The following is an 87,317-nucleotide window of genomic DNA, read 5'->3' on the forward strand; positions in this document are numbered from 1 at the left end:
ATTTTATGGTTGCCGCCGTACAGCCCAGACTTAAACCCTATCGAGAAAAAATGGGCTCAGGTGAAGTTTCTACGCCAAGGCTGGATGGAGAATGATTTATCCAAATTGTTTTATGATATTTGTCCAAAGCATAACAGTTTTATTTTAAACTGACTATATCCTCTGAAAGCTATATTGGTAAAATCATCAAATCGAATCAAATTGCTAAAACTGTAAAAGATATTGTTAAATATGAGGATATCTTAAACAATAAATTCTATGATGAAAATAAAAAATTAGATGTGCTTAGCGTATGGTTGAATGAAAATAAGAGATTTGAGAATTGTGTAGCTATTAGGAACGAGTTGAAAGAGAATTATGATTCTTGGATAGAAAAAGCTAACTTCCATAATTTCAAACGCTTAGTTTGTATCATCGATGAAATAGAAAATAATGACTTATATCCACAGCAGTCATATGTTTGATTAACGATCGTACAAGCCATCAAGACTTATCTAAAACTACAAGCGAAAAGCAAGTTTCCGCTATTAACTTCTTAAACCCAAATTTAAGACGCCTTCTACTCACCTAGAAGGCGTTTTTACTCATAAGCTGTATAGATATATAAACCCATATTAGCCCCGCACTTTGCTTATTTTATAGCCCTCATTTGCTATACTAATCCACTTTATCAATTACATAACCCCTCAAACATTCACGGTAACCTTATGAAGTTCTCAAAGTTTGGTCAAAAATTTACCCAGCCCACTGGCATCTCACAATTGATGGATGATCTGGGCGACGCGCTAAAAAGCGATCAGCCAGTCAACATGCTGGGCGGTGGTAATCCTGCCAAAATTGAAGCCGTCAATGAGCTGTTTTTAGAGACGTATAAGGCGCTGGGCGTTGATAACGATACGGGCGTGCCCAATAGTAGCGCGATTATTAGTATGGCGAATTACTCTAATCCGCAAGGGGATGCAGGCTTTATCGATGCGTTGGTCAGCTTCTTTAACCGTCACTATGATTGGGACCTCACGGCAGAAAACATCGCCCTGACCAATGGCTCGCAAAACGCTTTTTTCTATCTGTTTAATCTGTTTGGTGGTGCGTTCACAGATGAGCAAAGCCAAGATAAAGAAAGCCTGTCTGTCGATAAATCGATTTTATTGCCTTTAACGCCTGAATATATTGGCTATAGCGATGTGCATGTGGAAGGGCAGCATTTCGCAGCCGTATTACCGCATATCGATGAAGTGACGCATGATGGCGAGGAAGGCTTCTTTAAATATCGCGTGGATTTTGAGGCATTAGAGAACTTGCCAGCGCTCAAGGAAGGTCGTATCGGGGCGATTTGCTGTTCACGCCCAACCAACCCAACTGGCAACGTGCTGACCGATGACGAAATGGCGTATTTGGCTGAGATCGCTAAACGCTACGACATACCGCTGATTATCGATAATGCTTATGGTATGCCCTTCCCGAATATCATTTACTCTGATGTCAATTTGCATTGGGATAACAATACGATTTTGTGCTTTAGCCTGTCCAAAATTGGCCTGCCCGGTATGCGTACAGGTATCATCGTGGCCGATGCCAAAGTGATTGAAGCGGTCAGCGCGATGAATGCGGTGGTCAATCTAGCACCGACGCGCTTTGGGGCGGCGATTGCCACGCCATTGGTACAAGACGACCGTATCAAGCAATTATCCGATGACGTCATCAAGCCGTTTTATCACAAGCAAGCGAAACTCGCGGTGACGCTATTAAAAGACGCATTAGGCGATTATCCGTTGATGATTCACAAGCCTGAAGGGGCCATCTTCTTTTGGCTATGGTTTAAAGACTTACCGATTACGACCCTTGAGCTATACGAGCGTTTAAAAGAAAAAGGCACATTGATTGTGCCAAGCGAGTACTTCTTCCCCGGTGTCGACGTCAGTGATTATCAGCACGCGCACGAGTGCATTCGTATGAGTATCGCAGCGGACGAGCAGACGCTGACTGATGGTATCAAAGTAATTGGGGAAGTGGTACGCCAACTTTATGATGAAGCCAAGTAAAAACCGTTCGTGATAAACACAAAAAACGGACTATCAAATAGTCCGTTTTTTTTGCGCTATAAGCGTATACCAACCTTTTAGTTAAGCGCTTTTAGTAATTCCTTAGCGCTAAGCTTACCAAACTCATTGGCCGCCAAAGGGCCATCCCCTGAGATGAGCTTTCTATCTTGGTGTGTCTGCCCTGATGCCAGTTTATTATCAATCGTGACGCCTAGCTCTTCGAGTTTATCCCCAAAGTACCAAGGCATAGTACCCGGCAAATAGCCGAGTTTTGGCATTTGCTTATCCATTGCAGTTGGGAACGCGACTATCTCATAACCTTTAAAGATAAACTCGCACTCAGACTTAGCGTCTTTATTTGCCGTATCAAGATCGCCTAAGTTAGCCGCTAATAAAGCCGCAGGTCCATGGCAAATCGCTAACACGAATAAGTCGTTGTCATAACCCCACCGTAGCAATTCGCCAAGACTTTCATCTTCCGGCAAGCCAAGCATTGCGCCATGACCACCTGGGATAAATATGGCCGCATAGTCATCGCTATCGGTCATGTCATTTTTGACAAAGTCAGCGATACTTTTAGGTTTCTCAAGCTTTGACTGGTATTCCGCGTATATTTGTTTGACGTCGTCATCGTCTTCTGGCATCGCCCACTGCTCGACTTTGACAGACTCCCCATTTGGCGTAAAGACGTCCACATTGAAGCCCGCTTTTTTAAAGTGCAACAAAGGCACCATCATCTCAACCGGATGATTGCCAGTCTCAAACTTCTTACCGTTTTCCATGGTCATGTATTGCTGCTCGGTACAGACCATCAGGATTTTTTTATTGCCGGTATAAGGCGTGTCGTACTCGGTATGGTCGTAATTGGTTTTGTTTGGTGCTGCCAATTTTAACGATGACTTCGAAGGAATATACACGCCCGCGTTGGTTTCTTGGGGCTGTAAACCCAACGTATCTTTTGCATTGTCTAGTAGGTCTTGAATATTCATAGTGCTTCCTATTTATTATTATAACCATCCCAAAACGGTCGATTAACTTGGTCAAACTTTTGGAAGGTGTTAGTTATAGTGAACGGATAGCGAGTTAAGTAATAAATAAAGACGATAATTTTAAAAGACACGTCAATGTCGCTACCCTTTGAATTTAAGATAACAAACTGAGGAAGCGTTAAATAGTACAGACTTTTTATATTTCGTAAGCTTTGTAAGTGTGAGTTGCTAAGCGTCTACGTTACGGAGTAGCTAATCTGGCAAATTACAGTAATGACTAGTGAGGCGATCAGTAAAAAGTCTTAAAACGTGAATCGTAAAAGTGTGACACACAGACACTAAAAAACGGACTAATAGTCCGTTTTTTTATGCCGTTTAATCATGGGTTTAACCTGAGTGACTGACTGAAAAATTTTTGTCCATAAGGTGAGAGCATAGAGCACGTACGGCCACAAGCAAGTATTCACAATATCATGAATGCTGGCCTTTAGCTCAGCACGTCCCATCCCTGAAACGCCCAACTCGGTGATGGTATGGCGGTTATCCAAATACTCACCCAAGAGGGCAATACCCGTCACCAGGATTAAAGCCATAAACGCCCTGACACTGTATTTTTTGAAGAGTGGACGCAGCAGAATTAAACTCAATAGATACACGCTCATACCGACGTAAATATGCAGCGCATCTTTTTCTAGCCCTGTGGCATTCATAATGCCTGTCTTAAAGATATAAAATTCCACTTTGTTTTCCACATATAAAAGAGTAGGAAATAACTAAAAATAAAAAAGAGTTTGCGACAATGCAAACTCTCTTGCGCGAGGCAAAACCGTGCTTTGCGCCCTCCTCGCTCAGGTTACACACTTACTAACTCATCCTACTGCACCAAGTCTTCAACTCATATTGTCTAAATGTCCCACTCCACAAAGTTCTTTAACAATTGTAAGCCCGCGGTATGGCTTTTTTCGGGATGGAACTGAGTGGCAAACAAGTTATCTTGCACGATACTGGCACAAAACGGCTGACCATAATCACAGATAGCAGCCACTTGTGAGCTATCGCTAGGCTCGCAATAATAGCTGTGCACAAAATAAAAATGCGCGTTGTCTTCGATACCATGCCACAACGGATGATCAAGATCCATGCCGCTGATGGTATTCCAGCCCATGTGCGGCACTTTGATGGTCGCGCCTTGCTCATCCCTCCACGTGGGATCGAACGCTTCTACGCTGCCCTTTAAAATACCAAGACAATTTGTCCCACCATTTTCTGCTGACTGCTCAAACAGTGCTTGCATACCGACACAGATGGCCATGACAGGCTTTTTGAATATCGCCTGCTGTATGACTTCATCGATGCCAGCATCTTTCATGCCAGCGATACAGTCTCGCATCGCACCAACGCCCGGAAATACGATCTTATCCGCAGCCGCGACTACTTTTGGGTCATTAGTGATAGCCACTTCGGCACCGACGAGCGCCAGCGCTTTGCTCACAGAATGCAGATTGCCCATACCATAATCTAATAACGCTACTTTGGTCACTTTGGCCATTAAAACGCCTCTTTTGTCGATGGCAGGGTGTTAAGCGCGCGCTCATCATACTCACAAGCCATACGCAGCGCACGGGCAAACGCTTTAAAGGTTGACTCGATTTGATGATGGCTGTTTTTGCCTTTGAGGTTGTCCAGATGCACCGTCATCCATGAGTGATTGACGAAACCATAAAAGAACTCGCTAAACAAATCGACATCAAAGCGGCCCACATGCGAGCGCGTAAAAGGAATGTCCATGTGCAGGCCTGGGCGACCGGATAGATCAACGACTGCACGGGTCAAAGACTCATCTAGAGGCGCGTAAAAATGCCCGTAACGGCGGATGCCTTTTTTATCACCAAGCGCTTTATTAAACGCTTGGCCTAGCGTAATACCCGTGTCTTCAACGCTATGGTGATCATCGATAAACGTGTCGCCTGTACATTTGATGTCTAAGTCAAACAAGCCGTGACGTTTGATTTGATCGATCATATGATCCAAAAATGGCACACCTGTATCCACCACCCCTTGACCTGTACCATCAAGGTTTACGGTACAAGTGATTTGTGTTTCAGCCGTATTGCGTTCCACAGTCGCAGTACGGGCGGGACGACCATATAGGTTTGCATTTGGCGAAGGGTTTTGCTCAGAAGCATTGGCTGTCATGGCGACTCTCTATCAATAAAAAGCGGTCAATAAAATAGGGCAAAAAAACACCCAGTACATTTTGCTAGCATCTAAATCAGTTAACCATAAAGATGTTCTAAAAATATCTCAAAGAAGGCATAGTGTTTATACAAGATACTCAAGTTTAATTTTTAGCATAGGTGACACTGTCTGTTCTCATCATAGCAAACCCTAACATTTACTGCCACGACCAAGCCGTAAACCACGCACAAAATTGCCTCATTCTGCTAAAATAGTGTCTTCAGTTTAATCAATCATGACCGACGCTATAACGCCACGCTATATCACATTATAGAAACCGTCTGTTTATAGGAACTCCTATGCCTTTAGAAGCGATCGCCATCCATAGCTTGGATACGCCCCTGATTAAAAAACCTGCCCGTGAGAATGAGCTATCGGAGCGTCTACACGCCTTGTATGATAGCGATGATACACAGCCTGATGGGGCAGAAGTATTAAGTCTCGTTGAGCAAGGCTTTAAACGGGGTCAATGTCTCTATGTCGGCATGTTCAATGACAAACCTATCGCGGCCGTTGCCTGCTTTGATGATGGGCAAACCAATGCCAAACGTTTGCAATACCTGACGGTCCATCCACAAAATCGCGGCCGTGCCATCGATGCAAAATTCATTAAACTGGTCTATGATGCTGAGGTTAAAAAAGGCGTACGTGAATTTGTCCCTGCTGATGCCGATATTCATCGTATCATGAGCGAGTACGAACTACTGCGCGTCAAGGACTAAACACAGCTTTAAACCCTTTGATTTTATCAAAATTTGCTTATTTTTGGTCTTTTATCACATATAATGCGAAAATAGCTTGACAGCGACGCGTATATTTAGTTTAATAGCGACCTCAACGAAGACGGCTCGATAGCTCAGTAGGTAGAGCAACGGATTGAAAATCCGTGTGTCGGCAGTTCGATCCTGCCTCGAGCCACCATTCGTTACTAGATTCGAAAAACCCTCAAATAGTGATATTTGAGGGTTTTTTTATGCCTGAAAATAGTGCGATTTTATGGCAATAAAGTCTATCACCCTCACCCTTTCACAGCTGGACAACATTTTTAGACTGTTTTTTAAACGGCTCGGCTCAGTATACTAAAACTCACTGTCCACAACAGGTGATGTTATGAGAGAGTTTGATTACGATTTGGACTATCAAAACTTGGATTTGCGCGCGCAGCCTGAGTTGTATCGGGTGGGCCGCGGTGAGCAAGGCGTGTTATTGGTCGAGCCTTATAAATCCGAGATACTGCCGCATTGGCGCTTTGCGACGCCTGACATTGCCAAAGAGAGCAGCGAGACGATTTATCAGATGTTTTTGGATTATCTGGCGGCTGATGATTTTGTTGGCGCTGATATGGCGCGTAAATTTATCCAGATGGGCTATACCCGCGCCCGCCGCTATGCCAATCATAAAGGCGGCAAAAAGTACAAAGGCCCAGTCCCAGATGATAAAAAAGGCCAAAGCGGGGCGCATGGACGTGAAGAGCTGCCACGGCAAGATGAGGACCCAATTAAAGCAGAGTCAGCGCGTATTTTTAAACAAAAATGGGATTTTTGCCGCAAAAACGAGCGTTATTTGACAATGAAAGCTGAACATCGTGAGCGTTATAAAGACGTTGAATAACCGTAAAACGCTTTAATAATCATGCCTCACAAGTTAAATAATAATGGTTTTATCATGGCTAGCGGCAAAACAGTGAGGCTTCACGACTTGCTGTGTTAAGGTAATAAGCGCTAGCACCCCTCTTCCAAAATATCTATTACGCGGACACCAATAATGACAATAGACAATAAGAAACTTTTGATTTTTGATTTTGATGGCACATTGATTGACAGTGTACCCGATTTGGCTGATGCCGCCAATATCATGCTTGGCCAGTTAGGAAAGCCGAGCTATCCTATTGACACCATACAAGAGTGGGTAGGCAACGGCTCACGTATGCTGGTTGAGCGTGCACTCTCTGGTAGCATTGAGGTTGATCCCCATCTGTCAGACGCAGAGGTAGAAGCGGCTGAGCGTTTGTTTTTCGATGCGTATGCTGCCCACGACACGAGCAAGACCAGCGCTTATCCTGACGTCGAGACAGGTTTAAAACAGTTAACAGACGCTGGTTTTACCCTAGCATTGGTCACCAATAAACCGATACGCTTTGTGCCCGACATATTAGCAAGCCTAGGCTGGACGTCATATTTCGCCATGGTCTTGGGCGGTGATAGCTTATCTGTCAAAAAACCCGATCCTGCGCCTTTATTGCATGTTTGTGAGACACTACAGTTTGATCCCACACAAGCGCTCATGATTGGGGACTCTATCAATGACATCCAAGCTGGCAAGCGTGCCAATATCGATACGGTTGGCTTATCTTATGGTTATAATTATGGCAAAGATATTCGTGATAGCCAGCCCAATCAAGCCTTTGATAGCTTTAAGGCACTGCTAGATTGGGTACTTAAATAAAAAGGGTAGTCAGCTCACCACAATAGAAATGTGGCTGACATTTAAATTCTGTTATTTACTGCGATAACTGAGGGCCTCAGAGACATGGGCACTAGTGATATCAGCACTATCGGCAAGATCTGCAATGGTACGTGCGACTCGCAATACTCGATGATAGCCACGTGCCGATAAATTTAAGCGTTGCTGAGCGAGCTGTAGTAATTGCTGCTCACCCTCCCCTAGGGGTAGATATTTGTCAATCTCGCTAGGGCTAAGCTCATTATTCACTTTTTGCTGCCGCTGTAATTGGCGCTTGTGAGCAGCAGCGACTCGAAGCCGAACCTGCTCGGAGGTTTCCCCAGCCGCCGCATTTTGCAAATCAGCAATCGGTAACGCTGGTACCGTAATGTGCAAATCAATGCGATCAAGCAGTGGCCCTGATAGTTTGTCTTGATAGCGTCTAATCTGCTCAGGACGGCAGCGACATCTGGCTGATCCGTCACCATCATAACCACACGGGCAAGGATTCATGGCAGCGACTAATTGAAAATTGGCTGGAAAAGTCATTTGAGAGTTGGCACGGCTAATAGTGATTTGCTTGGCTTCTAACGGCTGGCGTAACACCTCCAGCACACTCCGATCAAACTCTGGCAGTTCATCAAGAAACAAAACGCCTTTATTGGCAAGGGTAATCTCGCCAGGTTTGGGGCGCGAGCCACCACCCACCAACGCCACTGCCGATATGGTATGGTGAACTTGCCTAAATGGCCGTGTACCATAATCATAATCGCTATCTGCGACAGAATACGTACTGGCAACCTCTAACGCATCCTCAGCGCTCAAATCTGGCAAAATAGTGGGTAGCCGCGATGCCATCAACGTCTTGCCTGAGCCAGGCGGCCCTGTAAATAGTAACGAATGGCCGCCTGCTGCTGCAATCTCAAGCGCGCGCCTAGCATGATGCTGTCCTTTCACATCCGCTAGATCCACTTTATAGCCCACCTGCTTTGGTGCGGGGCTAGGCGGTACTACCTCTAAACGCGTATCAAGCTTACCTGAGTCTGATAATGACTGCAAATGATCACAAACACTCTTTAAACTTGGTGCGGCTAATATCGTCACGCCATCCACACGACTGGCCTCAGCACCGTTCTTGATCGGTACGATGAGCTGCGGTGTCGTCTGCACCGAAGGTGATGCTTCACTGCGCTTTTGGCTATTATCTTCTAACACTTGTGCTAATTTTAATGCCAATCCTTCAGCTTTGATCGCACGTGCCACTGCCAGACTACCTGTCACCTGCCGAAGCTCACCATTGAGCGCCAACTCACCAATAAACTCAAATCCTGATAGCACGTCCGGTTCCAACTGCCCACTTGCCGCCAGTATTCCTATGGCAATGGGCAGATCCAGACGGGCACCATCTTTTGGCAAATCGGCAGGTGCCAGATTAATCGTCAGACGCCGATTGGGAAACTGAAAACCTGAGTTGAGAATCGCAGAACGTACGCGATCCTTGCTTTCTCGTACCGCCGCTTCAGGCAAACCGACAATGGTCAGGGCTGGCAGTCCTTGCGATAAATGCACCTCAATAATAACCTTAGGCGCATGCAAACCGACGACCGAACGGGTATAAACTTGAGCAAACGACATCAGTGCTTCCTAATAGAGGGAATAATTTATCATAAAGTATTATTTATTAGTGCGCAAATGTCGTCTTTTATTTATAGGGTATAAGAGAAAAGCATGACCCTACTACCCCACTGCTAATAAGGATTTGCTATAATAATGACTATACATGCAGCCATGAATAACCTATCAGCAGCAATATCTAGGATTAAAACGAGGAACACCGCATGACAGACCATTTAACACAAAACAATCCGCAGCCTTACAACAATGCGGAAGCGCAACCGTCGACCACGCGCCCTGTTATGCAGACAGAAAGTCCTTATGCCAGTACGCGTGGCAGTATCACTAGTAAGCAGCTGCCCGCCTTTGATGAAACCATTATCCATAAGTACAATCGTTCAGGGCCTCGCTACACCTCTTATCCAACGGCGCTTGAATTCTCACCAATCCCTGATGATCTTGAGATAAAAATTCTTCAAAACCGTGAAGCCCGTGCGCCACTGTCCTTATATTTTCATATCCCATTCTGTCGTCATCTTTGCTATTACTGCGCTTGCAATAAAATTATCACCAAAAAAAATAGCGACTCAGGCGATTATTTGCAGTACTTAATCGCTGAGATTAAGCACAAACGCCGCCTGCTATCGGCGCCAGAAGGCAGCAGCAAGCCTCTGGTTAAACAGTTGCACTTAGGCGGTGGCACGCCCACGTTTTTGCGTGATGAGGAAATGGTTCAGTTGTGGGAATTTTTGCAGACCCAGTTTGAATTCTTGCCTGAAGACCAAGGCGACTACTCTATTGAAATTGACCCACGCGAGTTGAGTGGCGAGACGCTAAAAACGCTACGGAATCTTGGTTTTAATCGGATTAGCTTAGGGGTGCAAGATTTAGATGAGACGGTACAAATTGCCGTCAATCGTGTGCATTCAGCAGAGTTGATTGAAAATGTGTTGAACGAAGCACGCGAGTTGGGATTTCACTCTATCAATATCGATCTGATTTATGGTCTACCGCATCAAACGCCTGTCACCTTAGCTAAAACGGTGCAACGCATTATTGAGATGTCACCAGACCGTCTGTCAGTATTCAACTACGCCCATCTGCCAGAACGTTTTAAAGCCCAGCGTCAAATCAAAGATGAGGACTTGCCAAGCCCAGCCGCTAAGCTGACTATGCTGGGTAATACCATCAATACGCTAACAGAAGCGGGCTATCAATATATCGGTATTGATCATTTTGCCAAGCCTGATGACGAGCTGTCAGTGGCCCAGCGCGCAGGCAAGTTACATCGTAACTTCCAAGGTTACACCATCATGGGCGACTGTGATTTATTGGGTTTCGGGGTCTCATCCATCAGTCAGATTGCCAATGCTAACACGCGCTACATCCTACAAAACGATACCGACTTACAAGGCTATCACGCCAACATTGATGCTGCGCAAACCAATCTGATGACTATGCCTGCGGTAAAGTATATTAAAACGTCTATCAAAGATCGCCTGCGTGAATACGTCATTATGAATTTGTTGTGCCACGACTACATTGACTTCAAAGACGTGAATCAAAAATTCGGTATCGATGCCATTACCTATTTTATTGATGAAATTCAACAATTGGGTGCGATGCAAGAAGACCGTTTAATTGACATGGACGCAGCGGGTATTCGAGTATTACCCAAAGGTCGTCTATTAGGCCGCAATGTCGCCATGGTGTTTGACGAATATCTTGAGAAAAAACACAAAAACCGTTTTTCAAAAGTTATTTAAAAAATGGCTCTATAAGACAATTAGCGGCCATAAAAAAGACCTCAAATGAGGTCTTTTTTATGGCCGCTCTTCGTACTCTTATTTGTTAATAGTCCACTCATTTTATTCAGTGGGCGTAACGATATACAGTCTATTAGCATCTTCTAGCGTTTTTTCTCGATCCAAATACTTTTGCTCAACAGTACTTGTTGAATGCATGTTTTTTGAATGTATGGTCTCTGAATCTGTCATTGCAAAATCATCATCATTCAGTAAGCCCAATGAACCATCTTGGCGTAACCACAAGCCTTCAAGCTTATCGTGAGGATAATCTAGGGTCGCTAAAACATCAACGACCAAGGTTTTTTTCACTGGCATGATGGACATTTTTTCAAATATCTGCCAGTTTTCTTCGTCTGTTGCAATAAACTGTTCAAGTGTTTGGTCATTGATTGTCAAACCAACAGCCTCGTCTTGTTTGACACTTTTGGTGTTTAAAATGGTTGTAATATCTGTTGCCTGAGAGATATCGATTTTATAAATGAGCTTTTGAGCAGACCTATCCTGTAGGGGGAATTTGCGGTCATGCTCAATAAGATAAAACTCACAATTACTGAGTGCAACAATACCTGAAGTGACATGTTTCGCCTTATCAAGACGGTACAAATACTGAGCTATCTGACCAGAATTTAAGTCAATAGTAACGATTCGCGTCAAACTAGACACACGCCCTGACTTATCAGGATTATCTAATGAAGACTCTATAACACCTACTAGCGTGGTCTGGTCTGGCGTAATCGTTAATGCCTCCATACCGCGATTGGCACGGCGTTTGGTAAGCTCTGTCGGTAATAAAATCAGCTTGTCATTAATCATCACATTATTACGCTCATCACTGGCAAACGCATTGATACGTGCAATCTCCACACCTTCTGCATTGTAATGGACGAGGTGCGGACCATACTCATCGCCGACCCAAAAACTACCATCTGTAAGTGCCGCCAGCCCTTCAGGATCCAAACCATTAATATCGGTTTTAATAGGATTGGTCACTTCATCAAACGGTAGATGTGGGTTCATCGTCATTGGTTTCCCATCGACATCATAAGGTACTTCATTGGTACCGCCCAAGGCTTTTGGATTTGGCAGTCCAGAGATAGGGTTGCCGTCTCTATCCTTAAGCAGTATCTCTTTTATCTTAATAATTTTACCGTCCGCTTGCAGCTCAAATAATCCGATAGACGGCGTATAGTTTGGCACAAGAAATTGCTTACCTTTTCCAGCACACCCGTCAAAGTCGGCATTGGGACCACGATCAGTCAGTACATAGAATTGATTGGCATTGGTAGGATGGGCGGCCACGTCTGAACCATAGCCACCATTGCAGATCTCTAGTTTTTGATTAGGATAGGCGGCGTTGGTATGCGTGGCATCAAGTATGGTATAAGGCAGTGGACTGCCTTGAGAGAACGCCTTCATCTGTCTCATTTCAGCATGTGCATCTTGCTTCGTCATTTCCGCATTCCTTGCATCATTACTTCTATTAAACCAGTAAAATGGTTGCTGGTAAATCACACTCAAAAAAATAGCCAGCGCGTAAAACGCTTACTGACTACTCTTAGAATGCACTTTAACTATTTAATTACTGCTGTGAACCATAGAGGTTGAGATGTAGTCAATTTATCTTAAAAGCGAGTCAGAGCGACTGGAATGAGTGTTTCTGAAATGACTGTTTCGCAGCCTCTTTATTAGCAGCAAGCAAGAAAAATTTATACCAGACGCATGGGGCTATTAACGTATCGATTTTATTTTAAACTGCCTATACAAGTACTGTTACTACACTTTCAGCTTATCCCCAACCATCCCTTTCACTGTGCTTAAAATATCAGCCGGTAAGACCACCATTTTTGAGTTGTCAGATTCCGCCAGCTCACGAATCGCTTTGATATACTGTTCACCCAACAAATAAACAATCGGCATCTCTTCAGTCCCCATCGCATTCGTAATCAGACGAATCGACTCTTCAGAACCACGGGCGAGTACCACCTGTGCTTCTGCATCACGACGTGAGGCTTCCAAGCGGCCATCCGCTTCTAAGATAGCCGCTTGTTTTTGGCCATCAGCACGTGTCACTGTCGCACGGCGTTGACGTTCGGCTGCTGCCTGTTCTTCCATGGCTGTTTGCATGGTAGCAGACGGATTGATGTCTTGGATCTCTACCGTCTTAAGGGTGATGCCCCAATCAGAGATGTCTTCTGAGATGGCATGTTTGAGCTTGGCTTTAATTTCATCACGGCTAGACAACGCGCTATCTAGATCCATTTCACCAACGATTGAGCGCAATGACGTTTGTACTAGATTGCGTATCCCGTACTCATAATCTTCGATACCATAAACTGCTTTATCAGGGCGTACAATATTAATATACGCCACTGCATTTGCAATAATAACGACGTTGTCTCGCGTAATGACTTCTTGTGAAGGAATATCAAGCACGATATCTTTAGTCGTTACTTTGTAAGCCACATCATCCACATAAGGGATAATCAAGTTTAGCCCCGGCTCTAGGGTTTGGCTGTATTTGCCCAATCGCTGAATGACCCACTTATACCCTTGCGGTACGATTCGCACTCCTTTGAATATAGTAAACACGACCAGTGCGACCAGTACCACCATGACAATGCTAAAGCTTTCCATAACCCATCCTTATTATTGTATTTGCCTGTTTTTATTGAGCACAGCTTGCGATTTCATACTGCTCACAATGAGCTCATTGCCAACGATATCCGTCACCACAACCCGATCACCGACAGCGACTACCTCTCCTCTCGTACGGCACATCCATTCTGCCGCCCCCACAATCGGGACACTAAAGCGTACGACGCCCGCTCTATCTGGTTGTGGTTGTAGAACGATCATACCTGTCTCGCCAACGATCACACTACCGCCAAGCCCTGCCTTAGTACGATCCACCGATAAAGGTTTAATAAACTTGAACCATACCACCAAAAAAACCGCAGAAAGTACCAACCAAATAACGATCTGCACAGAGAACCCAATAGGGAGTAACCATGTCAACGCAGCAACTATGATGGCAGCTGCACCAAACCACAGGCTTGCAAATGTCGGCACAAACATCTCAACAATGAGCAGTACGAAGCCTAATACCAGCCAATGCCACGGTTCAATCATCCAAAGTGTCTCCATTACGGCTACCCTCCCTGTATTTTTTCTGAGGTTCTAGCTTTTAATGTAACACACTTTTAGAGAATACAACTTCTTAAAAATCATCAATCTAGAGGGGATGTCTCTCCATAAACTTATGGAAGCATATAGAAATGAAAAGCATAAAAAAACGACCGCCGAAGCGATCGTTTTTTACTTAATAAGCTACTGCCTAAGTTTTTAGAATTTCAATTGGGCACCAACAGTCATTAGGTCGGCATCACTACCTAGCATGTCATACTCGGCTTCAACGCTGAAGTCAGGGTTTACTGCATAGCCAAGACCTACACCACCAGCAATACTGGTGTCGTCTCTAGAAATCGTGTTTCTATCAGAATTTTCATCTAGATAGTTACCTTCTACTTCAGTTTTTGCCAGACCTAGTTTACCCTTGGCATATAAGCCTGTATTTGGGAAAGCGTAACGATACGTACCATAAGCACCGTACGTTTTAGCGTCTATGTCACCATTATAGTAATCGGCATCGTCTGAACCAACATACTCAACTTCCATACCGAAGTTAGGATCGAAGTTGTAACCGCCGTATACACCGTATGCAGTTGGATCATCAGCGCCATTTTCGTCTAAATCGAACTGACCAACTTTTACACCAGCATAAGGCTGTCCTGTGTAGCCGTTGCCATAACCGATGGCTGCTTGCGCACTTACGGTAAGTAAAGAACCCGTTGCTAGGGCAAGTAGAGTTTTTTGTAGAGTTTTCATTATTAGCTCCTTGAAATAAATTTGGACAAACAAGTTATCAGTTTTATATCGGTCTTTTAGACCCCATCGCCTTGTTTGCTAACGATGAATACATAGTAACAAACTATTTCGAGCACTCTGTCAGTGTTTGATGGTATGCGAGTTAAGATTTGCAAGTATTTATCAGTGCCTGGGTAACAAAGCCAGTTATATGAAACTTTCTGTTACATTTATCGATTCTGTGCAATACTTCCCTCTTGTGATGCCCCCTCCTCCCTAGGTTTAACATACGATAAAGGACAATTCAGTATGGCTACCCCAATTCATGAGCGACTACAAGCTGCCCTTGCGCAGCTAAAAAGCGCGCAGCAGTACCGCCACCTACCAGATATTGAGCATCAAGGGCGCTACGTAATCAGCCATGGCAAAGCGCTACTAAACATTGCCAGTAATGACTATCTTGGACTAGGTAGCGACATAGCACTGCAAGACGAATTTTTTGAATACATACAGCAGTTTCCCTCATTACACTTGCCTAAAATGAGTGCCACCTCTTCACGCCTTTTAACAGGCAATGATGCACAACTATCAGCGCTGGAGAGCGAACTACAACAATGGTATCAACTGGCCGCGGGTACAAAAAATAGCGCTGGTGTAAAAAATAAAACCGCTACGAAATCGGCGTTGGTAATAAACAGTGGCTATCACGCCAATATTGGTATTTTGCCTGCCCTCACTGCCTTGCCCGTTAAAACTCTTATTCTGGCAGATAAGCTAGTGCATGCCAGCATTATCGACGGTATCCGCCTGAGCCAAAATAAACTATGTACTTATCGGCGTTATCGACACAATGACTACGCGCACTTGGCCACATTATTAGCCCAAGCTGAGGGTGACGTTGAGCGCATTATTATCATCACCGAAAGTATTTTTAGTATGGATGGCGACCGCGCGGACTTACGCGCCTTAGTACGCTTAAAAGCGTTAGACAGTCGTATTGAGCTGTATGTGGATGAAGCCCATGCGGTCGGCGTCTTTGGTGACCACGGCTGCGGTTTGGCAGAAGACACGCAAACGCTGGCTGATATCGATTATTTAGTGGGAACGTTTGGCAAAGCATTTGCGTCGATCGGCGCGTATATTTTGTGCGATGACACGGTGAAATCATGGCTGATCAATCACATGCGTCCGCTGATCTTTAGTACCGCGTTACCACCGATCAATCATGCTTGGACACGTTTTATTTTGGCAAAAATGCCTGATCTGCAAGCGCGTAGACAACATTTGGCTCAGATGTCTCTCCAACTTAGCCAAGCCATCGCACCCGCGCATCGCGCATCATCAGCACCGCAAGAGGTTATTTCTCAGTCACCTATCGTGCCTTATATATTGGGTGATAACGCCCAAACGCTTGCCAAAGCCGCGCAGTTACAGGCAGCGGGATTCTACGCCTTACCTATCAGACCGCCGACCGTTCCTGCCAATACCGCACGCATTCGCTTGGTAATGAATGCCCAAGTAAGTCAAGCGGACTGTCAGCGTTTGATCGAGCACTTATAACCCAAAAAATTTATTAAGACTGCCCAAGCAAACACTCATGACATTTTGGATGAATAAACATGATAGAACACCCCAGTACAATACGCGAGCTGAGCGCTCGAAAGCAGATCATTGCTCGTCATTTTGCCCAAGCCAATACCTATGATCAGCACGCTCACATCCAGCAGCATGTCTGTCAACACTTACTGTCTGCCATCAGCCATATGCATCAAGATAGCGTGCTGGAAGTGGGTGCCGGTACTGGACAGATGACCCAGTTACTGGCGGCAAACATGCAAAGCAAACGCTGGATCATCAACGAGCTGTGTGCGCATCAAGCAACAAACTTACAGGCTATAATGCCGGCGGCACAACTGCGTATTGGTGATGCAGAAACAATGGATCTAGAAACAAATCACAGCTTGATTGTCAGTGCCAATGCCATACAGTGGTTTGATGATCCATTAGGTTTTGTATCACAGTTAACCAAACGACTCAAAGCAGGCGGCCAGCTACTGCTGAGCACTTTTACACCCAATAACTTTCATCAGATCAAAACTCTCACTGGTCAAGGTCTGTACTATCCAACTATTGAAGCCTGGCGTTTAGCATTAAATAAAGCCAACCTCAAACAGATACAGTTATCGACCCAGCGTTTCGATATACCGTTTAGGCGGCCGTATGACGTACTAAAACATATGAAAATGACTGGTGTCTCGACCAATCAAACCCAACGACAAACTACTACAGAGCAGCAAAGCATAGAACCGTTTATTTGGACAAAGACAAGCTTGCAGCAGTTTGAGCAAGCCTATTGGCAGCAGTTCTCAGGGCAAGACGAAAACGGCCAGCCCTGTGTGTATCTCACCTATGAAGTGCTCATCATCAACGCTTATCAGCCATAAAAAAACGCACCTCGAAAGGTGCGTTTTTTATCTTAACTCTAGTGGATGTTAAGAGATATTACTTCTTATCATCGTCTACTTCAGTGAACTCTGCATCAACGACATCGTCATTGGCTTGACTATTATCTTCAGCACCGTCCGCACCTTGTTGGAACTGGCTTGGATCCATGCCCTCGCTACCTGCACCACCATCAGCGTAGATCTTCTGACTGATTGGTAAGAAGGCATTGTCTAACGCTTCAAGCTTGGCTTTGATGTCATCATGATCATCTTCTTTCACCGCTGTTTCAAGCTCAGCAATCGCCGTTTCTACTGTTGATTTTTCTTCATCAGTCACTTTGTCATCTGCTTCTTTCAGTGCTTTTTGTACGGCATGGATACGACCATCCGCTTCGTTACGCACTTGCGCTAGGTTAGCGAACTTCTCATCTTCCGCTGCATTGGCTTCAGCGTCACGAACCATTTGTTCGACTTCTTCATCCGACAAGCCAGAGTCTGCTTTGATTTGGATGCTTTGTGCTTTACCAGTACCTTTGTCTTTCGCTGAGATGTTCATGATGCCATCAGCGTTGATGTCAAAAGTCACTTCGATCTGCGGTAGACCACGTGGTGCTGGTGGAATGTCAGTCAGATCAAAACGGCCAAGCTGTTTATTTTGGTTGGCGATTTTACGCTCACCTTGATAAACCTGAATGGTAACTGCTGGCTGGTTGTCTTCAGCCGTTGAGAACACTTGTGATTTCTTAGTAGGAATCATGGTGTTTTTCTCAATGATTGGCGTCATGACCCCGCCCATCGTTTCGATACCAAGCGTCAATGGCGTGACATCAAGTAGCAATACGTCAGTTTTGTCGCCAGACAATACCGCCCCTTGGATCGCCGCCCCTGCTGCTACTGCTTCATCAGGGTTGACATCTTTACGTGGTTCTTGACCGAAGAACTCTTGTACTTTCTGCTGTACAAGTGGCATACGCGTCTGACCACCCACTAAAATCACATCATCGACATCACCCACTTTTAGGCCAGCGTCTTCAAGAGCAATTTTACAAGGACCCATCGTGCGCTGTACTAAGTCTTCGGTGAGACTTTCTAGTTTTGAGCGACTGATCGTCACAACCAAATGCTTAGGACCACTGCTATCAGCGGTGATGTACGGTAAGTTTACTTCGGTGCTTTGGGCACTTGATAGCTCAATTTTGGCTTTTTCTGCCGCTTCTTTTAGACGCTGCATCGCCAATGAGTCACCTTTTAGGTTAACGTCTTGGTCTTTTTTGAATTCATCAACCAAATAGTCAATCAAAGCAGAATCAAAATCTTCACCACCAAGGAAAGTATCGCCATTGGTTGCTAGTACTTCGAACTGTTGCTCACCATCAACGTCAGCAATTTCGATGATTGAGATATCAAAGGTACCACCGCCCAAGTCATAAACTGCAACGGTGCTATCACCTTGCTTTTTGTCCATACCATAGGCAAGAGCGGCGGCAGTTGGTTCGTTGATGATACGTTTTACATCAAGACCGGCAATTTTACCCGCATCTTTTGTGGCTTGACGCTGTGAGTCATTGAAGTAAGCAGGTACCGTTACAACCGCTTCGGTCACGCTCTCACCAAGATAATCTTCTGCTGTTTTTTTCATTTTTTTCAAGATTTCAGCAGAAACCTGTGGTGGCGCTAGCTTTTTGCCGTTCACTTCTACCCATGCATCACCGTTATCCGCTTTGGCGATTTTGTAAGGCACCATACCGATGTCTTTTTGCACAACTTTGTCATCAAAACGACGACCAATCAAACGCTTAATCGCAAACAACGTATTGTTTGGATTGGTGACGGCTTGACGCTTGGCTGACTGACCAACCAAAATTTCGTCATTTTTATAGGCGACAATCGATGGTGTGGTACGTGTACCTTCAGCATTTTCGATGACTTTAACTTTGTCACCTTCCATGACTGCGACACATGAGTTGGTTGTACCTAAATCAATACCAATTACTTTACCCATAATGAATTACTCCTAATTGTTTTAAATATAAATCTTTGTATCTTCAGACCATAGTCGGTCACTTGTTGCTTTATATCGGTTTTCTTATGGCGTTTTTCAAGTCAATAATCAAGCAAAAACTGTGTTTCATGTGACTTTTTGTGAAAAACCTTCATATAAGTAGGGTTTTTTACGTTAAAAACCTATTGGCCGACACGAACCATCGCTGGGCGTAATAAACGACCATTTAAGCTATAGCCCTTTTGCAGTACGGTTCCAACTGTATCCGCTTCTGCGTCTGCATCGATACCGACGGCTTCATGCAAGTCCGCATTGAATTTCTCGCCTTGTGGATCAACGGCTTCTACGCCATTTTTGTTTAGTACAGCTACCAGCGCTTTATGCGTCAATTGTACCCCTTCAGCGACTGGGTCATTGGCATCAGCATTTTCAATGGCACGCTCTAAGTTGTCGACGATCTCTAACAACTCTTTCGCAAATTTTTGCAAGGCAAATTTTTTGCTCTTATCAGCTTCTTGCTCCATGCGTTTTTGCGCATTGTACGCTTCTGCATTGGCACGGGCAGTACCTTCTTTGGCCTGCTTAACTTCGCCTTCTAACTCAGCAATGCGGGCCTTAAAGGTGTCGAGATCGATTTCATTTTCGATCGTCATGTCTTCTTCTGATGCATTTTGTGGATCAAACTCTTGCATGGTTTCTTCTAAAATACTGTCATCGTGATCAACATTATCATGCGCCACATTTTGCTTAGGTGATTCGTGGTTGGTGTTATTCTCGCTCATGATAGCTCCTTGGAATCTTAATAATGACCATTAATGTTAGACACAATAAACTCGCTCACCGCTAGTCACGGCACTCTTATTTATTGGATGCTTAACCGTTATTACTCATTGTTTTTATTAATGCGCTTTACTAGCTGCTTGATAAAGGTGATGGGGACAAATTTCAAGCCTAAAGCGTAGGAATTTTTCCCATTTACTACAAATACGTTTTAAATGGGCAGTAAAACGTTCGTCAGGCGTTTGTTAAGTGTCAATCCATAGAGGTATTCGCTAACCAAATGAACAAAACCTCCTTTCAATTCCAAAACGTTTACGTTTACTTTCCAAACCATTACCAAACCATACGCAGTTTTTTTATTCATTACTTTATGATTGCTACAAATATCGTAAAACTCACGTTAAAGTAGACGCGACTGTGAGATTGCAGATACTAACTATTATTGATGAGAAGTGTTATGTCTAATTCGACCGTTTTATCAGTCAATACCTTATTGAACAAAGCGTTGTTTACGTTGAAACTTGCATCGATAGACCAAGTCGATAATGTTGCTAATGTTAATAACAATGTAATCAACGAAAACGCTCAACGAAAACGCCTGACCGTGAAAGAAAAAATGCTCGGCTACGCTTCAATATCCAACCGTCACCCGCATACATTGCACCACGCTATGAAAGCCTTGGGCTACCTACCTACCCCTTTATTAGAGCGCATGGTCGGTTATTTAAAAGGGCCGACGTCAAAACAATATCTCCATGCCGATGCGCATTTACGTTTGATTCTCGCGATAAATAGTCAGCTTAAAACCCCACTAGAGCTCACGCCAATGTGTGAGCTGCGCGAAAAATTTGCCGCTGATGCCGTGGCCATGCAAGCACCAAAAGTATGGAAACAAGCGAGTGGGAGTGTGCTCAGCAATATCAAACGCTTTACCCAAAAAGGTGATACGCCTATCTGCTGGGAAGACAAAATCATTGCCAATGCTGATGATGGCGACATGACGATTCGCTGCTATCAAACGGTGTCTCGCTCTAATGGTGTTGGCTTTAAAAAACGCCCTATACAAAATCCTGATGAAACGGTGATGATGTTTTTTCATGGGGGCGGTTTTTGTATTGGTGATATCGATACTCATCATGAGTTCTGCCACGCCGTTTGCGCGCGCACTGGCTGGCCAGTCGTCAGTGTTGACTATCGCTTGGCACCTGAGAATCCTGCTCCAGCCGCATTGAGAGACTGCACTACTGCTTATGCTTGGCTGGCTACGCACTGCCATACCCTAAACGCTGCACCGTCGCGTATTGTCCTAGCAGGCGATAGTGCGGGTGGCGGACTATGCACCCTGCTTGCTCAGCAGCTTACCGCGCCAACTGAAAGCGCGTGGCTCGACTTAGGAGCGAATGGTCAAAAGACGTTTAACTTATTAGAGCGCCTACCCAAGCCACTGGCGCAAATGCCTTTATATCCTGTTACGGATATTGAAACGGACTACCCAAGCTGGGAGTTGTATGGTGAAGGTCTACTCTTAGATCATGCTGACGTGGCGGTATTTGACGCAGCTTGTTTCAAAAACAGCTCATTACCACGCCAGCATGTGCTGAACGCGCCAATGCTCGGTGATAACCGTAAAGTGTGCCCCACTTATATCGTTGCTTCTGAGTTAGATGTTTTGCGTGATGAAGCATTTGCTTATGCCAAGCAAATAAAAGCGCATGGCATCCCAGTCCAGACAAGTACAGTACTTGGTGCACCGCATGGTTTTATTCATTTTATGAGCGTTCATGAGGGCCTTGCTCAAGAAACAAGCAACATCATTGATGGCTTTGCTCGCTTCGTACGAGACGCCATTAGCGCACAAAATCAGTTAGCCGCGTAGTCAAGCGCGCCTCTAGAGACCAATAAAAAACCTCTACTACTTTGTTATGGTAGAGGTTTTGACAAGTATTAAATTCAACTGTTATGTTTCACATGAAACAATACTAACTTCTCTAGTCCTGCTCTTCTAATGCCTGTTTGAGCGTTGGTTGTCTAAACGTATAACCTGACTCAAGGAGCGCTTGCGGTAACACCTTTTGTCCGTCAATCAACAAGGTTGCCATCTCACCAAACATAAGCTTGAGTAAAAACGCTGGTAATGTAAAAAAGGTGGGGCGATGTAGCCACGCTCCCAACGTTTTGGTAAAGGTGTGATTGGTCACTGGATTAGGAGCAGTAAGGTTATATACGACCGCTGGTGTCTCATTTGCAGTCGGTAAGGTATTGTCAACGGTGGCGGCGCGCTCAACGTTCTCAGTATCCATTTCCCCAGTATCGATTGTCCCACTACCAGCCTTACCCGTAAGATGCTGCTCAATGATAAATATCGCGGCCCCCACCCAGTCCTCACGGCTGATCCAACTCATGATCTGTTTGCCGTCGCCTAGCTGCCCACCGACACCCATTTTAAAAGGCGTTAAAAGCTTACCAAGCATACCGCCGTCAGGATGAATGACCACACCCGTACGTACGATAGCCACAGGGACACCATAATTGGTTGCTTCTAAGGCTAACTGCTCCCACTCATCACATAATTGATGGGCAAAATCTGGCTCAAAACCACTATTTTCGTTGAGCGGCTTATCGCCTTGGGTACCATACCAGCCAATGGCTGAGCCGCTGACCAGCAACTTAGGTTTAGTACTCGTGCGAGCGATAAATTCGAGTATGGACTCGGTCGGCTTAATACGGCTGGCGAGCAACTGCTCTTTACGCTCATCACTCCATCGCGCATCAGCAATACCCGCACCCGCTAAATTTAAAATAACATCAAAGCCCAAATCAGTCTGTGCAAGCTCGTCATAAGTCATCATTTGGATATCGTTGGGATGCGCCTGACTGCTATCACGTGTTAACCAAGTAATATGTAGGTCTGTATCTGCACTCTGATAGCGTTTTAGGATCTCCTTACTGAACGCGCTTCCCAAAAACCCCGAGCCACCGCTGATTAAAATATTCATGCCCTACTCCCTGCATTGGTTGTTTATCACTCAGTAAGCCTTGAGCCTTTATCACCATCGTCTGCTTTTTTGATGGTGATATCAAAAGGACTTTTACATACTTTTGGTAAAGCCCTACCGTGTACAACAGCAGGTTAACTATACCAAAAAATGTTACGGCGAATATAAAAACCAACGGTATCTTAACCGCAAGCTAAGGTGGTGTGCGGCCCTACTGATGAGGTCACCCCCATCCTTTAACGAATGATTAAGCCTGTGGTGGCATCACGAATTTGGCTGGGTAACGTGTAACCGAGCGTCTCGGCTTGCAAGTAGCTGATTTGCTCGCTGAAATAAGCATACGCTTCAGAAAAAGTCTTAGCTGGCGGTTGCCCTGATGGGTTACAACTGGTGGAAACCAGCAAACCAAATGGATTATGAGCGCCGGCTAGCTGTTGGCACAGCTCACGGATTAGAGGGTGGGCGATCACCCTAATTGCCACGGTCTGATGTTGGCCAGTTATCCAAGGCGGAATAGTGGTAGCCAGTGTTTGCGGGATAGGTACCAACCAAGTATGCGCTTGCTTATATTGTAATTCTACATGCTCACTATCCGTTTGCCAGCTCTTGAGCATGGGGTGACGTTGCGCCTCACTTAACGGTGCTAGCAGAGGTGACACACGCTCTACACTGTCAGTAATAACAATCATCCCTTTGGACTGTGGGCGCTGTTTGATGGCTAAAATACGCTCAACCGCTTGTTTGTCATAGGGGTCGCAGCCTATCCCCCACACGCTCTCGGTTGGATAAGCAAGCAGCTGTCCTGCTTTTAGACAGTTAGCCGCTTGAATGGTAGAAGACGTAGTGATGGAAGCAGAGTGGTTCATAGTTTGAATAAATCATCATGATATAAAGATAAGCACCAATAATAACACAACAGACGCACACCTCAGTTAGCGGCTATGATCTGAGCACCATACTGGTAGAAACACAGAGCTGTCATTCTAAACGCGTAAGTAACGCCCACCTTGTACGTGAATAACGCCTAATAGCTCAAGCTCCATTAACTGTCCTATCAGCTGCGGTGCGATGAGTCCAGTGGCAATGATGAGTGCATCCAAATCTTGTCCATGCCAGTCGAGCTGCTCGTAAACTGCCGTTAGGTGCGCAGGTACGGAGATAGCGCTACGCTGAGATTTGATATTAGATGCCAATAGCTGGCTGTTATCTGTGGCAGCGGCTTTATCTCTACCCACAGCATGAGACGGCTGTTGAACTTCCGATCGAGGATCAGTGGTGCTAGATACAGGGGAATTGGCAAGGTTTTCTGCTTGACGTACAAGGCTACCGTAAGCCAACTGACTATTCACATCTTCGATGACTTGTTGAGGGTGATAAATCAAAGTGGCCCCTTCGCGTATCAGATGATGACAGCCCTCGGCATTGCTATTGTCAATATGGCTTGGTATCGCAAACACTTGTTTGCCTTGCTCAGAGGTTAGGCGGGCGGTAATGAGTGAACCACTTTGAATCGTCGCTTCTGTCACGATCGTTGCCAAGCTCATACCAGCCACCAAACGGTTACGACGTGGGAAGGTATGCTTATGCGGCGGGGTATGGGGCAACAACTCACTAATAATACAGCCACCTTGCTCGACAATCTGAGCAAATAGCTGGTCATGGTGATTGGGGTAATTCACATCAATGCCTGTCCCCATCACCCCAACCGTGCGACCTTGATACTCAGAATCCACCTGCGCCAAAGCCCCTAAATGGGCGCGCTTATCGACTCCCATAGCGAGACCACTGGTGATAATATAACCTGCTTGGGCTAAATACTGCGCCATATCAAAAGTGGTTTTTTGTGCATGGGCGGTGGGTTTTCGACTGCCAACGATAGCAATTTGTGCTTGCTGTAGACGCGTGCTATTACCACGGTAAAACAATAAGGGCGGTGGGTCATAAATATGTAGGAGCTGGGCGGGATAGTCGGGCTGATCGGCGAATATTAGGCCATACCGACCGGTGACTAACGCCTGCTGGATTTTATCGATATTGGCGAGGGTTTGCTCAGGCTGTTCATGACGTTTAAGGTGGGTATGATGAATACCTAACTGCCGCCACGCGTCTACTTTGGCTTGCCAAGCAAGCTGTGCGTGACCAAAGGCGGTGAGCAGCTTGTGGTAAGCAGATAATGACGCATTCACCTCATACCACAGCGCCAATATGGCGCGCTGATCGTCGGTTAATAAAGAGGAGACTGCTGTCATAGTCATTTCTCTCACACAAGCGGGCTTAGATTGGCTCGTCCAATGAACCAGTAATGTGTTTATAAATAAGGCGGCGGTAGTAATTGATCACCAACGTTGAGGGGTAGCTCAGAATCTAACACATACGCATAGCTAATATGGTCAAAAGTATTAAAGATCATGACCATACCGCTTGGCTCATTTGGCAAACGTACCGGCATATCATTGTCTTTGGTATCGCGTACCAAGGGACCTTTTTGATAAACGGTCAGGACATCACCAGGTTTAGCCCCATGGGTGCTCCCTAGGTTGATGGCGACCACACTACCCTTTGCCGCTGAACTGATTGAGTCCATTACTCGTACAATCAACCCACCACGACTGACCGTCGCTGGGGCTGGATAAAACACTGGCGGGATCGAGTTATTTAGCTCAACAAATACGCGATCACCTTCACGCACTTCTTTACCGTAACTGTCCGTCAGCTGTAAGCTGGTGACACCATTGCTTTCTGTAGAGGTGACCAAACCTGTTGCCACTTGCGTGACTTCTAGACCGATAACTTCTTGCGTTTTAGGCTCAACATATAGCTCACCTTCACGGTAGATACCATAACGCTGTCCGATGATCAGCGGCACGCCTTTGGCGTAAACCTTGTCACCAGCAGCAGTAATCAAGTTACGGTTCTTAGAAGCTAAAACATAGGGGGTGGTATTGAAATCTTGTGGATCAACGATGACCGTTTTATCCAACCAGTGTTGAATAGCTGACCATGGGATAGGTGGGATACTATTGGCAGTTGAAGTCACGGCTACCGTGCCCGCGACCACATCACCCGTTAACTGTTTTTCTACCCCAGCACAGCCCTCACCTGTGTCCACCCCAACAAGCGTCTTACCTTGAATCACACACAAGATAAGAATGTCATTCGGATAAATAAGATGGGGGTTTTTGATTTGTTTATTGGTCGCCCAAATCTCCTTCCAGCGCCATGGGCTGTCTAAGTAGCGTCCTGAGATATCCCACAACGTATCCCCTTTTTTGACAGTGTAGCGATTGGGCGCATCCGCTTTGATGCTGGGTGATGGATTGTTAGCGTGAGCGGTGGTCATCAGCATTGCACTGCTAAATGTCGTGATTAACAGGGCCTTTGCTATCTTTTTTACGCGCATCTTCATTATTGTACCCACAGTATGTATCGCTGTTTTGGCTGGTGTTATTCCGAAAAAAAGCGCACAGCGTAATGAACATCCGCCGACGCTATTTCTAATATTACAATCATATCTACGATAACACAATCATAAACAAGTTATTACAATAGTGTAACCTTATATGGATACTTTCTTGAAGACTTTCTTAGGCGCTGCCCTTATCCACGCCCTTTGTTTAAGCTGGGTTTGGCGTGACGTAATGACGGATTTGTTCAGCGACCAGCTCAGCTTTATTGTCTAGTACTACGACGTGCTGTGGCAAGCTCTCCAAGCCTTCTGTGTGTTTAGGACGATCGATATCTATTTGGCCAACAGCTTCCACGATAGTGTCAGCAAACTTAACGGGCAATGCGGTCTCCGCACAAACGATGACTTCGCCCTTTAACTGTAATTCTTTTGCGACCTTGATACCGTCAGCGGTGTGTGGATCAACCAGCTCCCCATACTGCTCATAAATCGCTTTAATGGTTTGCAGGCGATCATCATGAGTAGACTTGCCAGCTGCAAAGCCATAACGGACGTTAACCGCTTCCATCAAGTCAGATAAATCGAAACCTTGGCCTGATTTTACCCCTTCAAACAGTTCATGAACGCGCGTACTGTCTTTGTCTAGCAGTAGATAAACAAATCGCTCAAAGTTAGAGGCTTTAGAGATATCCATGGATGGGCTGGAGGTGACATAGGTTTTTTCAGTGGGGCGCGGCTGATACGCACCTTGATTAAAGAAGTCATTGAGCACATCGTTTTCATTGGTGGCAACGATCAAGCGCTCAATTGGCAACCCCATTTCACGGGCGATGTGACCGGCGCAAATGTTACCAAAGTTGCCTGAGGGCACACTAAAACTGACTTTTTCCTCATTGCTCGTCGTGACGGCAAAGTAGGCTTTAAAGTAATAAACAATCTGCGCGAGGATGCGACCCCAGTTAATGGAGTTGACCGTACCCAAGCTATAAGCGGCTTTAAACGACGCGTCTTGTTGCAGCGCTTTGACGATATCCTGACAGTCATCAAACATGCCATCGATAGCGATGTTGTGGATATTGTCATCGGTCAAGCTATACATCTGCGCACGCTGGAATTCACTCATTTTGCCATGAGGCGATAGCATAAAGACTTCGATATTGTCTTTCCCGCGCAGGGCATACTCTGCCGCACTACCCGTATCACCACTGGTGGCGCCAATAATGGTAATACGCGCGTCTTTTTGTTTGAGCACATATTCAAAGGCATTACCCAAAAACTGCATAGCCACGTCTTTAAACGCCAGCGTTGGACCGTTTGATAAACCTAAAATGTATAAATTGTCTTCAAGCTTGCGGACAGGAACAATCTCATCAGAACCAAACACATCAGCGGTGTAAGTACGCTCAATAATGTCCTGCAAATCAGCGGTAGGAATATCAGTGGCAAAGCGCTGCATAATTGCCATCGCAAGTTGCGGATAGCTAAGCGTACGCCATTCCTCTAGCGTAGCACTGTCGATGTTCGGATAGTGCTCAGGCAGCATCAAACCGCCATCAGGGGCAAGCCCCATCAAAAGCACATCACTAAAATCCATCGGCGCTGTCTGACCACGGGTACTGATATATTTCATTAGATTGTCCTATCTACAATGATGTTATTCAATATTTAAAAACGGTTTATTCAGCAGCTTTATGCAGTAACGCATAATAAAAGCCATCACCACTGATACCATCAATTGGCAAGCACTGGCGACCAATGGTTTGTGCGATGCCCCAATTGCAGTCCTCGGTAAATTCAACCGCGACCGCATCATCATGATGGCTGATAAAGTCTTGCATTTGCAGGGCGTTTTCTTGCTTTAAAATAGAGCATGTTACATAGAGCAGATAACCACCCACTTTGAGCTGTGGCCACAGATTGTGCAAGATATCTGCTTGTAAGACAGCCGTTTGCTCAACGTCTTCCTCAGCCCGTAGGATACTGATATCAGGATGACGGCGAATCACTCCTGTTGCCGTACAAGGTGAATCCAGCAATATGGCATCGAACACGGCTTCGCTGGTGTCTTTTTTCCCCGCACCCTGCCATCTGGTGGCATCAGCACAGACGATCTCAAGCTCGACGTTTTTCTCAGCTTGCTCTAGGTTCTCCTGCTTTAAATTGAGACGGTCTAAATTATCATAAATACGCTCGATACGCGGTGCTTCATTATCGATGGCGGTGAGCTTGATTTTAGAAGTTGGTGCTGTCACTTCTGTATTGTCTTGTTTCACGTGAAACAAAGGCGAGTGTTCCGCCGAGTTTATTAACTCTAACCAATGAGCAAGCTTACCGCCAGGTGCGGCGCAAGCATCTAAGATATGTAGGTCAGTGACATTTTTATCCTTACCAATCTTATTTATTAGGGCTTTATGGATGATAGGTGCCGCAAGTTGCGCATGCATGTCTTGCACACTAACAGCCCCTTCAGCAAATTGTGGCAACGCACTGACTGCGGTGCTTTGATGTAGTCGTAGCGCTTGAGTCGATAAAGTCGCCGTGTCTGAAGAATGAGGTAAGTTAAAACCGCTCGTTAGCTCAACCAAGTCTGTATCAATTTCTGCGCCGTACAGCTCTTGTTGATAGTCATCGACCGATGTAACCGCCGTATTCACTCGTAAAAACATTGGCGCTGATTGGCGCAAGCCTTGGGTGAGCTCGTTATACTGCTCGCTCCAGTCCTGCTTAAGCTGATAAGCAAGCCAATTGGGCAGACTGTGGTTTTTATTGCACTTTTTACGGAATTTATTTGGATTCTTAGCCACTTTGCGCAAAATAGCGTTAATCAAGCCAGTAGCATGAGCGAACTCAATCTCCTTTGCGGCCTCAACCGTTTCATGAATCGCAGCATGGTCAGCCACTTCCAAGTACAACAATTGCACCAACCCTACTTGAATCGTAGTACGAACTTCAACCTCATCAATAGGGTTGTCTGCTAGGGTATCCAGCAACCGCGAAAGCGCATACCACTGGCGTAATGTCGTCAGCAATAGCGCATGGGCAAAGCCTTTATCCCCGTCGTGCAGACTATTCAACAATGGGTCAAGCACGCTTGAGAGCGACTGACCATTTTGAATCGCCAACAAGGTGCGAATCACCCGCACGCGTACGCTGCCGTTCATGATAAGGTTGCTTGATGGCTTGAGCTTATTGTTTCTTGGCGCAGTAGTGGTTTGTCTCATTAAATTGATTTTCCTTGACGCCTCATGGGTCACGTCTTGTGCAAGTTGGGTGGCTTATATTAAGTGACTTATATTAACTGAGTTGGGGTTAAGTAAATTATACTTCAGTGATCTTTTGCTAAGATAAATGAAACTGTGTGATGTTATTTGGAATCGCCCGTGAACTGATCACCATCGTTTAACTGGTTGCCATGACAGACTTGTTCAGCTGTCATCGGCTTACCCCCTGCAAACTGTAAGTCCGTAATCGCTAAGGTACTGGCCAGTGGGTCGTTGTGATGGTCTTTACCACAGGCGACCAAAATCGCTTTGCGCCCTACACTGATGATAGTGCCCGCTGGTTTATCGGTTTGCTGCGAGGTATTTACTGGTAAGCTGGCTAAAATTTTGACACGTTGCCCATCTAAGAAAGTGTAAGCGCCAGGCCACGGGGTCAAACCGCGAATTTGTCGCTCGATTGCAGTAGCAGGTTGTGTCCAGTCAATTTCGCCTTCGGTTTTGACCAGCTTTTCGGCATAGTTGGCTTGACTGTCTTCTTGAGCCTTGGCCTGCGCCTGATAGCTGGGTAAATCTTTTAATACGGTAGTGATGGCCGTCGCGCCAAGCGCTGCCAGCTTGTCATGGAGACTCGCTGCTGTGTCTTTTGCTTCGATGGCACAGTTGACTTTATAGAGCATATCGCCGGTATCTAGGCCTTTGTCCATCTGCATAATCGTAATGCCCGTCTCACCATCTCCTGCCAATAACGCACGGTGAATCGGCGCCGCCCCGCGCCAGCGTGGCAATAACGAGGCGTGAATGTTTAGACAGCCATAAGTTGGCGTGGTTAAAACACCAATCGGCAAAATCAGCCCGTAAGCGACCACGATCATGACATCGGGTTGATACGTACGCAGGGTTTGACGCGCTGTCATACCTGCGGCGTCAGACTTTTTGAAGGTAGCTGGTTGCTCAACCGCAATATCATGAGTTAACGCCACTTGTTTGACTGCAGAAGCCGCCAGTTTTTGACCACGCCCAGCCTTACGATCAGGCTGTGTATATACGGCGACGATATCTATATTTAGTGCCTCTTGCTGCTTGATGAGCATCTCAAGACTAGTTGCGGCAAATTCAGGCGTACCCGCAAACACAACCCTTAAGGGCGTGCCAGATGGGTAGTTGTCAGTAGTAGCGGAAGTCGATAAAGTTGGGGCAGAAGCAATTGTCGTCATAATCATGCATTATATAGGGTCGATTTGCCCATTATAGGTGAGTTTGCCATGTTGTGCCATGATTGTAACAGCGGCAATCGGACGTTACTAATGATGCTGTTTATCTTTATAATAAAAAACAAGCAAAGTACTCTTTTATGTAGGTATGCTTATAAAACAGTACTTTATTAAGCAGCGCTCTACCTCTAATAAAACACCAGAATGGCTTATGCAAATCCACGACTTTGCCAAAATCATTATACAACTGTCACGTTTACTCAAGTCAACATAGGACCACGCTTTCATGCAACAGTTTCAGTCCTTACAGCGCTTACTCACGTTTTATGCAATGACGTTACTGGTCATGTTAGGACTGTATTATTTCAACATGTTCTATGGAATAAAAAAGCATGGCGAACAACACAGTGTCGACACCTTTTATTTGTTACAACATAAAGTCACGAGCGGTGACGAGCTGTTAAATCGTGATATTAAAGAAATTCTAGATAACCCTGCCTTTAAGGACACTAGCTATCAGCTGATTTTTATAACGCCATCTGGACAGACTTACATTCATCGTCATGCTCGCCCTGGTGAGCCGGCTTTTGCGACCGTGACCTTTCCCACCATTACCCCATCTTCCGCTAACAGCGGTAGCTATAGTGCGCACACGCTCAATAACAACAACGTTACAGGCACTATTAAGCTTAAAAGTGGTCATCAAATTTATCTTATATTGCGCCACGAGCCTTTTGCTATCGACTGGATATCTTATCACTACTGGCTACCGTTGATGATAGCGATCATATTTTTGATTACCGCTTTATTGTACATACTCAGTCGTCAAAACAGTTGGAACCAGCTGCTCGCTTATAGTGATAATTTGAGTGGTCATGCAAAGGACGCTTATACGCCGCCCCCGTTTTCGCCCAAAAAATCGGCGACTGAGTTTTTGCGTTTAGGCCACGCCCTCAGCCGTGTCAGCTATCAATTGCACAGTGATTACCACCGTATTAGAACCCTAACACACCGTCTTGAGCGCTTGGTTGAACAAGCGCCATTACCGATGCTAATGATTATGCGCCATGGCCAAATCAGCTTTTTTAATCAACGCTTTGAGCAGCTCTTCGACTCCTCATCGCAACAGGATGAAAGCTATGAGTTAACGGATTTTTTTGCTGGTAAAGATGAGTTTACACAGCTCCTGTTACAAACCTTATCCAACTTGCGTATCACTCGCACCTTAACCGTCTACAGCCTAGAAAATCAGCAGATATACCAGCTCCATATCACCCCATGGTTTGGTGAACATGGACAAGTTCACAACTTTACTGTCATTCTCAATAATATCAACGAGTTCACCACGCAAATCGCGCAACTACAGCAGCAAAACCAAAAGCTACAGCAAAAACTTGATGAGTTAGCAACGCTCCGATCGCTTGTCGGTTATCAGCTACGGGTACCATTAGAGACCATGATCGACACCCTAGAACCGATCAACCCTAAAACCTTATCTTACAAGCAGCACGACATACTAAAAACACTGATCAAAAGCAGTCAAAGTATGTTGACGACCCTCAATGACACGCTAGATATCGGCGAGGTAGAGGTAAGAAAAGCTCGCCTTAGTAGTGAGCCTGTCGATATTTACAAACTTAGTCGAGGCGTTAATGATTTGATCTTAGACGATATAAGGCAGCAAGGGCTAGAGTTGATCTATTTTTTTGCGCCCGATTGTCCACGTTGTATTGACACTGACGCGGTGCGTCTACGCCAAATACTTTTAAACCTGTTAAACAATGCCTCAAAATTTACAATCTTGGGCTATATCGCGCTCACTATCGATCGCGTCACCCATGAACAAATCACACAAATAAATAGCGATTACTTGCTCCCTACCAACAAAAACATGAGGGTAAGTCAGTCATCTCACTGGGTACGTTTTAGTATAAAAGACACAGGTGGTGGCATCGCTATCGACAAACAAAACCAGCTACGAACTGACGTGCATCAAAGTAATCGTCAAACTCATAGTAAAATGGCGCAAAATATCGATGCGACAGGCATTGGTTTAAATAATGCCAATAGTTTTGCGCAGTTATTAGGCGGTTTTATTGAACTGCAAAGCACTATCGGTAACGGAAGCACTTTTAACCTGTACCTACCTTGTCGCCATCCAAACTATCAACCGGTGTATCATCGTAGTCAGCATTTAACTCATATCCATCTGATCGCAGTCGTGAACCAAGCATTGGTTGCCAAACATTTGCAACACTTGTGTGAGTATTTATCGATATCGACGACCATTTACACTTCTGTAGATTTGGCCACTGTACAGCAGCTGGCAAGCCAATTAGTACAGGTCGAGCAGACACTCGCTCCTGTGTTGCTGCTCGATTATGAATATTATGACGCCGTTACTTTTGCGCTATCCAGTCCTTTATTGTCAAAGGATGGAGATTTGAGTCATTCAGAAATGAAAGAGTTAGAACTAGAAAATCAAGTGTTTACGAACCATGAGAAACAGCAAGCGTTAGATAAACTACTCGCTCATTCATCACTACCAAAGATACTGTTTAGTATCAAACCTGAGCGCCGCATACCCTCTGTGTTACTAGATAAATATGATGGGTTTTTGACCAAGCCGTTGGACGCTAATTTACTGCTATCTGAGTTGCTGCGCTTGACCTTACCCGCAAGAAAAAAGCTTGTTCAGACAGCAAGCTTTAGAAATAACAGTAGGCATCTAGCAAAAGAAGCAAATAAACTCGCCAGCGAAACCACCTCTCCATTGGTCTTAGTGGTAGAAGACAGTCCAACCAATCAAAAAATAACCTGCAAAATACTGAGCAAGCTTGGTTATCGTAGTGTGGTCGCAGAAGATGGGCAGCAAGCGTTAGATAAATTACAAGAACAGCGACAAGATATCTCGCTGATTTTAATGGACTGTCGTATGCCAGTGATGGACGGGCTACAGGCTACCCAGGCTATCCGCGCGCAAGGTGACGCCATTCCTATCGTTGCACTGACGGCAAACAATACTAGCGAGGATCGCGAGGCTTGTTTGCTAGTAGGAATGGACGAGTTTTTATCCAAACCTATCAATAAAGAAGCGTTAGAGGCGGTTTTACAGCGCCTTATAAAACTCTCATAAAAGCCTGTAAAACCTACTGCCTGTCTATATGTGTGCTACCTTTGGTCTTCACCTTCCTAATGACTTTATAGCTACTTATGCCCTCTTAGACATCACTTCATAAAGCCATTATCTGCCAAGAAGGCTTCTGTAATTTGACTTTGCGGACTGGGGGCAGCCATAGCACTGGCTTGCGATTTATTTATCAGACGCTCTAAGTAGCGAGCAACGATATCTACCTCAATATTGACCTTACTACCAACCAGCCAATGCTTAGCAATATTAGTCACTTGGGCAGTATGAGGAATGATGTTTAAAGAGACAATATTATCCTGTACCAGGTTGGTCGTTAAACTAATACCATCGACCGTAATAGATCCTTTAGTCGCTGTGTAATGCGCCAACTCTTGGGGTATCTCAATCTCAATGTAGATAGAGCGCGCGTCCTGTTGCAGCTTACTAACAACGCCTACACCATCTACGTGGCCTGCAACGATATGACCGCCAAAACGAGTGGTTGGGAGCATCGCTTTTTCCAAATTGACAATGTGCCCTGCTTTTAGGGTTTCTAACGCGGTACGAGCAATCGTTTCACGTGAAACATCCACGGAGTAATGATTGCTCCCAAAATCTACCACCGTTAGACAAATGCCATTTGAGGCAATAGAGTCCCCCAGTTTGACATCACTGAAATCTAACTCATCAGACTCTATTGTCAAACGTATATCACCACCTGTTGGTTGCATGGATTTAACTTTTCCAACACTTTCTATAATTCCAGTAAACATATAAACCTCATCTCATTATTGGGTAGACGTGATCAACAATGTATTTCAACGTCTTAATTTTTTGCCAGCAGTTGCCTAACTTAACTAAAATTGATGGTGAAACCTACGCTTATTTCAAGCCTTTCGGGGATAACTTGTGGATAAGTAAAGAAAAACCAAGCCTCATTCCTCTAAAAACCTCTCCAAATATAGAGTTATCCACAGCAAACCTGAATTTCATATAGAATCTAAAAAATAGTGAGTTTGAACGCAAGTCATTGATATATATAGCATTATAAAGGATATTAGATAACAACACGTCTTTACTGTTTCATGTGAAACGAAGTTATACACAGTTTCATGTGAAACCTTACGTTTAGGTGATACGTTATCCACACTTATCCCCCTTTAATCACAGGTTGCGGATAAACTGTTTATAAATAACACGTTTTATAAAGGTAATAGCGTTAGTTTAAGGTCAACACCAATCTGTTCATGCTGATAAATATCAAAACGTAACTGCTGCGCCAGAGACAGCGGATTAAACTCAACCATTGCCCGTGCTTTAGCGCCCAATAAGCAAGGCGCTTGATAGACGACCAATTCATCGACCAGTTGTTGACTTAAAAAGCTGCCTGCCACGCTTGCACCAGCTTCTATCAGTACGTCATAACATTGATGCTCACTGACTAACGTTTTTAACAACGAAGGCAGGTCATCATTGCGCCAGTAAAGCGTCTCTGGACGACGACATAGTTGATAATTAGCGTGCGGATCGTAGTCTAGACGTTGACGCCTATCAAGCACGACGACCATAGGCGCAGGCACTTGCTCAGGTGACACAGCTAGTTGGTTAGAGCGTACATTCAATTGTGGATCATCAGCAATAACTGTTTCACTGCCTGTGATAATCACGCCACTTTGTGCGCGTAGTTTTTGGACATCGTCGCGAGCTGCTGTAGACGTGATCCATTTTGACTCTCCCGATGCCATCGCGGTACGGCCATCAAGGCTGGTGGCAATTTTGAGGCGCACGTAGGGCATTTGCGTACGCATCGCTTTTAAAAACCCACGATTTAGCGCTTCTGCTTGCGCGGTCAACCCCCCCACTTTGACCTCAATACCTGCCTGTTCTAGTAGCCTTACACCGCGTCCCGCCACTTGTGGATTGGGGTCAAGACTTGCTATCACAACTCGTTTCACACCAGCGTTAATAAGGGCAAGTGCACAGGGCGGCGTGCGTCCCGTGTGACTACAGGGCTCTAGGGTTACATACGCAGTGGCACCGACTGCGCGCGCATCTGCCTCTTTGAGCGCAAACACTTCTGCATGCGGCTCACCTGCTTTAGGATGAAACCCTTGTCCGACCACTTCTCCTGCGTGGACGATCACACAACCGACTGCCGGATTCGGCCGGGTGGTATATAAACCGTGCTTGGCTTGTTCGATAGCCAGCATCATAAAGTAACGGTCTTGTGCATCTTGCGAGTGGTAATGGGTCGACATAAAAGGACACTTAATCAGAGTTGGATAGTCACGGTGTAAAAGCGTATCTATTAAATTGAAAATACTAGGACTGAGAGGTAACTAAGGAGTGAGCGACTTCTCAACTATTTACTATTTTTCATTGGGTCGGATATTGGCAATTTCTTGATGAAAAGCATCTATGTCTTGGAAATCTCGATAAACACTGGCAAAGCGGACGTAGGCGACATCGTCCAACGCTTTGAGCTCACTCATGATAATCTCGCCCAAAACTTTACTGCTGACTTCGCGCTCCCCCATCTGTCTGACGCGTTTTTCCACACGGCTAATCATCGCCTCTTGCTCATCAATGGTGATAGGGCGTTTTTGCAGGGGTAATAAAATAGAGCGGCGCAATTTTTCATTGTCATAAGGCTCAATTTTGCCACTCGATTTGATAATTCTAGGCATCACCACCTCTACCATCTCAAAGGTAGTGAAACGCTCTTGGCAACTATTACATGAGCGGCGGCGGCGTACTTGGGCACCTTCCGCTGCAAGACGCGAGTCAATCACCTTCGTGTCTGACGCATTACAATACGGACAGTGCATGACTTTTTCCTTGTGATAGTATTAAAAATAAAAGTAGCCACTTAAAGCACAATGCTTATGGACTATTTACCAATACAAAAGCTGCCAAATATTTTACCTAACAAATCATCCGCACTAAACTCACCCGTAATCTCGCCCAAACTAAGCTGGGCTTGGCGCAAGCTTTCAGCCACCAACTCTCCTGCTTTAAACACTGTGAGCTGCTCGTGTGCTTCTGTTAAATACTCTGCTGTTCTTCGCAACGCATCTAGATGGCGCGTACGGGCAATCAAGCTATTCTCTGGTGGATGAAAACCCACTTTAGCACATAAGGTGTCGACTAAGGTATCGATGCCGCTGCCTGTTTCACATGAAACATTGACTTGTTCATAGCCTCGGTTTTTTATCTCAATTTGCGAGACAGCAGTGGAACTTTCATCACTAGACTCACTTAACAGATCACTTTTATTTGCAATAATTAGTAAGCGTTTGGCCTCTGGGAGTTCACCAAATAGCTGCTCTGCAAGCTGTAGTGGTGTACTCTCCTCTTCAAGATCTCGGGTCACATCGTAGACCATCAGGAGCATATCAGCCTGAGTGATAGCGGTACGTGCACGCTCGATACCAATGCGCTCAACCGTATCCTCAGTTTCACGCAGACCTGCGGTATCGGTTAAATGTAGCGTTAAACCATTGAGTACTACTGTCTCTTGTAGCGTATCACGAGTGGTGCCAGCTACGTTAGTAACGATCGCACGCTCCTGTCCTGCAAGACGATTCAGTAAGCTTGATTTCCCAGCATTGGGTCTGCCTGCCAACACCACATGTATGCCATCCCGTAAGAGCTGGCCTTGCTTGGCAGTCGCTAGTACTTGTTGAATCTTGGCCTGTGTTTGCTCAAGCTTGTTTTGTATCACCCCATCAGACAAAAAGTCCACGTCTTCTTCATCAGGAAAATCAATCGCCGCTTCAACATGTAAGCGCAGATGAATCAGTTGTTCTAATAATTGATTGATTTTTTGGGAAAATTCACCGCTTAGTGACCGAATGGCACTGCTAGCGGCGGCGGCACTGGTGGCGTCAATCGCATCAGCAATGGCTTCTGCTTGGACCAGATCCAACTTATCATTATCAAAAGCCCGATAAGAAAACTCGCCTGCGCTCGCTTGTTTTGCCCCCAACTCAAAAACGCGGGCTAATAGCTGGTTTTGTAAGATCATGCCGCCATGACCCTGTAGCTCAATCACATCTTCGCCAGTGAATGAGTGCGGTCCTTTAAAGTACAGCACCAATCCTTCATCAATAACCGTACCATCTGCCTGATAAAAACGACAAAAACTGGCCATTCGCGGTGTAAAGGCAGACGTACCAGTTAGGATGCAAGCAATGGCATAAGCACGTGCGCCTGACAGACGTATCACGCCGACGCCACCACGGCCAAGTGGCGTGGCAATGGCAGCAATAGTCGCCAACCCAGAAGGGCTAGGATTTTCAGATGAATGAGGGGCAATCAACGCCATCTCCAAGGAATCCACAATAACTCTCAATAGCTAAAAGCACCATTATAGACGGCTGAACGCAGACTGACAAAGCAAACTTTAAATCGCCCTACTTTGATCTTACTTTAGGCTTTATATTGGCGCGCAATTAACCGTTGTACAAAGCTGTCACGTATAAAAAAACCACCGCTTACGCGATGGTTCCTTTCATAATGCTAACTAATGACTAATCGAGTACCTTAACCGTACGACGTTTTTGCTCTTCTTCAACCTTTCTATTAACAATATATTGTTGCGTCATACTAAACAAGTTATTCACTGTCCAGTACAGTACCAGACCTGCTGGGAAGAATAGCATAAACGCTGTAAAGATAATCGGTAAGAACTTCATCACTTTCGCTTGCATCGGATCAGCTGGCTGCGGATTTAGCTGCTGCTGTACAAACATCGATGCACCCATTAGCAATGGCAAAATAAACCACGGATCCATCGCCGATAAATCCTGAATCCATAAGATCCAAGGCGCATGGCGCAGCTCAACACTTTCAACCAATACCCAATACAGCGCTAAGAAAATCGGCATTTGCATCAAAATAGGCAAGCAGCCTGCCATCGGATTGACTTTCTCTTCTTTATAGATGGCCATCATTTCTTGCGACATTTTCATGCGGTCGTCGCCATGCTCTTCTTTGAGAGCTTTTAGTCTTGGGGCGATAGCTCGCATCTTCGCCATTGAGTAGTAACTCTTATTAGAGAACCACATTAAGGCAATTTTGACCAAAATAGTTAATATGATGATCGACCAACCCCAGTTACCAACAACTTTATGAACGCCATCCAAGATAGCAAACAAGACTTTTGATATTGGCCACAGCAGTCCATAATCCACGGTCTGATTGAGACCTACAGCGACGTCTTTTAGCTCAGATTGTACTTTTGGGCCAGCATACAAGGTGGCGTCCAACGTCACCTGTTTATTTGGTGCCACATTGACAGGCTGACTGTTAAATCCAATAAAGTAATCATCGCCAGTTTCGCGACTAAAAAACTTACCCGTGAAATTGTTAGGCGTCCATGCAGAGACAAAATAATGCTGTACGATTCCCACCCAACCTTTGTCACTGGTTGTGGTTAACTCACCATCATTAAAATCGCCAAACTTTAGCTTATTGTAAGGATCATCGGGTGTACCCCAAGCGCCGCCCAAATAGGTGGCCATACTCAGCGCGCCTTTATCAGACATACCAGGATCTTTACTATCATCGCGTTTTAGCTGCGCAAACATTTGACCCTGCCACGCGTTTGTAGAGGCGTTTTGGATCTGATAGCTAACATCAATGGGGTATTTGTTTTCTGTAAAGGTGAACGTCTTGGTGATGGTGACGCCATCTTTTTTATAAGTAAGCGGGACTGATAAGGTTTGCTGCCCCGCTTCCATGACGTAATTATTAGCAGTATGACTGTAGTTAGCACGGCCTTCTGCGGTATCAGTACCATTTGGACCGATGAGACCAGACTGGGCTACATACACACGATTACTATTATTTTCTAACAATACGAAAGGCTTATCGCTATCGAGCGTCGCATCATACTGCTTGAGCGCAGCATAAACGATATCACCGCCTTCTGGATTGATTTTTATATCATAGCGATCGGTCGTTACCGTGATAAGACCTGTGTCTTTAGCAGGGGTGGCAGTCACAGTACCGGTATCAACAGGCAGCGTCTGTACTGGAATATCACCTGCTGCACCAGTCATAGAAGGAATATCCGCACCTACTGAAGTGGTCGTTTCTGGCACCGCATCTACAGCTGGCGCATCGGCATAATCGTCTCGCCATGCCAAAATCAGCAGATAAGCGGTGATTAGCATCGCAATGATGATCATCACCCGAAATATCTTTTGCATAAACCTTTCCTAGATTAAAAAATTAGGGAATGAAAAATTAGGGCATGTGTCATGACCGCCCACTCTGTTTGCCCCAATCTCTGACAACAGTATTGACAGTCATTTACATAAAATGTGCATCATTTTACTAAAAAACCACCTCAAATGATACCAAGAGTGTGGATAACTTGTGGGTAACTCAAAAGGTATGATATTAAAGCGGTGTTACCGTTATTTTGACTCAGTCGTCATTAACTGATTGAGACGTGAAACATAGCTACTACTATCCCGATAAATACCCAATCCTTGCGCACTTATATTTTCCGTACAAATAGCGGGTACGTAATGATAGCTATAAGAAGCCAAAGGGATCGGTACGAAGTCGATGCCATGTCCACCTAGTGGATGACACCTACTGATACGTTTTAATAGTAACCAACTGCCTGACCGGACCCCATGCCATGCTAAAGCTTGTTTGCCATAATTCGAACAAGTTGGATAATAGCGGCAACGTGCCGGTAGCATAGGGCTTACTATTTTTTGATAAAAACAAATAATAGATAATATAATTTTATTAAAAAAATTATTTTTATTTTTTAATATAAAATTCATATTAAATTTTTTCTATTTTTTTAAATATATTATTTATCTCATTTATTAAATCTTTGTTATTTAAATCTTTTATAGATTTTTTAACAATAAAAACAATATCTTTGTTTTCTAATTTAAAAGCTTTTGTACGGAACTGCTCACGTATTTGACGTTTGATAAGATTTCGTGCGACCGCAGTAGGGACTTTACGCTTGGTAATCGCCATACCTACTCGCGGCTTATTTTGAGTATTATCACGTACAAAAGCCATCAAATGACTCTGGTGAAGTTTACGCTCAGGTGCGTCAAACACCTCACGGAACGCTGCTGGTGTGAGTAAGCGCTGCTCTTTAGTGAAGCGGGCGGTAGGTGTGTCTGAGACAGTATTGGGCATATTACAACCTAGTATGAGAGCGAATGGCAAGTTTAGAACAAGTTTAGGAATAGCCACAAAATACAGAGACAAAAAAAGCGCCTATCTGGGCGCTTTTAATATATGGCTACGTGTCAGTTTTGATGATTGACTATCGTGATCTATAGATACCAGCAACGCAATAAGCATTACTAGGTATGCTTAGCGCAATCTACTGATTATACAGTAAGACGATGACGTCCTTTAGCGCGGCGACGAGCTAAGACCTGACGGCCTTTTTTAGTTGCCATACGAGCACGGAAACCGTGAGTACGTTTACGCTTGATCACGCTTGGTTGGAATGTACGTTTCATAACTCACCTATCAAAATAATGGACTAAATTCGTAATAACGGAGGATTATATCATTCCATCTGCTTTTGGTCAATAAACTAATTTGACTTACGTTACTATCGAAGCATTTTGTTGTTTGGCTGCCCTGTTGGAAAAACTCCATTATTCCAAACCATTGTGATTGATAAATTTATTACCTAGTGATTAGAACTTACTGTTAACCCGCTCTTAATTTTGGTAGTTATCCACAGTTTGCCTCAAACACTATAATAATTAATTGATTAATATATATAGATATTGTTGTTATTGGGACCCATATTTTCTGTGGTTAAGTCCTCCTTTCTTTTAATTATCATAATATTACGCTATGGGTAATCCTGTGGATAACCTGTGTATTAAATATGGATAACCTAGGTAATAAACTTATCCCCAAAACTATCCACAGTCTTATCCACAAAAAACAAGGTGTTATCCACAGGGGTATTGTGTTAGATTAGCTCCCTGCACGGCCATTGATTTTGGTTTAGGAATTATGGATGGCATCAGAGGTTAATGAGCCTCTTATACCGTTGAGACATATCTATTATTTTAGATTATAGGGTTAGCACTTTTCATGATTGACACAGCAAACATTTGGGATAAATGTCTAAACGACTTACGATATAACGTCAAAGACAACGTATTTACCATGTGGTTAAGGCCATTATCAGCTCACCAAGAAGCACAAACACTTATCATACTTGCCCCTAATGATTATTTTGTAACTTACATTAAAAAAAACCATTTGCAAGACATTCAGCAATTGGTTACTAAGCACAGCCAAGGGAGTATCGAGGAGGTCGTCGTCCGCGTCGATAACGCTGATCGTAATACGGATGGTGCCAACCAGATGCAGTCAGGGTCTTTGTTTGTGGAGGATACGCCCTCCCCTACCCCGCCAGATCATAAGTTTGAAACCATCCATCATAACAATGCGAAAGCAGATATTGATGCCAATATGCGACACACAGAGTCAATCGATTCTGCTGATGCAAAATCGCTAAGCTATCTAAACCCTGATTTCACTTTTGAGACGTTTGTTACCGGTAAATCTAACAATCTAGCCTACAAGGCCTGTTATGAGCTTGGTAAACGTCAATCAAAAAATCGACACAATCCTCTATTTATATATGGTCCTTCTGGGTTGGGAAAAACGCATTTAATGCATTCAGTAGCACACCGATATTTAAAAAATAATCAAAGTTTTTATTATTTCACTTCTGAAAAATTTATTAATCAATTGGTTTATTCATTAAGAAATAATAAAATAGAAGATTTTAAAAAGAAAATTAAAAAAGTAGATTTATTAATTGTAGATGATATTCATGTATTAGCAGGTAAGACCAAAAGTAGTAATGAGTTTTTGACACTATTTGCAGATTTTACAAGCGGTGATAAACAGCTGATTTTAGCGTCTGACCGTCATCCGTCACAAATGACTGAGTTTGACGAACGCTTTCGGTCACGTTTTTCTTGGGGGTTAACAGTCGCTGTCGATCCTCCTGAGATTGATACTCGTGTACAAATCTTACAGAAAAAAGCGGCCTCATACGGCATGGTTTTGCCTAAAGAGTGTGCCCTATTTATTGCTCAAAACGTGGTGTCTAATGTCAGACGCTTAGAAGGGGCTCTCAATCAAGTGTTTGCAAATGCCAACTTGACTGGGGCACAGATTACCCTTGAGATGGTGCAATATGCGCTAAAAGATATCGTTGCGATGCGTGTCCAAGCGGTAAATATGGATAATATTCGTAAGATGGTCGCAGAGTACTATGACGTGACGGTCAAAGACATTATGGGACGCAAACGCACGCGCAGTATTGCAAGACCACGTCAAATCGCAATGGCATTGTCAAGAGAGCTGACTGGTGATAGCTTTCCTGAGATTGGACAGTCATTTGGTGGACGCGATCACACGACAGTGATGCACGCTTGCGATAAAGTTAATGAGCTAAGAGCCGCAGATCCAGCGTTTGACAAAGACTACAAAACATTAGCCCTCATGTTGCAAGCTGGTTAGAAGGCCGCGGCGTCCCTATGTTGTAGTAAGATGATATGGTTTATAATATTGCAAATATAAGCACACAGATAGCTAATGGATTCTAGGCAGTAGACAAGGTATTATTGAGACAATATTTTAATATTATAAAAAATCATTTAATAAGAGTAACTAATAATAAGAGTAACTAAGCATGCAATTATCGATTAATCGAGAGTCGTTACTAAAAGCCATTAACTTGATCGCGAAGGCGGCTGATAAGCGCCACAATATGGTTATTTTGGGCAATATCAAGCTACAGCTGTCTGAGTCGGCACTTATTTTGACTGCCTCAGATCTAGAGGTAGAGCTAACCTCGACGTTAAAACTGCCTGCTGGTGCTTGTATTGAAGCAGGTACCACAACATTACCGGCAACAAAGTTAAAAGACATCTGTAAATCGTTGCCTGCTCAAGCACAGGTCAACCTTGCTACTCAACAAAACGAGCGCTGTTTACTGACCAGCGGCAAAAGTCGCTTTACTTTGGGAACCTTGCCTAGTGAAGATTACCCAAGTTTGGGTAACCCAGAAAACATCACGCCATTGACCATCAGTCGTAGTCGTCTTATTGATTTGATTCACAAGACTCAGTTTGCGATGGCAATCCAAGATGTCCGTTACTATCTAACCGGTATGTTGTTTGACGTCTCACAGCAGCAATTGACGACAGTGGCTACCGATGGCCACCGTTTGGCTTTGGCACGCAGTGTTATCGATGTGAGCGCTGATCTAAATATGCAGGCGATTTTGCCGCGTAAGGCTGTGATTGAGCTTGAGCGTTTGGCTACTGAACTTGGTAAAATGCTTGGTGAGCAAGACAATCAGGTCACCTTAAGCTTTGGCCGTGAGTTTTTACAAGTGAGCTTACCTTTTGGCGACGTCGATAGTGCAGGGCAGGTGAACCAAAACTTGATGGTTACGTTCACAGCGCGTCTGATTGATGGCAAGTTCCCTGATTACCGCCGCGTGATGCCGAGTAATACTGATAAGCTCGCGTTGTTCAATCAAGAAAAAATGGCGGATGTGCTACGCCGTGTCGCCATTTTAAGTAATGAAAAATCGCGCGGTGTGGTGTTCAACTTTGCCAGTGACGGCATGGTAGAAGTCCGCGCAAATAACGCCGAGCAAGATGAAGCGGTCGAGATGATACAAGCCAAGTATCAAGGTGAGCCGATGGAGCTGTCTTTTAATGCCGCCTATTTACAGGATGTGCTAAGTGTCATCCAAGGCGACTTACAGATGCATATGAGTCAATCAAATGCCTCGGTATTGGTCAATCAGCTGAACGATGAGTTCCATCAATATGTCATCATGCCGATGCGTATATAGTGTTTTTTAAATAGTACGTTTTGTTTTTTAAAGACAGGGAGTTAGGCTGTAGAGCAGTTTTTGCAATCCAGATTTAACTTCCAATCTTTGTCTGACTTATTATTTTTATAAATTTTTGTTCGCTAATTTTTCAGCAACATCCATAGGCGGCTGTCGGTATTATGATTGAACGTCTACAAATCTCCCATCTGCGTAATTTGACGCAAACCAACCTCCAGTCTGCTGCTTGCAACGTCATTATTGGGGAAAATGGCAGTGGTAAAACGTCATTGCTTGAAGCTATATTCTTATTATCTAGAGGTAAGAGTTTTCGTCACCATCAGCCCAAACGCTACATTCAGCACCATCAAAATTCCGCAACCGTGCATGCAAAACTCAATGATAACCGTACCTTGGCTATCCAAAAGCAAACCGATGCTACAACGGTCCTACGTCTTAATCAAAGCACTGTTTATAACCAAAGCATCCTAACTGAACAACTACCCACGTTATTGGTAGACCCCTCGACAATGGATATGTTGGAGCAGGGGAGTGCCAGTCGTCGGCAACTATTAGATTGGCTAGTGTTTCACATGAAACAAGGGTTTCACCCACAGTGGGTAGCCTATCAGCGCCTACTAAAACAACGCAATAGTCTGTTAAAAAAGACGCGCCACTTGTCCCAAATACAGCTTGCTGAGTTAAAGTCATGGGATAAGGGGCTAAGTAACCATGCTGCGCTTATTCATCATTACCGTGAACGTGTGTTTGCAGCATGGCAGCCTTATTTTGCTGACACTGTCGCTGAGCTATTGCCTGCCTACGCTGAACAATTAAGTTTGAGTTACAATCCGGGTTACGACACCAGTATTTCGCTTGATGTGCAGCTTAACGAGCGCTTAGAGCAGGATCTGCAGCTGGGATACACGCGTATCGGCAATCATCGCGCCGATGTTCATGTTCATTGGCGCTCTAGCGATTCCGTACAAACGAATAGCGAGCATGCAAATACCATCATAGAAACCGATGGGAGTAGCCCGTTGCCCACGCTAAAAGAGCAGGCGGCTAATGTGCTGTCTCGCGGTGAAAAAAAATTGTTAATCACCGCGTTGCGCTTGTCACAGCTGCCCTTGCTACTGCATACGGAAGAAGGCAGCGATTTGTCCAATAGTGGCCTTAACTCCCAAGTAACCCCCGTGGTGTTGCTAGATGATATCACTGCCGAGCTGGATGCGAGAGCTATAGAGATCCTGTTATCAGCGCTGTCTCAGTTACCGTGTCAGGTATTTATGACCAGTTTGACTGATGATGTTTTACCTTTGGTAAGAGCATTATGGTCAAATCCGCACGTGTTTCACGTGAAACAAGGTCAAGTCTCTATGGGGTAAATATGCCCTGTTTTTAAACGTGGTGTTTCTTTTTTTCCGCTCTCCAAAATACCTATACTACTCCAACCTGTTTTACCATTTTCTCCTGAATATTTACTCTCTTTAGACACGGGTTTAATCGCCATAAAACGCTCAGTAAACAGTGACTTAAAGGCAAAAAAATGCTAAAATGAGGCTTTATTTTTGTCCTGTTTTCAGCAAGTTTTTTGATAGCGTTGTACAGACGTTTTTTATTGCCTATGGATTTGCAAGTGTCTGATAAATATGTGTTTTATTTGTTGTATTCGCTTTAATAATCTTTAAAAAAAAGAAGCGAGTACGGGAATGATAAAGCGCTGACTTGATATTTTTTTAAGTCTTTATCACATTTTATGAAGTTTTGGCGAATCGTGTTAGTCAATGAGACGTATCATTGATTTTGGTTATAAAAATTGAATCTAAAATAACGTTATAAGGCGTCATCGTAGTGATGGGGCAATAACAAACGGCTGATTATGGCTAGATTAAGGAATGCACATGAGTGATTCATTACCTACCGACCACGAGCAACTGATGTCAGACAGTGCTACTGAAACTATGGCCTCAACTGTGGTGCCTGAAAGTTTACCTTCTGATTATAGCTCCAAAGATATTCGTGTATTGCGCGGATTAGAAGCGGTACGCGTGCGCCCTGGTATGTACATCGGTGACACGGATGATGGTACCGGCTTACATCATATGGTCTTTGAGGTGGTGGACAACTCTATCGATGAGGCGCTTGCTGGTCATTGCGATCAGATTGATATCATCATCCACGAAGATGAATCTGTGAGCGTGATGGACAATGGCCGCGGTGTGCCTGTCGACATTCATCCAGAAGAGGGAGTGTCGGCCGCGCAGGTTATCATGACGGTACTGCATGCAGGCGGTAAGTTCGATGACAATAGCTATAAAGTGTCAGGCGGCCTACATGGTGTCGGGGTTTCGGTCGTCAATGCTTTGTCTAAAAAGCTTGAGATGAATATCTGGCGTGAAGGCCATCACTACCACCAAACCTACACCGATGGCGTGCCTGATGCTGACATTCAGCAGATGGAACCAACGGATAAAACGGGCACACAAATTCGCTTTTATCCAAGTGCTGATGTGTTTACAGGCACTATCTTTGAGTACGATATTTTAGCCAAACGTCTACGTGAGCTATCGTTTCTTAACTCTGGCGTGCGTATTGTTTTAACCGATGAGCGTATTGATAAGCGTCACGAGTTTGAGCATAAAGGTGGTTTGTCGGAGTTTGTCAGTTATATCAACGCGGGCAAAGATGGCATCAATGACGTGTTCCACTTCACAAGTGACCAAGATGAGGGTATCAGCGTCGAAGTGGCGTTGCAGTGGACGGACACGTACAACGAAAAAGTTCTGTGTTTTACTAATAACATCCCGCAGCGCGATGGTGGTACGCATCTATCAGGCTTCCGCTCAGCATTAACGCGCGGCTTAAATAGCTATATGGATCGCGAAAACTTATTCAAAAAAGAAAAGATCGCTGCGACTGGTGATGATGCCCGTGAAGGCCTAACGGCAATCGTCTCTGTTAAGGTTCCTGATCCAAAGTTTTCAAGTCAAACCAAAGACAAGCTGGTATCAAGCGAAGTAAAATCTGCGGTTGAATCGGCGATGAGTGATAAGTTTAATGACTATCTACTCGAGAACCCAAGTGCGGGTAAAGCGATTGCCAATAAAATTATCGATGCTGCACGAGCGCGTGATGCGGCTCGTAAAGCACGTGAGATGACCCGCCGTAAGACCACGCTAGATATCGCCGGTTTGCCAGGTAAACTGGCTGATTGCCAAGAAAAAGATCCGTCACTGTCAGAGCTGTACATTGTGGAGGGGGACTCTGCAGGTGGCTCAGCCAAACAAGGCCGTAGCCGTAAAACGCAGGCGATTTTGCCCTTAAAAGGTAAAATCCTTAACGTTGAACGCGCCCGCTTTGACAAAATGCTGTCGTCTGCTGAAGTTGGTAACCTAATTACCGCGCTTGGCTGTGGTATTGGTCCTGATGAGTACAACCCTGATAAAGTACGCTATCATAAAATCATTATCATGACCGATGCGGACGTTGATGGCTCCCACATTCGTACGCTGCTGTTGACCTTCTTTTTCCGTCAAACACCTGAGCTTATCGAACGGGGCTATGTTTATATTGCTCAGCCACCCTTGTATAAGGTGAAAAAAGGGCGTCAAGAGCTGTATCTAAAAGATGATGAGGCACTTAAGGCTTATCTGTTGTCGTCGACGATTGATAACACTAAGCTGCATGTCAGTGCTGATGCACCTGCTATCACTGGTCAAGCGCTTGAAACGCTTCTAAATGACTATAACCAAACGCAGCTGATCAAAGCACGTTTGCAGATCCGTTTTCCGGCCACGATTTTGGATGCCTTAACCCATACGCCAAAACTTAGTACCGACATGACTTATGACAAGGCGGCTATGCAAGGTTGGAGAGAGGCCATGCAAACTCAACTTGACCGTTTAGGCAGTGAGCTAAGTCCTGAGATTGAGTTGGTGAACATCCATGCGCCTCAGCCAAAAAACATGGATGCTGCCGCCGCCGATTTATTGGGTATGACGCCAGCATTAGAGGCTGAAGAAAGGACGGAGTCTGATAGCGATGCGTTGTCGACTAAAGCGCAGTGGCTACCGCGGGTGACTGTATACGTGCATCAGCTGGCACATCATTATTTGCTAGACTCTAGTTTTATTAATTCAGGTGAATACAGCAAGTTACTTCGCTTATCGGCTGAGTGGAACACGTTGTTGGCAGATGATGCCTTTATCCGCCGTGAAGCCAGTGCTGGCACTACCAAAGATATCCCAATACGCGACTTTGACTATTTATGGCAGCAAATGATGCTAGATGCCCGTCGTGGTCTGGCGATTCAGCGCTATAAAGGGCTGGGGGAGATGAACGCCGATCAGCTTTGGGATACGACGATGGATCCTGAAAACCGCCGTATGCTACGGGTCAATATTGAAGATGCCATCGCTGCAGATCATATGTTTACCTGCTTAATGGGGGATCATGTTGAGCCGCGCCGTATCTTTATTGAAGAAAACGCATTGACGGTGTCTAATTTAGACATATAAATACCATGATTAGAAATGCGATCCTTTTTAATTAATGACAGAAAATACCGCTTTGGCCTCCAAAGCGGTATTTTTGTTTCACGTGAAACGCTAAAAAATACGCTACTTATGATAAGAGAAAAATAAAATGATAGAAGTCCTGTTACTCGCTATTGCTTTAGCGATGGATGCGTTTGCTGTTGCAATCGGGCTGGGTGCCAAGTCGCAAAAACATTCCTCTCAATACGTGTTGCGTTTGGCGATGTATGCTGCTTTGTATTTTGGTATTGCGCAGGGCATCATGCCACTTATTGGTTATTTATTAGGAGCAGTGTTATTAGGTTGGCTGGCCGCTGCAGCGCCTTGGATTGGCGGAATTATTCTTATCGTACTCGGTGGCAAAATGCTTTATGAAGTGTTTGCTGGTCATAATGAAGAAGAGATTGATGACATTGCTGAGGAGGTATTAGCAAAAAATAGCGGGTATAAAAGTGTGAATCATAAAACCATGTTTACCCTAGCGATCGCCACTAGTATCGATGCCATGGCCGCAGGTTTTACCCTTAATTTGTTGGCGCTTAATGCGTGGCTGGCCTGTTTAATTATCGCCGTGATCACCGCTTTATTTGGTCTGCTGGGGGTTTATTTAGGCTGGCGCTCTGGTACGTGGTTAGAAGATAAAGCGGAAGCATTAGGTGGGTGGGTACTCATTGCTATCGGCTTAAAAGTGATGTTTTTTAGCTGATTGGCCTGACTACAGTCACTTATTTTTACGATAAAAAATCACCGCTTTGCTAGTAAAGCGGTGATTTTTTGTTTCACGTGAAACTTTATTCCACACTGTGGCTGTTTATGCGTCTTCATCAGTATTAAAACGCCATGCTAAAACACGTGTGTTTTTTTGACCTTGACTCATCTCAATAATGCGCATTTGGGCAACATCAAGCTGCTTTAATAGAAGCTGCAAAGGTTTTACGTTCTCAGACTTGGAGACAAGGGTAGTAAACCAACCAACGTGCTCTGCGAAGCTTTGACTCTCTTTTGCCATCTTAGTCAAAAAGGCAATTTCTCCGCCTTCACTCCACAGCTCTTTATGCTGACCGCCAAAGTTTAGGTTTTGTGCGGCATTGCCTTCTTTTGAGGAATGGCGACTGATCTTTTCGTTTTCATTTTTGCCACGATGTCGTTGCAGGTTATGCTGCTTACGACTGTTGGCTTCCATGGCTTCTTCCAACGAGGCGTGAAAGGGAGGGTTGCAAACGACCACATCAAAGTAATCTTGGCGACCGATGATGTTTTTAAAGATAAATTTGGGTTCTGGTTGCAGCTTTACCTTTACCGCGCTTTTGAGCTTTGGATTAGCGTCACAAATAAGCGCTGCCGTATTGACCGAAACGGGATCGATATCGCTTGCCGTAAAACGCCAACCGTAGCTTTGGCTACCGATAATAGGGTAAATGGCACTGGCCCCCGTGCCAATATCGAGAGCATGGAGCTCTTTGCCTGTTGGTGGGGTGTTGTCGTCATTGACGTGGCTGGTTTGGGCAAGCAAGTCAGCGATATAGTGAATATAATCGGCACGCCCAGGGATAGGCGGACACAAGTAGCCTTCGGGAATGTCCCAAAATTTGACGCCATAATAATGGGCGAGCAGCGCCTTGTTAAGCACACGCACCGCTTGATGATCAGAGAAGTTGATCGTCGGCTCGCCATTAGGATTGGTGATGGTATGGTCAGCGAGCTCAGGCAAAGCGCGGGTCAGTACCGCAAAGTCATAGCGACCTTGATGCGGGTTGCGCGGATGCAGCTGGCCGAGTTTTTTGGCCGTAGATGGCGATCGGTTTCTGTGTTTTTGGTTTGAAGGCTTACTTGTCATAGTGTGGGGCTTTGATATCTGAATATAATCAACCAGTTTAGCAGATTTCACAAGGAACGAACGGCTTATCGGCTACGTAAAATAAGATTTAACCCCAATACGATCATCGCTGATCCCAAGACGCGGTCTATCCAATGCTCAAAACGTTGGAAGCGGCGATGGATCGCTGGGATAGAGAGCAGCATGACGACCGTACTAAACCATGCCATCTGCAAGACCATCATCCATACGCCATAGGTGGCCAACTGCCAAAGGGGTATGTCTGGTGAGAGAACGAGGGTAAATATCGCGACGAAATACACGGGCGCTTTTGGATTAAAGACATTACAAAAAAAGCCACGACGCAAAATAGCGGCAGTTGAGTCGGTATTCTCAGATGGTTTTTTGGTAGAGAGGTTTTTATTAGAAATCGTGGTTGGATGGGTAAGCACATCTTGTGAAACGTTAACAGCTGACCTTGCCGAGTCTGCTGAATTTGCTAAATCTGATGGCTTTTTGGGTTTGGCCCCAATCCCTTGCCAACCCAGATAAATCAGATATCCACCGCCCAGCCATTTAATCGCGGTCAATAGCGGCTGCGAATGGGCGATGATGGTCGCCAGACCCAACACCGAGTAGATAATATGAACAGCCAAGCCCAAAGTAATGCCAAAGCTACAAATTAGACCAGTGCGCCGACCTTTTGCCAAGGTTTGCTGCGATACCAAGACAAAATCAGGGCCAGGTGAGGCGGCAGCAAGCAAGTGAACGCTGGTGATAAGCAAAAAGCCGTGCCAAAATTCCATAAGACCGTGATTCCATTGTTCGATGGTGCCAGCAAGTGAGGATGGCAACGCTATAAAGCTCAATAATAGTTGCATTTATCAAGGGCAAGGTCAACTGATAATGAGGTGCGCTGCTATCCATCATGGGTATGGTGCTGCGCGGTGTTAGTGCTTGTGTTCTAGTGTAAGGATGATTATATTAAAAGCACGTTACTAAAAATAAGTTTATAGCAATTGCCCCTCTAATAACGCTCTTACAACGCCAGTTTCGACAAGGATAACGTCATGACCACGGACCACAATCAACACATCGACAATCGCATCACCTATCAAACCGACGGCTATATTTGTCTGATTGGACTTAATCGCGCGGACAAACGCAACGCCTTTGATAGCCATATGATTAAGCAGTTATCCGAGGCGCTCACTGACTACGAAAACGACGATCATCTACGATGTGCGCTCATCTTCGCCCATGGCGAGCACTTCACTGCCGGTCTGGATCTGATGGAGCTACAAGACAAATGGGACAAAGGCGCGTTTGAGTTTGACGATAGCCAAATCGATCCGTGGGGCATCAGCGGTAAATTACGCTGCAAACCTGTGGTCGTCGCGGTGCAAGGCACATGCTTTACCGCTGGGATTGAGCTGATGCTAAATAGCGACGTGGTCATCGCAAGTGACAACTGCACGTTTGGTCAATTAGAAGTGCAGCGCGGTATCATGCCGTTTGGCGGGGCAACCGTCCGATTTGTACAAGCGGCAGGCTGGCAAAAAGCCATGCCGTATCTGCTCACAGGCAAAGCATTTGACGCACAGACGGCAGATCGACTCAATCTGGTCAGTGAAGTGGTAGAAAACGGCACCGAATATGAGCGAGCGCTCACGATTGCCAAAGAAATCTGCCAAGCGGCTCCGCTTGGTGTAAAAAGCCTACTGTCGTCCGCACAAGATGTCAGCCGTAGTGGCGTCGGCGCGGCGCTGGCAAATATTCATAGTTATCTGCCAGATTTGTTTTATTCAGAAGATGCGCGTGAGGGCGCGATGGCGATGGTGGAGAGACGTGAGGCTGAGTTTAAAGGTAAATAATACTTAGTCGTTCATTTGAAAAAGTAAATCACCTAGTTAGCCCATGTTGGTAGTTGTTTAAAACAACCATTAACACGGGCTTATTTAGCAACTAACACTCTTTTCAAACCTCACCCAAATCCTCAAAACCCACATACTCTTTTTTGCCATGAATGTTATACATCTTACGCTTGATGTCCGGATAAAGCGTCATATCAATCGGTGGCCTATTGCCGCCCATCAGGTAGGTGGCGTCGCTATCGCTATCATTACGCATAGAGTGCGGCGCGCCATGCGCAGGGAAGCCCACAAAGTCACCAGCACTTAATTGATATTGCTCATCGCCATAACGCAGTGATAGCTCACCTGACAACATATAGATGAACTCATCTGACTCTTCATGATAGTGATGCGTCGTCGTCTCATCGCCTGCCTCAACCCGCACAAGGTGCAAACCAAATTTAGTAAGACCGACGATGTCACTTAATGAGACGGTATGGCGAATGGCGTTTTCATTGAATTGATGGATATGTTTGGTCTCGGTGGTATTGTCTATGGCGGACTTCGTTAGAACGTAAGCCTGCGTGTCCTTAGGCGGCTTTTGGTCGGGTGTGGACATCATTTATCTCCATGATTTTATGATAAGCTGCTGTTTATACTAGCGAATAATATCTGGTTGTATTTATTGAATTATGTACAAAAAATATTTGGCAGTTTTCCGCCCTCTTATCGTTCATTCTGCTTGATCTTCTTTTTCCGCGCTTATCTTCCTAAAAATGAAATATTTATACATAACTGTGAATAATTGAACATCTAATAGCCAATAGCGTGTCTAAACTTGTTAAAATAGGGCACCAATTTATCTATTGATGGATATCGATCTATGACCACTGCCACGCCTGCAATCAAAGAAGACCGCATTTTAATTCTCGATTTTGGCTCGCAATACAGCCAGCTGATCGCCCGCCGTGTGCGCGACTCTGGGGTGTTTTGTGAAATGTTCCCTTATGATATCGACAGCCAGCGCATCATCGATTTTGGCGCAAAAGGCGTCATCCTATCGGGTGGCCCTGAGAGTGTGCACGCAGACGACAGCCCACGTATCAACGATGCGGTGTTTGACTTGGGCGTGCCAGTCTTGGGTATTTGCTACGGTATGCAAGCGATGGCGGATCGTTTCGGTGGACAGGTTCATGCCAGTGACATTCATGAGTTTGGTGCCGCGACGATCGAAGTAAATGGTCACTCGCAGCTGACTGAAGGCATTGAAGACAGCAAAACTGACGGTCAGTCAGCCAAGCTAAATGTGTGGATGAGTCATGGCGACAAAGTAATAGAAGCCCCTAAAGGCTTCGACATCGTCGCCAGTACGCCAAGCTGTCCAATTGCGATCATGGCCAATGATGACAAGCAATATTACGGTCTACAGTTCCATCCAGAAGTCACGCATACCTTGCAAGGGCAAGCGTTGCTCAGCCGTTTTGTCCATCAGATCTGCGAGTGTGCAGGTGAGTGGACGCCTGACAACATCATTGATATGCGTGTCGAGCAGTTAAAAGAGCAAATCGGTGACAAACAAGTATTACTAGGACTATCAGGCGGTGTCGACAGTTCAGTGGTCGCAGCAATTTTGCATAAAGCCATTGGCGATCAGCTGACTTGTGTGTTCGTTGATAATGGCCTCTTGCGTCTGCATGAAGGCGATCAAGTCATGCAAGTATTTGCCGAAAACATGGGTGTTAAAGTCATTCGTGTCGATGCCGAAGACTTGTTCTTAGATGCGCTGGCGGGCGAGTCTGATCCAGAGAAAAAACGTAAAATCATTGGTAAAACCTTTATCGACGTATTTGCCAACAGTGCGCGTGAAGTGAGTGAGCAAAGCGATGGCAAAGTCGTTGAGTTCTTGGCGCAGGGTACGATCTATCCTGACGTGATTGAATCTGCCAAGTCGCATCAAGGTAAGGCGCACGTCATTAAGAGCCACCACAACGTAGGCGGTCTGCCGGATGACTTGGCGTTTGAGTTGGTGGAGCCGTTACGTGACCTCTTTAAAGACGAAGTACGCAAATTGGGTATCACTTTGGGTCTGCCAGAAAAAATGATCTATCGTCATCCGTTTCCAGGTCCAGGTTTGGGCGTGCGTATCTTGGGCGAAGTAAAAAAAGAATATGCCGATATCCTACGTTTGGCCGACGCCATCTTTATGCAAGAGCTTGAGCGTTCAGGCTGGTATGACAAGACCGCGCAAGCGTTTGCGGTATTCCAACCGATCAAATCGGTCGGCGTGGTCGGCGATGGCCGCCGCTATGCGTGGGTGATTGCGCTACGTGCGGTTGAGACTGTTGACTTTATGACCGCACGCTTTGCCCATCTGCCGTATGATTTGATTGAGACGGTATCAAATCGCATCATGAATGAAATCAAAGACGTCTCACGCGTGACTTATGATGTATCGAGCAAGCCACCTGCTACTATTGAGTGGGAATAGTATCAAACCAAAAATCTGATTAGCATCGTCAAACTCGTTCAGCCTACTTAACGTAGTGCTATCACTCGTTTTCCTTGCTACTCAGATTTTTTGAATTGATATACAGCTTGTCGAAATAAAAAAACACTCAACTTGGTTGGGTGTTTTTTTTGGTTATCCAAAGAAGTAGAAAACAAGTAAAGGTTAGTGCTCTGTCTCATTAACTATTATGCTATCTTTGAAATTGATTTTGGACAATTAAAAACGGTTCAATAAAAGGAATTTGGAAATGAATGAAGAACCTAAAAAAGAACACAAACTACCATCGATGTTAGAAATGAGTGAAATGTTTGATAAAGTTCAGAGTCAAATGAACCCATTATCTTACCATCTTGAAAAATCAAACAGTCTACTAGGAATAACAAGTCAGTATGAATATCTTAATTCAGCTGCAAGTATTGCAAATATCGCAAGCAAATCTTTTCAACCAGTAGATTTCGCTTCCATCGGTGTTGTAGATCATAGTGCGCTAGCAAGATGTGCCCAGTTGAGAATTCCAGAAGCCACAGCTTTGCAAGATAATTTTCTTGAAACGACAAGAGGAATGAGTGCCTATAATAATAGTCTTATGTCTGTAAGAGAGAGCCTGATCCAAAGCATAGGAAGAAATAATGTATATGAAAATATGATGTCATCAGTAAGTCTTGTTAGGGATTCATTAGAACCATATAGAAGCGCTTTTGATGCAGTGCGTACTTCATTTGAAGCAAGCGAACCTTTTAAACTTGCAAGAGAGCTACAATCGCAAGTAGCTTTAGCTAATTCCATCTCATCAGAGTACGCAGGTGTTTTTAAGCAGTTTGAGTCACTACACAATCTTGAATCATTTAAAGCAATAACTAGACTAAAGAACTTTCCTTTCGAAGATATGGTGCGAATTGATTTAGATAGCACTCCAGATTTAGAAGAGAATCTTAGTGAAACTATAGTAGAACTAGACTCAGAAATAAGTGACGAACTATCTTTAGTAGACGATTTTAACGAGCTTTCCGAAGAAAAGCGTACTGTTCTGCTCGGTTTGTATCAAGTCTATTATTACCCTATTATATTAAACTGCCTATTTATACTTATGTGGCTGCAAGTTGTTTTAGATGAAAAGTTAGACCTAACAAAGAATACTTTTATTTTTGTTGAAAGGTCAAAAGAGAAACTATCTTATATTAGTAATGTCTATCGACCGAACCCATCGGCAATGATCGATAGTCTTGTTGTAGGTGGATTTTTAATGTTCTTAGCTAAGTCTCTAGGCTGGTAGAAGGTGAGAGTCACTTTAAATAAATATTGATTCTATTTATTCAAATAGCCTTCATAAAAAAGCAAAGGCAGCATTCCAAAAAGAGCGCTGCCATTCTCTACAAAACTAGGTCTTCAAGCTAAAACCCTAACCTTTCACATTTACCACATAGCGCCCCACAGTTTTGCCCGCGATAAATCTATCTAAATACTCTGGTGTTTGCTCAAGCGTAATTTCTTCGCCATAGCTTTCAAGATTGGGCAGTTTCATGTCGGTGGCGACACGCTCCCAGATAGCCTTTTTGTCCGTCAATGGAATATAGACCGAGTCGATACCGAGCAGGGACACCGCTCTAGTGATAAAAGGTATTACCGTCATCGAGAGCTCAGGTGATGCCGCCAGCCCGCAACTGGTGACCGCGCCGCCAGCTTTGGTTTGTTTGAGCAAGTTTGCTAGATAATCGCCGCCTACCGTATCGATGGCATTGGCCCACAGCTCACGGCCGATAGGTTTGCTACCGATCTCATTGATGGTGTCGCGATGACGCACCTCGCTTGCGCCAAGCTCTTTTAGATGCTCGCTTTGTTCAGGTTTACCTGAGAAGGCGATGACGTCATAGCCCAGCTGCTTTAAAATAGCGATACTAATGCTACCGACGCCGCCCGTTGCACCTGTGACAGCGACCTCACCATCACTTGGTTTTGCGCCCATTTTTTCTAATTTTTGCACGCTTAAGGCTGCCGTTAAGCCGCCAGTACCATAGATCATAGCTTCTTTTAGCGTCAAGGACTCTGGGCATTCTATGGCCCAGTCGGCAGGTATAGAAATCATTTGCCCTAGGCCACCCGGCGTATCCATACCCAGATCATAACCAAATACCACCACCTTTTGACCTTCGGCAAAGGTGCCGGATTTGTCGCTGACGACGACACCAGCAGCATCAATACCGGGGGTGTGCGGATAGTGTTTGGTGATTCTTTTATTACCCGAAGCCGACATCGCATCTTTATAGTTGAGCGATGAATAATGCACCTTGATTAGCAGGTCATTGTCTGGCAAGTCACTGACACTGCGTTCTTTGATACTTTTTTTAAATTCACCGTCGCTGGTCTCTTCGACGACCAAGGCTTTAAACGTGGTGTTTGATGCTGTGTTGTTAGACATGGTTATATCCTTATTAAACATTATTATTGATAGACATTATTGGCGGTCACTATTAATGACTTACCTATATCATTAAAACAAAAAAAGCCCACTGTATTGTTATATTAATACGAATGGGCTTTTATCTGTGTTTTGAGGTGACGGGTTTAGCCATCAATGTGAGGGTGCATTACCTATTAAGGCTTAAGCAATACCTTGCCGTTTTTGTTTGACTGCAATTTGCCATCGACCGCTTTTTTGATATCAGCCAAATCAAAAGTCGCTTCAACCGGCAGTTTGAGGTTGCCGTTGGTCGCGCGTTCGATCAGCTCATCAATCAAACGCTGTTTGTTTTCAACGCTCATTTCTTGACTGATTTTACTGCCCCAAAAGCCTTTGATCGTCACTTGTTTAAAGATGATATTGGTTGGGTCGAGCGCCATTGGTTGCCCTGACATAATACCAAATGATGCCAATGTGCCGCCATGCCCCAGTAACGATAGCAAGTCGTTGCTGGACTCGCCGCCGACAGAGTCAATCGCGCCGCTGATTTCATCGTCGCCAATGATTTTACGGACTTGGTCTTTCCAGTCCTCATCTGATGAGTTGATGTTGTTTTTGATATCGAGCGCTTCTAATTCCTCTACCGCATCGGCACTACGGACGACGTTGATGGTGTTGATACCGCGCGCTGCGGCCAGCATGGCGAGTGAGGTACCGACCGCCCCATTGGCCGCATTATGGATAACCCATTGCCCGCTTTTTAGTTCTAAAAATTCGATCACCATCAAGGCGCTAAGGGGCATGGCGATAAGCTGGGCGGCTATTTCGTCCTCTAAGTCATCAGGAACGGCGAACACCATGTCTTCTGCGGCGACGAAGTACTCCGCCCATGTGGCCTGTACACTAGCAGCAGCGACGCGCTGACCGACTTTGACGTTTTTGACATCATCGCCGATGGCATCGACAATCCCAACCGCTTCGCTACCGCCGATTGCTGGCAGCTCAGGCTTAAAGCCATACTGTCCGCGTATGGTCAGCAGGTCATGATTGTGAATAGAGGCCAGTATGGTTTTGACACGGACTTCATCCGCTTTTGGCTCGGGGACAGGGCTATCGCCTAAGCTCAGTACTTCAGTGGGTTTACCAAAGGTGTTATAAGTGGCACTACGCATATTAATTTCCTTTATTTATTTTTGAGTAATCGTACTTTAGTTATTAGGTTATTGGCAATCAACGCTCCGTAGAGAAGCGTACAATTCGATCACCACAGTAGCAAGACCACCTTATCGTTATCAGTACTTGTTTGGTTAAGTAAGGTTATCCGTGACTTCTCGCCACCACCTCGTCATCGTCTAGTCGGGTGGGCTATCCAATGGCGTTTTACTTCGCTCTTTTGGCTCTATCACTTCAAACGCTTCGTTGGCCAGACTTGCCAGTAGCGGATCACCATTATCGTTGAGACGAAACACACCGTATTCTGCTGCCTCAAAAGCCTCGGCATTCCCTTCTTGAAAGAAGTAAGCGTTGGTCGCAATCTGTATCGAGCTATGACGCCTACGGTAATGAATGGCCTTCTCATTATGAGCTAAAGTGGCAGGCTGATGGCTGTCAGCCAAGCGCACAAAGTGGCCAACGTTGTGTTCATCTAAGGCGACTATCACATAGCCATCAGAGGGTTTGTCGCGGTCACTAGCTGTCGCCAGTCTCTCCAAAATATCACGCTCCAAGTCATAACGAAGCGTCATATAATCCCCTTGCATAAAGCCACGCGGATCTACAGGGGCGAGCTCTAATAACACCGTATCGCCAGTCATAAGATGCGTCTCATATTTCACCACACTAAGCGCCATGACGATTAAGACAATAATTAGTCCAGATAGAACAATGGCAATGGTGAAGGCACGTTTTTGGCTCCAATGAGTGGGGGGCGTGGAAGTTGGCTTAGACGCACGTTTAGTCAAGATATTGTCTGTCATGGCTGGCGCTCCTGACTATTGGTGACGCTGCTTGGTGGCTTTGTATGACTGGTAAGATCATCAGCAACAGGAGCAGTGAGATTGTCCATGAAATATCGTTTGATGATGAGCTGGCGCAGTAGCAACAGGACGATGCCGATGATGAGCATCGAGCCGGACTTAACGAGTAAGGAGGTATCGAGCTGATAGTAATACCAAAACACGTAGCAAACCAAGGCAAAAACGCTGAGGCCTAATAAGGTGCGTTGACTGTTGGCTATGGCGATCATGATAAGCAAACTGGTGGCCAGTAAGCCTGAGACATAAATCGACGTTATGCCAAGAACGATGGTGGCGCAGACTGCGATAACGCCATGTTTTGACCATAGTTTGACATCGTAACGTTTAAGAATAAGGTAGACCGCATATAGACTAGTCGCTACCAGCAGTCCTTGTGCGACGAGGTAGTTATAGTGAAATGCCTCATCGCTGTTTACCAAGAAGGATCTGGACTCGCCCGCCACCACATAGACTGAGAAGATAAGCAGTGTCAACGCACTGGCATACATGAGCGCTTTACTGACCTCAAAAACACTTAAGCGCCACTTGCTAGGAGCGTAACGCAATAGCGTATAACGTTGTAGATTGGCCCCAACAGTAATCAGTGCCAGTAGCGCCAAACTGACCTCGGTCAGCTGATAATAATTAAGCAGATAGACCATACTGCCCAGTGCGGCCATACTACTTAACAAACGATACACGAAGTTTGGTATCATGATGGTCACCGCGCTCTGAAACAGCAAAAACAGCCAGACACTCAGAGGCTGGTCTATGTCGGCGTCCAACCATGCAAAAATGAGGTATAACTGACCCGCAGCGCTGATGGCAAAGGCTAAACTGGCCCAAAAACTGTGGCGGCGCATATGCTTGTTTTTAAATAACCCCAATCCTGCGACACTCAGTAATAGGCCGATAACAAATGTACCGAGCGTACTGTCAAAGACATTGGTTTCCCATAATATGAGTGATAAAAACCCAATGAAAAACAAACTCGCCAAGACGCCACTAAAGCCAAAAAATACCTGTAAGAACCAAGGATCGTCATGAGAGCTTTTACTGCTGCCTATATCTGCGCTCATTTCATTGGCATCAGACAAGTTGCGATCAATGACACCAAGGTTTTTTAGCTCAGCCAGTACTTGCCTCTCTTTATTCATCTTTTCATTCATCGTCTGCGCCTCTTCTGACTGGCTGGGTTTTATTGCCCCTATCTAAGTGCGCAGCGTTGCGTAGCCATATCACTGCGGCTGAACTCATCCCAATCAGCAGCAGCGCTAATATTAAGTAGCCAGCAGCGTTAGAATCGTCCAACAGCCATCGTCCTACCCAAACCATCACCCCAGTAATAAGAGAAAACGCCAGATAAGTGAGCATGAGTAAATCCACGCGGCGCTGATAAAAATGCCAAAGCATCAACCCGCACCAGCCTAACCATAGTGTGATCGACATCAGCGTGACAAAAATAGGACCATCGTCAAAGGCACTGATGGTGGCAAGATACGTCACAAAGCAGGTGCTCAAGAAACCGACGACATACGTACTCCAGTGTAAGCTGGATGCTTTTTGCACACTTGTTATGCTAATAGCCGCGTTACTATTGTGAGTCGTAGTATCAAAAGGATGACTAGAAAAAGTGGCGCGCTGATGATCAAAAACGCTGAGCCAGCCGGATAAGGCGATAAGGTTCAATAGCGACAGGATCGCTACCTGAAAGTAATGTTGCAAGCCATCGTCGATAAACGGCAGGTTGGTGACATCGAAGTACAGCATTAAGCAGGTATTAATAAGCCCCAACCACAGTAGCCACAGCGCAGGAAAACGCGCGATCATGACCCATGGCGTAATCAATAAGGCCCATGTGAAAAATAACTGCCAAGTATCTGCGCCCGTCTGATAAATTTGCCCAAATAAAGCCAATAAGCTGCCAGTAATAATACTGGCGATGAGTAGTAATAACTGGCGAATGAGCTGGAATCGTTGTCTAAACCGTCTTGTAAAATGAAGTCCAACATAGAGAGCGATGGTGATGACCAACGCCCCTTCAACCAAAGCAAATTTACCCATCTTGCCCATGTTTTGCCAGTTGTAGGCGATAAAGAAAACAAGAGACAGGACCAGTGCTACCGCGCCAATAATCAGCAGCGCTTTATCAAAAAACGCCAGCCATGTCTGCTTAGTGGGATAGATTCCAAGGTGGGTAGCCGCTGCATCGACGCGGCTGATGGGGAGCGCGCCGTGTTTTAGTAAATGCTCAATAGTGCGCTTTGGTTGACTCATAGCACTCTCTCATTAAGAACAGTTTGCAGACTATCTTAGCGGTTTTTATGAGGTAGTGATATCACTTGCGGGCTGTGCTTACTTAATAAAACTCAATGTGACTGAGCACATGCTCTTGCACCATATAGGCACAGACATAAGCACTTGGCCACGCAAAAATAAAGGCCAGACCCCAGGAGTGCAAAAGCTCGGTAAAGAAGCCATCGACGTAGCCGACTTTGACCAGTAGTAACGCTGACGAGATAATCAAAGACATCATCAATGCCATAAGACCGGTAAAAATAAGGCGGTAGTACTTGCGCCGTATGCGTATTCTGATGAGAGGGAGTTTGGCCATAATATTAAGGGTGTCCTACAGGGCGATCGCTACGCGCAGCGGATAATGCTGGCACGTATGAATGCAGATAATGGTGAGCGGATAAATGCTCGTGAGTCAGGAGATGGTTGGCTAGTAGCGCTCATGATACCTTGTGATGATAAGCGGGTAAAATCGTTATTACTAACTTTGGCCTTTACCATATTATATTGTCATGCTTCTATAAAAAAAGTATGCTAAAAAACTGAGTCTACCGTACTAAAAAATCAACAAATGCTAAGGGTACATATGCCAAATCATCATCAAAACACACTGGGCATTATAGGGGGTATGAGCTGGGAGAGTACCCAAAGCTATTACCGCCTGATTAATGAAGAGGTCAAGGCTGAGCTTGGCGGTCTACATTCAGCAGACCTACTCATTCATAGTGTGGACTTTGCGCCAATCGGTGCGTTACAAGCGCAAGGCGCATGGGATGAGTTGGGTAACATCATGGCAAGTAGTAGCACACGCTTGCAAGCGGCTGGCGCGAAAGGACTGTTAATCGCGACCAATACCATGCATAAAGTTGCAGATGATGTACAAGAGGCGACCGATCTGCCAATAATTCATATTGCTGAGGCGACTGCTAATGCCATCAAAGAACAAAACCTGACCAAGATTGCCTTACTCGGCACCCAATTTACCATGACGCAAGACTTCTATAAGCAGCATCTGATGGATGCAGGCTTGCAAGTACTGATACCAGAAGAGGAGGCACGAGCAGAAGTACATCGCATTATCTACGAGGAGCTGTGCCAAGGGCAAATAAAAGACAGTTCGCGTCACTATTACGTCGATGTCATCAAAGCCCTTGCTGAGCAAGGCGCTGAAGGCGTGATACTGGGCTGTACAGAGATTGGCCTACTGATCACGCAAGCGGACAGTCCGATACCCGTTTTTGATACCACGGCTATTCATGCAAAAGCGGCTGTCGCGTTCTTATTAAATAAAGATTAATGGGTCGTTATCCGCTATAGTTTTATGGCGAGTTAAAAATTGCGATAAGCTTTTTGTCTATGATGAATAAGGAGATTTTGATGACATTATTGCGCGCCAGTATCACCGCATTACTATTGGCTTCGGTCGTAGGATGTACCACACCCAATACCGTGACAGTCAACACCGCCCAAAAGCTCGTACAGTATGAGCGAAATAAAGCCGACCTTGAAAAAAAGGTATTTACGCTGGCGTCTGGCGATACCATGACCTATCTAGAAGGCGGTAACTTAAATGGTGAGCCTTTGTTATTGATCCATGGCTTTGGGGCGAACAAAGACAACTTTACCCGTATTGCTAAAGAATTGGGAGATTATCATTTAATCATTCCTGACTTGTTGGGCTTTGGCGAGTCGAGTAAGCCGCAGCAAGCCGACTACCGTACGGATGCCCAAGCGCAGCGTATGCACGAGCTCATGCAAGCTAAAGGCTTGGCTGGTGGTGTCCACCTAGGCGGTAACTCGATGGGCGGCGGTATCAGTGTTGCCTACGCAGCCATGTACCCTGATAGCGTCAAAAGCTTGTGGTTACTCGACAGTGGTGGCTTTTGGTCAGCAGGGTTTCCAGAAGACAGGTTTGGCGATGGTAGTCTTGAAGATAGCCCGCTGTTGGTCAAGAATGCGGATGACTATTTTGCCTTATATGATTTGGTCATGTACGACCCGCCCTATATTCCCAAAACCGTGCAAGCCGTCTTTGCTCAGAGCAACATTGCCAACCGAGAGCTGCATGCCAACATCCTTAAGCAGATCACGGAAGACAATGTGGAGGCACGCGCCAAAGGCATTGCTCAACACAATATTCCAACGCTTGTCGTTTGGGGCGCTGAGGACAAAATTATAAAGCCTGAGACAGCAGTGGTAATGAAAAAATTAATGCCGCAAGCGAAGGTCATTACGATGCCTAAGGTTGGCCACATACCGATGGTAGAAGCAGTAGATCAGACGGCGGAAGATTATAAAAGGTTTCGGGCAGGGCTTAAAGATAAGTAAGCTATAATTCTTTTATAAGGCGCTTTAGCAATGTCGTTGTATCCTCATCTCTAACCAAAGCGACGCCTTGTCCTGCCCACAAAGACTGGTGTTCTGCGTCCAAACGCTTGGTCGCATCCGCCCGCAAAAACTTGGTCATGGCATTCAATTGTGGGTAGGGCGGTAGGTTCTGCTCGCTCTCAAATTGTGCAAAATCTTGCAAATAATTGTTTAACAAACCGCGTGCAAGCTTGCCGGAAAACAGGCGAGTTAAGCGCGTCTCGCTACTACGCGCCCCTTCACTGACATCGAGTAGCGCTTTCTTATACGTGTCGTTAATACCGCATTTATCTGTGGTTAAAAACACCGTTCCCATTTGCGCAAGTTCAGCACCTGCTGTTTGTACTGCTCTGATATCCTGTGACGTCATAATGCCACCCGCTGCAATCAACGGAATATCGGTACAAGCGCGCGTTTGGCCAATCAGCGTCAATAATCCCAAAGGATCGGTTTCGCTTTGTGGTAACCAGCCGCCACGATGACCGCCTGCCTCTGCACCTTGTACACATACTGCATCTACTCCAATCTCGCTCCATGCTTTGGCTTCCAATGGATGATTGGCCGTACCGATGACGCGCGTTCCTAGACGTTGCAACCGCTGAACTTGCTCAGCGCTGATAATGCCAAAGGTAAAACTGGCGACCGGTACAGGATTGTCATAAAGCACTTGTAGCTGATCTGCAAAATTTTGCGCGGGGCGCTCAGGTAACGCCACCTCGATATTATTGTCCTGATAGTACTGGCTTAGCCAAGCGGGCATCTCTGTATCAAAGGTGCTCGACTCATACTCAGACAACACCATCAGATTGACCATGAAGGGGCGGTTGGTCAGACTTTTAATCGTATTGATTTGGCTGTTTAAAACGTCTGGCGCGGTCATGCCAGCACCCAACGATCCCAGTCCGCCAAAATTACTAACACACGAGATCAGTTCAGGCGTGGTGGCACCGCCTGCCATTGGGGCTTGAACTATGGGGTAGGTTAGGTTAAGCGTATTAAGTAAGGTCATGATAGATCCTTTTTATTAGGATATTTGCATGACTTACTGTAGCAGAGGAAGGCAGAGCGCGTGTTGGATAGTGTTTATTTAGTTGCTAAATAGAGAGGTAGGTTGTGGCTACGAAGTTGTAGTTAAGGTATTTGACTACAACTTAGTTTGTTCGAGCGTTTATGATGTAAGATACAATTATCGACTTCTTATGACAATCTATCCAACGAGCTACTAAATGAGTGCAATACTAAAAGAATATGACAAAAATAAAGATGTGTTAGAGAATCTAGACAAATCTCTTGAGACGCTTATAAACTCTCTGCTTAAACAGAAAGGTATTAAAGTTCATCAAATACAAACTAGAGTCAAAGATAGAGACAGTTTAGAAAAGAAAATTTTAGCAAAACAAAAGTACAAGTCTTTAGACGATATTACAGATATAGTTGGTGTCCGTATCATTACTTATTTTGATGACGAAGTAGACCAAATTGCGACTCTGATTGAGGAAGAATTCGTTATAGATCAAGATAATTCTGTAGATAAGCGAAAAATAGATAGTGATAAATTTGGTTATAGAAGTCTACACTACGTTGCCAATTTAAAAAAAGATAGGACGAACTTACCAGAATATTCTAGCTATAAAGAACAGAAATTTGAGTTTCAAATTAGGACAATCTTGCAGCATTCTTGGGCAGAGATTGAGCATGATTTAGGTTATAAAGGTGAGTTTGAGATTCCTTCTACTGCAAAACGTACTTTCTATAGAGTTGCAGCTCTTTTGGAGCAAGCAGATATCGAGTTCGTAAAATTAAAATCAACTATAGCGGATTATGAAAACAGTTTAAGTCAGAGTATCAAAAATAACCCTAGTCAGATTGAAATAAACAAAGCTTCTCTAACTTCTTTTATGAGTAAGAACGACAATGTAATAAATTTTGAAAATGATGTATTTATTGGTGAATATAATTTGGTTATCGAAGAGTTCAATATTGAAAATTACGTTGATAACCGGTTGATAAATCAGATTAAAAATCTGGGTATTGAAAATGTAGAGCAGTTAGAAAACGCTTATTTAAAAAATGAAAAGGCTACTAGAGAAGCTTTAAAATTAATTTTTAAACCAGAAGGTAGGAGTATGGTACGAGGTGGTTCGGTGTTAGTTTTGATAAACTATGTTTTATCTAACGAAAAGGGTTAGAAAGATTACGGTATAAACTAAACATATATTCTAACTGCAACAACCTTTCGCGTTCATCAGAATCTCAACCCACAGGCGGCCACGGGCGATCAGCATCACTCTTAATCCACTCTGCCACATAGCCAGTTGGTGGCAACTTCCAATCAGATTGACCCAACGCCGCGAGCACTTTTGATGTATCAATGACTCTGCCGCCTTTGGTCACGCCAGTACGCAGTATGGCAGACGAGCAAGGTTTACCCTTGACCCACATCGACTGCTCGATATACATCCAGCGCGTATCAATAGCGATGATTTTGGTTTTAAGCGTGACTTTTTCAAAGGCGCGAATACGCTTGCGATACTGGATGGTACTGCCAGCGACGACCAACCCCCAACGCTGTTTCAATAGCTGCTTGCCAAGTCCTGTTCGTACCGCAAAGTCGATACGTCCCAAATCATACAGCGTGAACACGCGACCATTATTCATCTCTAAGAAGTTATCGATATCCGTCAAGCGGCAGCGAAACTGAATCTCACTGGTCTCTTTCAGCGTTAAAGTCTGACCTTTTTTTACTTGTAGGGCGGCATGAGCGATGGTACTGGCATAGCGGATAAATGGATACATAATCGGACTCTAAATGAGAAAATAGGACAGAGCTTAGGAAGACAGATGACTTATGATGATTTACGCAGAAGCCGCTGAGTCATCATCGGTCTTGGTTGCTTCTACAAAAAAACGCATCGCTGTACTCGGCAGCCAACCCAAATCAAATTTGCGATTGCGGTAGTTTATAAACCCAATATGCCCGCCGTGATCGGTGTCAATTAAGGTCACATTATCAGACACATCGCCACGTGTGGCAGTTGCACCCAAGAATGGATCATCTTTGGCGCTGATGATTAAGGTCGGTTTGGCTATATGAATCAGATGCGGCAATGCGGATGCTTGATAATAATAGTCGTTTTTGGAGCGAAAGCCATGCCGCGGCGCAGTGAAGATATCATCAAACTCGCTGATGCGGTTGGTGGCTTTAATGGCTTTGATCTCATCTTCGGTCAAATTGTTTTTGATGGCTTTGCTGACAATGGGGTTTAACAAGTAAGGCGTATAAATACGTCGACCCAAAAACCGCTCCATCGCTTGCGAGGAGGAGATCAGATCGACAGGCGCAGACGCTACCACGGCGGCTTGGCAAAGTGCCCCCTCACCGTATTCACTCATGTATTTTGCCAGAGCGTTACCGCCCAAAGACACGCCAATACTATAGACCGTTTGGTACTGCTGGTTTAAATACTGTAGTGCGTGCTCAAGCTCACTGGTGTCACCTGCTTGATAAAACACTTGGCCTTTGACAGGGACGCCGCCGCAGCTACGAAAGTGCACCACCACAAAATGCCAGTCGTTGCGCTGTACGGCGTGGGCGAGGGTACGCGCATAGTGGCTGTCGCTACTGCCCTCCATACCGTGAAATAAGACGACTAGGGGTTTTTGGTATTTTCCCTGATCTGCCAGCTTCTCATTAGTATCATAAAAGTCATAGGCAATCTCGCTCTCATCGAGTGAGTCTTTGAGCAGCTCGCGGCGATATTCAGGGGCTTTCGCCGCAATAAATCTAGGCAAGATCGTTTGTAGATGAGCATTCTTCAACCAAAATGGCGGTTTAAAAGGGGCTGGAGAGAAAGCGTTGGTTGGTTTTGAAGTGGACATAGCGGGATCTTATTTAATTATCGTTAAAAAGCAATGCGTTATCATAACGTCAGCAATGGTTAAAACCAACAAGTTTCAGTGAACGCATGGTTACTCAAAACCACTGACGCAAAAACGTTTACGTTTTCTCCAAAACACGTCCATCCATCGCAAGGCGTTCTTTTAGACTGTCTATATCTGCTGCAGCCAGTGTCGCAGTCAGGGTGACTTGTTTACTATAATGTACCTCATCGATATGACCGTTTAGACTGTCGATCACATAGCGGCACTGCGCTTCGGTCGCAAACTCTGCCAAAATTTGCACTTGCAGCAGTGGTACATATGGGCTCAATGTCATTTGGTCGATAGCCGCTTGCGCTGAGCCTGCATAAGCGCGGGTGAGGCCGCCTGCGCCCAGTTTGATGCCGCCAAAGTAACGTACCACAATGATAATGACGTTGCCGATAGATTTGTGCTGCAAAACGTTTAAAATGGGTTTGCCTGCCGTACCGTTTGGCTCGCCATCATCATCAAAACCTGCGCTGGTGGTATTGTTGGGATCGCCAATGATATACGCCCAGCAGTGATGACGGGCGTCCGCATATTGCTCGCGTAATTGTTCCACGTGAAACATCGCGTCTTCCCGTGATGTCACGGGATAAGCGTAAGCAATGAACTCAGATTTTTTGATTTCTAAGCGCGCGGTGACAGCTCGTTTTAGCGTTTGATAGCTCATATTTCATCAGGTCTAGGTTGGATATGGTAAACTGGTCTAACTTTCACTGCTGTCCGTATTTGGCGCAGTGTTCATTTAATTTTTTATTATAGTACCACTTCTGACCAGTTAAGATAGCGAACAAGATAAGTGTGCATACTTGCGACGTTGGCTTTAGAGGCAGAGTAGGTATCATAAAACGGATGGTAGTCAATAGTATGCGTCTAGATAAATTTATTAGTAAAGCCACTGAGCTGTCGCGCAAAGAATCGAAAAAGATTATGCACGCTGGCGAAATCACGGTAAACGATCAAGTCATCAAAGATCCAGGGTTGCATGTCGATATCGTCAATGACGATGTGATGTGGGCAGGCGAGCCATTATCGGTCGCGACTGGTAACCGCTATATCTTACTGCATAAGCCTGAAGGGTTTGAGTGTACCTTAAAAGCCAAAGAGTACCCAATCGTCACCGAGCTGATCGCCGTACCAGAGCTTGGCAGCTTACGTATTGCTGGGCGACTCGATGTCGATACCACAGGCGCGCTGCTCATCAGTGATGATGGCGGCTGGCTGCACCGTGTCACCAGCCCTAAGCACGAGCATGCAAAAGTCTATGAGCTGACCTTAGCAGATGCGATGGATAGCGACGCCCAAGAAAAAGCGGTAAAAAAAGTTGCCGAAGGGATCTTATTAGAAGGCGATCACGAACCCACCAAGCCGGCGATTCTTGAGTTCATTGATGAAACGCACGCGCGTCTGACCTTAGAGCAAGGCAAGTACCATCAAGTCAAACGTATGATGGGGTATTTTGGTAATAAAGTGATCGAGCTGCATCGCGCCAGCATTGGCCATATCAACTTAGACGGTCTGGACAAAGGCGACAGTCGTTTCTTAACAGCCGATGAAGTCGCCAAGTTTTAAGTAAGACACTGCCCTAAAAAGTCGTCCCGAAAACCATCAGCAGCGCACCAAACGTCCGCTGCTTTTTGCTGTCTGTACACTGTCAGCTAGGTCTAATAGCGGTCTGTGTTGCCTGTCTCTTAAAGCTGGGTAGCAATTTTGCAATAATGCGTTTTTAAGCCTTTGCAAAAATCCACTCCATGCTACAGTCTATCTTTATTTTTAATATATGTTTTTGCATAATATATGGCTCATTCGCTTTTTATAGGCTAGGTATGAGTACTATGTTGATAACCAAAACATACTCATTATGAAAAACCAGATAGGACTGTCTCTGTGAAACGCTCTTTATTAACATCCACTACTCTTATTGCTACTTTTATCGTGGCAACCACCGCTTGTGCTCAGCCTAACCCTGCTAGCGTTAGCAGCATTAACACCAATCAAAATGTGGCCAGTCAAAATATAACAAGGACACAAGCGGCTGGCACGGTGAGTCATTCTGTCGACAAGCGGCTGCGCCAAATCCTAAAGCAAGCAGGCATCAAAACGCAAATTACCTCTATTGTGCCATCCAACTTCCCCAATATGTATCAAGTCAATTTGGTGGGTCAGTTGCCACTGCATATGACCGCAGATGGTAAGTACGTCATTCAAGGCGAGCTACAAAAGAACCCAAGCAAGCGAGTAGTGTCCAAAATGGCGCAACGTAGTCACCGCGCACAGATAGGTCAGCCAGTCAGTCCTGCGCTCAAGTCAGCGCTACTTGCCAATATGAGCGCGCTCAAAAACATGAGCGCCAAAACTCCGTTCTTTTATACCGCAGTGCCGGGCGTTATTTGGGGCGCAACGATGGAAGGTGTGCCTTTTTTACTATCGGACGATGCGCAGTACATCACCGATGGTGAGATATCAGTGATCGAAAACGGTCAGTTTGTTGGTCTTGATACAGAGTTTGAGCAGCGTAAAAACCAATCGGTATTTGCGACATTGGATGACGAGCAGCTGATTACTTATCCCGCCACCAGCCCTGAGAGAGCCGTTATATACGTGGCTGACGATGTGAATTGTCCTTACTGCCGCCGTCTACATCAGCGTTTGCCCATGCTCAATGCAAAAGGCGTCACGGTAAATATTATCGGCTATCCGATATATGAGCAGTCGCCCGCGCAAATGCGTGGTATCTGGTGTCAAGGTGATGAAGATAGTCGACGTAAAGCCTTTGATAAAGCCATGTTGCAAGGAGAGATGACGCCCGCACCTGCCAGTTGTAACGTCGATCCTATCACGCCCAATCGCGAAAAAGCCGCAGGGCTTGCCGTGATGGCCACACCGGCCATTTATCGTGAAGATGGCGTGCTATACCAAGCAAGCTTTGAGAGTCCTGAGTTTCTCGAGTTCTTGGGAGTAGAGTAGCCAGTGTCACTCATTCTAAATCGTTCTTATAAAGTTTTTAATAAAAATGATCTATAAAAAAACCGCCCCATGAGTGAGTATCATGGGGCGGTTTTTATTTGGGATAATGGGTTGGGATATCGGCCGTTTAAGGCAAAATAATATCAACGATTTTCCAGTCAATCAGGCCGTCACGCTGCATCTCTATGGTGAGGGGATAGCCTTTAACTTGACCGCTGATTTGGAAGCAATTTATACCGCAGTAGCTCAGTTCTGGTTTGTCACTATCAGAGCCTTGTGCTGCCTGTTGTTCGAGTACGGCTGCTTGTTTTTGCATCATTTGCTGCATTTGGCTTTGAACCACCGCGTTCACATCACCGCGCTGGATGATTAAATTTTGAATCAGGTTTTTTAAGTCGACTTGATTGCTGGTGATTGCCCACGCTGCCGCCAGCTCTTTGGTGGCGGTATTGGCTTGGCCTTGCGTGTTGATGATTTTTTCGATATTTTGCGGCGTAATCGCGCCATCGACTGCCTGCGCGATAAAACTGTTGGCGGCTTGGATTAATGGCTCGCCGCCCAGCTCAGCGACCAATGGATAGTTGCTTATAGTCGCCGAAAACTGACTGGTTAATTGGTTCTGAATACTGGGTCGCACTTGATCATAGTCAATAGCCGCCGCGATGGTGGCACCATCTTTGGCATCATAAGCGTTTTTGAGCTGATAAGCGCTGTAATAAGGCGAACCTGCATAGACTGCCACTGCTATGACCATCAATAAAACAATCAGCTTCTTCATAACAATCGATTCCTTATCACAAATTAATGGCTTTGAAGGTAAATATGAACCACAGTGTTTATTCAACAATAAACAGGGCGATAAATACTAGCATGGCTGACCGTTATGACGGTACGAAAACCTTTGTGTATTTCTTAATAAAACCTTTTTGTATGGGCTATCTCATCCTAACTCACACTTTCCCTGCCTAAGCGCTTGATAAATCGCTGTGCCATCTCCATAAATAGCGCAAACTTTTAATAATTGATTTGGCTAAGCAGCATCCTGCCGTATTCGCTTATAGATTCATACGTTATCTTCTCGTTTTCCCCTTATCTTCTACTATGTTTCATGTGAAACCTTAGAGTGCGATGGTGGGAGGTTAGATAGGAGAGGATGGATTAGGGTTAATGAATCGACTGGCCGGTAGACTGTAAAGACGATAGGAGAGCCCATGAGTAAGCGCGATTTTTATGAAGTGTTAGGTGTCAGCAAGACGGCTGATAGCAAAGAGATTAAGCGGGCTTACCGCAAGCTGGCGATGAAATATCACCCAGACCGTAACTCTGATGACCCTGATGCAGAAGATAAATTTAAAGAAGCGTCAATGGCTTATGAAGTACTGAGTGATGAAGAAAAACGTTCAGCCTATGACCGTATGGGTCACTCTGCCTTTGAAAATGGCATGGGCGGTGGCGGCTTTGGCGGTGCAGGCGGCGGCAATTTCCAAGACATCTTTGGCGATATCTTTGGTAACTTTGGTGATATCTTTGGTCAGTCGCGTGGCGGCGGTGGGCGTTCGCGTCGTGGGTCAGACCTACGTTATGTGATTGAGCTGACGCTCGAAGAAGCGGTACGCGGCTGCAAAAAAGAAATCAGTTTTACTGCCCCTGCGCCTTGTGACACTTGTGATGGTAAAGGGGCAAAAGATGCCTCTGATGTCGTGACTTGTCAGATGTGTCATGGGCAAGGCCAAGTTCGTATGCAACAAGGCTTTTTTGCGGTTCAACAAGCTTGCCCGCAGTGTGGCGGCACGGGTAAACAAATCAAAAACCCTTGTCCTGACTGTCATGGAAATGGGGTGAAGGACAAATCACGCACGCTAGAGGTTTCTATCCCAGCAGGCGTTGATGATGGGGATCGCGTCCGTCTAGCAGGCGAGGGCGAAGCTGGCGGTGCGGGTGTGCAAAATGGCGATCTGTATGTCGAAGTACGCGTCAAACCGCACAACGTCTTTACTCGTCAAGGCGCTGACCTCTACATGGATGTGCCAGTGAGTATTACCGATGCGGCATTGGGTAAAGAAGTTGAAATCCCAACCTTAGATGGCAAAGTAAAAATCAAAGTTGCCGAAGGGACCCAAAGTGGCAAATTGCTACGTGTACGGGGTAAAGGCGTAACGCCAGTTCGTACGACGATGAAAGGCGATTTGATTTGCCGTGTGGTCATCGAGACGCCCGTGAACCTCACACGTGAGCAAAAAGATCTGCTACGTCAATTCCAAGATACGTTAGATGATGATAGCAAGCATCAACAGTCGCCCCATAAAAAGTCTTTCTTTAAAAAGATTGGCGACTTGTTTGACTAAAAGTCCTGCCTAACAGAGATGTGTTTAGCATACTAGCCCAAAGGTTCCATGTGAAACCTTTGGGTTTTTTATTGGTGGTATAAAAAACCATTCACGGGGCGATATTTGCTAAACTTACGATAACCAGTATTTAAAAACAACGGTATTAACTATAAAGTGCGTAGGATAAAAATATGAGTGAGCAAGTCAGTCATCAATCTATCAAGGTAGGGGTAATCGGTGCGGGTGGACGTATGGGGCGTATGCTCATCGAAGCCGTCAATGACAACCCACAAACGACGCTAAAAGCTGCAATTGAACGTCAAGGCTCAAGCCTCGTTGGCGCAGATGCTGGCGAAGTCGCGGCGATCGGTTGTTTAAACGTAGAGATAGTCGACGATTTAAAATCGGTAGTAGACGCCATCGACGTCTTGATTGACTTTAGCTTGCCTGATGCCACTGAACAAAACATGCAGATTTGTGCTGAGCACAATGTCGCTATGGTTATCGGTACCACGGGCTTTAATGAGCAGCAAGAGCAAGTACTGACACAAGCTAGTGAGAACGTGGCCATTGTTTACGCCGGTAACTATTCAACAGGCGTCAATTTGTCATTAAAGCTATTAGCCATGGCTGCCAAAGCCTTTGGAGAAGAAGCGGATGTAGAAGTCATCGAAGCCCATCACAAACATAAAATCGATGCCCCCTCAGGTACGGCGTATATGATGGCACAGGCCGTTGCAGAAGCACGCGGACAGCAACTACAAGACGTGGCCGTGTATGGCCGAGAAGGTCAAACGGGCGAGCGCGAAGCAGGGACGATTGGTATTCATGCCATTCGTGGAGGCGAAATCATTGGCGATCACACCGTGATGTTTATTGCCGATGGCGAAGTCGTTGAGATTACCCACCGTGCACGAGCGCGGATGACTTTTGCTGCTGGGGCGGTACGCGCTGCCACTTGGGTCATTCAGCAATCAGCTGGACAATATAACATGCAGGATGTTTTAGGCTTAAATGAGTAGGGTTTTCTAGTTATGGTTTTATTGATTTGCTCATCATGAGGAATGGCACGTGAATCAATTTAGAGGAGGGCTGATAGCGACGCTTAGTAGTATGATCGCTTTGTTTATTGGCTGTATAAGCCAAACCGCCTTGGTTCTAATTTCTCTAAGAGTACAGTAGTTGCTGGCTGGTGAGAGGGTCAAACACAAAAAAGCGCGGCACTGCGATATACAGTGCCGCGCTTTTTATTAATGCCAGTTATGAAAAACCAATCAATGATTGGAAACTAGTCAACGTAAACCACTTCTAATGGCGGAAAACCATTGAACTCAACCGATGAGTAAGAATTGGTATAAGCACCCGTGGTCAACCAAAAGATTTTATCGCCAATCTCCAGCTCTTCAGGTAGCTGATAGCCTGCTTCTTCGTACATGATGTCAGTTGAATCACAGGTGGGTCCTGCCAATACCACCGTACCTTCGCGGGTGGACGTTTCCATCTTTGGCGTATAAACAGGATACTTGATGGATTCACCCAATGTCTCGATTAAGCCTTGGAACAAGCCTACATCCGTATACACCCAGCGCGTCAAATCCGTATTTGATTTACGAGAAATTAACACCACATCACTAACCAGTACCCCTGAACCGCCAACCAGTGAACGTCCTGGCTCAAGAATAATCTCAGGCATGTCTTCGGCATTATAATCATCCGTCAGATAGCGATTGATCTCTTCTGCATAGACCTTGATGGGATTCACTTCACTGATGTAGTTGGCTGGAAAACCGCCACCCAAATTAATCATTTGTAGCTTAATGTCTTCTTCATTTTTCATCCAGTCAAACATGTATTTGACCTTGGCCAGCGCATCATCCCAAGCAGCGACATCTTTTTGCTGACTGCCCACATGAAACGAGATGCCGTAAGGCACCAAGCCCAAATCGCGAGCTTGAATCAACAGCTCAATCGCCATATCAGGGTGGCAACCAAACTTGCGTGACAATGGCCATTCAGCGGTCTCTGACCCTTGCACCAAGATACGCACAAAGATTTTTGACCCTGGAGCGTGCTTTGCGATATTTTTTAAATCTGCTTCTGAATCGGTTGCATATAAAGTGATGCCTTTATCAAATGCATATTTGACATGTTCGGCTTTTTTGATGGTATTACCGTAAGAGATGCGTGACGCATCCACACCGCAGTCAAGTATTCTATCAAGCTCATAAATTGACGCACAGTCAAAGTTTGAGCCAAGATCAGCAAGTAGATCGATGACTTCGACCGCAGGACTGGCCTTCATCGCATAATGAATTTTGGCAGTAGGGAAAAAACCAACCATTTCATGATATTTGGTTTTAATGCGGTTTAGGTCCACTACCAAAAGTGGCGTCTCGCGACCTTCAGCCGCTTTGGTGAATTTCTGCCAGCCGGCAGGGTCAAAATATTGGTCAATTTTGATCATGGTCATGGTAGAAAACCTTTAATGAAGAAAAATATATGTTAGAGAATTAAAGCGAGGTCACATCACTATTGTATTGCCTCATGCCATTATGATTCTAAGCTTATGAATTTAAGCCTATGAGCCAATTGGCTGATATAACACTCGCTTTATATGACAAGGGCGCTAAATAAAAGCCCGATCAAGAATTGGTGGTTTGCGGCTGTTTATCTGCTGTGTGTTCGCCTTGTTTTTCACGTATCTTGATGACTTTACGCACCTTATCGCGAGCACGCGTTTGTTTTAGACGTGATAAATAATCGACGAATATTACTCCATTTAGATGATCCATTTCATGTTGAATACATACCGCCAGTAAGCCTTCTACTTCTTCATCAATTTTTTCACCATTCTCATCTAACGCTTCGATACGTACTTTATTCGGACGTTCGACCTTATCATAGACATCAGGTACCGATAAACAACCCTCTTCATACGGTTGTTTTTCTTCTACCAGCGGCGTCACTTTTGGGTTAATAAACACCCTAGGGCTATTTTTATCTTCAGATAAATCCATGACAATGAGTTGAATATGATGGTCAACTTGACTGGCCGCCAGACCAATACCTTGGGCATCATACATGGTCTCAATCATATCAGCGATTAAGGTTTTGATTTCAGCAGTCACTTCCTTGACAGGCTTGGCAATGGTGCGCAAGCGCGGGTCTGGGTAATTTAAGATAGGGAGTAATGCCATAACGCTCACCTCAATGATAAGGATAAAATAGGGTTGATATTATAAGATAAATGGGGACAAAAGTAATGCTTATCAATACTTTCCCGCCTAGATCACACTTTTTTGGCTGGCAAAGGACGAAAAGTATCAGCCAAACTCAACATAAAAAAGCCCTGCAATCTGCAAGGCTTTTCTGTTTTTGATTCAGCTGAGGTATAGCAAGCACTTATACACCGCGTTTGCTGACGATCATCTCATACAAGAAAAGTAGGATGATGGCACCAATCACTGAGAAGATCAGACCCGTAAAGCCGCCATCCGCATCGATACCGATGAGGCCTGCAAGAAAGCCGCCCAGCAACGCACCAACGATACCCAGTACAATGGTCATTATCCAGCCCATAGGGTCACTGCCAGGCTTAATGGCACGTGCTAATAAACCTGCGACCAAACCTACGATAATCATCCAAATAAAGCTCATTCTATTCTCCTAATTTATTATCATTCATCATATTTTGCTAATTTTGATAAATACATTGTAAGCACTGCATAGGCGTAAAGGTAAGCGCGAAATGTTACCAATGTATGAGCTATGTGAGAAAAAGCAGGGATTTGCTAATGTGCAGAGAGGATAAGTAAATGAAAGGTTACAAAGGTAGCGACAGTTACAAAACCGCTAGCGTCGTTAGTTATGAGGTCTTCTATCAGTAGAAAGACAATCACAAAACCCGAGAATAAAAAAGCGTAACTCGTCTATGACAAAGCTACGCTCTTGTCTAAATCAAGGGATGTCTCGCTGTTATTTGGGGCGTTATTTGCGACGTAGCACAGTTAAGAGACGCTGATGAATACCTTCAAACCCACCATTCGACATAATCACTATCGCATCGCCTGCTTGCGCATGTGTGCTGATGTGCTCGATAATAGCATCGACACTAGAGAGCACTTGCTGATGGCCAATCTCACTATTTGTGGCAGTGGCCTGTTCGATGACTTCTTTTAGACCCCATTCTAGACCGGTAGGCTCATACCAAAGCGTGTGGTCAGCGAGCGCGGCAGACTCAGCTAGACTGTGTTGGTGAATGCCCATTTTCATGGTGTTACTACGCGGCTCAATGATTGCCCAGATACGTCTACCAGCCAGTTTCTTTTTGGCGCCGTCTAAGGTGGTCATAATAGCAGTGGGGTGATGGGCGAAGTCATCAAAGACTAAGATGTCGTTTACATTGCCAATCAGCTCCATGCGACGTTTGATACCAGCAAACGCAGATAACGCGGCACAAGCAGTCGAAACACTGACCCCAACGTTATAGGCTGCAGCCACCGCCACCAATGCATTGTTCACATTATGTATGCCGCTCATCGACCAATCTACAATGGCTACTTCATTAGTATCAGCTGCAAAAACCACCTTAAACTGACTACCGTCTTTACTTAACAGCTCCGCTTGCCAGTCACTACTGTTTGTTAGGGAGCTATCTTCTGTAGTCGGTTCAGGCACCGTAGAGTCGATCACTGCTGTACGCCAAATGGGGGTCCAAACCCCTTTTGCTAAGGTGTCCTCTAAACTGATGGTCGCGGCTGGCATGATGATTTTGCCAGTGCTGGGTATCATGCGCACCATGTGATGAAACTGGGTCTGAATCGCGTTGAGATCAGCAAAAATATCAGCATGATCGAATTCAAGGTTATTTAAAATAGCGGTACGCGGGCGATAATGAACGAACTTTGAACGCTTATCAAAAAACGCAGAGTCGTACTCATCCGCTTCAATGACAAAATACCCCGTCTTTGAGTTATCATCACTGTTTTTTTCTGCACCCAAATAGCTGCTGTGTGCGAAGACTTGCTGTAGGCGTGCGTCAGTGGTATCGACCAAGGGGACACCGCCGATCAAAAATCCAGTGTCGATGCCGGCATATTGCAGTATCCAAGCGAGCATGGTCGTCGTCGTTGTCTTACCATGAGTACCCGCCACAGCGATCACATGGCGCGATTGTAGCACTTGCTCAGATAAGAACTGCGGCCCTGAGGTGTAGCGTAGGTTTTTGTCTAGCATATATTCGATGACATCCATGCCACGCTTCATGGCATTACCGACGACCACCAAATCTGGTGCCGGCTGTAAATGCTCTATCAGATAGCCTGCTTCGATCGTGACGCCCGCATTCTCAAGTTGGGTGGACATGGGCGGATAAACATTGGCATCTGAGCCTGTGACAGTGTGCCCAAGCGCACGGGCCAGTAGCGCCAGTGAGCCCATAAAAGTACCACAAATACCAAGAATGTGAATATGCATAGACGTTCCGTACGAACTTAAATGAAAGGAGTAAAAGGGCAGAGTTCCCCGTAACTTTGGCAGCATTCAAGGGCTGGCAATGGTCGGAGGTCTGCTGTCTAACTATCATCAGCACTGGCTATTGTCTGTCTTAAAAAGTGCAAACAGACACTAGCATACCAGTGTGGCAACAGGCACTCATTGTAAAGTAAACACCGTTAGATGACCAATAAAAAACGCCTAGCGTGTAGGCGTTGTTCTTCTCATCAATATGACTGATTTACCCTTATCTTATAACGGCTAACCACAAATTTGCAGACGCTTATTTTTTCTGACTGGCTGTCTCATTGTCTATGCTGCTACTGTCTTATTTACGCGATAGGGTATAGTCACTGTCAAGGTTTTTGTACTCATCCATTAACACGAGATGATTGTCTTGAATATAGTAAGTCTCAATGTTTTTGTCTTCATAGACAATGGTAATGATATTGTTGTCTTGGCGATACACACCAGACTCCAATAGCGGCGCACGTGGTGTTTCAGGATAGTTATAAATACTGGTCTTTAGCACTGAGCCGTCAGCAAACAAGTTTAAGGTAACATCGATATTAGCACAGGAGTTACAAGGAACCATGCCCCCGTAATCGCCCATTAACGTAGCCTGTAGAGCGCTACTGCTAGGCGTGTCTGATCCCACCAGCGTCTGTTGCGTATACGCCTCATTGCTTGATTGAGACTGGGCGGCAGCAATGAGCGATTGCCCATCGGCCCCTGTATCCCAGTCGCTATCAGACTCCACTTGACCCACACTACTATCTTGCAAGCGCACGGCGGCACTTTGTAAATCAGAGTCTGCTGAATTACTCACAGGAGCAAAGGTAGTCGCCACGCCTTTATTGGCATTAGATGAGGCACTGTCGCAGCCAACAAGCAGCAAACAAATCGGTAACGCAAGCAAAGAGCAGCCAACGCGTCTAATGACAGTCAGAGGGATAGAGCGAATAGGCGCAAAATATATCATGGTCATACCAAAAAACAGTTTTTAAAACAGTGTGTCTAAAGGTTATCTATACTATCGGCAACACAACGCTGTTGTCAAAAATGCAAGATAATAGAAGGGGCTGTAGTAGATAAGCACTATGCTAGACTACTAAAATGAAGATAACCCGTTGTAAACTAAGTAAAAAAGTACAGCGACGACTATTAGAGTTTTTTACAGCTGAAGTAACCGCTAGAACAGCCGCAGATTTACTCAATATTCAGCCTAATACTGCTGCGCTTTTTTACCATAAAATAAGACTCGTTATAGAGTATTACTTATCTCTTGAAGCAGATGACATCTTTGACGGTGAAGTCGAATTAGATGAAAGTTACTTCGGCGGTGTACGTAAAGGCAAAAGAGGTCGAGGTGCTGCCGGTAAGACAGCGGTGTTTGGTATCCTAAAACGAAATGGTAAGGTTTATACCATTGTCGTAGCAGACACCAAACAAACCACGCTAATGCCCGTTATCAAGCGTAAAATAAAGCCTGACAGCTTTGTTTATACTGACAGCTATCGAAGTTACAATGCATTAGATGTGAGCGACTTTAAACATTTCAGAGTCAATCACTCTAAAGAGTTTACTTGCGGTAAAAACAATCACATCAATGGTATTGAGAACTTCTGGAATCAGTCTAAACGAACCCTCAGGAAATATAATGGAATCGATAAGAAGAACTTCCATTTATTTTTAAAAGAGTGCGAGTTTAGATTTAACTATGGGTCATCATCTAATCAGCTTAAAACCCTGAGAAAATGGTGTGATATTTAATCCTTATCTACTACAGCCCCTAATAGAATAAGTTTTCAAAGAACCAAAGGTTGCAACCTTAATAACGTCATTTAAATTTTTATCGTTAAGAGGATGTTACCAACAGTCTCAAGCTTAGCGGTCAAAAGGGTTGCGTAACTAAACCCCATTGTTCAAACAAAAGGCGAATAGACTGTGTCAAGATAGCAAGAGCTACCGCTATATCTGTGGTTTTTTTGTTATGGACAAACTACCTAAAAGGTCAGACTGACTATCCAACCAACCAGTAGATCTGATTAATCAAGGTTGGCAGCCGTGCTTAATAGGGGCTTACCTCAACACAGACAGGAAGGAGGATATCACTCATGTCTGCTGCGATAGAGGATTATAGCGGAAAACCCGCGTGAATTCTAATTTGCTACTAAGCAAGACGATTATGGGTGGCAGGTCGCAGGATACGCCATAAGATCAGACTATGTACCACCAGTAGTAAACTAAATAAAATCAAAGACTGCTCAGGGATGCTTAATCCCATAAACGTCCAGTCAATAGCGGCACACTCGCCAGAGCCTGCAAAGACCTCTTTAAACACTTGTAAAATAGGTAAGGTGTCTAGCCAGTAGTCGAGTCCTGGGCCGCAAGAAGGCACTTGATCAGCAGGCAAGTGCTGTAACCAAACGTGACGCCCGGCCACCGCAGTCGCCCAGCCAATCCCCGCTAAGCTACCAAGCCACAACCCCAACCTGATAGCCACAGATTTGGGGTTGAATAATGCTGCTATGAGGGCAAAACCACCCATGACCATCAAGCCAATACGTTGAAAAATACAAAGTGGACAAGGTAAAAGCCCCAGATGGCGCTGCAAAAAAAACAGGGCAAAACTCATACCTATCACGGCCATTATCACTAAAAATACTTGTAAACTGCGGTAAGTGGTCAGCTGTAGCATCAAATGGTTACTCTTATAAAGTAGTTATCTATAAAAATAAGATAACAGTCAAAAACATTGAAGGTCACAGTCAAGACTTAGCGATACTGTTGTAAAAATTCCATAAAGTCTTCTGTTTCGGCTTTTTCAATATCAGCTTGCTGTAGTAGTGATTTTTCTGCCAGCACTTCATACTTCGCTTGGGTATTTGGGCTCAGCGTTTGTTGTAATAGTGAGTCACGATGCTGCTCGGCTAAGGTAAAGCCAAGCTGCCATAAGCTGCCCAGACGTTTACTATCAGAATTGACTTGTGCTGAGATGGTCGACTCAGGATGCCCCGCTTTGCCTTGCATTAGGGCGACTGCTGCACGGTAATCGTTGCCACCATAGTGAGCGTCAAGTAATGCGGCAAGCGGTTGCATACGCTCTAAGTGTTCTAGCATCCAGCTTTCGAGTAATTTCTCTTTGCCACTGTCTAAGATATGCAAGCCCTCACGGCGGCCTTCGTTTACCACGCGCTCAAGATTAATGGCCAGCGCTTCCTCTTCATCAGGTAGCAGGTTGGGTGAGTCGCTCAGCAGACAGTACAGCGCCATGACTTCTAAGAAACAGGCACTAGAGAGACGGATGCCGACATCGCTATAAGGGTCGAGATCGATCGCGCGGAATTCAACATAAGCGATACCACGACGCTCAAGCGCTTCGGTCGGTGTCTCACCGCTCATCGCGATTTGTTTGGGGCGGATAGGGCTATAGTATTCATTTTCTATTTGTAAAATATGGTTATTGATCTGAATAGGGTTGCCATCCGCATCATCTAAGCCAAGCTTGGCAAAGCTTTCATGCGGCGTTTGAATGGCACGGCGCAACCCATCCACATACTCTGGTAGATAGTTATAACGAATATCAAGTTGCTCTTGCACACTATTGGTATAGCCAAGCTTGCCCATCCGTAGGCTGGTTGCGGCAGGTTTGTAGTAGGTTGCGTCATTTAGTCGTTCTAAATCATGCTCACGCCCTGCTATAAAACAAGGACACACGCTTGGGCTGGCCCCAAGTAAGTAAAGAACGAGACTGGTCAGACGCTTAAAGTTACGAATAAGCCCTAAGTACTTTTCGTTTTTGAATTCTGTCAGCGTCTGGCTTTGCGCTGAAGTTACTTGTGACTGCCAAGCTGCAAACAATCCATCACCAAAAGACAAGTTGTAGTGTAAGCCTGCGATCGCCTGCATACGACGACCATAACGGATACCAAGTCCACTACGATACAAGGTTTTCAGCTTACCAGTATTAGAGCTGCCGTAATTGGCTAATGGAATGTCTTCATCGTTAGCCGATAGCATACATGGCATCGATAGCGGCCACATCAGCTCACCTTCGGGTATGCCTTGATAGACCAACACGTGCAGCTGACGCAGCATGTTCAGCGTCTCTTTAGGTGAGGTTTTGGGCTCAGTGATGAGTTCAAGTAGGCTTTCTGAATAATCAGTGGTAATAAAAGGATGGGTGAGCTTTGACCCAAGTTTGCTGGGATGGGGGGTTTGGGCCAAGTAACCATCAGGCTTGACGCGTAGCCCCTCTTTTTCGATACCACGTAGCATACCCGTTAGTAGATTGGTGTCAAACCAGTTGGGAATTTCAAAATTAACAAAGCTACTCGCAAAATTACTCATAATAGTCATCTATTGTTATTTATTATGGCGGATCAAAACACGACTGGCGTTTGACCATAACAGAGGTAAATATTGGATTTAGAATGCCGTCAGTTTAGCTTAAAGCTGTCTTGAAAACCACGAACAATTACAAATACGATAAGCTTTGCAAGGGTCCAACTGCCTAGATTCCAGCAGTTATTTGGTTTAAATTATTCATCAACAGCGCTTTACTATTACTCTATAAAATAAAAAGCATCTACCCATTAGATAGATGCTTTGAAAGCGCTACGTTAAGCGTATTATCATAGCGCGGACGAGCTTTTAAGGCATCATGACGGACAAGTAATGCGTCCTCATTTAAATAGAGAACGACGAGCCACAGCCACAAGTGGTGGTGGCATTTGGGTTGGTCACGATAAAGCGGGCGCCCTCTAGTCCTTCAGTATAATCAACGGTAGAGCCTTGCAAGTACTGATAACTTAGCGAATCTACGACGAGCGTCACATCACCATTGTCAAAGTTGGCATCGTCTTCATTTAAGTCATTGGCAAAGTTAAAGCCATATGAAAAACCTGAACAGCCTCCGCCAGTCACGTACACACGTAGCATCAGGTCACTGTCACCTTCTTCTTCACGTAGGCGACGGACCTTTTGTGCTGCGCTGTCAGTGAGGCTCAAGACGGTTGGATCTACAGGTTGGCTCGAGCTTGGGTTAAATTGGTTGGTTGAGTCGTTCATATCTACCTCAGTTGCTAGGATCAAAGGCTGTCGTCGTCCTGTTTGGGTTTGCAATTCATTGTTTGCAAATAAAGATACGCACGGCGTTTGATTTGATTGGGTGCTGTCATTGTGGCAACGCTGTTAAAACATTATAAATATTACTTTGGCGCCACCACAACGTTTTCGTTGATTGCTGACACATCTCTTGTAGCAGTATATCATAATGGGGGTGGCACATCGTTTGTCAAGCGTGTCACCGCCAACCAAATTTAATGTAGCGACTTTAGCCTTTATGACGCTCATTATTTTTTGTAACTCTAAGCGCTTTTTACGCAAATAAATACTTAGTTTTGAAATAGTTATTTAATCGTTTGCCTATGGGTCATGCGTTTGAAATAATAGCCGCCAATTAACATGCCAGATGTGTGTTTTTCTTGCCTTATATTTTATATTACTGTTGAGATGAAGAAACTATATGATCGAATTTAAAGACGTTGGTGTTCGCCGTGATGGCCGTGAATTGTTTGCAGGGGCAAGCTTCCAGCTACATCCGGGCCACAAGGTTGGCTTAACGGGCAATAACGGCACGGGCAAATCTACCTTGTTTGCCTTATTATTGACGCAAATGGGCACGGGCGAGACTGAAGTCACGCTGGATCGGGGCGAGGTCAGCATCCCAGATAGCTGGCATGTGGCGCACATGGCGCAGGAAGTTGGCGCTACTACGCAGACAGCCATTGATTATGTATTGAGCGGTGATGAGCAGTGGTATGAGATTAACGCGGCGTTAAATGATTTGAGCAGCGTGAGTGATGAGCAGATCGGTGTTTTGCATCAGCAGTTTGATGAAATTGATGGCTATCGCACGCCGACCAAAGCGGCGCAAATCATGGCAGGACTTGGGTTTAATACCAACCAGCACGAGTTGCCTGTAGAGGGGTTTTCGGGTGGCTGGCGCATGCGTTTGAATCTGGCCAAAACCTTGATGAGCCGTGCGGATTTAATGCTACTCGATGAGCCAACCAACCATTTGGACTTGGATGCAATCTTATGGCTTGAGACATGGATCAACGCCTATACGGGTCTGGTCATTGTGATCTCGCATGACCAAGCATTTTTAGATGCCACGGTCGGTCATATCTTGCATGTTGAGCAGCAAAAAATCACCCTTTATACGGGTAATTATCAGCAGTTTATCCGTACGCGTCATGAGCGTATGGCGCAGCAGCAGCAAGCGTTTGAAAAGCAGCAAGCAACCAAAGCGCATTTGGATGACTTTATTCGTCGTTTCCGCGCCAAAGCCAGTAAAGCCAAACAAGCCCAGAGCCGTATCAAACAGCTTGAGCGTATGGCAGAGCTGTCACCGATGATGGCAGACAATCCTTTCTCTTTCCGCTTTTATGAGCCTGCCAACATGAGCTCCCCGCTGATTGAGCTGACACAAGCGGATATCGGCTATAGCGATACGCCACTTCTCTACAACGCCAATGTACAAGTAACGCCTGACACGCGTCTTGGCTTGCTGGGTATGAATGGCGCAGGTAAGTCAACGCTGATTAAAGCCTTGGTGGGTGAGCTTGGGATTTTATCAGGGACGTACCGTGTGTCTGATACCCTAAAATTAGGCTACTTTAACCAGCATCAAATGGATATTCTAGATGCCAAAGCAACGCCTATAGAGATGCTACGTCGCCTAGCAGGTAAGACTTCAGACGCCTTATTGCGTTCGTTCCTTGGTAGTTTTGACTTTCGCGGTGATCGTATCGATACGCCAAGTGAGTTGTTCTCGGGCGGCGAGCGCGCGCGCTTGACCTTGGCATTGATTGTTTGGCAGCGTCCAAACGTGCTTGTCCTCGATGAGCCAACCAACCATTTAGACTTACAAATGCGCCAAGCATTGACCATCGCATTGCAAGGCTTCCAAGGCGCGGTGGTATTGGTCTCGCACGACCGTGAGCTGATTGCCAATGTCTGTGATGAGCTGTATTTGGTCCATGACGGGCAAATCGATGAATTCGATGGTGACATCAGTGACTATGGCAAGTGGTTGGCAGAAAAGCGGAAGCAAGAAAACTCCCAAGATAAAAGTAGCCATAAGAAGAAAAACAAGAAAGAGAGTAAGAAGTTTGTTTCACGTGAAACAGCCGACAGTCAAACGAGTAGTAAAGCGCCTACGGTAACGTCGAAAAAAAAAGCCACTGAGTCGGCTCTGAGCAAAGAAGAGCAGCGTAAACAAGCCGCAGAACAGCGCAAATTAACCGCACCCGTTCGCCGTGATATTGAAAATACAGAAAAGGTATTGGCTAAGATTGCGGAAAAACTAGACACGCTTGAAGAGAAGCTTGCCGACAGCACCCTCTACGAAGACAGCCGTAAATCTGACTTGCTCGTATTACTCAATGAGCAAACGGCTCTACAGCAGCAGCATAGTGACCATGAGGAACAGCTACTGTTAGCGATGACGACGTTAGAGGACATGGAAGCGAGTTTTGAATAAAGGAGTCTCATTAGCAGGTTTTGATGGGGACAGCCGTTTTTAATACAAAAAAAGACGTAAAAAAGGGAGGGCATGAACTGACCCCCAAATGTTGGACGGTTTAAGTTTATATCAAGGACTGAGTTCTGTACTGCACAGGACTCAGTCCTTTTAGTTTCACTTGAATACGCTCATGATTGTAATAGTGCATGTACTCATGA

General features: G+C 45.1%; 78 protein-coding genes and 1 tRNA gene. 28 read left to right on the plus strand and 51 right to left on the minus strand.

Features of this window, described 5'->3' with window-relative positions; genetic code table 11:
• Window positions 1–153, plus strand: a complete 153-nt coding sequence (locus DVY93_RS08770) for a transposase (RefSeq protein WP_330165965.1) — start codon at window positions 1–3, stop codon at window positions 151–153.
• Between the two features lie 554 nt (window positions 154–707).
• Window positions 708–2,042, plus strand: a complete 1,335-nt coding sequence (locus DVY93_RS08775; RefSeq protein WP_230710351.1) for a valine--pyruvate transaminase — start codon at window positions 708–710, stop codon at window positions 2,040–2,042.
• A 77-nt stretch (window positions 2,043–2,119) separates the two neighbouring features.
• Here DVY93_RS08775 and DVY93_RS08780 read toward each other — a convergent pair whose 3' ends face one another.
• The 4 genes from DVY93_RS08780 to hisB all read right to left on the minus strand — a co-directional run bounded on the left by DVY93_RS08780 (window position 2,120) and on the right by hisB (window position 5,227).
• A complete protein-coding gene (locus DVY93_RS08780) occupies window positions 2,120–3,031 on the minus strand; it encodes a DJ-1/PfpI family protein (RefSeq protein ID WP_230710353.1) in 912 nt (303 codons plus the stop codon).
• Between the two features lie 350 nt (window positions 3,032–3,381).
• Window positions 3,382–3,771, minus strand: a complete 390-nt coding sequence (locus DVY93_RS08785) for a hypothetical protein (protein WP_230710355.1) — start codon at window positions 3,769–3,771, stop codon at window positions 3,382–3,384.
• 164 nt (window positions 3,772–3,935) lie between these two features.
• Window positions 3,936–4,580 (minus strand): imidazole glycerol phosphate synthase subunit HisH, encoded by a 645-nt coding sequence (gene hisH, locus DVY93_RS08790; RefSeq protein ID WP_230710356.1) that lies wholly within the window; start codon window positions 4,578–4,580, stop codon window positions 3,936–3,938.
• Complete coding sequence (gene hisB, locus DVY93_RS08795) at window positions 4,580–5,227, minus strand: imidazoleglycerol-phosphate dehydratase HisB (RefSeq protein WP_226949526.1); 648 nt, start codon at window positions 5,225–5,227, stop codon at window positions 4,580–4,582. Before hisB ends, hisH begins: the two co-directional genes overlap by 1 nt.
• A 341-nt stretch (window positions 5,228–5,568) precedes the next feature.
• Between hisB and DVY93_RS08800 the strand changes: the two genes are divergently transcribed.
• The 4 genes from DVY93_RS08800 to DVY93_RS08815 all read left to right on the plus strand — a co-directional run bounded on the left by DVY93_RS08800 (window position 5,569) and on the right by DVY93_RS08815 (window position 7,714).
• Window positions 5,569–5,991 carry a hypothetical protein gene (locus tag DVY93_RS08800; RefSeq protein WP_230710358.1) on the plus strand — a complete coding sequence of 141 codons (423 nt, stop codon included), beginning with the start codon at window positions 5,569–5,571 and terminating at the stop codon, window positions 5,989–5,991.
• Window positions 5,992–6,114: 123 nt separating this feature from the next.
• A tRNA-Phe gene (locus DVY93_RS08805) sits at window positions 6,115–6,190 on the plus strand.
• Window positions 6,191–6,379: 189 nt separating this feature from the next.
• Window positions 6,380–6,880: a DUF4385 domain-containing protein gene (locus DVY93_RS08810; RefSeq protein WP_230710361.1), complete on the plus strand. Its 501-nt coding sequence runs from the start codon at window positions 6,380–6,382 to the stop codon at window positions 6,878–6,880.
• Window positions 6,881–7,033: 153 nt separating this feature from the next.
• Window positions 7,034–7,714, plus strand: coding sequence for a phosphoglycolate phosphatase (locus tag DVY93_RS08815; protein WP_230710363.1), 681 nt, complete (start codon window positions 7,034–7,036; stop codon window positions 7,712–7,714).
• 51 nt (window positions 7,715–7,765) lie between these two features.
• Here the strand turns inward: DVY93_RS08815 and DVY93_RS08820 are convergent, their stop codons facing one another.
• Window positions 7,766–9,346: a YifB family Mg chelatase-like AAA ATPase gene (locus DVY93_RS08820; RefSeq protein WP_230710365.1), complete on the minus strand. Its 1,581-nt coding sequence runs from the start codon at window positions 9,344–9,346 to the stop codon at window positions 7,766–7,768.
• A gap of 281 nt (window positions 9,347–9,627) precedes the next feature.
• Between DVY93_RS08820 and hemN the strand changes: the two genes are divergently transcribed.
• Window positions 9,628–11,091, plus strand: coding sequence for an oxygen-independent coproporphyrinogen III oxidase (hemN, locus tag DVY93_RS08825; RefSeq protein ID WP_404672099.1), 1,464 nt, complete (start codon window positions 9,628–9,630; stop codon window positions 11,089–11,091).
• A 102-nt stretch (window positions 11,092–11,193) separates the two neighbouring features.
• On the opposite strand, the gene DVY93_RS08830 is transcribed toward hemN, so the two are convergent.
• The 4 genes from DVY93_RS08830 to DVY93_RS08845 all read right to left on the minus strand — a co-directional run bounded on the left by DVY93_RS08830 (window position 11,194) and on the right by DVY93_RS08845 (window position 15,018).
• Window positions 11,194–12,585, minus strand: coding sequence for an esterase-like activity of phytase family protein (locus DVY93_RS08830; RefSeq protein ID WP_230710370.1), 1,392 nt, complete (start codon window positions 12,583–12,585; stop codon window positions 11,194–11,196).
• Between the two features lie 321 nt (window positions 12,586–12,906).
• Window positions 12,907–13,767, minus strand: a complete 861-nt coding sequence (locus DVY93_RS08835) for an SPFH domain-containing protein (RefSeq protein WP_193006446.1) — start codon at window positions 13,765–13,767, stop codon at window positions 12,907–12,909.
• Window positions 13,768–13,779: 12 nt separating this feature from the next.
• Window positions 13,780–14,277, minus strand: coding sequence for an NfeD family protein (locus DVY93_RS08840; protein WP_230710372.1), 498 nt, complete (start codon window positions 14,275–14,277; stop codon window positions 13,780–13,782).
• Between the two features lie 198 nt (window positions 14,278–14,475).
• On the minus strand, window positions 14,476–15,018 hold the full coding sequence (locus DVY93_RS08845) for a porin family protein (RefSeq protein ID WP_230710374.1): 543 nt from the start codon (window positions 15,016–15,018) through the stop codon (window positions 14,476–14,478).
• 288 nt (window positions 15,019–15,306) lie between these two features.
• Here DVY93_RS08845 and DVY93_RS08850 point away from each other — a divergent pair, with 288 nt between their 5' ends.
• Together DVY93_RS08850 and DVY93_RS08855 are read left to right on the plus strand one after the other, a co-directional pair.
• A complete protein-coding gene (locus DVY93_RS08850) occupies window positions 15,307–16,557 on the plus strand; it encodes an 8-amino-7-oxononanoate synthase (protein ID WP_230710376.1) in 1,251 nt (416 codons plus the stop codon).
• Window positions 16,558–16,616: 59 nt separating this feature from the next.
• Window positions 16,617–17,441, plus strand: coding sequence for a methyltransferase domain-containing protein (locus tag DVY93_RS08855; RefSeq protein WP_230710378.1), 825 nt, complete (start codon window positions 16,617–16,619; stop codon window positions 17,439–17,441).
• A gap of 58 nt (window positions 17,442–17,499) precedes the next feature.
• Here DVY93_RS08855 and dnaK read toward each other — a convergent pair whose 3' ends face one another.
• Window positions 17,500–19,443, minus strand: coding sequence for a molecular chaperone DnaK (gene dnaK, locus DVY93_RS08860; RefSeq protein ID WP_230710380.1), 1,944 nt, complete (start codon window positions 19,441–19,443; stop codon window positions 17,500–17,502).
• A gap of 182 nt (window positions 19,444–19,625) precedes the next feature.
• Window positions 19,626–20,225 carry a nucleotide exchange factor GrpE gene (grpE, locus tag DVY93_RS08865; RefSeq protein WP_193006441.1) on the minus strand — a complete coding sequence of 200 codons (600 nt, stop codon included), beginning with the start codon at window positions 20,223–20,225 and terminating at the stop codon, window positions 19,626–19,628.
• A gap of 455 nt (window positions 20,226–20,680) precedes the next feature.
• Between grpE and DVY93_RS08870 the strand changes: the two genes are divergently transcribed.
• Window positions 20,681–22,099 carry an alpha/beta hydrolase gene (locus DVY93_RS08870; RefSeq protein ID WP_230710382.1) on the plus strand — a complete coding sequence of 473 codons (1,419 nt, stop codon included), beginning with the start codon at window positions 20,681–20,683 and terminating at the stop codon, window positions 22,097–22,099.
• Between the two features lie 112 nt (window positions 22,100–22,211).
• Here DVY93_RS08870 and DVY93_RS08875 read toward each other — a convergent pair whose 3' ends face one another.
• The 7 genes from DVY93_RS08875 to fmt form a co-directional block, all read right to left on the minus strand.
• A complete protein-coding gene (locus tag DVY93_RS08875; protein WP_230710384.1) occupies window positions 22,212–23,219 on the minus strand; it encodes an epimerase in 1,008 nt (335 codons plus the stop codon).
• Window positions 23,220–23,455: 236 nt separating this feature from the next.
• Window positions 23,456–24,085: an L-threonylcarbamoyladenylate synthase gene (locus DVY93_RS08880; protein ID WP_230710386.1), complete on the minus strand. Its 630-nt coding sequence runs from the start codon at window positions 24,083–24,085 to the stop codon at window positions 23,456–23,458.
• Between the two features lie 117 nt (window positions 24,086–24,202).
• Window positions 24,203–25,468 (minus strand): DNA-processing protein DprA, encoded by a 1,266-nt coding sequence (gene dprA, locus DVY93_RS08885; protein ID WP_230710388.1) that lies wholly within the window; start codon window positions 25,466–25,468, stop codon window positions 24,203–24,205.
• A 59-nt stretch (window positions 25,469–25,527) separates the two neighbouring features.
• Window positions 25,528–26,625, minus strand: coding sequence for a LysM peptidoglycan-binding domain-containing protein (locus DVY93_RS08890; RefSeq protein ID WP_230710390.1), 1,098 nt, complete (start codon window positions 26,623–26,625; stop codon window positions 25,528–25,530).
• Between the two features lie 208 nt (window positions 26,626–26,833).
• A complete protein-coding gene (thrC, locus tag DVY93_RS08895) occupies window positions 26,834–28,255 on the minus strand; it encodes a threonine synthase (protein WP_230710392.1) in 1,422 nt (473 codons plus the stop codon).
• 46 nt (window positions 28,256–28,301) lie between these two features.
• The gene (locus DVY93_RS08900) at window positions 28,302–29,846 is read right to left on the minus strand and encodes a transcription antitermination factor NusB (RefSeq protein ID WP_230710393.1); all 1,545 of its coding nucleotides are present in this window, start codon (window positions 29,844–29,846) and stop codon (window positions 28,302–28,304) included.
• A 143-nt stretch (window positions 29,847–29,989) separates the two neighbouring features.
• Window positions 29,990–31,060: a methionyl-tRNA formyltransferase gene (fmt, locus tag DVY93_RS08905; protein WP_230710394.1), complete on the minus strand. Its 1,071-nt coding sequence runs from the start codon at window positions 31,058–31,060 to the stop codon at window positions 29,990–29,992.
• 283 nt (window positions 31,061–31,343) lie between these two features.
• Between fmt and DVY93_RS08910 the strand changes: the two genes are divergently transcribed.
• Window positions 31,344–34,193, plus strand: coding sequence for a response regulator (locus DVY93_RS08910; RefSeq protein ID WP_230710395.1), 2,850 nt, complete (start codon window positions 31,344–31,346; stop codon window positions 34,191–34,193).
• Window positions 34,194–34,285: 92 nt separating this feature from the next.
• Here DVY93_RS08910 and DVY93_RS08915 read toward each other — a convergent pair whose 3' ends face one another.
• The 8 genes from DVY93_RS08915 to rpmH all read right to left on the minus strand — a co-directional run bounded on the left by DVY93_RS08915 (window position 34,286) and on the right by rpmH (window position 41,698).
• Window positions 34,286–34,960, minus strand: a complete 675-nt coding sequence (locus tag DVY93_RS08915) for a riboflavin synthase (RefSeq protein WP_230710396.1) — start codon at window positions 34,958–34,960, stop codon at window positions 34,286–34,288.
• A gap of 429 nt (window positions 34,961–35,389) precedes the next feature.
• Window positions 35,390–36,445, minus strand: a complete 1,056-nt coding sequence (gene ribD / locus DVY93_RS08920) for a bifunctional diaminohydroxyphosphoribosylaminopyrimidine deaminase/5-amino-6-(5-phosphoribosylamino)uracil reductase RibD (protein ID WP_230710397.1) — start codon at window positions 36,443–36,445, stop codon at window positions 35,390–35,392.
• Between the two features lie 111 nt (window positions 36,446–36,556).
• A complete protein-coding gene (gene nrdR / locus DVY93_RS08925) occupies window positions 36,557–37,015 on the minus strand; it encodes a transcriptional regulator NrdR (protein ID WP_193006427.1) in 459 nt (152 codons plus the stop codon).
• A 62-nt stretch (window positions 37,016–37,077) separates the two neighbouring features.
• Complete coding sequence (gene mnmE / locus DVY93_RS08930; protein ID WP_230710449.1) at window positions 37,078–38,514, minus strand: tRNA uridine-5-carboxymethylaminomethyl(34) synthesis GTPase MnmE; 1,437 nt, start codon at window positions 38,512–38,514, stop codon at window positions 37,078–37,080.
• 205 nt (window positions 38,515–38,719) lie between these two features.
• Window positions 38,720–40,402 (minus strand): membrane protein insertase YidC, encoded by a 1,683-nt coding sequence (yidC, locus tag DVY93_RS08935; protein WP_230710398.1) that lies wholly within the window; start codon window positions 40,400–40,402, stop codon window positions 38,720–38,722.
• A 210-nt stretch (window positions 40,403–40,612) separates the two neighbouring features.
• A complete protein-coding gene (gene yidD, locus DVY93_RS08940) occupies window positions 40,613–40,993 on the minus strand; it encodes a membrane protein insertion efficiency factor YidD (protein WP_230710399.1) in 381 nt (126 codons plus the stop codon).
• A 1-nt stretch (window position 40,994) separates the two neighbouring features.
• A complete protein-coding gene (rnpA, locus tag DVY93_RS08945) occupies window positions 40,995–41,366 on the minus strand; it encodes a ribonuclease P protein component (protein WP_230710400.1) in 372 nt (123 codons plus the stop codon).
• Window positions 41,367–41,563: 197 nt separating this feature from the next.
• Window positions 41,564–41,698: a 50S ribosomal protein L34 gene (gene rpmH, locus DVY93_RS08950; protein ID WP_007394757.1), complete on the minus strand. Its 135-nt coding sequence runs from the start codon at window positions 41,696–41,698 to the stop codon at window positions 41,564–41,566.
• A gap of 592 nt (window positions 41,699–42,290) precedes the next feature.
• Between rpmH and dnaA the strand changes: the two genes are divergently transcribed.
• The 3 genes from dnaA to recF all read left to right on the plus strand — a co-directional run bounded on the left by dnaA (window position 42,291) and on the right by recF (window position 46,451).
• A complete protein-coding gene (gene dnaA, locus DVY93_RS08955; protein WP_230710401.1) occupies window positions 42,291–43,736 on the plus strand; it encodes a chromosomal replication initiator protein DnaA in 1,446 nt (481 codons plus the stop codon).
• A gap of 172 nt (window positions 43,737–43,908) precedes the next feature.
• Window positions 43,909–45,084 (plus strand): DNA polymerase III subunit beta, encoded by a 1,176-nt coding sequence (dnaN, locus tag DVY93_RS08960; RefSeq protein ID WP_230710402.1) that lies wholly within the window; start codon window positions 43,909–43,911, stop codon window positions 45,082–45,084.
• Between the two features lie 161 nt (window positions 45,085–45,245).
• On the plus strand, window positions 45,246–46,451 hold the full coding sequence (gene recF / locus DVY93_RS08965) for a DNA replication/repair protein RecF (protein WP_230710403.1): 1,206 nt from the start codon (window positions 45,246–45,248) through the stop codon (window positions 46,449–46,451).
• Here recF and DVY93_RS08970 read toward each other — a convergent pair.
• Window positions 46,433–46,576 carry a hypothetical protein gene (locus DVY93_RS08970; RefSeq protein WP_230710404.1) on the minus strand — a complete coding sequence of 48 codons (144 nt, stop codon included), beginning with the start codon at window positions 46,574–46,576 and terminating at the stop codon, window positions 46,433–46,435. The two genes, recF and DVY93_RS08970, sit on opposite strands and share 19 nt — an antisense overlap.
• Before the next feature lie 451 nt (window positions 46,577–47,027).
• Between DVY93_RS08970 and gyrB the strand changes: the two genes are divergently transcribed.
• Together gyrB and DVY93_RS08980 are read left to right on the plus strand one after the other, a co-directional pair.
• Entirely contained in the window at window positions 47,028–49,583 is a 2,556-nt protein-coding gene (gene gyrB / locus DVY93_RS08975) for a DNA topoisomerase (ATP-hydrolyzing) subunit B (protein ID WP_404672100.1), read from the plus strand.
• Window positions 49,584–49,710: 127 nt separating this feature from the next.
• Complete coding sequence (locus DVY93_RS08980; protein WP_230710405.1) at window positions 49,711–50,307, plus strand: manganese efflux pump MntP; 597 nt, start codon at window positions 49,711–49,713, stop codon at window positions 50,305–50,307.
• Window positions 50,308–50,412: 105 nt separating this feature from the next.
• Here DVY93_RS08980 and rlmF read toward each other — a convergent pair whose 3' ends face one another.
• Complete coding sequence (gene rlmF, locus DVY93_RS08985; protein WP_230710406.1) at window positions 50,413–51,438, minus strand: 23S rRNA (adenine(1618)-N(6))-methyltransferase RlmF; 1,026 nt, start codon at window positions 51,436–51,438, stop codon at window positions 50,413–50,415.
• Between the two features lie 65 nt (window positions 51,439–51,503).
• Window positions 51,504–52,298 carry a LysE family translocator gene (locus DVY93_RS08990; protein ID WP_230710408.1) on the minus strand — a complete coding sequence of 265 codons (795 nt, stop codon included), beginning with the start codon at window positions 52,296–52,298 and terminating at the stop codon, window positions 51,504–51,506.
• 189 nt (window positions 52,299–52,487) lie between these two features.
• Here DVY93_RS08990 and DVY93_RS08995 point away from each other — a divergent pair, with 189 nt between their 5' ends.
• Window positions 52,488–53,291, plus strand: a complete 804-nt coding sequence (locus DVY93_RS08995) for a crotonase/enoyl-CoA hydratase family protein (RefSeq protein ID WP_230710410.1) — start codon at window positions 52,488–52,490, stop codon at window positions 53,289–53,291.
• Between the two features lie 103 nt (window positions 53,292–53,394).
• On the opposite strand, the gene DVY93_RS09000 is transcribed toward DVY93_RS08995, so the two are convergent.
• A complete protein-coding gene (locus tag DVY93_RS09000; protein ID WP_230710412.1) occupies window positions 53,395–53,889 on the minus strand; it encodes a cupin domain-containing protein in 495 nt (164 codons plus the stop codon).
• Between the two features lie 264 nt (window positions 53,890–54,153).
• Between DVY93_RS09000 and guaA the strand changes: the two genes are divergently transcribed.
• Together guaA and DVY93_RS09010 are read left to right on the plus strand one after the other, a co-directional pair.
• Window positions 54,154–55,758 carry a glutamine-hydrolyzing GMP synthase gene (guaA, locus tag DVY93_RS09005; RefSeq protein ID WP_193006415.1) on the plus strand — a complete coding sequence of 535 codons (1,605 nt, stop codon included), beginning with the start codon at window positions 54,154–54,156 and terminating at the stop codon, window positions 55,756–55,758.
• A gap of 268 nt (window positions 55,759–56,026) precedes the next feature.
• On the plus strand, window positions 56,027–57,052 hold the full coding sequence (locus DVY93_RS09010) for a hypothetical protein (protein ID WP_230710414.1): 1,026 nt from the start codon (window positions 56,027–56,029) through the stop codon (window positions 57,050–57,052).
• A gap of 126 nt (window positions 57,053–57,178) precedes the next feature.
• Here the strand turns inward: DVY93_RS09010 and DVY93_RS09015 are convergent, their stop codons facing one another.
• The 7 genes from DVY93_RS09015 to DVY93_RS09045 all read right to left on the minus strand — a co-directional run bounded on the left by DVY93_RS09015 (window position 57,179) and on the right by DVY93_RS09045 (window position 62,988).
• The gene (locus tag DVY93_RS09015; protein WP_230710416.1) at window positions 57,179–58,195 is read right to left on the minus strand and encodes a YhdH/YhfP family quinone oxidoreductase; all 1,017 of its coding nucleotides are present in this window, start codon (window positions 58,193–58,195) and stop codon (window positions 57,179–57,181) included.
• Between the two features lie 176 nt (window positions 58,196–58,371).
• Window positions 58,372–59,349, minus strand: coding sequence for a zinc-binding dehydrogenase (locus tag DVY93_RS09020; protein WP_230710417.1), 978 nt, complete (start codon window positions 59,347–59,349; stop codon window positions 58,372–58,374).
• Window positions 59,350–59,529: 180 nt separating this feature from the next.
• The gene (locus tag DVY93_RS09025; RefSeq protein ID WP_230710419.1) at window positions 59,530–60,153 is read right to left on the minus strand and encodes a GDYXXLXY domain-containing protein; all 624 of its coding nucleotides are present in this window, start codon (window positions 60,151–60,153) and stop codon (window positions 59,530–59,532) included.
• Window positions 60,150–61,361: a DUF4401 domain-containing protein gene (locus tag DVY93_RS09030; RefSeq protein WP_230710421.1), complete on the minus strand. Its 1,212-nt coding sequence runs from the start codon at window positions 61,359–61,361 to the stop codon at window positions 60,150–60,152. Before DVY93_RS09030 ends, DVY93_RS09025 begins: the two co-directional genes overlap by 4 nt.
• Window positions 61,354–62,469 carry a DUF2157 domain-containing protein gene (locus DVY93_RS09035; protein WP_230710423.1) on the minus strand — a complete coding sequence of 372 codons (1,116 nt, stop codon included), beginning with the start codon at window positions 62,467–62,469 and terminating at the stop codon, window positions 61,354–61,356. The genes DVY93_RS09030 and DVY93_RS09035 overlap by 8 nt, the downstream gene beginning before the upstream one ends.
• A gap of 82 nt (window positions 62,470–62,551) precedes the next feature.
• The gene (locus DVY93_RS09040) at window positions 62,552–62,806 is read right to left on the minus strand and encodes a DUF2798 domain-containing protein (protein ID WP_193006406.1); all 255 of its coding nucleotides are present in this window, start codon (window positions 62,804–62,806) and stop codon (window positions 62,552–62,554) included.
• A gap of 29 nt (window positions 62,807–62,835) precedes the next feature.
• Window positions 62,836–62,988, minus strand: coding sequence for a hypothetical protein (locus DVY93_RS09045; protein WP_230710425.1), 153 nt, complete (start codon window positions 62,986–62,988; stop codon window positions 62,836–62,838).
• A gap of 85 nt (window positions 62,989–63,073) precedes the next feature.
• Here DVY93_RS09045 and DVY93_RS09050 point away from each other — a divergent pair, with 85 nt between their 5' ends.
• Window positions 63,074–63,784, plus strand: coding sequence for an aspartate/glutamate racemase family protein (locus DVY93_RS09050; protein WP_230710427.1), 711 nt, complete (start codon window positions 63,074–63,076; stop codon window positions 63,782–63,784).
• Window positions 63,785–63,864: 80 nt separating this feature from the next.
• Window positions 63,865–64,815: an alpha/beta fold hydrolase gene (locus tag DVY93_RS09055; RefSeq protein WP_230710429.1), complete on the plus strand. Its 951-nt coding sequence runs from the start codon at window positions 63,865–63,867 to the stop codon at window positions 64,813–64,815.
• Between the two features lies 1 nt (window position 64,816).
• Here the strand turns inward: DVY93_RS09055 and DVY93_RS09060 are convergent, their stop codons facing one another.
• A complete protein-coding gene (locus tag DVY93_RS09060) occupies window positions 64,817–65,863 on the minus strand; it encodes an NAD(P)H-dependent flavin oxidoreductase (RefSeq protein ID WP_230710430.1) in 1,047 nt (348 codons plus the stop codon).
• Between the two features lie 217 nt (window positions 65,864–66,080).
• Here DVY93_RS09060 and DVY93_RS09065 point away from each other — a divergent pair, with 217 nt between their 5' ends.
• A complete protein-coding gene (locus tag DVY93_RS09065) occupies window positions 66,081–67,043 on the plus strand; it encodes a GTP pyrophosphokinase (RefSeq protein ID WP_230710431.1) in 963 nt (320 codons plus the stop codon).
• A 64-nt stretch (window positions 67,044–67,107) separates the two neighbouring features.
• Here the strand turns inward: DVY93_RS09065 and DVY93_RS09070 are convergent, their stop codons facing one another.
• The 3 genes from DVY93_RS09070 to DVY93_RS09080 all read right to left on the minus strand — a co-directional run bounded on the left by DVY93_RS09070 (window position 67,108) and on the right by DVY93_RS09080 (window position 69,448).
• On the minus strand, window positions 67,108–67,650 hold the full coding sequence (locus DVY93_RS09070) for an acyl-CoA thioesterase (RefSeq protein ID WP_230710432.1): 543 nt from the start codon (window positions 67,648–67,650) through the stop codon (window positions 67,108–67,110).
• Window positions 67,651–67,710: 60 nt separating this feature from the next.
• A complete protein-coding gene (locus DVY93_RS09075; RefSeq protein ID WP_230710433.1) occupies window positions 67,711–68,733 on the minus strand; it encodes a YheT family hydrolase in 1,023 nt (340 codons plus the stop codon).
• 118 nt (window positions 68,734–68,851) lie between these two features.
• Window positions 68,852–69,448: a YigZ family protein gene (locus tag DVY93_RS09080; RefSeq protein WP_230710434.1), complete on the minus strand. Its 597-nt coding sequence runs from the start codon at window positions 69,446–69,448 to the stop codon at window positions 68,852–68,854.
• 197 nt (window positions 69,449–69,645) lie between these two features.
• Here DVY93_RS09080 and DVY93_RS09085 point away from each other — a divergent pair, with 197 nt between their 5' ends.
• Both DVY93_RS09085 and DVY93_RS09090 read left to right on the plus strand, forming a co-directional pair.
• Window positions 69,646–70,350 (plus strand): pseudouridine synthase, encoded by a 705-nt coding sequence (locus DVY93_RS09085; RefSeq protein ID WP_193005692.1) that lies wholly within the window; start codon window positions 69,646–69,648, stop codon window positions 70,348–70,350.
• A gap of 315 nt (window positions 70,351–70,665) precedes the next feature.
• The gene (locus DVY93_RS09090; protein WP_230710435.1) at window positions 70,666–71,745 is read left to right on the plus strand and encodes a disulfide isomerase DsbC N-terminal domain-containing protein; all 1,080 of its coding nucleotides are present in this window, start codon (window positions 70,666–70,668) and stop codon (window positions 71,743–71,745) included.
• Between the two features lie 127 nt (window positions 71,746–71,872).
• Here DVY93_RS09090 and DVY93_RS09095 read toward each other — a convergent pair whose 3' ends face one another.
• Window positions 71,873–72,523 carry a DUF2939 domain-containing protein gene (locus DVY93_RS09095; RefSeq protein WP_230710438.1) on the minus strand — a complete coding sequence of 217 codons (651 nt, stop codon included), beginning with the start codon at window positions 72,521–72,523 and terminating at the stop codon, window positions 71,873–71,875.
• A gap of 433 nt (window positions 72,524–72,956) precedes the next feature.
• On the opposite strand from DVY93_RS09095, the gene dnaJ reads away from it, so the two are divergent.
• Both dnaJ and dapB read left to right on the plus strand, forming a co-directional pair.
• On the plus strand, window positions 72,957–74,090 hold the full coding sequence (dnaJ, locus tag DVY93_RS09100; RefSeq protein ID WP_193005689.1) for a molecular chaperone DnaJ: 1,134 nt from the start codon (window positions 72,957–72,959) through the stop codon (window positions 74,088–74,090).
• 173 nt (window positions 74,091–74,263) lie between these two features.
• The gene (dapB, locus tag DVY93_RS09105; RefSeq protein ID WP_230710439.1) at window positions 74,264–75,094 is read left to right on the plus strand and encodes a 4-hydroxy-tetrahydrodipicolinate reductase; all 831 of its coding nucleotides are present in this window, start codon (window positions 74,264–74,266) and stop codon (window positions 75,092–75,094) included.
• A 266-nt stretch (window positions 75,095–75,360) separates the two neighbouring features.
• Here the strand turns inward: dapB and DVY93_RS09110 are convergent, their stop codons facing one another.
• From DVY93_RS09110 to DVY93_RS09130, 5 genes are all read right to left on the minus strand, one after another.
• Window positions 75,361–76,536 carry a type III PLP-dependent enzyme gene (locus DVY93_RS09110; RefSeq protein WP_230710452.1) on the minus strand — a complete coding sequence of 392 codons (1,176 nt, stop codon included), beginning with the start codon at window positions 76,534–76,536 and terminating at the stop codon, window positions 75,361–75,363.
• Window positions 76,537–76,714: 178 nt separating this feature from the next.
• Window positions 76,715–77,269 carry a peptide deformylase gene (gene def / locus DVY93_RS09115; RefSeq protein WP_198334764.1) on the minus strand — a complete coding sequence of 185 codons (555 nt, stop codon included), beginning with the start codon at window positions 77,267–77,269 and terminating at the stop codon, window positions 76,715–76,717.
• A gap of 205 nt (window positions 77,270–77,474) precedes the next feature.
• A complete protein-coding gene (locus tag DVY93_RS09120; protein WP_198334763.1) occupies window positions 77,475–77,729 on the minus strand; it encodes a GlsB/YeaQ/YmgE family stress response membrane protein in 255 nt (84 codons plus the stop codon).
• A gap of 330 nt (window positions 77,730–78,059) precedes the next feature.
• Window positions 78,060–79,547, minus strand: a complete 1,488-nt coding sequence (gene mpl / locus DVY93_RS09125; protein WP_198334762.1) for a UDP-N-acetylmuramate:L-alanyl-gamma-D-glutamyl-meso-diaminopimelate ligase — start codon at window positions 79,545–79,547, stop codon at window positions 78,060–78,062.
• A gap of 346 nt (window positions 79,548–79,893) precedes the next feature.
• Entirely contained in the window at window positions 79,894–80,553 is a 660-nt protein-coding gene (locus DVY93_RS09130) for a copper resistance protein NlpE N-terminal domain-containing protein (protein WP_226949448.1), read from the minus strand.
• A 128-nt stretch (window positions 80,554–80,681) separates the two neighbouring features.
• Here DVY93_RS09130 and DVY93_RS09135 point away from each other — a divergent pair, with 128 nt between their 5' ends.
• Window positions 80,682–81,338 carry an IS1595 family transposase gene (locus DVY93_RS09135; RefSeq protein WP_193006795.1) on the plus strand — a complete coding sequence of 219 codons (657 nt, stop codon included), beginning with the start codon at window positions 80,682–80,684 and terminating at the stop codon, window positions 81,336–81,338.
• Window positions 81,339–81,738: 400 nt separating this feature from the next.
• Here the strand turns inward: DVY93_RS09135 and DVY93_RS09140 are convergent, their stop codons facing one another.
• The 3 genes from DVY93_RS09140 to erpA form a co-directional block, all read right to left on the minus strand.
• The gene (locus DVY93_RS09140; RefSeq protein ID WP_230710441.1) at window positions 81,739–82,266 is read right to left on the minus strand and encodes a disulfide bond formation protein B; all 528 of its coding nucleotides are present in this window, start codon (window positions 82,264–82,266) and stop codon (window positions 81,739–81,741) included.
• A 77-nt stretch (window positions 82,267–82,343) separates the two neighbouring features.
• Window positions 82,344–83,918: a glutamate--cysteine ligase gene (gshA, locus tag DVY93_RS09145; protein ID WP_230710443.1), complete on the minus strand. Its 1,575-nt coding sequence runs from the start codon at window positions 83,916–83,918 to the stop codon at window positions 82,344–82,346.
• A 339-nt stretch (window positions 83,919–84,257) separates the two neighbouring features.
• A complete protein-coding gene (gene erpA / locus DVY93_RS09150) occupies window positions 84,258–84,638 on the minus strand; it encodes an iron-sulfur cluster insertion protein ErpA (protein WP_227670198.1) in 381 nt (126 codons plus the stop codon).
• Window positions 84,639–85,095: 457 nt separating this feature from the next.
• Here erpA and DVY93_RS09155 point away from each other — a divergent pair, with 457 nt between their 5' ends.
• Window positions 85,096–87,117: an ATP-binding cassette domain-containing protein gene (locus DVY93_RS09155; protein ID WP_230710445.1), complete on the plus strand. Its 2,022-nt coding sequence runs from the start codon at window positions 85,096–85,098 to the stop codon at window positions 87,115–87,117.
• A gap of 106 nt (window positions 87,118–87,223) precedes the next feature.
• Here DVY93_RS09155 and DVY93_RS09160 read toward each other — a convergent pair.
• A partial coding sequence (locus DVY93_RS09160; RefSeq protein ID WP_230709008.1) for an IS3 family transposase occupies window positions 87,224–87,317 on the minus strand: 94 nt, incomplete at its 5' end.

The sequence above is a fragment of the Psychrobacter sp. CCUG 69069 genome (assembly GCF_021023115.1).
Classification (GTDB): Bacteria; Pseudomonadota; Gammaproteobacteria; order Pseudomonadales; family Moraxellaceae; genus Psychrobacter; species Psychrobacter namhaensis.

Bases quoted from the DNA above. Each gene is read 5' to 3' on its own strand.
- DVY93_RS08775 (WP_230710351.1), top strand. From the start codon at position 708: ATGAAGTTCTCAAAGTTTGGTCAAAAATTTACCCAGCCCACTGGCATC.
- DVY93_RS08780 (WP_230710353.1), bottom strand. From the start codon at position 3,031: ATGAATATTCAAGACCTACTAGACAATGCAAAAGATACGTTGGGTTTA.
- hisH (WP_230710356.1), bottom strand. From the start codon at position 4,580: ATGGCCAAAGTGACCAAAGTAGCGTTATTAGATTATGGTATGGGCAAT.
- hisB (WP_226949526.1), bottom strand. From the start codon at position 5,227: ATGACAGCCAATGCTTCTGAGCAAAACCCTTCGCCAAATGCAAACCTA.
- DVY93_RS08800 (WP_230710358.1), top strand. From the start codon at position 5,569: ATGCCTTTAGAAGCGATCGCCATCCATAGCTTGGATACGCCCCTGATT.
- DVY93_RS08810 (WP_230710361.1), top strand. From the start codon at position 6,380: ATGAGAGAGTTTGATTACGATTTGGACTATCAAAACTTGGATTTGCGC.
- DVY93_RS08815 (WP_230710363.1), top strand. From the start codon at position 7,034: ATGACAATAGACAATAAGAAACTTTTGATTTTTGATTTTGATGGCACA.
- DVY93_RS08820 (WP_230710365.1), bottom strand. From the start codon at position 9,346: ATGTCGTTTGCTCAAGTTTATACCCGTTCGGTCGTCGGTTTGCATGCG.
- hemN (WP_404672099.1), top strand. From the start codon at position 9,628: ATGCAGACAGAAAGTCCTTATGCCAGTACGCGTGGCAGTATCACTAGT.
- DVY93_RS08830 (WP_230710370.1), bottom strand. From the start codon at position 12,585: ATGACGAAGCAAGATGCACATGCTGAAATGAGACAGATGAAGGCGTTC.
- DVY93_RS08835 (WP_193006446.1), bottom strand. From the start codon at position 13,767: ATGGAAAGCTTTAGCATTGTCATGGTGGTACTGGTCGCACTGGTCGTG.
- DVY93_RS08840 (WP_230710372.1), bottom strand. From the start codon at position 14,277: ATGGAGACACTTTGGATGATTGAACCGTGGCATTGGCTGGTATTAGGC.
- DVY93_RS08845 (WP_230710374.1), bottom strand. From the start codon at position 15,018: ATGAAAACTCTACAAAAAACTCTACTTGCCCTAGCAACGGGTTCTTTA.
- DVY93_RS08850 (WP_230710376.1), top strand. From the start codon at position 15,307: ATGGCTACCCCAATTCATGAGCGACTACAAGCTGCCCTTGCGCAGCTA.
- DVY93_RS08855 (WP_230710378.1), top strand. From the start codon at position 16,617: ATGATAGAACACCCCAGTACAATACGCGAGCTGAGCGCTCGAAAGCAG.
- dnaK (WP_230710380.1), bottom strand. From the start codon at position 19,443: ATGGGTAAAGTAATTGGTATTGATTTAGGTACAACCAACTCATGTGTC.
- grpE (WP_193006441.1), bottom strand. From the start codon at position 20,225: ATGAGCGAGAATAACACCAACCACGAATCACCTAAGCAAAATGTGGCG.
- DVY93_RS08870 (WP_230710382.1), top strand. From the start codon at position 20,681: ATGTCTAATTCGACCGTTTTATCAGTCAATACCTTATTGAACAAAGCG.
- DVY93_RS08875 (WP_230710384.1), bottom strand. From the start codon at position 23,219: ATGAATATTTTAATCAGCGGTGGCTCGGGGTTTTTGGGAAGCGCGTTC.
- DVY93_RS08880 (WP_230710386.1), bottom strand. From the start codon at position 24,085: ATGAACCACTCTGCTTCCATCACTACGTCTTCTACCATTCAAGCGGCT.
- dprA (WP_230710388.1), bottom strand. From the start codon at position 25,468: ATGACAGCAGTCTCCTCTTTATTAACCGACGATCAGCGCGCCATATTG.
- DVY93_RS08890 (WP_230710390.1), bottom strand. From the start codon at position 26,625: ATGAAGATGCGCGTAAAAAAGATAGCAAAGGCCCTGTTAATCACGACA.
- thrC (WP_230710392.1), bottom strand. From the start codon at position 28,255: ATGAAATATATCAGTACCCGTGGTCAGACAGCGCCGATGGATTTTAGT.
- DVY93_RS08900 (WP_230710393.1), bottom strand. From the start codon at position 29,846: ATGAGACAAACCACTACTGCGCCAAGAAACAATAAGCTCAAGCCATCA.
- fmt (WP_230710394.1), bottom strand. From the start codon at position 31,060: ATGACGACAATTGCTTCTGCCCCAACTTTATCGACTTCCGCTACTACT.
- DVY93_RS08910 (WP_230710395.1), top strand. From the start codon at position 31,344: ATGCAACAGTTTCAGTCCTTACAGCGCTTACTCACGTTTTATGCAATG.
- DVY93_RS08915 (WP_230710396.1), bottom strand. From the start codon at position 34,960: ATGTTTACTGGAATTATAGAAAGTGTTGGAAAAGTTAAATCCATGCAA.
- ribD (WP_230710397.1), bottom strand. From the start codon at position 36,445: ATGTCGACCCATTACCACTCGCAAGATGCACAAGACCGTTACTTTATG.
- nrdR (WP_193006427.1), bottom strand. From the start codon at position 37,015: ATGCACTGTCCGTATTGTAATGCGTCAGACACGAAGGTGATTGACTCG.
- mnmE (WP_230710449.1), bottom strand. From the start codon at position 38,514: ATGGCGTTGATTGCCCCTCATTCATCTGAAAATCCTAGCCCTTCTGGG.
- yidC (WP_230710398.1), bottom strand. From the start codon at position 40,402: ATGCAAAAGATATTTCGGGTGATGATCATCATTGCGATGCTAATCACC.
- yidD (WP_230710399.1), bottom strand. From the start codon at position 40,993: ATGAATTTTATATTAAAAAATAAAAATAATTTTTTTAATAAAATTATA.
- rnpA (WP_230710400.1), bottom strand. From the start codon at position 41,366: ATGCCCAATACTGTCTCAGACACACCTACCGCCCGCTTCACTAAAGAG.
- rpmH (WP_007394757.1), bottom strand. From the start codon at position 41,698: ATGAAACGTACATTCCAACCAAGCGTGATCAAGCGTAAACGTACTCAC.
- dnaA (WP_230710401.1), top strand. From the start codon at position 42,291: ATGATTGACACAGCAAACATTTGGGATAAATGTCTAAACGACTTACGA.
- dnaN (WP_230710402.1), top strand. From the start codon at position 43,909: ATGCAATTATCGATTAATCGAGAGTCGTTACTAAAAGCCATTAACTTG.
- recF (WP_230710403.1), top strand. From the start codon at position 45,246: ATGATTGAACGTCTACAAATCTCCCATCTGCGTAATTTGACGCAAACC.
- DVY93_RS08970 (WP_230710404.1), bottom strand. From the start codon at position 46,576: ATGGCGATTAAACCCGTGTCTAAAGAGAGTAAATATTCAGGAGAAAAT.
- gyrB (WP_404672100.1), top strand. From the start codon at position 47,028: ATGGCCTCAACTGTGGTGCCTGAAAGTTTACCTTCTGATTATAGCTCC.
- DVY93_RS08980 (WP_230710405.1), top strand. From the start codon at position 49,711: ATGATAGAAGTCCTGTTACTCGCTATTGCTTTAGCGATGGATGCGTTT.
- rlmF (WP_230710406.1), bottom strand. From the start codon at position 51,438: ATGACAAGTAAGCCTTCAAACCAAAAACACAGAAACCGATCGCCATCT.
- DVY93_RS08990 (WP_230710408.1), bottom strand. From the start codon at position 52,298: ATGCAACTATTATTGAGCTTTATAGCGTTGCCATCCTCACTTGCTGGC.
- DVY93_RS08995 (WP_230710410.1), top strand. From the start codon at position 52,488: ATGACCACGGACCACAATCAACACATCGACAATCGCATCACCTATCAA.
- DVY93_RS09000 (WP_230710412.1), bottom strand. From the start codon at position 53,889: ATGTCCACACCCGACCAAAAGCCGCCTAAGGACACGCAGGCTTACGTT.
- guaA (WP_193006415.1), top strand. From the start codon at position 54,154: ATGACCACTGCCACGCCTGCAATCAAAGAAGACCGCATTTTAATTCTC.
- DVY93_RS09010 (WP_230710414.1), top strand. From the start codon at position 56,027: ATGAATGAAGAACCTAAAAAAGAACACAAACTACCATCGATGTTAGAA.
- DVY93_RS09015 (WP_230710416.1), bottom strand. From the start codon at position 58,195: ATGTCTAACAACACAGCATCAAACACCACGTTTAAAGCCTTGGTCGTC.
- DVY93_RS09020 (WP_230710417.1), bottom strand. From the start codon at position 59,349: ATGCGTAGTGCCACTTATAACACCTTTGGTAAACCCACTGAAGTACTG.
- DVY93_RS09025 (WP_230710419.1), bottom strand. From the start codon at position 60,153: ATGACAGACAATATCTTGACTAAACGTGCGTCTAAGCCAACTTCCACG.
- DVY93_RS09030 (WP_230710421.1), bottom strand. From the start codon at position 61,361: ATGAATGAAAAGATGAATAAAGAGAGGCAAGTACTGGCTGAGCTAAAA.
- DVY93_RS09035 (WP_230710423.1), bottom strand. From the start codon at position 62,469: ATGAGTCAACCAAAGCGCACTATTGAGCATTTACTAAAACACGGCGCG.
- DVY93_RS09040 (WP_193006406.1), bottom strand. From the start codon at position 62,806: ATGGCCAAACTCCCTCTCATCAGAATACGCATACGGCGCAAGTACTAC.
- DVY93_RS09045 (WP_230710425.1), bottom strand. From the start codon at position 62,988: ATGGTAAAGGCCAAAGTTAGTAATAACGATTTTACCCGCTTATCATCA.
- DVY93_RS09050 (WP_230710427.1), top strand. From the start codon at position 63,074: ATGCCAAATCATCATCAAAACACACTGGGCATTATAGGGGGTATGAGC.
- DVY93_RS09055 (WP_230710429.1), top strand. From the start codon at position 63,865: ATGACATTATTGCGCGCCAGTATCACCGCATTACTATTGGCTTCGGTC.
- DVY93_RS09060 (WP_230710430.1), bottom strand. From the start codon at position 65,863: ATGACCTTACTTAATACGCTTAACCTAACCTACCCCATAGTTCAAGCC.
- DVY93_RS09065 (WP_230710431.1), top strand. From the start codon at position 66,081: ATGAGTGCAATACTAAAAGAATATGACAAAAATAAAGATGTGTTAGAG.
- DVY93_RS09070 (WP_230710432.1), bottom strand. From the start codon at position 67,650: ATGTATCCATTTATCCGCTATGCCAGTACCATCGCTCATGCCGCCCTA.
- DVY93_RS09075 (WP_230710433.1), bottom strand. From the start codon at position 68,733: ATGTCCACTTCAAAACCAACCAACGCTTTCTCTCCAGCCCCTTTTAAA.
- DVY93_RS09080 (WP_230710434.1), bottom strand. From the start codon at position 69,448: ATGAGCTATCAAACGCTAAAACGAGCTGTCACCGCGCGCTTAGAAATC.
- DVY93_RS09085 (WP_193005692.1), top strand. From the start codon at position 69,646: ATGCGTCTAGATAAATTTATTAGTAAAGCCACTGAGCTGTCGCGCAAA.
- DVY93_RS09095 (WP_230710438.1), bottom strand. From the start codon at position 72,523: ATGAAGAAGCTGATTGTTTTATTGATGGTCATAGCAGTGGCAGTCTAT.
- dnaJ (WP_193005689.1), top strand. From the start codon at position 72,957: ATGAGTAAGCGCGATTTTTATGAAGTGTTAGGTGTCAGCAAGACGGCT.
- dapB (WP_230710439.1), top strand. From the start codon at position 74,264: ATGAGTGAGCAAGTCAGTCATCAATCTATCAAGGTAGGGGTAATCGGT.
- DVY93_RS09110 (WP_230710452.1), bottom strand. From the start codon at position 76,536: ATGATCAAAATTGACCAATATTTTGACCCTGCCGGCTGGCAGAAATTC.
- def (WP_198334764.1), bottom strand. From the start codon at position 77,269: ATGGCATTACTCCCTATCTTAAATTACCCAGACCCGCGCTTGCGCACC.
- DVY93_RS09120 (WP_198334763.1), bottom strand. From the start codon at position 77,729: ATGAGCTTTATTTGGATGATTATCGTAGGTTTGGTCGCAGGTTTATTA.
- mpl (WP_198334762.1), bottom strand. From the start codon at position 79,547: ATGCATATTCACATTCTTGGTATTTGTGGTACTTTTATGGGCTCACTG.
- DVY93_RS09130 (WP_226949448.1), bottom strand. From the start codon at position 80,553: ATGACCATGATATATTTTGCGCCTATTCGCTCTATCCCTCTGACTGTC.
- DVY93_RS09135 (WP_193006795.1), top strand. From the start codon at position 80,682: ATGAAGATAACCCGTTGTAAACTAAGTAAAAAAGTACAGCGACGACTA.
- DVY93_RS09140 (WP_230710441.1), bottom strand. From the start codon at position 82,266: ATGCTACAGCTGACCACTTACCGCAGTTTACAAGTATTTTTAGTGATA.
- gshA (WP_230710443.1), bottom strand. From the start codon at position 83,918: ATGAGTAATTTTGCGAGTAGCTTTGTTAATTTTGAAATTCCCAACTGG.
- erpA (WP_227670198.1), bottom strand. From the start codon at position 84,638: ATGAACGACTCAACCAACCAATTTAACCCAAGCTCGAGCCAACCTGTA.
- DVY93_RS09155 (WP_230710445.1), top strand. From the start codon at position 85,096: ATGATCGAATTTAAAGACGTTGGTGTTCGCCGTGATGGCCGTGAATTG.